This window comes from Streptomyces sp. MNU89 (genome assembly GCF_020982505.1).
GTDB classification, from domain to species: Bacteria; Actinomycetota; Actinomycetes; order Streptomycetales; family Streptomycetaceae; genus Streptomyces; species Streptomyces xinghaiensis.
Genome location: NZ_JAJKLL010000001.1, coordinates 1,830,776 through 1,946,118, shown reverse-complemented (window position 1 = coordinate 1,946,118; position 115,343 = coordinate 1,830,776). Strand labels below are relative to the sequence as shown.

The window sequence follows — 115,343 nt, the reverse complement described above, 5'->3', positions numbered from 1 at the left end:
CGCCCTCGTAGAGGTACTGCGCGACATAGCCGAAGAGGAGGGAACGGGCGAAGGGGGAGGGCTCGGGGGTGGTGACCTCGACGAGACGGACCCGGCGGGCCTCGATGTCGCCCATGAGTTCGGTGAGGCCCGGGACGTCGAAGACGTCCTGAAGGCACTCGCGGACGGCCTCCAGCACGATCGGGAAGGAACCGAACTCGGATGCCACCTGCAGCAGTTGGGAGGCTCGCTGGCGCTGCTGCCAGAGCGGGGTGCGCTTGCCCGGGTCGCGGCGGGGCAGCAGCAGGGCGCGGGCGGCGCACTCGCGGAAGCGGGCGGCGAACAGCGCCGAGCCGCCGACCTGGTCGGTGACGATCCGGTTGACGTCCTCCCGGTCGAAGACGACATCGGCCGCCCCGGCCGGCGGCTGCTCCGGATCGGACCACTCCGGGAAGGCCGGTGCGCCGCCCGGGCCGTCGCTCCCGGGGCCGGGCTCCATGTCGAGCAGGCCGAGCCCCATCATCTCGGCGTCGGGCAGCCGGAGCACGATGCCGTCGTCGGCGTGCATCACCTGGGCGTCCATGCCGAAGCGCTCCGTCAGCCGGGCGCCGAGCGCCAGCGCCCACGGGGCATGCACCTGGGCGCCGAAAGGGGAGTGCACGACGACGCGCCAGTCGCCCAGCTCGTCGCGGAAGCGCTCCACGACGATCGTGCGGTCGTCGGGGACGTGGCCGCAGGCCTTCCGCTGTTCCTCCAGATAGGCCAGCAGGTTCTCCGCCGCCAGCGCGTCCAGTCCGGCGGAGGTGAGCCGCGACCGGGCCTCCCCGGGGGCCATGGCGCCGATCTCGCGGAGGAACGCGCCGAGTGCCCGGCCGAGTTCGAGCGGACGGCCGAGCTGGTCGCCCTTCCAGAACGGCAGCCGCCCGGGCACTCCCGGCGCGGGGGAGACGAGGACCCGGTCGCGGGTGATGTCCTCGATGCGCCAGGTGGTGGTGCCGAGGGTGAAGACATCACCCACCCGCGACTCGTACACCATCTCCTCGTCGAGTTCGCCCACCCGTCGCCCGGTCTTCGGGTCGGCGCCGGCGAGGAAGACGCCGAAGAGGCCGCGGTCCGGGATGGTGCCGCCGGAGGTCACGGCGAGCCGCTGCGCGCCCGGCCGCCCGCTGACCGTCCCGGCGACGCGGTCCCACACCAGCCGGGGCCGCAACTCGGCGAAGGCGTCGGACGGATAGCGGCCCGCGAGCATGTCCAGGACGGAGGTGTAGGCCGACTCGGGGAGCGCGGCGAAGGGCGCGGCGCGCCGGACCACGGCCAGCAGCTCCTCGACATCCCAGGCGTCCATGGACGTCATGGCCACGATCTGCTGGGCCAGCACGTCCAGCGGGTTCGCCGGGACGCGCAGCGCCTCGATGGCGCCCGAGCGCATCCGTTCCGTCACCACGGCCGACTGGACCAGGTCGCCACGGTACTTGGGGAAGACCACACCGGTGGAGACCGCGCCCACCTGGTGCCCGGCCCGGCCGACGCGCTGGAGCCCGGAGGCGACCGAGGGCGGGGACTCGACCTGGACGACCAGGTCCACCGCGCCCATGTCGATGCCCAGTTCGAGACTGGAGGTGGCGACGACGGCGGGCAGCCGGCCCGCCTTGAGATCCTCCTCCACCTGCGCCCGCTGCTCCTTGGAGACCGAGCCGTGGTGCGCGCGGGCCAGCACCGGAGGCGCGCCCCGGGCGGCACCGGAGCCGCCCATCAGTTCGGCGGGGGAGTGGTCCTCGGGCACCGGCTCGCCCGTGGCCCGTTCGTAGGCGATCTCGTTGAGCCGGTTGCAGAGCCGCTCCGCGAGCCGCCGGGAGTTGACGAAGACGATCGTGGACCGGTGGGCCTGGACCAGATCGGCGATCCGCTCCTCGACATGCGGCCAGATCGACGGCCGCTCCGCCGCTCCGCCCTCCGCGGCGTCCCGGGCCGGGGCACCGCCCAGCTCACCGAGATCCTCCACGGGAACGACCACCGAGAGGTCGAACTCCTTGTCGGCGGCCGGCTGGACGATCTCCACCCGGCGCCGCGGCGAGAGATAGCGCGCCACCTCCTCCACCGGGCGGACGGTGGCGGACAGGCCGATCCGGCGCGCGGGGCGGGGCAGCAGCTCGTCCAGCCGCTCCAGGGAGAGCGCGAGATGGGCGCCGCGCTTGGTGCCGGCGACGGCGTGCACCTCGTCGAGGATCACCGTCTCCACGCCGGACAGGGCTTCCCGCGCGGCGGAGGTCAGCATCAGGAAGAGCGACTCGGGGGTGGTGATGAGGATGTCCGGCGGGCGGTTGGCCAGCGAGCGGCGCTCGGCGGCCGGGGTGTCCCCGGAGCGGATGCCGACCCGCACCTCCGGTTCCGGCAGCCCCAGCCGGACGGCCTCGTGCCGGATGCCGGTGAGCGGGCTGCGGAGATTGCGCTCCACGTCCACCGCGAGGGCCTTCAGGGGTGAGATGTACAGCACCCGGCAGCGCTTCTTCGCCTCGGCGGGCGGGGGCGTGCTCGCCAGCCGGTCCAGGGCGGCCAGAAAGGCGGCGAGCGTCTTGCCCGAGCCGGTCGGGGCGACCACCAGGACGTCCGAGCCCGCGCCGATCGCCCGCCAGGCGCCCGCCTGCGCGGCGGTGGGCGCGGTGAAGGCCCCCGAGAACCAGGCGCGGGTGGCGGGAGAGAAGGCGTCGAGGGCCGGGGCGGCCGGGTCGTGCGGCATGTCCCCATCGTGCACCCCGGTACCGACAAACGCGGCGTCTCCGCTGGTGGGAGGCTCCCGCCCGGGGAACGGACACCCGGCCGGCGGAGGCACAATGGCCGGTATGCGGGAGAACGGGCACGCCCGGCACCGGCGGCATCCACGGCTGCCCGGTGCCGGTCCGCTGCGCCCGCGTCCCCGGTACCGCAAGAACGTCCAAGACGGGACCGGACGCCGCTCCGTAACGTGCGGGGCGTGGAAGAAACGAGACCAACGGTGGACATGACGGAGACCGCGGGAGCCGCGGACAGGCGCGGTACGCAACCGGCGGACGGAGACCGGGCGGCGTCCGTGCCGCGCCCCGACAGGGCAGTCGTGCGGGACGCGCTCGGCGTGGGCATCGCCGTGGGGCTGTCCGGCTTCGCCTTCGGGGTGACCTCCGCGGGAGCGGGGCTCACCCTGCTCCAGACCTGCGCCCTCAGCCTGCTCGTCTTCACCGGCGCGTCGCAGTTCGCCCTCGTCGGCGCCCTCGCGGCGGGCGGGAATCCGTACACGGCCGCGGCCGGGGCGTTCTTCCTCGGGGTGCGCAACGCCTTCTACGGGCTGCGGCTGTCGGAGCTGCTGCGCGTCCCCCGCGCCCTGCGGCCCTTCGCCGCCCACTGGGTCATCGACGAGACCGCCGCGGTCGCCCTCGCCCAGTCCGGGCGGCGCGCGGTGCGGATCGGCTTCGCCGTCACCGGGGCCACCCTCTACGTGCTGTGGAACCTGACCACCCTGCTCGGCGCGCTCGGCGCCGCGGCACTGGGCGATCCCCGGGCGTGGGGCCTCGACGCCGCGGGACCGGCGGTCTTCCTGGCCCTGCTCGCGCCGATGCTGAGGACGGCGACCGAACGCGCGGTGGCCGGCATGGCGGTGGTGCTGGTCCTCGTCGGTGTGCCCCTGCTGCCGGCCGGGGTGCCGGTGCTCGTCGCGGCGCTGGCCGCGCCGGTCGTCCTGGCGCTGCGCGGCCGGGTCACGGCCCGCAAGGGGAAGGGGCACGGCCGGTGAACGTCTGGATCGCCATCGGCCTGACCACGGCCGGCTGCTATCTCGTCAAACTGCTCGGGCTGTCGGTGCCCGCCGGCGCGCTGGAACGGCCGGCCGTCAAGCGGCTGGCCGCCCTGCTGCCCATCGCGCTGCTGGCCGCGCTCACCGCGCAGCAGACCTTCGGCGAGGGCTCCGCCCTGGTCCTCGACGCCAGGGCGGCGGGGGTCGCCGCCGCGGCGCTGGCACTGCTGCTGCGGGCCCCGTTCCTGGTGGTCGTGGGGGCCGCCGTTCTGGTGACCGCGGCGGTGCGCGCGCTGACCGGCTGACGGGCCGGCCGGGGCCGCGGCGCGGAGGCGGGATACTGGACCCATGCGGTTGACGGTCTTCTGGCAGCGGATGGCGGATCACTTCGGTGAGGCGTACGCCGACTCCTTCGCGCGCGATCATGTGATGTCCGAGCTCGGCGGGAGGACGGTGTACGAGGCGCTGGAGGCGGGCTGGAACGCCAAGGACGTGTGGCGGGCCGTCTGCGCCGCCATGGACGTCCCCGCCGAGCGGCGCTGACCCCCGGCCCCGGACCGGCTCCGGGCGGCACGGGCCGTCCCCCGGATGGGTCAGACTGGCTCCGTGGCAGCGAACGACGAAGAACCCGGTGGCGCCCCGGTACCCGGACCGCGCCCTGTCCCCGCCGAGAGGCCCCCCATACGTGGTGGCGAGCGGATGCCTGCCTGGCTGCCGCGCGCCATCGCCCTGGTGTTCGCCGCCTATGCCGTCTTCCTGCTGGCGAGCTGGGCGTTCCAGCAGCTCACCGGGCTGCTGGTGAACATCCTGATCGCGTTCTTCCTGGGACTGGCGATCGAACCGGCCGTGGACCGCATGGCGGACCGCGGGATGCGCCGGGGCCTGGCGACCGCCCTGGTGTTCCTCGGGATCGTCGTGTCCGTGGCCGGGTTCGTCACCCTGCTCGGCTCGATGCTCGCCGGCCAGATCGTCACCATGGTCGAGAACATCCCGGCCTATCTCGACTCGGTGATCCGCTGGAGCAACAAGACCTTCGGCACCAGCGTCTCGCGGCTGGAGGTGCAGGACAGCCTGCTCAAGTCCGACTGGCTGCAGAAGTACGTGCAGAACAGCGCGGGCGGGGTGCTGGACGTGTCGGCGCAGGTGCTGGGCGGCCTGTTCATGACGCTCACCGTGGCGCTGTTCTCCTTCTATTTCGCCGCCGACGGCCCGCGGCTGCGCCGGGCCGTGTGCTCCATGCTGCCGCCGGCCAAGCAGGCCGAGGTGCTGCGGGCCTGGGACATCGCGGTCGCCAAGACCGGCGGCTACCTCTACTCGCGCGGCCTGATGGCCCTGGTCTCCGGCGGCGCGCACTTCGTGCTGCTGGAGATCCTCGGGGTGCCGTACGCCCCGGCCCTGGCCATCTGGGTGGGGCTGGTCTCGCAGTTCATCCCGGCGATCGGCACCTATCTGGCGGGTGCGCTGCCGATCCTGCTGGCGTTCACCGTCAACCCCTGGTATGCGCTGTGGGTGCTCGTCTTCGTCGTGATCTACCAGCAGCTGGAGAACTACATCCTGCAGCCGCGGATCACGGCCCGGACCGTGGACATCCACCCGGCCGTCGCCTTCGGGTCGGTCATCGGGGGCGCCGCGCTGCTGGGAGCCGTCGGCGCGCTGATCGCCATCCCGGCGACCGCCACCCTGCAGGCGTTCCTGTCGGCGTATGTGAAGCGGTACGACGTCACCGACCATCCGCGGGTGCGCGGCCGTCGGCCGGTGCGGGAGCGGGGTGCCTCGGCGCTCTCCCGGATACGCCGGTCGCTGCGCGGCGGGCGGCCGGCGGAGGACCGGGACGGCTGAGGGGGAGAGGCGGCGCGGGGCCCGCCGGGGTGCGCGCCGCGCGGACGGGCGGTCGGCTTGACACTAAAATCGAACATCCATTCAGATGGATGGCCCGGCCGGGTTTTCCACAGCCCGGACGGCGACGGGGCGCGTTGTCAGTGCCAGGCGTTAGCGTCATGGACGTGAAGCGATCGACTCAAGCAAACCGGGTGGAACCCATGGCAGCAGGATCCGACCGCGAGAAGGCGCTGGACGCCGCACTCGCACAGATTGAACGGCAATTCGGCAAAGGCGCCGTCATGCGCCTCGGCGACCGGCCGAACGACCCCATCGAGGTCATCCCCACCGGGTCGACCGCTCTCGACGTGGCGCTGGGAGTCGGCGGTCTGCCGCGCGGCCGGGTCGTCGAGGTGTACGGCCCGGAGTCCTCCGGCAAGACGACCCTCACGCTGCACGCGGTGGCCAACGCCCAGAAGGCGGGCGGCACCGTCGCCTTCGTCGACGCGGAGCACGCGCTCGACCCGGAGTACGCCAAGGCCCTGGGCGTCGACACGGACAACCTCATCCTCTCCCAGCCGGACACCGGCGAGCAGGCGCTGGAGATCGTGGACATGCTGGTCCGCTCCGGCGCCCTCGACCTGATCGTCATCGACTCCGTGGCGGCCCTGGTGCCGCGCGCGGAGATCGAGGGCGAGATGGGGGACTCGCACGTCGGCCTCCAGGCCCGGCTGATGAGCCAGGCGCTCCGCAAGATCACCAGCGCGCTGAACCAGTCCAAGACCACCGCGATCTTCATCAACCAGCTCCGCGAGAAGATCGGTGTGATGTTCGGCTCACCGGAGACCACCACCGGTGGCCGGGCGCTGAAGTTCTACGCCTCGGTGCGGATCGACATCCGCCGGATCGAGACCCTGAAGGACGGCACCGACGCGGTCGGCAACCGCACCCGGTGCAAGGTCGTGAAGAACAAGGTCGCGCCGCCCTTCAAGCAGGCCGAGTTCGACATCCTCTACGGCGAGGGCATCAGCCGCGAGGGCGGGCTGATCGACATGGGCGTCGAGCACGGCTTCGTCCGCAAGTCCGGTGCCTGGTACACCTACGAGGGCGACCAGCTGGGGCAGGGCAAGGAGAACGCCCGGAAGTTCCTCAAGGACAACCCGGACCTGGGCAACGAGATCGAGAAGAAGATCAAGGAGAAGCTGGGGGTCGGGGTGCGTCCGGAGGCCCCGTCCGCGGAGCCCGGCGCGGACGCGGCGGGAGCCCCGGCCGAGCCGGTGAAGGCGGTGCCCGCACCGGCTGCCAAGGCGACCAGGGCCTCCAAGGCCGCTGCCGCCAAGAGCTAGTCCATGACGCGGCGAACCGGCCGGCCGCGGGAGCGGCGGAAGGACAGCGGCGAGGACGACTGGGACGGCGGTGGCCCCTCTCCGTCGAGGGCCGGACAGGGGACACCGCGTCCGGGCGCGGGTACGGCCGCGTCCCGGACCGACGACCCCGGTGAGCGGGCACGGGCCATCTGCCTGCGCCTGCTCACCGGGACGCCGCGCACCCGCAAGCAGCTCGCCGACGCGTTGCGCAAACGGGACATCCCCGAGGCGGTGGCGGATGAGGTGCTCTCCCGCTTCGAGGAGGTCGGGCTGATCGACGACGCCTCCTTCGCCGGTGCCTGGGTCGAGTCCCGCCACCACGGCCGGGGCCTGGCCCGCCGCGCTCTCGCCCGGGAGCTGCGCACCCGCGGAGTGGAACCGGCGGTCATCGACGAGGCCGTGGGCCGGCTCGACTCCGAGCAGGAGGAGGAGACGGCCCGGGCGCTGGTGGAGCGCAGACTGCGGTCGACCCGGGGGCTGGACCGGGAGAAGCGGATCCGGCGCCTCGCCGGGATGCTGGCCCGCAAGGGGTACCCCGAAGGGCTCGCCCTGCGCGTGGTCCGGCGTGCGCTGGAGGAGGAGGGCGAGGATCCGGAGGCCCTGGAGTGGTACCTCTCCGAGAGCTGACCACGGCACGCCGGCCCGGTGCCCGCCGCCCGGACCCGCTGCCCGTGAACCCTTGCCCCGTGAACGCGGACCGGTGATCGGGCGGATGGCCCGGCGGGCGGCTGTCCGCAGCGGACCGCCCCGCCGCGCGCCCGCACCCCGCGCCCCACGGAATCGATCAGCCGACCCGGCGGCCTCAGCGAAGTCAGGGCCTCAGCGAAGTCAGGGCCTCAGCGGAGTCAGGGCCCAGTGGAGCCGGGCCTCAGCGTGGTGTGCCGCGCGCCGGGTAAACGCCGTCCGCGGCCGTCGGCGCCGCCGTCTCCGGGGCACCGGGCCCGGCGGATCCGCCTCCCCCGGTGCCGTCCCGGGCCGCTGCCGCTCCGCCGTCCTCCTCGGCTCCGCCGTTCTCCTCCGTTCCGGTCTCTCCCGGCACCGCACCGTCGCCCGCCCGGGCCGCTCCGTCTCCGCTTCCGCCGCCGCCTCGCACGGTGTCCGCGCAGGCGTGGAGCTCCGCCGGGTCGACGCCCGGCATCGCGGCTACCAGATGGCCGTCCGGCCGGACCATCAGCACGGTGTGCGCCGCCGCCCCCGGATAGTCCTCCGTCACCAGCAACTCGGCCGGCACCGGCAGTGCCGCCACCGCCGCGGCCAGCCGGGGCATGAGCCCCGCGCCCAGCCAGTGCCTGCGGTCCCAGACCCCGGTCCCCGGAGCCACGAGCACCACCAGCAGATCACCGCCCAGCCGCTCCCGGAGCTGTGCCGCGGTGCCGTCCGGCGCGGTCACCGGCACATCCTCCACCGGCTCGCCCGGCAGGGTGCCGACAGCGGCCGACGCCTCCCCGGCGGGCGGGGTGAGGGGAGTGCGCATACCCGGGGCGCCCCCAGCGGGCCCCGCCCCAGATGGCCGTCCGTCAGCAGACTCTCCTGCCCGCGCCCGGCCCCCGGCAGCAGTGACCGGCGCACGGTGGGCCAGGGGCCCGCGGCCCGGACCAGCGGAAGCGCCTGGTCCGCCGCGCGCAGCCGGGCACCGACGGCCAGGCGCCGCTCCGCCTGGTAGCTGTCGAGCAGGGCCTCGGGGGCGCCGTGATGCCGGGTCAGGGCCAGCTTCCAGGAGAGGTTCGACGCGTCACGCAGCCCCTCGTCGAGTTCATGGGCGCCGAGGGTGCCGAGCAGATGCGCCGCGTCCCCGGCCAGGAAGACCCGGCCCGAGCGCCAGCGGCGCGCCAGCCGGTGGTGGACGGTGTGCACGCCGGTGTCCAGCAGCTCGTACGGGGGGATCTCGCCGCACCAGGTGGCGAGGGTGTCGCGGATCCGGGAGACGAGAGCCTCCGGCGTCACCAGGTCCCCCCGGGGCGGCAGCAGCCAGTCGATCCGCCAGATCCCGTCCGGCAGCGGGCGTGCCAGCGCCTCCCCGCCGCGCGGGCCCCGGTACAGCACGGCCTCGCCGGGCCAGGGGAGTTCGGTGCGGAGTGCGGCCACCGCGTGCCGTTCGACGGCGGTCCGGCCGGGGAAGCGCACATCCAGCAGCTTGCGCACGGTGGACCGCGCCCCGTCGCAGCCCACCAGATGGCTGCCGCGCCACGAGGTGCCCGCGCCGGGCCGAGGGGCCGCCGGCTCCCGGGTGTACGCGGTGACGCCGTCCGCGTCCTGCTCCAGGGCGTGGAGACGGCAGCCGGTCTCGATCCGGGCGAGGCCGCTCGCCGCAAGGGCGGCCCGCAGCCCGTGGACGAGTTCGTGCTGCGGCAGATGGAGCGGGGCCTCGTCCCCGGTCTCCTCGCGGCGCGGCGTCTGCCGCCGCCGTATCGTCCGCCAGGCCGTCCAGCGGATGCCGGCGGCCGGGAACGAGGGGCCGAGGAGGCGGCGGGCGAAGGCGGCGCTGTCCGGGCTCAGCACGGTGGTCCGGGCGGGCCGCGGCTCGTACGCGCCGGAGCCCTCGTCCAGGACGAGGACCGGAACGTCGTGCCGGGTGAGCGCCAGGGCGAGCGCGAGACCGACGGGGCCCGCGCCGACGACGATCACCGGGTCCACGGGGCGGCTCCTTCGACCTGATGGGTCGGGAAAGAGGTGGTACAGGGAGCCCGGTGCGTGATCACAGAAGGAATGCAACCCACTGGGATTGCCCACGTCAAGCGAGAGGGACAGCGGCTGACCACCGCTGTCCCTCTCGTCGCTTCCGTCCCGCCGGAGCGGCTCAGGGTGTTTTTCCCACCCCGCCGTCGCCGGGTCCGTCCCACGGGGCGTCCGCGGGGCCGTTCCCGGGCGCGGAGACCTTGGTGACGTCACCGCCGATGTCCTCGGTCACCACGGCGCCGCTGCCCCTGCGGGAGCGCCGGGCCCGGCCCTCCAGCCAGCTCGCGAAGGTGGTGAGCAGGAAGTTCAGCAGGATGAAGAGGAGCGCGACCACGGTGAAGGCGGCGATGGTGTTCGCGCCGTAGTTGGCGGTGATGCTCCGGACGCGGCTCAGCAGTTCGGCGAAGCCGAGCAGCGCGCCGCCCAGCGCCGTGTCCTTCACGATCACGACCAACTGGCTGACCAGGGCCGGCAGCATCGCGGTCACGGCCTGCGGCAGCAGCACATAGGACATGGTCTGCCCCTTGCGCATGCCGATGGCCTTGGCCGCGTCCGTCTGCCCGTGCGGCAGGGAGAGGATGCCGGCGCGGACCACCTCGGCGATGACGGAGGCGTTGTAGAGGACCAGTCCGGTCACCACCGCGTAGAGCGGGCGGATCTCCGACTCCACATCGGTGAGCTGGGCGTACGCCTCGTTGGCGAACAGCATCAGCAGCAGCACCGGGATGGCGCGGAAGAACTCGACCACCGCGCCGACCGGCATGCTGATCCACCGGTGGTCGGACAGCCGTCCGATGCCGAGCAGGGCGCCGAACGGCAGGGCGATGACGATGGCCAGGGCCGCCGCCTTCAGCGTGTTCAGCAGGCCGGGCAGCAGGAAGGTGGTCCAGATCCGGGAGTCCTCGACGAACGGGAGCCACTTCTCGCCGGCGAGCTGGTTCTTGTCCGCCATGGTGTCCAGCACCCACCAGGACACCAGCCCCAGGACGACGAGGAACAGCACGGTGTAGAGCCAGTTGCGCCGCTTGGCACGGGGCCCCGGCACGTCGTACAGAACGGAGAGGTCACTCATCGCTTCACCGCCACACGCTTGCTCACCCAGCCGAGCAGCAGCCCCGTCGGAAGGGTCAGGACAATGAACCCGAAGGCGAACACGGAGAAGACGAGGAAGATGACGTCGCTCTCGTTCTCGATCATCTCCTTCATCAGCAGCGCCGCTTCGGAGACGCCGATCGTGGCCGCCACCGTGGTGTTCTTGGTGAGGGCGATCAGGACGTTCGCCAGCGGGGCCACCACCGACCGGAAGGCCTGGGGCAGGACGATGAGCGTCAGCACCTGCGTGAAGCTGAGGCCGAGCGCCCGCGCCGCCTCGGCCTGGCCGACGGGCACCGTGTTGATGCCCGAGCGCACCGCCTCGCAGACGAAGGTGGCGGTGTAGGCGACCAGGCCGAGCACGGCCAGCCGGAAGCCGATCTGGTCGGAGTCCTCGCCGCCGAGGGTGACGCTCAGGGTCTGGTAGAGCCCGAGCGAGGCGGCGACGAGCACCACGGTGAGCGGAGTGTTCCGCATGATGTTGACGTACGCGGTACCGAAGCCGCGCATCAGCGGAACGGGGCTCACGCGCATCCCGGCGAGGACGGTTCCCCAGATGAGGGAACCCACGGCCGAGTAGACGGCGAGCTGGACCGTCACCCAGAACGCCCCGAGCAGGTCGTACCGCTCTAGATCAAGAAAGTCGAACACGTGGATCCGCGCTCTCCCCTGGTGGTCGGATGGTGCGGCGCGCCGTCCCCGCGGACGGCGCGCCGGCGTGTCCTCAGCTGGTCTCGGTGATCTCCGGGGCGGGCTCGTTCTTGTAGCCGGCCGGGCCGAAGTTGTCCTTGACCGCCTTGTCCCAGGAGCCGTCCTCGACCATCTTCTTCAGGGCGTCGTTGATGTTCTTCTGGAGCTCGGTGTCGCCCTTCTTGAGGCCGATGCCGTAGTTCTCGTCGCTGAGGCTGAGCCCGGCGAGCTTGAACTTGCCCTTGTGCTCGTCCTGCGCGGCGTAGCCGGCGAGGATCGCGTCGTCCGTGGTCAGGGCGTCAACGACCTTGTTCTCCAGGCCGGTCAGGCACTGGGAGTAGCCGCCCTGCTCATCGAGGTCGGCCTTGGGCGCGAGCTCGTTCTTGACGTTCTGCGCCGAGGTGGAGCCGGTGACGGAGCAGAGCTTCTTGGAGTTGAGGTCCTCGGCCTTCGTGATCGACGTCTCGTCGGCCCGGATCAGCAGGTCCTGGTGGGCGAGGAAGTAGGGGCCGGCGAAGCTGACCTTCTCCTTGCGCTCATCGGTGATCGAGTAGCTGGCGACGATGAAGTCGACGTCCCCGCGCGAGATCAGGTTCTCCCGCTCGGCGCTGGGGGCTTCCTTCCACTCGATGTTCTTCTCGTCGTAGCCGAGTTCCTTGGCGACGTACTTCGCGACATCGACGTCGAAGCCGGTGAACTCGCCGTCCGGGGTCTTCAGGCCGAGGCCCGGCTGGTCGAACTTGATACCGACGGTGACCTTCTCGTCCCCGCTGCCACTGTCACCACCACAGGCGGTGGCGGTCAGGGAGAGGACGACTGCGGCGGCGGCAGCGGCGCTGGCCTTGCGGAGTTTCATGAGCGAACTTCCTCACGGTGATCGGTAACGGGATGTTCTGCCGGGCCGGGCCCAGGGGTGGCGGGCCGGCTCAGTGGTGGAGGATCTTCGACAGGAAGTCCTTGGCGCGGTCGCTGCGCGGGTTGCTGAAGAACTGGTCCGGCTGCGCCTCTTCGACGATGCGGCCGTCCGCCATGAAGACGACGCGGTTGGCGGCGGAGCGGGCGAACCCCATCTCGTGGGTGACGACGACCATGGTCATGCCGTCCCGGGCGAGCTGCTGCATGACCTCCAGCACCTCGTTGATCATTTCCGGGTCGAGCGCGGAGGTCGGCTCGTCGAAGAGCATGACCTTCGGGTCCATCGCCAGGGCCCGCGCGATGGCCACGCGCTGCTGCTGGCCGCCGGACAGCTGGGCGGGGTACTTGTCCGCCTGGTTGGCCACGCCCACCCGGTCGAGCAGCGCGCGGGCCTTGTCCAGGGCGGCCTTCTTGTCCGCCTTCCGGACCTTGATCTGGCCCAGCATGACGTTCTCCAGCACGGTCTTGTGCGAGAAGAGATTGAAGGACTGGAACACCATGCCGACGTCGGCCCGCAGCCGGGCCAGCTCCCGCCCTTCGGCGGGCAGGGGCTTGCCGTCGATCGTGATCGAGCCGGAGTCGATGGTCTCCAGCCGGTTGATCGTGCGGCACAGCGTCGACTTGCCGGACCCGGAGGGCCCGATCACGACGACCACCTCGCCGCGCGCGATGGTCAGGTCGATGTCCTGGAGCACGTGCAGCGCGCCGAAATGCTTGTTGACGTTGTCCAGCACGACCAGTTTGTCCGTAGTGGAAACGGCGTCCTTGGTCACCGGTACTTCGGTCATCGGCTTCTTGCTCCATCCTCCTCGGCTGCAGAGGACCCTAGTGAGCCGGGCCGACCAGCGTCATTACATCTGAGGGGAAATTGAGCATAACGAAACGGCTACGCACGACAGCAGAGAGTAGTCACCCGGCGACTCCCGCCGCACCATGTCCGCGGGCCGCTACCGGCTCCGTAACGATGTCCGCGAGAGAACCCGCCCCCTCCCGGTCATCGGGTACGAATCGGTCTGTATGCGCGAGGGCCGCGCACGCCGCCGAGCACCCGGACCGGAAGGGGGGGACCCATGAGACTGCTCCTCGTCGAGGACGACGACCACGTCGCGGCCGCCCTGTCCGCGGTGCTCGCCCGGCACGGGTTCAGCGTGACGCACGCCCGCAGCGGCGCGGAGGCGCTCCAGGCGCTGCTCCCCGACGCCGGCGCCCCCTTCGGGGTGGTCCTGCTCGACCTCGGCCTGCCCGACCAGGACGGCTTCGAGGTCTGCGGCAGGATCCGCAAGCTCACCACCACCCCCGTGATCATGGTGACGGCGCGTGCCGATGTGCGCTCCCGGATACACGGGCTGAACCTCGGCGCCGACGACTACGTCGTCAAGCCGTACGACACCGGTGAGCTGCTGGCCCGCATCCACGCGGTGTTCCGGCGCACCGTCCCGGGCGAGAAGGCGGAGGCGGCCCCCGCGGCCGGCCCGGCGGCGGACGCGCTGCGGCTCGGGCCGGTACTCATCGAGCTGCCGACCCGGCGGGTCACGGTGGACGGCGTGACCGTCTCCCTGACCCGCAAGGAGTTCGACCTGCTGGCCCTGCTGGCGCAGCGCCCCGGCGTCGTCTTCCGCCGGGAGCAGATCATCAGTGAGGTCTGGCGCACCAGCTGGGAGGGGACCGGCCGCACGCTGGAGGTGCACATCGCCTCGCTCCGCTCCAAGCTGCGGATGCCCGCTCTGATCGAGACGGTGCGCGGCGTCGGCTACCGGCTCGTCGAGCCGGCGGCCTGAGGGCTCACAGGGCCGGGCCCGGGTGCGTACACGACTCCTTCCGCTCCTCATCGTCCTCATGGCGGGCGTGCTGCTGGCGCTCGGCTTCCCGCTCGCGGCGAGCCAGGCCGCCGCCGAGCAGCAGCGGGTGGTGGTGGACCGGATCGACGACACGGCGCGCTTCGCCGCGCTCGCCCAGTTCGTGGCGGCCCGCCCGGAGGCGGAGGACTCGGGGAGGCCGGGGAGAGGGGCGCAGGCCGACGCGGGCGGCCGGCGGGCCGCGCTGGCCTCCCGGCTCGCGCGGTACCACGAGCTGTACGGGATCCGCGCCGGGGTCTTCTTCCGGAACCGCGAGGCCATGGCGGTGGCCCCGGCCGGCTGGACGGCCGCCGCGGACGGCGAGGGCGGGCAGGCGTTCAGCGAGGCCCTCGCGGGGCGCCGCAGCCACAATCCGCCCCAGGTCTGGCCCTGGCAGCGGGACCGGCTCACCATCGCCTCCCCGGTGGTCCACGAGGGCGACGTGATCGCCGTCGTCGTCACCGATTCTCCGACCGGGCAGATGCGCTCCCGCATCCTCCGCGGCTGGCTGCTCATCGGCGCCGGGGAGTCCGCGGCGATGCTCCTCGCGATCGGCGCCGCCATCCGGCTCACCGGCTGGGTGCTGAGGCCCGTCCGCGTGCTCGACGCCGTCACCCACGACATCGCCACCGGCCGGATGCACTCCCGGGTCGCCGTCTCGGGCGGCCCGCCCGAACTGCGCCGGCTCGCACGGTCGTTCAACGAGATGGCCGACACCATGGAGGACGTGCTCGAACAGCAGCGCGCCTTCGTCGCCGACGCCTCGCACCAGCTGCGCAACCCGCTGGCCGCGCTGCTCCTGCGGATCGAGCTGCTGGCGCTCGAACTCCCGGACGGCAACGAGGAGATCGCGTCGGTCCGCGCGGAGGGCAAGCGGCTGGCCCGGGTCCTCGACGACCTGCTCGGCCTCGCCCTCGCCGAGCACGCCGACCCGGACCTGCAGCTCACGGACATCGCGGACCTGGTGGCGGAACGCGTGGGCTCCTGGCGCCCGGTGGCCGACCGCGGGGAGGTCGGCCTCCGCTACGAGGGCCCCGCCGGAGCCACCGGCTGGGCCGACCCGGTGGCGCTCTCCAGCGCACTGGACGCCGTGGTGGACAACGCCCTGAAGTTCACCCCCGGCGGCGGGGACGTCACGGTCGGCGTGGAGGCCGTCGGGGACACCGTCCGCATCACCGTCGCCGACGGCGGCCCCGGACTCACCGAGGAGGAACTGGACCGGATCGGCGACCGCTTCTGGCGCAGCAACCGGCACCAGAACGTCTCCGGATCGGGGCTCGGCCTGTCGATCTCCCGGGCGCTGCTGGCCGCCGGAGGCGCCACCATCGGCTTCGCGCCCAACGAGCCGCGGGGCCTGCTGGTGACGATCACCCTGCCGCGGACCGCACCCCCGGAGCGCCCGCAGCCGTCGGAGCACCGGGCGTAGAAGGCGCGGCGCGCCGGTGCGCCCGGGGGGCGCGCGGCGGTGCCGCCCTCAGGACTTCACCGAGCGGTAGTAGCGGCTGGCGCCCTCGTGGAGGTCCAGCGGGTCGGTGAAGACCGCCGTGCGGAGGTCCACCAGCTGCGCCGCGTGCACGTCCCGTCCGATCTCGTCCCGGCTGTCGATGACGGTGCGCGTGATGGCCTCGGTGAGGCCCGGGTCCGTACGGTCGGTGGTGACCAGCAGGTTCGCCACCGCGACGGTCTTCACCGGCTGTCCGCGCTGCACCCGGGGGTAGGCGTCGGCCGGCATCAGCGCGGACCGGTACTGCCAGGTGTCCCGCCCCTGCCGGTGCAGTTCGTCCACGAGATCGCCGAGCTGCACCAGCCGGATGGGGAAGTCGTCCGCCAGATCCGCCACGGCCGTCGTCGGCAGGCCCCCGGACCAGAAGAAGGCGTCGATCCTCCCCTCGCGGAGCATGGCGGGCATCTTGTCGATCCCGACCCGCACGGCGGTGATGTCCTCGTCGGCGTCGAGCCCCGCCGCCCGCAGCAGGCGGTGGGTGATCAGGCTGACACCGGAGCCGGGCTGGCCGATCGCCACCCGCTTGCCGCGCAGCTCCCGCGCGCTGCCGATGTCCGAACCCCTGTCCACCACGAGCTGCATGTAGTCGTCGTAGAGCCGCGCGCAGGCCCGCAGCGACGCGGCGTCCCCGGGGTTCACGTCCTCGTACGCGGCCACGGCGTCGGCCGCGGCGATGGTGAAGTCGGCCTGGCCGGACACCAGCCGCTGGAGGTTCTGCACGGAGCCCTCGCTCGCGCGCAGCCGGACGTCCACCTCCGGGAGGTCCTCCGCCATCCGCTCCTTCAGCAGCTTCCCGTAGAGCGAGTAGACGCCCGTGGGGACACCGGTGCTGAACGTCATCGTGCCCCGCGGCGGCGGCCCGTCGCGCAGCGGCAGCAGCCACCACGCCAGCAGCGCCAGCGCCGCGCAGCCCGCGAGCGCGATCCGGGCGGCGCGGCGCCTGCCGATACGGGACAGCGCGGGAGCCATACGGGCAATCCTGCCAGCCCGCCCCGCCGGCGACCAGGGCCGTCCCGGAACGGGCCCGCGGGCTCCCGGAAGCCGGGGGCGGGGCGGGAGGCCGACCCCGTACCCTGGTGGGCGAGATGAGCGCGAAGACCTACGAGGTGCGCACCTACGGGTGCCAGATGAATGTCCACGACTCCGAGCGGCTCTCCGGACTCCTGGAGGACGCCGGATACGTCCGCGCGCCCGAGGGCCGTGCCGAGGGCGAGGCCGACATCGTCGTCTTCAACACCTGCGCGGTGCGGGAGAACGCCGACAACCGGCTCTACGGGAACCTCGGCCGGCTGGCCCCGCTGAAGGCGAAACGGCCGGGCATGCAGATCGCCGTCGGCGGCTGTCTCGCCCAGAAGGACCGGGACACCATCGTCAGGAAGGCCCCCTGGGTCGACGTGGTCTTCGGCACCCACAACATCGGCCGTCTGCCGGTGCTGCTGGAGCGCGCCCGCGTCCGGGAGGAGGCGCAGGTCGAGATCGCGGAGTCGCTGGAGGCGTTCCCCTCGACCCTGCCCACCCGCCGCGAGTCCGCCTACGCGGCCTGGGTGTCCATCTCCGTCGGCTGCAACAACACCTGCACCTTCTGTATCGTCCCCGCGCTCCGCGGCAAGGAGAAGGACCGCCGGCCCGGCGACATCCTCGCCGAGGTGGAGGCGCTGGTGGCCGAGGGCGTCACCGAGATCACCCTGCTCGGCCAGAACGTCAACGCCTACGGCTCCGACATCGGCGACCGCGAGGCCTTCTCCAAGCTGCTGCGCGCCTGCGGGTCCGTCGAGGGCCTGGAGCGGGTCCGCTTCACCTCGCCGCACCCCCGCGACTTCACGGACGACGTCATCGCCGCCATGGCCGAGACGCCCAACGTCATGCCGCAGCTCCACATGCCGCTGCAGTCCGGCTCCGACCGGGTGCTCAGGGCCATGCGCCGCTCGTACCGCCAGGAGCGCTTCCTCGGCATCATCGGGAAGGTCCGGGCGGCCATGCCCGACGCCGCCGTCTCTACGGACATCATCGTCGGCTTCCCCGGCGAGACGGAGGAGGACTTCGAGCAGACCCTGCACGTGGTCCGCGAGTCCCGCTTCGCACAGGCGTTCACGTTCCAGTACTCCAAGCGCCCCGGCACCCCGGCCGCCGAGATGCCGGACCAGATCCCCAAGGCCGTGGTCCAGGAGCGCTACGAGCGGCTGGTCGCCCTCCAGGAGGAGATCAGCTGGGAGGAGAACAAGAAGCAGACCGGCCGCGTGCTGGAAGTGCTGGTCGCGGAGGGCGAGGGCCGCAAGGACGGCGCCACCCGGCGCCTCTCCGGACGCGCCCCGGACAACCGTCTGGTGCACTTCACGCGCCCGGAGGAACCGGTCCGCCCCGGTGACATGGTCACCGTCGAGGTCAGCTACGCGGCCCCGCACCACCTGCTGGCCGAGGGGCCGCCGAAGGCGGTCCGGCGCACCCGCGCGGGCGACGCCTGGGAGCGGCGGAACGCCGCACCCGCCGCCCCGTCCGAGGTGATGCTCGGCCTCCCCACGGTCGGCGCCCCGCCGCCCGAGCCCGCTCCGGTCGCCGGCTGCGCACGCGACTGACGGCCGGGCCGGCGGCCGCTCCAGTCGCTTCCGCCCGGCCGCTCCGGCGCCCGGTCACGGCCCCGTGCGGGCGCCCGTCCGCTTGCTAGGGTTCCGGCCATGCTCGTCGCCGCCGCCGTGTGCCCGTGCCCGCCGCTGCTCGTTCCCGAGGTCGCGGCCGGGGCCGCCGCCGAACTCGACGGACTGCGGGCCGCCTGCTACGACGCCGTCGCCGTGCTGGCGGCCGCCCGCCCGGACCGCCTGGTGGTGATCGGCCCCGCCGAGCAGGCGGGCCGCGGGCCCCATCCGCAGGGCGCCCCGGGCTCCTTCCGCGAGGTCGGGGCCGACCGCGCGGTGCGGCTCGGCCCGGCGGACGGCCCGCCCGCCCCCGAGCGCGTCCTCCCGCTCTCGCTGGCGGTCGCCGGCTGGCTCCTGGAACGCACCCGCTGGGCCGCCGCACCGGTGGAGGGGCTCGGTGTCGGCGAGCCCCTGTCCGCCGACCGGTGCGCCCAGGTCGGCCGGGAGATCGCCACCGGCGCCGAGCGCGTCGCACTGCTGGTGATGGGGGACGGCAGCGCCTGCCGGTCCGTACGGGCCCCCGGCTATCTCGACGAGCGCGCCGCCGGATTCGACGCCGGGGTCGCCCGCGCGCTCGCCGAGGTGGACACGGAGGCGCTGATGGCGGTGGACGAGGAGCTCGCCCACGAACTCAAGGCGGCGGGCCGGGCCCCCTTGCAGGTGCTCGCCGGCGCGGCGGAGGGCGCCGACCTGGACGGGGAACTGCTGTACGACGACGCTCCGTACGGGGTCGGCTACCACGTCGCCACCTGGTCGTAGCGCTCCCTCCCGCCGCCGCCCCCCCGGAGCCCACCGCCCCGGCCCGCCGGGCGCCGGACGCGCCCCGGCCTTTGGGAGACTGGGAGGGTGAAGAGCACAGAAGGCGCCCCCCGAGTGATCGCTGTCGTCGGCCCCACCGCGGCCGGGAAATCGGATCTGGGCGTCGGTCTCGCCCTCCGGCTCGGCGGTGAGGTCGTGAACGCCGACTCGATGCAGCTGTACCGGGGCATGGACATCGGCACCGCCAAGCTCACCCCCGCCGAGCGCCGTGGCGTCCCCCATCACCTCCTCGACGTCTGGGACGTGACCGAGGCCGCGAGCGTTGCCGAGTACCAGCGGCTGGCCCGCGCCGAGATCGACCGGCTTCTCGCCGCGGGCCGCGCCCCCGTCCTGGTGGGCGGTTCCGGCCTGTATGTGCGCGGCGCGCTCGACGCCCTGGAGTTCCCGGGGACCGACCCCGCCGTACGGGCCCGTCTGGAGGGCGAGTTGGCGGAATCGGGCCCCGGCGCCCTGCACGCCCGGCTCGCCGCCGCCGACCCCGGGGCCGCCCGGGCGATCCTGCCGGGCAACGGACGGCGCATCGTCCGCGCCCTGGAAGTCATCGAGATCACCGGCCGCCCCTTCACGGCCAGCCTCCCCGGGCCCGAACCGGTCTACGACACCGTCCAGATCGGCGTGGATGTCGGACGGCCCGAGCTCGACGCCCGGATCGCCGCCCGCGTCGACCGCATGTGGGAGGACGGCCTCGTCGCGGAGGTACGGGAGCTGGAGGCCGCCGGCCTGCGCGAGGGCCGAACCGCCTCCCGGGCGCTCGGCTACCAGCAGGTGCTCGCCCATCTGGCGGGGGAGTGCACGGAGGAGCAGGCGCGCGACGACACGGTGCGCGCCACCAAGCGCTTCGCGCGCCGCCAGGACTCCTGGTTCCGCCGGGACCCCCGGGTGCACTGGCTGAGCGGGGCGGCGGACCACCGCGGGGAACTCCTGGGGCAGGCGTTGACGTTGGTCGAACGAGCGGTCACAGCCTGATCACGTGATGGCATCGGGACGCTCCGCGCGTCCTCGGCGGCCCGGCGGGCGTGCCATCATCGAGCTCTGATCGCATGGTGACGTCGAGTGGGGAGGGCGCGTGGCGATGGAGGCCGGCCCTCGTGACAGATCGCATTCCGTCGACGGGCCCCCGGGGCTCGACGGCCTTCCGGCGTCGCTGGCCCCCGACGGGCCGGAGGACGACGCGGCCGTTCCGGAGGGCGGCGAGTCCTTCCGGGAGATCCGCCCGCAGCGGCGGCTGCGCATCTGGCAGCTCGCGCCGATCGTGGTGCTGGCGGCCATCGGCTCCCTGATGTTCGCCTTCCCGCTGGCCTTCGCCTTCGGCGACGGCGGCGCGGTCGTCGCCATGCTCGGTCTGCTCATCAGCTGCTGCGCCGCGGGCTGGGGTGTGATGGCGGCCCGCCGGGCGGGACTCACCTGGCCCGGTCTGCCGGCCCCCGGTTCCGGCGGCCGGCCGGACTGGCGGATCGCCGGCCTCTACGCCCTCCTCGTCGTCACGGTGGCCCTGCTCTGCCTGTGGCGGGTGGCCCGGCTCCGCTGACCGGCTCCCCGCCCGGCCCTCCCGTGCCGCGGGGGCCGCGGGGAGGACCACCGGCGCGGGCGGCCACCGGGGCCCGTAGGATCGGAGAGGTGAGCACCGCACCCCTCGCCTTTCTCAAGGGCCACGGCACCGAGAACGACTTCGTGATCCTGCCCGACCCGGAGAACCGTCTCGACCTCCCCCCGGCGGCCGTCGCCCGGCTGTGCGACCGGCGGGCCGGCATCGGCGGCGACGGACTGCTGCACGTCGTACGCTCCGCCGCCCATCCCGAGGCCGCCGGTATGGCCGGTGAGGCCGAGTGGTTCATGGACTACCGCAACAGCGACGGCAGCGTCGCGGAGATGTGCGGCAACGGCGTCCGGGTGTTCGCCCGCTATCTGCAGCGCGCCGGGCTCGCGGCCGAGGGCGATCTCGCGCTGGCCACCCGCGCCGGCGTGCGCCGGGTGCACATCGCCAAGACCGCGGACGACGGCACCCCGGGCGACATCACGGTCGGCATGGGCCGCGCGCTGCTGCCCGCGGGCGAGGTGTCGGTGACGGTGGGCGGGCGCCGCCGGCCCGCCCGCAACGTCAACATGGGCAATCCGCACGCCGTGGCGTTCGTCGAGGACCTGGCCCACGCCGGGCCGCTGCTCGACCCGCCGCAGGTGACGCCCGCCGCCGCCTACCCCGAGGGCGCGAACGTGGAGTTCGTCGCCGACCGGGGCCCGCGCCATGTGGCGATGCGCGTCCACGAGCGCGGGTCCGGCGAGACCCGGTCCTGCGGCACCGGCGCCTGCGCCGTGATGGTCGCGGCGGCCCGCCGGGACGGCGCCGACCCGGCGGTCACCGGACATCCCGCGACGTACACCGTGGACGTCCCCGGCGGACGGCTGGTGATCACCGAACACCCCGACGGCGCCGTCGAGATGACCGGCCCCGCCGAGATCGTGGCCGAGGGGATCCTCGACGCCCGCTGGCTCGCGGCCGTTCTCCCCTGATCTTCGCTCGATCGGGTGGCGTGAGCCACGGAGAGCGACAGCCGCCCGGCTCTCCGTGATGGGGTCGTGGCATCAGCCGCCGGCCCGGGCGCCCGCCGGCCTCCGGGGCACGCGGGACCGCCCCGGCCGGCCGAGTCGCCGGAGGTGCCCATGTGCGCAGAGCCCATGAGACCCGTCCCTCCCGTCCGCAGGCGCGGGCGCCCCCGCATCGACCTGCGCAGGCTCGGGCACGCGGCGCTCCGCGGCCCGGCCCCCCGGCATCCGCTGCCGGACGCCATCGAGCACGTGGCCAAGGTCCACCGCGCCCACCACCCCGGCGCCGACCTCGACCCGCTGCGCCGGGCGTACCTCCTGGCCGAGTCCTCGCACCGCGGGCAGACCCGCAAGAGCGGCGAGCCGTACATCACGCACCCGCTCGCCGTCACCCTGATCCTCGCCGAACTCGGCGCCGAGACCACGACGCTGACCGCCTCCCTGCTGCACGACACCGTCGAGGACACCGACGTCACCCTGGAGCAGGTGGGCGAGGAGTTCGGCGAGGAGGTGCGCTACCTCGTCGACGGCGTCACCAAGCTGGAGAAGGTCGACTACGGTACCGCCGCCGAACCCGAGACCTTCCGCAAGATGCTGGTCGCCACCGGCAACGACGTCCGGGTGATGTCGGTGAAACTCGCCGACCGGCTGCACAACATGCGCACCCTCGGCGTCATGCGCCCCGAGAAGCAGGCCCGGATCGCCCGGGTCACCCGGGACGTCCTCATCCCGCTCGCCGAGCGCCTCGGCGTGCACGCCCTCAAGACCGAGCTGGAGGACCTGGTCTTCGCGGTCCTGCACCCCGAGGCGTACGAGCGCACCCGCCGCCTGGTCCGGGAGCGCACGGCCCGCCCCGGCCCGCTGGAGGCCACCGCCGAGCGGGTGCGCGCGGTGCTGCGGGAGGCGGGCATCGCCGCCGAGGTCCACGTCCGCCCGCGGCACCTGGTCTCCGTCCACCGGGTGCGGCTGGGGCGCGGTGAGCTGACCGGGGCGGACTTCGGCCGGCTGCTCGTCCTGGTCGCCGAGGACGCCGACTGCTACGCCGTCCTCGGCGAACTGCACACCTGCTTCACCCCGGTGGTCTCCGAGTTCAAGGACTTCATCGCGGCGCCCAAGTTCAACCTCTACCAGTCGCTGCACACCGCCGTCGCCGCCCGGCGGGACGGCGAGGTCACCGAGGTCCTGGTGCGCACCCACCGGATGCACCGGGTGGCCGAGGCGGGCGTGGTGGCGCTGGGCAATCCGTACACCGCGGACGGCGGCCAGGAGGGCGCGGAGGCCCCGGACGGCGAGCGCGCCGACCCGACCCGGCCGGGCTGGCTCTCCCGGCTGCTCGCATGGCAGCGGGACACCCCGGACCCCGACACCTTCTGGGCCTCGCTCCGCGAGGAGCTCGCCGAGGACCGCGAGATCACGGTCTGCGAAGCGGGCGGGGCCACGGTGGTCCTCCCCGCCGGCGCCAGCTGTGTGGACGCCGCCTACGCGCTGCACGGCGGCGGCGCCCACTCCTGCATCGGCGCCCGGGTCAACGGCCGGCTCGTGTCGCTGGCCAGCGTGCTGCGCGACGGCGACACCCTCCAGCTCCTCATGGCGTCGCAGGACGGAGCCGCGGGCCCGTCCCCCGAGTGGCTGGAGTGCGCCCGGACCCCCGCCGCGCGCATCGCCATCAGCGGCTGGCTGGCGGCGCATCCGGCGGCCGCCGTCCGGGAGACGGCCCGGAGCCGTCCCGCCGGGTCCGCGGCCCCGGACGCGGCCGGCCCACCGCACGGGACGCGGGGCGGCGGACCGGCCGGCGGCTGCCGGGTCACCCTGCTCGCCGAGGCGTTCGGCCGGCCCCGGCTCCTCGCCGAGCTCACCGAGGCCATCGCCCAGCAGGGCGCCGCCGTCGTCTCGGCCCGCGTCGAACCCCCGCACGAGCAACGGGTCCGGCACACCTACACCCTGCGGCTCGCCGGCCCGGCCGCGCTGCCCGCGCTGGTGCGGGCGATGCGGAAGGTGCCCGGGGTCTACGACGTCAGCCGGCTCGGCGGGCCGGCCGAGGGGGCGCCGCGCGCCGCGGGGGCGCTGTCCCGCGGTGCCGTCCCCGGGGCCGCCGACGGTCCCGCCCGGCCGCCGCAGGAGCCCGCGGGCGGCCGGGGCGCGGACCGGGAGAGCCCGGCACCGGCCCGTAAACCGGGGTGACGGGCCGCCCGGCCCGTGGGACGATCGTGGCACCGGCACGGCAGCGGTCCCCGGGAATCCTCCGGGAGTCCCGGGCGTTGTTCCCGGCAGGAATCCCCATCGACGTAAGGATCCAATGACCCCCTCTTCCTCTCCTTCCCAGGACACCGAGCGCTTCGCGCGTACCTCCTCGGCCAGTCTCCGTGCCGACGCCCTGATGGAAGAGGACGTCGCCTGGGGTGACGAGTTCGACGAGCTGCGTGACGGCGAGCAGTACGACCGCAGCGACCGCGCGGCCCTGCGCCGGATCGCGGGCCTGTCCACCGAGCTGGAGGACGTCACCGAGGTCGAGTACCGGCAGCTGCGCCTGGAGCGCGTGGTGCTGGTCGGCGTCTGGACGTCCGGTACGGCGCAGGACGCCGAGAACAGCCTGGCCGAGCTGGCGGCCCTCGCCGAGACGGCGGGCGCGCTGGTGCTGGACGGTGTGATCCAGCGCCGTGACAAGCCCGACCCGGCCACGTACATCGGCTCCGGCAAGGCCGTGGAGCTCCGCGACATCGTGCTGGAGACCGGGGCGGACACCGTCGTCTGCGACGGTGAGCTCACGCCCGGCCAGCTCATCCATCTCGAAGACGTCGTCAAGGTCAAGGTGGTCGACCGGACCGCGCTGATCCTGGACATCTTCGCCCAGCACGCCAAGTCCCGTGAGGGCAAGGCGCAGGTCTCCCTGGCGCAGATGCAGTACATGCTGCCCAGGCTGCGCGGCTGGGGCCAGTCGCTCTCCCGGCAGATGGGCGGTGGCGGCTCCGGTTCCTCCGGCGGCGGCATGGCCACCCGTGGTCCCGGTGAGACCAAGATCGAGACCGACCGGCGGCGGATCCGCGAGAAGATGGCGAAGATGCGCCGGGAGATCGCGGAGATGAAGACCGGCCGCGACGTCAAGCGGCAGGAGCGCAAGCGCAACAAGGTGCCCTCGGTCGCCATCGCCGGGTACACCAACGCCGGCAAGTCCTCGCTCCTCAACCGCCTCACCGGGGCGGGAGTCCTGGTGGAGAACGCCCTGTTCGCCACCCTGGACCCGACCGTGCGCCGGGCGGAGACGCCCAGCGGACGGGCCTACACCCTGGCCGACACCGTCGGATTCGTCCGGCATCTGCCGCACCACCTGGTCGAGGCGTTCCGTTCCACCATGGAGGAGGTCGGCGAGGCCGATCTCATCCTGCACGTGGTGGACGGCTCGCACCCGGTCCCGGAGGAGCAGCTGGCCGCCGTCCGCGAGGTGATCCGCGAGGTGGGCGCGCAGGACGTGCCCGAGATCGTGGTCGTCAACAAGGCGGACGCGGCCGACCCCCTCGTCCTCCAGCGGCTGCTGCGCACGGAGAAGGGCGCGATCGCCGTCTCGGCCCGCACCGGCCGGGGCATCGACGAACTGCTCGCGCTGCTCGACGAGAAGCTGCCCCGGCCCCGGGTCGGCATCGAGGCCCTGGTGCCGTACACGCAGGGCGGTCTGATCTCCCGGGCGCACGCCGACGGCGAGGTCATCTCCGAGGAGCACACCGGGGAGGGCACGCTGCTCAAGGCGCGGGTCCACGAGGAGCTGGCCGCCGAGCTGGCCCCGTACGCCCTCGCCGGACAGCGCTGACCCCCTGAATCCGGCCGCCCGGCGGACGGACGGACAGCGGTATGGCGGAAGGCCCGCCCCCCAGCCGGGGGCGGGCCTTCCGCTGCGTACCGTTCCCGCGCCGCCCGCTACGAGGCGAACTTCCGGCTGACCGAGTCGAAGACCGCCTTGGCACCCGCACCCAGCTGCGGACCGGCGAGCCAGCCGCCCGTCACCGGGCCGATGGAGGTGTTCGACACCAGCGCCGTCTCGTTGTTCACCGAGGCGAACCAGCCGCCGCCCGAGGAGCCGCCCGTCATGGTGCAGCCGATCCGGTACATGGTGGGCTGGTCCTGGAAGAGCGAGAGGCGGCCCGGCGCGTCCACGCAGGAGAACATCCGTACGCCGTCGAACGGCGGTGCGGCAGGGTAGCCCCAGGCGCCCATCGAGCGGATGTCCTGCACCGACGGGGTCTCGAACGCGACCGGCAGCGCCGCGCCGACGGTCTCCTCCAGCGACCTGCCGCTGCCCTCCTCGGGCTTCACATGCAGCACCGCGTAGTCGTACGGGGCGCCGGCGCCGCCCTCCTGGGCGCCCCGGGAGATCCACTCCTGGGAGGTCGAGGCCCAGTCCGACCACCAGATGCCGTACGGGGCGACCTGCTCGCGGGGGGTGTTGGCGATCTGCTCCGCGGGCACCTCGTTGTCGTTGTACGAGGGCACGAACACGATGTTGCGGTACCAGCCGCCCTTCTGCCCGGCGTGCACGCAGTGCCCGGCCGTCCACACCATGTTCGACCTGCCGGGGTTCGCCGGGTCCTTCACCACGGTGCCCGAGCAGACCATCGAGCCCTCGGGGCCGTCGAAGAACACCTTGCCGACCGGGGCCGCGTTCCGGTGGTACGGGGTGTCCACCCGCTGGGCCTGCACGGGATCGGGTGTCGGGTCGGTGACGCCCTGCTCCTCGGCCACGTCGGTGGGAACGGTCTTCTCCGGGACGTCGGCGTCCTTCATCCGGTCCGGCTTCCACAGGTCGTCGATGACCGGGTTGATGAACTCGTTGGCCTCGCGCAGCCAGTCGTCCTTCTTCCAGTTCTTCCAGTCGCCGTTCCGCCACTTGTCGAGGTCGAGACCGAGCTCCTTGAGCCGGGAGTTCAGGTCGTCGGGCAGGGCGAGGTCGTTCTCGCCGCCGCCCTGCCCGGCGGTGGCGGCGGCCGGGTCGCTCGCGTTGTCGTCCGTGGGTCCGCACGCTGTCGCGGTGACCGCGAGCACGGCGGCCAGCGCGGCCGCGGCGAGCGCCGGCCTGCGTATCGATGCCATGGGTGGAACTCCCCGTTGAAATCCGGAAGATGGAAGGATCATGGACGCCGACAAGGCTGTCGGACTCCCACTATGCCGTGCCGCTGAGGACGCACCCGGCCAGGGCTCCGGTTCCTGCACGGGCACCGCCAAGGATCTTCGCAGCGACCGTGATCTCCACCCTTCGCCCTCGTTGTATACGGGGGGACGCCGGACGGCGTTCACGGGGCACCGATCACCGTGCGCCGCCGCAGCGGCCCCACGGCCGGTGCAGGCCACCGCGCGGAGGGCCTCTCCCGTCCGCCGCCGGCCCCCGCCCGTCACCCGGTGGCCGCCCGGCCGGGGAAGGCCGGCCACCGCGACCCTGCGACTGCGACGACGAAGGAGACAGGCGCCACCGCCCCGGACCGCGCACCGCCCGGGCCGGCCGCGCCGGACCGGACATGAACGTACGCACCAGCGGGCCCGAGGCGCCCGCCGCAAGCCCCGCCCCCGCGCCCGCCACTCCCGCTCCCGGCCCTCCGGACGTCGGCGCCCCGGACACCGCCGCCCGGGCCCCGGCGACCCCGGCGTCCGACACCCCGGACGCCGGCGCCCGTCTCCGTTCCCGCCCGGACGTCGCGCCCGCCGTCCTCCCGGCCCAGGGCGCCGCCGCCCCGGCCCTCCACCCACCGGCCCTCCCGCCACCGCCGCGATCCGCTGGACCACCCGATCCCGGCACCGCCGCCGACACGGCCGCCGCCGAGAACCTGCTGCGCTGCTGGGTCCGGGAGACGGGCACCCCGGCCCCGGCCGGGAACACCCTCCGCATCCCGCTCACGGCCTGCGGCACCGCCCTCCGGGTGCCGGTCCACCACTGGTCCGCCTGCGGCTGGCACCGGTTCGGCACCCCCGTCCTGGTCGGCGCGCCGGAGGACTCCCCGCCCGTGGACGCGGTGGCGCTCGCCGCGCTGCTGGTCCGTGAGGCGCGGTACGGCGCCCGGGGCCGGTCCGTCCCGGGTGACGGGGCCGACCTCGTGGGGCGCGTCGCCGATTCCGTACGCCGTACCGCCGCGTTCCTCACCGCCCGGCGGGCGGACCCGGAGACCCCGCCCGGCACCGCGCGCTTTCTCGACGGGGAGCAGGCCCTGCTGCTCGGCCACCCGCTCCATCCCACACCCAAGAGCCGTGAAGGGCTCTCCGACGCCGAGGCGGGCGTCTGCTCGCCCGAACTGCGCGGCGCCTTCCCGCTGCACTGGCTGGCCGCCGCCCCGTCCGTGCTGTCCGCCGACTCGGCCTGGACCGAACGCGGCCGGACCGTCCCGGCCGAACGGCTCGCCGAACGCCTGGCCGGCCCCGGCGCCGTGCTCCCGGAGGGCACCGTGCCGCTGCCGCTGCACCCCTGGCAGGCGCACGCCGTCCGGCATCTCCCGGCCGTCGCCGAACTGCTCGACCGCGGCCTGCTGCACGACCTCGGCGCGCACGGCCCGGTCTGGCACCCGACCTCCTCCCTGCGGACCGTGTACCGGCCGGACGCCCCCGCGATGCTCAAGCTCTCCCTCGGCCTGCGGATCACCAACTCCCGCCGGGAGAACCTTCCCAAGGAGCTGCGGCGCGGCGTCGAGGTGCACCGGCTGCTCCGCACCGGTCTGGGGGAGCGGTGGCAGAGCGCGCATCCGTCGTTCGACATCGTCCGCGACCCCGCCTGGCTGGCCGTGCGCGGTCCGGGCGGTGAGCCGGTACCGGGCCTCGACGCGGTGATCCGGCACAACCCGTTCCGCCCCGGGGACGACGCCGTCTGCGTCGCCGGGCTCGTCTCCCCGCGCCCCTGGCCGGGCCGCGGCGACCGGGGCGTCCCGGCCGTGCGCTCCCGCCTCGCCCAGGTGCTCGGCGACCTTGCCGCCCGTACGGGCCGCCCGCCGGCGGCCGTCGCCACCGAGTGGTTCCTGCGCTACCTGGAGGCCGTCGTCCGCCCCGTCCTGTGGCTGGACGCCACGGCGGGGATCGCGCTGGAGGCCCACCAGCAGAACACCCTCGTCCTGCTGGACGCGGAGGGCTGGCCGGCGGGCGGCCGGTACCGTGACAACCAGGGCTACTACTTCCGGGAGTCGCGCCGCGCGGAGCTCGAACGGCGTCTGCCCGGCATCGGCACCGCGAGCGACACCTTCGTCCCCGACGAGGTCGCCGACGAGCGCTTCGCCTACTACCTGGGCATCAACAACGTCCTCGGCCTCATCGGGGCGTTCGGCTCCCAGCGGCTCGCCGACGAGCGGATCCTGCTGGCGGCCTTCCGCCGTTTCCTCACCGACGCGGCGCGCGGCGGCACCGGCCACGGCGGCGCGGTCTCCCCGCTGCCCCGCCTGCTGCTGGAGTCCGCGACCCTGCGCTGCAAGGCCAACCTCCTCACCCGGCTGCACGGTCTGGACGAGCTGGCCGGCCCCGTCGACACCCAGTCCGTGTACGTCACCGTCCCCAACCCCCTTGCCGCGTCCGGGGCATGACGGTTGAGCACGGCCGGACCGCCGACGGGCCCGCCGGCACGGCGGACCCGCCCGTCTCCAGCACGGCCGACACCGTGGACCTGCGCCTGCCGGGCGGGGCCCCGGACGGCGGCGGGGAGGGACCGGCCCGGGACGCGGACCCCCCGGCGGCCGGCCGGGAACGGGCGGCGGGCGCGCACGGCCTCCCCGTCGGGAGCACCGGCGGGGCGCCGGACGCGGAGAGCGCGCCCGGCCCGGCACCCGGCCGGGAGCTGCTCGGGGACATCGCGGCCTGGGGACCGGCCGCCGTACGGGCCGGCTCCTTCCGCCTGCTCCCGGTCCGTGCCGAGCGCGACCTGCCGCTGCTCGCCCGCTGGCTCGGCGACCCCGCGGCCGCCGGCCTCCGTGACGTCCGGGACCGGGCCGGCACCCCACCCCCCGCGGACCCGGTGGAGGCGGCTGCCCGCCGTCTCAGCGCCCGTCGAGGCGGTGACGGCCGCGACGTCCCCTGCCTGGGCCTCCTCGACGGCGTACCGATGAGCTACTGGGAGATCTACCGTGCCGATCTGGCCCCGCTCGCCCGCCACTACCCGACCCGCCCGCACGACACCGGGATCCGGCTCCTCCTCGGGACCGCCGACCGCGGACGCGGGCTGGGCAGCGCCCTGCTGCGCGCGGTTTCCGGCCTCGTCCTCGACAATCGGCCATCCTGCACCCGAGTCGTCGGTGAACCCGACCTCCGCGACACACCGTCCGTGGCAGCCTTTCTCCGTGCGGATTTCCGTTTCTCGGCCGAGGTGGACCTCCCCGGCAGACGCGCCGCCGTGCTGATCCGCGACCGTTCCCCGCACGGCCCCCGGTGATGCGCGCCTGTGCCCGCCCCGTTCCGCACACCCGTCCCGCACCCCACCTCGTCCCGTCCCGCAGCCCCATCCCTCCGCACCGCAACTCCGCCAGCCACTCGGCCCGTCCCCGTTCCGCCGTCCGAGGAGCAAGATTGCGTTCCACACCCCAGCAGCGCCAGGCCGCCTGGCAGCGCGCCGCCCGCCGCATGTTCGCCAAGATGCTCGGCGAACTCGCCTACGAAGAGGTCCTCACCCCCGAGCCCGACGGCGACGACCCGCACAGCCACCGGCTCACCGTCGCCCCCGGCCTCACCTACCGCTTCCGGGCCCGCCGCGGCGCGTACGGGCACTGGCGGGTGGACCCCGAGACCATCGAACCCTCCGCCGACCCGATGCTCTTCGTGGCCCGCGCCCACCGCACCGTCCTCGGTCTCTCCGGTGACACCACCGGCCACCTCATCCGGGAACTCACCGCCACGCTCGCCGCCGACACCCGCCTCGACGAAGGGGCGCTCAGCGCCGCCGAACTCGCCGACCTCGGCTACGCAGAACTGGAGGGCCACCAGACCGGCCACCCCTGGCTCGTGGCCAACAAGGGCCGGGTCGGCTTCTCCGCACGCGACACCGAGCGCTGGGCCCCCGAGGCCCGCCGGCCGCAGCGGCTCCCCTGGATAGCCGTCCACCGCGAACTCGCCGCCTACCGGGGCGTCCCCCGCCTCGACCGCCCCGACCACCTCTACGCCGAGGAACTCGCCCCGGAGACCCGCGCGGACTTCGCCCGCGCCGTCGCCGCGCAGGGCCGCGACCCGGAGGACTATCTCTGGCTGCCCGTCCACCCCTGGCAGTGGGACGAGAGCATCGCACCGCTGTTCGCCCAGTACATCGCGGACGCCCGGATCATCCCGCTCGCCGAGGACGGCGACCTCCGGCTGCCCCAGCAGTCCATCCGCACCTTCCTCAACATCAGCCGCCCGGAGGCCCGGACCGTCAAACTGCCCCTGTCGGTGCTCAACACCCTGGTCTGGCGCGGCCTGCCGACCGAACGCACCCTGGCGGCCCCCGCCGTCACCGCGTGGGTGCACGCCCTGCGTGACAACGACCCCTTCCTGCGCGACGAGACCCGGGTCATCCTGCTCGGGGAGACCGCCTCCGTCACCGTCGAACACCCGGTCTACGACCGGCTGCCGGACGTGCCGTACCAGTACCGGGAACTGCTGGGCTGCATCTGGCGCGAGTCCCTCCTGCCGCAGCTCGACCCGGGGGAGCGGGCCCGCACCCTGGCGTCCCTGATCCACACCGATCCGCGGGGACGCTCCTTCACGGCCGAACTCGTGTCCCGCTCCGGCCTCGCCCCCGAAGCCTGGCTGCGCCGCCTCTTCGCCGCGCTGCTGCCGCCCCTGCTGCACTTCCTGTACCGCTACGGCACCGTCTTCTCACCGCACGGGGAGAACGCCATCGTCGTCTTCGACGAGCGCGACATACCGGTGCGGCTGGCGGTGAAGGACTTCGTCGACGACGTCAACATCAGCGCGGAGCCGCTGCCCGAGCACGAGGGCATGCCGGAGACGGCCCGGGAGGTCCTGCTCACGGAGGAGCCCTCCTTCCTCACCCAGTTCATCCACTCCGGGCTGTTCGTCGGCGTCTTCCGCTACCTGGCCCCGCTCTGCGAGGAGCAGCTCGGCGTGGAGGAGGACGAGTTCTGGTCCCTGGTGCGCCAGGAGATCCTGCGGCACCAGGCCCGCTTCCCGGAGGACAAGGAGCGGTTCGAGACCTTCGATCTGCTCAGCCCGCGCATCGACCGGCTCTGCCTCAACCGCAACCGGCTCCATCTGGACGGCTACCGCGACCGGGCCGACCGGCCCCACGCCGCCGTCCACGGGACCGTCCCCAATCCGCTGGCCCGGATGTGAGGCGGGCGTTGTCGGTCCCTCCCCTTAGGGTGGTCACGCTATGACGAAGCCCTCTCTCCCCGAGCTGCTGCACGCGGCCGTCGCCGCCGTCGGCGGCACCGAGCGTCCCGGCCAGGTCACCATGGCCGAATCGGTCGCCGAGGCCATCGACGACGGCTCCCATCTGCTCGTGCAGGCGGGCACCGGAACCGGCAAGTCCCTCGGCTATCTGGTGCCGGCCCTCGCTCACGGAGAGAGGGTGGTCGTGGCGACGGCGACCCTCGCCCTCCAGCGCCAGCTGGTGCAGCGCGACCTGCCCCGCACGGTCGAGTCCCTTCGCCCCCTGCTGCGCCGCCGCCCCGAGTTCGCCATGCTCAAGGGCCGCTCCAACTACCTCTGCCTGCACCGGCTGCACGAGGGCGTGCCGCAGGAAGAGGAGGACGGCCTCTTCGAATCGGCCACCCCCAGCAGCAAGCTCGGCAAGGACCTGCTGCGCATGCGGGACTGGGCCGACGAGACCGAGACCGGTGACCGGGACGCCCTCTCGCCCGGCGTCTCCGACCGGGCCTGGGCCCAGGTCTCCGTCTCCTCCCGCGAGTGCCTCGGCGCCTCCCGCTGCGCCTACGGAGCCGAGTGCTTCGCCGAGGCGGCCCGCGAGCGCGCCAAGCTGGCCGATGTCGTCATCACCAACCACGCCCTGCTCGCGATCGACGCCCTGGAGGGCGCGCCCGTGCTGCCGAGCCACGAGGTGCTGATCGTCGACGAGGCCCACGAACTGGTCTCCCGGGTCACGGGCGCGGCCACGGGCGAGCTGACCCCCGGATCGGTCAACCGCGCGGTGCGCCGTGCCGCCAAGCTCGTCAACGAGAAGGCGGCCGACGCGCTGCAGACCGCCGCCGAGGGCTTCGAACGGCTGATGGAGCTGGCCCTCCCGGGCCGTCTGGAGGAGATCCCGGAGGACCTCGGGTACGCCCTGATGGCGCTCCGCGACGCCTCACGCACGGTCATCACGGCCCTCGGCAACACCCGCGACAAGTCCGTCCAGGACGAGGACGCCGTCCGCAAGCAGGCGCTGGCCTCGATCGAGAACGTCCATGCCGTGGCGGAGCGCATCGTGGAGGACTCCGAGTACGACGTCATCTGGTATGAGCGGCACGACCGGTTCGGCGCGTCCCTGCGGGTGGCGCCGCTGTCGGTCTCGGGGCTGCTCCGCGAGAAGCTCTTCACCGACCGCTCCGTGATCCTCACCTCCGCGACCCTGCGGCTCGGCGGCGACTTCAACGGCGTCGCGGCCTCGCTGGGCCTGCCCCGGGAGGGCACGGTGGCGGCCGCCGGGGAGGACGGGGAAGGGGACGCCGAGCCGGTGCCGCAGTGGAAGGGCGTCGATGTCGGCTCGCCCTTCGACTATCCGCGGCAGGGCATCCTCTATGTCGCCCAGCACCTGTCGCAGCCCGGACGGGACGGCGGCCGCGGAGACATGCTCGACGAACTCGCGGAGCTGGTGGAGGCGGCCGGCGGGCGGACCCTCGGTCTCTTCTCCTCCATGCGCGGGGCGCGGGCGGCGGCGGAGAATCTGCGGGGCCGGCTGGACCTGCCGGTCCTGCTGCAGGGCGAGGAGACTCTGGGCGAGCTCATCCGGGCCTTCGCAGAGGATGACCGCACTTGCCTCTTCGGCACCCTCTCGCTCTGGCAGGGCGTCGATGTCCCCGGCCAGAGCTGCCAGTTGGTGGTGATGGACCGCATCCCCTTCCCGCGCCCGGACGACCCGCTGATGAGCGCACGGCAGAAGGCGGTGGAGGAGAACGGCGGCAACGGCTTCATGGCCGTCGCCGCCACCCACGCGGCCCTGCTGATGGCGCAGGGCGCCGGCCGGCTGGTCCGCGCCACGGGTGACCGGGGTGTGGTCGCCGTGCTGGATCCCCGGCTGGCGCGGGCCCGGTACGGCAGCTTCCTGCGCGCCTCGATGCCGGACTTCTGGTACACCACCGACCGCAACCAGGTGCGCCGCTCCCTGGCGGCCATCGACGCGGCAGCCCGCGCCGAGGAGCGCTGACGGACGGCCGACCTGTTCCGGTCGGCGCGTGGGCGGCTGGGGCGCTCCCGGACGGGGGCCGGGGGCGGTCGCAAGGGTGAGCCCCGGAACCGGCGCAGTGGTTCCGGGGCCCGGCCGTGTGGGCGCGTGGCTCAGACCCGGCGCAGTACCGCGACGACCTTGCCCAGGATGGTGGCCTCGTCGCCGGGGATCGGCTGGTAGGAGGAGTTGTGCGGCAGCAGCCACACATGGCCGTCCTCCCGCTTGAAGCGCTTGACCGTGGCCTCGCCATCGAGCATGGCGGCCACGATGTCGCCGTTCTCCGCGACGGGCTGGCGGCGGACGGTGACCCAGTCGCCGTCGCAGATGGCCGCCTCGATCATCGAGTCACCGACGACCTTGAGCACGAACAGCTCGCCGTCACCCACCAGCTGACGGGGGAGGGGGAAGACGTCCTCGACGGACTCCTCGGCCAGGATCGGGCCGCCGGCCGCGATCCGGCCGACCAGCGGGACGTAGGAGGCGGCGGGCTTGCCCGTGGTGTCGGCGGGGACGGTGCTCGGGGTGTCCGAGCCGCGCACCTCGTAGGCGCGGGGGCGGTGCGGGTCGCGGCGGAGGAAGCCCTTCCGCTCCAGGGCCATGAGCTGGTGCGCCACCGAGGAGGTGCTGGACAGCCCCACCGCCTGTCCGATCTCCCGCATCGACGGTGGGTATCCCCGCCGCTGGACGGAGTCCCGGATGACTTCGATGACCCGGCGCTGCCGGTCCGTGAGCCCGGAGCTGTCCGCGCGGATTCCCGGGGGCCGTCCGGGCAGCGAGCGCGTGGGCTTCTGGTCCTCCGGGCTCGGTGCCGGTGTCCCGTCGGCCGGGCGGTTCTGCTCCAGTCCGTGCGGGATCCGGTCCTGGGCGGTGATGGTCGCGCTGTCTGCGGTGGTGGTCACGTCGGCCCCTCTCTCAAGTGTCTCCCTCTAGCTGGACAACGGTAGTTGCTTTCGAAAGGTTGCGCCAAACACACGTTCGAGTGAAAATTCGCGGTTCAACCGGCTTGATCATGGGATCAGGTGTATGCGCCGAAGGCTCCGCCGAGTGAAGGGCGGCGCGCGGGGTACGCGTGCCACGGTGTTCCGGCGCGGGGGTGGGCGCCGTCCGTCCGTGCGGCCCGACCCAGTGTGGCACCCCGGCCCCGGAGGCGCGGCGCGGACCGGCTCCCGTAGTCTTCGAGGGCCCGCCGGACCCGCGACACCCGGTCACCGTCTCTGACGGTCAGCCACCAGATCTAGTGGTCCCATAATCGGCGCGGTCCCAGAAGTTGTGGTTTCCGGTGCGACGCGGGCTCGGTCATCGCCTATGCTGGTGCCTGCTCCGAACGGCTCATACGGGCCGCGGCGGGGCTGCGCAGCCGTGCTGTGCCGTACGCGAAACCGAGGGTCCGAGGAGGGTGAGGAACGATGCACTGCCCCTTCTGCAGGCACCCCGACAGCCGCGTGGTCGACAGCCGGACGACCGACGACGGGACGTCCATCCGCAGGCGCCGCCAGTGCCCGCACTGCTCCCGCCGGTTCACCACGGTGGAGACCGCCTCGCTCATGGTGATCAAGCGGAGCGGGGTCACCGAGCCCTTCAGCCGCGACAAGGTCATCTCCGGGGTGCGCAAGGCGTGCCAGGGGCGGCCGGTCACCGAGGACGCCCTGGCGAAGCTGGGCCAGCGGGTGGAGGAGGCCGTGCGCGCCACCGGCAGCGCCGAACTCTCCACCCATGACGTGGGCCTGGCGATACTGGGGCCGCTCAAGGAGCTGGACCTCGTCGCGTACCTGCGCTTCGCGTCCGTCTACCGGGCGTTCGACTCTCTTGAGGACTTCGAGGCCGCCATCGCCGAGTTGCGCGAGGAGCGGCCCCCCGCGGAGGCGGGCGACCCCCCGGCCGGGGCTCCGGCCGGATCAGCGGTCCCCGCGCCGGCCGTCACCGGATCCGGGCGTGGGGGTCCCCACGCCGGCTGAGTGACGGCCGGAGCACCCGGGGCGCCGCGTGGCGCGCCCGGGTATCAGAACAGACACCGTGCCGGGGGAAGAAACCGGGCACATCAGGGCGTTTAAGCCCGTACAGGGAGGCGGCATGACAGAGACGGCGAGCGGTCCCGCACGAGGTTCCCGTTCCAAGGGGAGCAAGGCGAGCAAGGGCCTGCGGATCGAGCGGATCCACACCACTCCCGGTGTCCATCCGTACGACGAGGTGGTCTGGGAGCGCCGTGACGTCGTCATGACCAACTGGCGCGACGGCTCGGTCAACTTCGAGCAGCACGGCGTCGAGTTCCCCGACTTCTGGTCGGTGAACGCGGTCAACATCGTGACCAGCAAGTACTTCCGCGGAGCGGTCGGCTCACCCGACCGGGAGTACAGCCTGAAGCAGCTCATCGACCGCGTGGTCAAGACGTACCGCGAGGCCGGTGAGGAGCACGGCTACTTCGCCTCCCCCGCCGATGCCGAGATCTTCGAACACGAGCTGGCCCACGCCCTGCTCCACCAGATCTTCAGCTTCAACTCGCCGGTGTGGTTCAACGTCGGCACCCAGCAGCCCCAGCAGGTCTCCGCCTGCTTCATCCTCTCCGTCGACGACTCCATGGAGTCGATCCTCGACTGGTACAAGGAAGAGGGGATGATCTTCAAGGGCGGTTCCGGCGCGGGCCTGAACCTCTCCCGCATCCGCTCCTCCAAGGAGCTGCTCTCCTCCGGTGGCAACGCCTCCGGCCCGGTCTCCTTCATGCGCGGCGCCGACGCCTCCGCCGGCACCATCAAGTCCGGCGGTGCCACCCGCCGCGCGGCCAAGATGGTCGTCCTCGACGTGGACCACCCGGACGTCGAGGCCTTCATCGAGACCAAGGTGAAGGAGGAGGAGAAGGTCCGCGCGCTGCGGGACGCGGGCTTCGACATGGACCTGGGCGGCGACGACATCACCTCCGTCCAGTACCAGAACGCCAACAACTCGGTCCGGGTGAACGACGAGTTCATGAAGGCCGTGGAGGCGGGCGGGAAGTTCGGCCTGCGCGCCCGGATGACCGGCGAGGTCATCGAAGAGGTGGACGCCAAGGGGCTGTTCCGCAAGATGGCCGAGGCCGCCTGGGCCTGCGCCGACCCCGGCATCCAGTACGACGACACCATCAACCACTGGCACACCTCGCCGGAGTCGGGCCGGATCAGCGCCTCCAACCCCTGCAGCGAGTACATGCACCTGGACAACTCCTCGTGCAACCTGGCCTCGCTGAACCTGATGAAGTTCCTGCGCGACGACGACCGGGGCAACCAGTCGTTCGACGCCGAGCGCTTCGGCAAGGTCGTCGAACTCGTCATCACCGCGATGGACATCTCCATCTGCTTCGCGGACTTCCCGACCCGGAAGATCGGGGAGACCACCCGCGCCTTCCGCCAGCTGGGCATCGGCTACGCCAACCTCGGCGCCCTGCTGATGGCCACCGGCCACGCCTACGACTCGGACGGCGGCCGCGCCCTCGCTGGCGCCATCACCTCCCTGATGACCGGCACCTCGTACAAGCGCTCCGCCGAACTCGCCGCGGTCGTCGGTCCGTACGAGGGCTACGCCCGCAACACCGACGCCCACAACCGCGTCATGAAGCAGCACGCCGACGCCAACGCCACCGCCAAGCGCATGGACGACCTCGACACCCCGGTCTGGGCCGCGGCGACCGAGGCCTGGCAGGACGTCGTCCGCGTCGGGGCCAAGAACGGTTTCCGCAACGCGCAGGCCTCCGTGCTCGCGCCGACCGGCACCATCGGCCTGATGATGGACTGCGACACCACCGGCGTCGAGCCGGACCTGGCGCTGGTGAAGTACAAGAAGCTCGTCGGCGGCGGCTCCATGCAGATCGTGAACAACACGGTCCCCAAGGCGCTCAAGCGCCTCGGCTACCAGCAGGAGCAGATCGAGGCGATCGTCGCCCACATCGCCGAGCACGGCAATGTGATCGACGCGCCGGGCCTGCGGCCGCAGCACTACGAGGTCTTCGACTGCGCCATGGGCGAGCGCTCCATCTCGCCGATGGGCCACGTCCGGATGATGGCGGCCGCCCAGCCGTTCCTCTCCGGCGCCATCTCCAAGACCGTGAACATGCCGGAGTCCGCCTCGGTCGAGGAGATCGAGGAGATCTACTTCCAGGGCTGGAAACTCGGCCTCAAGGCGCTCGCCATCTACCGCGACAACTGCAAGGTGGGCCAGCCGCTCTCCACGAAGAAGTGGGAGGAGAAGGGCAAGGACGCGGCCGAGGAGGAGCCGGCGGCCGCGAAGGTCGTCGAGTACCGCCCCGTCCGCAAGCGCCTGCCCAAGGGCCGCCCCGGCATCACGACCTCCTTCACGGTCGGCGGCGCCGAGGGCTACATGACGGCCAACTCCTATCCGGACGACGGTCTCGGCGAGGTCTTCCTCAAGATGTCCAAGCAGGGCTCGACCCTCGCGGGCATGATGGACGCCTTCTCGATCGCCGTCTCGGTCGGCCTGCAGTACGGCGTGCCGCTGGAGACCTACGTCGCCAAGTTCACCAACATGCGGTTCGAGCCGGCGGGCATGACGGACGACCCGGACGTGCGGATGGCGCAGTCGATCGTCGACTACATCTTCCGCCGGCTGGCGCTCGACTTCCTGCCGTTCGAGACCCGTTCGGCGCTCGGTATCCACTCGGCCGAGGAGCGCCAGCGCCACCTCGAGACCGGCTCCTACGAGCCGTCCGACGAGGAGATGGACATCGAGAGCCTGGCGCAGTCCGCCCCGCGCCGGACCGAGGGCTCCCGTGCCCCGGCGGCCCAGCCGTCGCAGGCCGCCGAGGCGCCGGCACCGAAGGAGGCGCACAGCTCCACCGAGCTGGTGGAGATGCAGCTCGGCCTGAACGCCGACGCGCCGCTCTGCTTCTCCTGCGGTACGAAGATGCGCCGGGCCGGCAGCTGCTATCTCTGTGAGGGCTGCGGCTCGACCAGCGGCTGCAGCTGACGGGCGACCGGGGAGACCCGGGGGACCCGCGAAGATCAAGGCAACAGGAGGGGACCGGCCCGGGGCCGGTCCCCTCCGCCGCGTTCCGGGCGCGGACGGCGCGCGCGTCACGGACGGGGCGCACTCCGCGATCACCGGGGCCCACCGGGGGCCCGGGGCCGTACGATGGCGCGGTGCTGGTCAAGTGGATTCGCTGCACCGTGGTCGACCGCCGCGGTTTCGAGCGCGGGCAGCGGAAATGGGCGGGACTGCTCGGCGAGCCGGGCTTCCGCGGGCAGAGCGGCGGCTGGAGCCGTCTCCGTCCCGGAGTGGCCCATCTCTTCGCGTTCTGGGAGAGCCGCGCCTTCTACGACTCCTTCATGGCCCGCTCGCACCACCGGCTGGCCGCCGCGCAGTCCGGCACCTTCACCGACGCCCGGGTCCGGCTCTTCGAGCACCGGTTCGATGTCAAGGTGGGTTTTACGCCGACCTTCGCCGACGCGGACGTGGCGCGGGTCGCGCACTGCCGGATCCACGAGCCCCGCGTGGAGCACTTCACGCTGATGCAGGAGAAGGTCTGGAACCCGGCGATGGCCGGCTCCCCGGGCATGCTGCGCGGCGTCTTCGGCGAGGCACCGGGGAACGAGTTCCTGGTGCTCTCCCTGTGGGCGTCGGCCGCGGAGCACGGGAAGTACCGGGAGGAGCGCGTGGAGCGGCTCGCCCTCCGCGCCCAGCTGGAGGCCGACGTCGCGGCGATCACCGGTGACGTCGTCGACCTCGAACCCGCCTGGACCGTCTGACCGGCCGCGCACCGAGGGGGCGCGGGGCCCCGGAACCCCCCGCTTAGGGTGGACGGCATGGCACGGCCACGGCGCATCGTCCTCATCCGGCACGGTGAATCGGAGGGGAACCACGACGACACGGTGTACGAACGGGAGCCCGACCACGCCCTGCACCTCACGGAGCGGGGACGGCGGCAGGTCGAGGAGACGGGGGCGCGGCTCCGCGAGATCTTCGGCGGGGAGCGGATCAGCGCCTATGTGTCGCCGTACCGGCGCACCCACCAGACCTTCCTGGCGCTGGGCCTGGACCCCTCCCGGGTCCGGGTGCGGGAGGAGCCCCGGCTGCGCGAACAGGACTGGGGCAACTGGCAGGACTCCGAGGACGTGCGGCTGCAGAAGGTGTACCGCGACGCCTACGGGCACTTCTTCTACCGCTTCGCCCAGGGCGAGTCCGGCGCCGACGTGTACGACCGCGTGGGAGCCTTCCTGGAGAGCCTGCACCGCAGCTTCGAGGAGCCGGACCACCCGCCCAACGTGCTGATCGTCACCCACGGACTGACCATGCGGCTGTTCTGCATGCGCTGGTTCCACTGGACGGTGGCCGAGTTCGAGTGCCTCTCCAACCCCGGCAACGCCGAGTTCCGGATGCTCGTGCTCGGCGAGGACGGGAAGTACACACTCGACCGGCCCTTCGAGCGCTGGTGTACCCCCGAGTCGTACGGGGCCACCGGTTAGAGTGCCTGGACGATGACCGCTGATCCCGCCCTCGCGCGCCGCTGCGCCCGCGCCCTCGCCGCCCTCCGCGGTCTGGCGGTGGGCGACGCGCTCGGCTCCCGGTTCACCGACCCCGTGCACCACGCCGCCCTGAGGCGGCGCGAGCTGCCCGCGGGCATCGCGCGGTGGACCGACGACACCGAGATGGCCTGCTCCGTGGTCGGGGTCCTGGCCGCCCACGGCTCCATCGACCAGGACGCCCTGGCGCGCTCCTTCGCACGGCATCACGACCCGGCCCGCGCCTACGGCTCCACCGTCAACCGGATCCTGCGGTCGATGGGGGAGGGCGGCGACTGGCGCGCACTCGCCTCCGCCCTCTTCAACGGCCAGGGGTCGTGGGGCAACGGCGCCGCGATGCGGATCGCGCCGCTCGGCGCCTGGTACGGGGGCGAACCGGAGCGGGCGGTGCGCGAGGCGGAGCTCTCCGCCTACGTCACCCACCAGCACCGGGAGGCCGTCGCCGGAACCATGGCCGTGGCGGCCGCGGCCTCCCTGGCCGCGGCCCCGCGGAGCGGCGGTGGTCCGGAGGACCTGCTGGACGCCGTGACCGAACTGGTGCCCCGCAGCGCCGTACGGGCCGGTCTGCGGCGCGCCCGCGACCTGCTCGACTACGCCGACCCCGGCACCGTCGCCGCGGTGCTCGGCTGCGGGCGCCGCAACAGCGCGCACGACACCGTCCCCTTCACCCTCTGGGCCGCGTCCCGCCACCTCGGCGACTTCCCGGCGGCCTTCTGGACCACGGCGCAGGCCGGGGGAGACGTGGACACCACCTGCGCGATCGTCGGCGGAGTGATCGCCGCCGGCGACGGGGCGCCGCCCGCGGAGTGGCTGGAGCGCACGGAACCGCTGCCGGAGTGGACGCCGGACTGCGAGGGCTGACAGCCTCCCCCGGCGGCTCTCCGGGAGTTCCCGGGGCGTTCCGCCGAACCCCGGCGCACCCGGACCGGTGCCCGCCCGCAGCCCGCCGCGCCCGGCCGCGTAACCTGACTGGCGCCATGCCGTACGAACCACCGACCCACAGTGTCGAGCGCTCGATCCGCGCCACCATCGGCGCGCGCGTCGTCGCCGGTGTCGACGAGGTCGGCCGCGGTGCCTGGGCCGGCCCGGTCACGGTGTGCGCCGCCGTCACAGGCCTGCGCCGGCCGCCGGAGGGGCTCACCGATTCCAAGCTGCTCACCCCCAAGCGCCGCACGGAGCTGGCGGCGCGGCTGGAGGGCTGGGTCACGGCGCACGCCCTGGGGCACGCCACACCCCAGGAGATCGACGAGCTCGGTATGACCGCGGCCCTGCGCCTGGCGGCGGTACGGGCCCTGGAGGCGCTCCCGGTCCGCCCCGACGCCGTCATCCTCGACGGCAAGCACGACTACCTCGGGGCGCCATGGCGGGTCCGTACGGTCATCAAAGGGGACCAGGCCTGTGTGGCCGTGGCGGCCGCCTCCGTGCTCGCCAAGGTGCGGCGGGACGCGCTGATGATGGAACTCGGCCGGGATCACGAGGAGTTCGCCTTCGGTACCAACGCCGGCTACCCCTCGCCGGCGCACCGGGCCGCGCTCGCGGAACGGGGCCCGACCGTCCACCACCGGGTGTCCTGGGCCTATATGGACGCGCTTCCCCGCTGGCGGCACCTCAAGAAGGTGCGGGCCCACGGGCCGGAGGAGGCCGCGGAGTGCGGGGGGCAACTCGGCTTCGATTTCTGAACGGTTGCCGTTCTCTCCCCGCCCCGCCGGTGCGGATCGCACCGGTGTTTGATAGACATCAGCTCATGCCTCTCAGCCCCGAGGAGCCTCAGATTCACGCGAGTGTCCCGGGTCCCCGCGCAACTCCGGCCGCCGGCCGTACCGCGCAGACCCCCCGTCCCGTTCCAGGTCCCCGTCCCGTCCCAGGTCCCCGTCCCGCACCGCCGCGCCCGTCCCGGCCCGGCACCGCCCACGGCACGGCCGTGCCGGCCCAGCGCGGTCCCCGCGCACAGGCCGCGCCCTCGGCGCCCGCCGCGGCCGGACCGCAGATCCAGCTGATCCCCGCCCCGGCGGACGGAGCGCTGGACGCGGCGGAGGAAGCCGTCGACCTGCTCCTCGACTCCGGCCGCGCGCCCGGTGACGTCCTCGTCCTGACCACGGGCGAACAGCACCCGTGGGCGGCGCACGAGCTGTCCTTCGGCGAGAAGACCTACTGGGCGCAGCACGACGCGCGCGAGGACGTCTTCTACGCGGCCGCCTCGGCGGCCGGGCGCACGACGGGACGCCCCGTCGTGGTCGTCGCGGTCAACGGCGGTGCGGACGACGATGCCGGCCGGGCCCTGCCGGACGCCATGGCGAAGGCCGGTTCGCTGCTCATCGTGTGCGGTGACCCCGAGCGGATCAACTCCCTCATCGGAAGCGGAGCCTGACCGCCGCACCGCCCCTCAGCGGGCGGCCGTACGGCGCCGGGCCCCCGGCGCCCCGCCGGCCGTCCGCCGGGGTGTGACGGCGGGGCGGGCCCGTTCCGCCGCCCGCGGGGCGCCGCCGGGTGCCCCGGAGCGCGGGTGGCGGCCGCCGCGGCCCTCGCCGAGCACCCGCCAGCCGCTGGGGGTCAGCACGAGGTACGCCCCGCAGCGCAGCCCGTGCAGGGTGCAGGCGTCGCGCAGTCCCCACATCCAGGCTCCGTCGAGCGGTGTCCACTCGGCGTCCCCGGCACGGCAGTGGAGGAGCACGGCCGTGCGGACGGGGTTCCGGCGCCGCAGGTCGTGCGGGATGATCCGGCGCAGCCGGTCGAGCAGGGCGTTGCGGAACACCCAGCCGTCGGCGGCCGCCTCGCCGCACCCGAACGACGCGCTGGCGATGACCCGCTGTTCCGTGTCCAGAACGGCGATGACGACGGTCGCCGGAGCCGGGCGGTGGCGGGTGTGCAGCCCCGTGACGATCTCCCGCGGGTCCCGGAGCAGGGGGATACCGGCGGCCGCCCACTCCGCGGGTTCCAGGGTCCGCCCGAGCCGGGTGGCGGAGACGGCGGCCGGCGGCCGGACCGCCGCCGGAGAGATCATGGAACCGGAGGTCACGGTCCTCCCTTCGGGGTGTGCGGCAGCCGCCGGCGGGCGCGGGGGCACAGCGGACCGGCCTCCGGCCCGTCTGCGCAACAGAGCTGTGGTGAACCGATTCTCCCTGGCGGGAGGGGTCTCCGGCAATGAGCAACCGGGGGACGGGCGGCCGGGAACCGGATCCGCGGATCCCACCCCCGCTCCGGGGCGGTGCGGCGGCCGCCGCCCCCTCCGGTGTCGGTGGGACCGTCCGCGAGGTGGTTGCATGGGGGACATGGACGATCCGGAGCTCCGCACCGAAGCCGACACCATCCTCGCCGAGCTCGTCGGCGACCCGGGGGGTACGGCGCGGCTGCGGGAGGACCAGTGGCAGGCGGTGGCGGCTCTGGTCGAGGAGCGCCGGCGCGCCCTGGTAGTGCAGCGCACCGGCTGGGGCAAGTCGGCGGTGTACTTCGTCGCCACGGCCCTCCTGCGCCGGCGCGGCTCGGGGCCCACGGTGATCGTCTCGCCGCTGCTGGCCCTGATGCGCAACCAGGTCGAGTCGGCGGCGCGGGCCGGCATCCGCGCACGCACCATCAACTCGGCCAATCCGGAGGAATGGGACGTCATCCACGAGGAGATCGAGCGGGGCGAGACAGACGTCCTCCTCGTCAGCCCGGAACGTCTCAACTCGGTGGACTTCCGCGATCAGGTGCTTCCCCGGCTCGCGGCCACGACCGGTCTGCTGGTCGTCGACGAGGCGCACTGCATCTCCGACTGGGGCCACGACTTCCGCCCCGACTACCGCCGGCTGCGGGCGATGCTCACCGAGCTCGCCCCCGGTGTGCCCGTGCTGGCCACCACCGCGACCGCCAACGCGCGGGTCACCGCGGACGTGGCCGAGCAACTGGGCACCGGTGCCGGCGAGGCCCTCGTGCTGCGCGGTCCGCTGGACCGGGAGAGCCTGCGGCTCGGGGTGGTCCGGCTGCCGGACGCCGCACACCGGCTGGCCTGGCTGGCCGAGCACCTGGACGAGCTGCAGGGCTCCGGGATCATCTATGCCCTGACCGTCGCCGCGGCCGAGGAGGCCACCGCCTTCCTGCGGCAGCGCGGGTTCCGGGTGGCGTCCTATACGGGGCGCACGGAGAACGCCGACCGGCTGCAGGGCGAGATCGATCTGCAGGAGAACCGGGTCAAGGCGCTGGTCGCCACCTCGGCACTGGGTATGGGCTTCGACAAGCCCGATCTGGGCTTCGTGGTCCACCTCGGCTCGCCGTCCTCGCCGATCGCCTACTACCAGCAGGTGGGGCGGGCGGGCCGCGGTGTGGCCCACGCGGACGTGCTCCTGCTGCCGGGCCGGGAGGACGAGGCCATCTGGCGCTACTTCGCCGACACCGCCTTCCCGCCCGAGGCACAGGTCCGGCAGACCCTCGCGGCCCTCGCCGAGGCGGGACGGCCGCTGTCCGTGCCGGCCCTGGAGGCCCTGGTCGATCTCCGGCGCACCCGTCTGGAGACCATGCTGAAGGTGCTCGACGTGGACGGCGCGGTCAAACGGGTGAAGGGTGGCTGGATCTCGACCGGCGAGCCGTGGGTGTACGACGCCGAGCGCTACGCCTGGGTCGCCCGGCAGCGGGCGGCCGAGCAGCAGGCCATGCGCGATTACGTGAGCACCTCCGGCTGCCGGATGGAATTCCTGCGACGGCAGCTGGACGACGAGGGGGCGGCCCCGTGCGGCCGCTGCGACAACTGCGCCGGGGCCTGGGCCGACACCTCCGTCTCCGCGGAGACGCTGACGGGGGCGGCGAAGGAACTGGACCGCCCGGGGGTGGAGATCGAGCCGCGCCGGATGTGGCCGACGGGGCTGCCCGCCCTGGGCATCGACCTCAAGGGGCGCATCCCCGCCCAGGAGCAGTGCTCCACCGGGCGCGCCCTGGGGCGGCTCTCGGACATCGGCTGGGGCAACCGGCTGCGCCCGCTGCTGGCCGAGCAGGCGCCCGACGGTCCGGTGCCCGATGACGTCCTCCGGGCCGCGGTGGCGGTCCTCGCCGACTGGGCGCGCTCTCCGGGGGGCTGGGCGCCGGATGTCCCGGACGCCTCCCCCCGGCCGGCGGGCGTCGTCGCCGTGCCCTCCCTGTCCCGCCCGCAGTTGGTCGGCTCCCTGGCCCGGGGCATCGCCGACATCGGCCGGCTCCCGTTCCTGGGCGCACTGACGTACACCGGGCCGAGCGGGGAGCACACCGTGCGCCGCAGCAACTCGGCCCAGCGCGTCAAGGCGCTGTCCGGCGCCTTCACCGTCTCGGAGGAACTGGCCGGTGCCCTGGCGGGTGTGTCCGGCCCCGTCCTGCTCGTGGACGACTACACCGACTCCGGCTGGACCCTCGCGGTCGCCGCCCGCCTGCTCCGCCGGGCCGGCGGTGAAGGGGTACTGCCGCTGGTCCTCGCCGCGGCCGCCTGAGCCTGCCGCGCCCCTGCGTTCGGTGCGCGGTCCCGCCGGGGCCGTGACCGTGCCGGCCCGCTCAACGCCCTTGTACGGCCGGGGAAGCCGCCGGAAGGCGGCTCCTCCCGCAGGTCCGAGTCCACAGAGTTCCATCCTTCGTCCCTCCTCGCCCTCCGGTCCCGGAGCCGTGACACCGGCCCGTCTCTGCCATGGCCCCATGCAACAGGACGCCACGGACAACCGCGGCCGGGCCGTCCACAGGGCGGAGCGTAAGTAGGACAAGATCGGTTCTTTATCCACAGGGCTGGCGAATCGGAACGGTGGGGCGCCAGGCTCGCAGCATGACGAAGAACAGCGAACCGCGCCCGTCCTCCGCGGGCGAGCAGGTCATCCTCCGGGGCCCCGCCGAGCTGGCGGACGCCCTCCCCTACCTCATGGGCGGTCTCCATCCGGACGACAGCGTCGTGATGGTGGCCGTGCACGGCGAACGCGGGTGCTTCGGCGGCCGGTTGCGCCTCGGGATCCCGGGCGACCCCGCCGAATGGGCCGAGGTCTCCGGCCGGTTGGCCCGCTGCCTGGTCTCCGGGAGTGCCGAGCGGGGCGTCCGGCCCGACGGCATCATCGTGTTCCTCTGCCAGGATCCCGCCGAGGGGGAGACGGCCCGAGAGGTCGTGGAGCGGCTGCGGCCGCTGTCCCAGGCGCTGCGGCTGGCCTGCGGAGCGCTCGACGTCCCGGTGCTGGAGGCCCTGTGCCTCTCCGGTGGCCGGTTCTGGTCCTACTGCTGCCCCGACCCGCGCTGCTGCCCGGAGGACGGCACCCCGCTCGCCCTCCCCGGTACTTCCGTGATGGCCGCGGCCGCGGCCTACGCGGGGATCCGGGCGCGCGGCTCCCTGCGGGAGCTGGAAGCCGCGTTCACCCCGCCGGCGGGCCCGGCCGCCGCGGAGCAGGAGGCCGCGCTCGACGCGGCCGCGGCGGAGCTGGTGCCACGCATCCTGGAGGAGGCCGGCCGGGAGACCGTCCGGGAGGAGACCATCGCCCTCGCGGGTGTCCTCATCGGCCGCCTCGCCGGGAGCCCGCCGTCCCCGGACCGGGCCGGGGACGATGCCCGCGACGACGCGCTGCTGGCCCACGACGAGGCGGCGGCCGTGATCCTCGGCCTTCAGGACCGGACGGCCAGGGACCGGGCCGCGGAGTGGATGGAAGGGCCCGAGGCGGGGCCCGCGCTGCGCCTCTGGCGGGCTCTGGCCCGCCGTTGCGTCGGCGCCTACGCGGAGCACGCCGCCGCCCCGCTCACCCTCGCGGGCTGGGTCGCCTGGTCCACCGGGGACGAACCGGAGGCCCGCGCCGCGCTGGGGCTCGCCCTGCGGGCCGACCCCGAGTACGTGTTCGCCAGACTCCTGCACCAGGGGGCGAACGAGGGGGTCGATCCCGAGGTGCTGCGCGGCTGCCTGCGCCGGGAGCGCGCTGCCCGTGTCGCCGCCGCGGCGGCGGAAGCACGGTCCGGCCCCCGAGTGGCCACCGGACCCCGGCCGGGAGGCAGGCCCGCGGCGCGTCCGCGTGCCGGCACCCGGCCGTCCGGCCCGGCGGGCGCCGGAGCGGCGGCAGGCGGGCGGGACGGACCGGCACGGCGGGGCGCGAGTGAGCCTCCCGCCGGGGTGTTGGGGGCAGGCCCCGGGGCCGGGCGGAGTGCCGGCGCACGTCCGTGCCGGTGCGGTGACCGCGTCCGGCGACCGGTCCGCGCGGCCGCGCGGGGACCGCTGCGGCGGAGAGCCGGCGAACTCCTGTTTATCGTCAGGCAGACGCCTATGATCACGGCATGTCCCCCTACGACCCGTCGGCCTTCCCGCCCTTCGCCGTCACCGTGGACCTGGTCGTGCTCACCGTCAAGCGCGATGCGCTCTGCGCCCTGGCCGTCCGGCGCGGTGAGCCTCCCTTCCAGGGCCGGTGGGCGCTGCCAGGCGGTTTCGTGCGGGCGGACGAGGACCTCGCGGCGGCCGCCGCCAGGGAACTCGCGGAGGAAACCGGGCTGTTGGCGCTCGACCCGTCCGGCCCGGGCCCCGTCGACGGTGGTGCCCACCTCGAACAGTTGGCGACCTACGGGGACCCGCGCCGCGATCCCCGGATGCGGGTCGTCAGCGTCGCCCATCTCGTGCTGGCCCCCGACCTTCCCGCGCCGCGGGCGGGGGGCGACGCCCACAGCGCACGCTGGGCGCCGGTGGACGCACTGCTGGGGAAGGGCGGTTTCGGCCGTGAGGGAGAGCAGCCAGCACCGCTCGCCTTCGACCACGACCGGATCCTCTCCGACGGCGTGGAGCGGGCCCGCTCGAAGATCGAGTACTCCTCCCTGGCCACGGCGTTCTGCCCGCCGGAGTTCACCGTGGGGGAGCTGCGCCGGGTCTACGAGTCGGTCTGGGGGGTGGCGCTCGACCCCCGCAACTTCCACCGGAAGGTCACCGGCACCCCCGGGTTCCTCGTCCCCACCGGTGGCACGACCACACGTCAGGGCGGGCGCCCCGCACAGTTGTTCCGGGCCGGCGGCGCCACGCTCCTCAACCCGCCGATGCTGCGCCCGGAGGTCTGAGGCGCTCCCGGGCGGGTCAGCGGCGGAGCCGACGCGCTGCCGCAACCGGCCCGGGAGACCTGTTCCTTGGGCTCACCGGCACGGCTTCCGTCCCTGGCCGCACGCGTGTTGCGACCGGGAGCGGCGGAGCGCCCGTACCCCTCAGGGCCGTTCGGCCGGAGGCGGCAGGAGGACACACGGCACGTCGTCCGGCTGCTTCCGGAAAGGCGTCAATTGTGAGGTAATGGGCGATCACCCTTTCGTGTGCTTTTCACCAAAGACCTCAAGGGTGTCCGGGGGCTGGCCGACAAAGGATGCGTGAGTACCCTTGCGCACACCACGATGACCGCGGCTCGCCCCGTCGACTCCGGCCTCTCCGGCCCGGGCGAGCTTGACCGTTACCCCTACGCGGAGGGCCCGGTGGGCGAGCGTGCCGTTGGCCCCTCCTGGGAGGGAGGCGGCTCGGAGGCGGGCCGGGTCGGCCGCCGCACGGCAGGAAACCGGGGCCGCGGACTGCACGGCCAGCTCGTCCAGCAGCTCGGGCAGATGATCGTCTCCGGTGACCTCGGCGCGGACCGCCCCCTCGTCCCCGAGGAGATCGGGCAGCGCTTCGAGGTTTCCCGCACCGTGGTGCGGGAGTCGCTGCGGGTCCTTGAGGCCAAGGGTCTCGTGAGTGCCCGGCCGAACGTGGGCACGCGCGTCCGCCCCGTCAGCGACTGGAACCTCCTGGACCCGGACATCATCGAGTGGCGCGCCTTTGGGCCGCAGCGCGACGACCAGCGCCGGGAACTGTTCGAGCTGCGCTGGACCATCGAACCGCTCGCCGCTCGGCTGGCGGCCGGGCACGACCGCGAGGAGGCGCAGCAGCGCCTCACCGACATGACCGACATCATGAGCCGCGCGCTGGCCCAGGGCGACGCCCTCACCTTCGGCCGTGCCGACGCCGAGTTCCACTCCCTGCTGCTCCAGCTCGGGGCCAACCGCATGCTCGAGCACCTGGCGGGCATCGTGTCCTCCGCGCTCCAGGTCTCCGGCGGGCCCGCCACCGGCTGCGACCGGCCGACCGAGAGTTCCGTCGGCCATCACGTCCGCATCGTCGAGGCCGTTGGCGCGGGTGACGCGGCCGGCGCCGAGTCCGCCATGCGCCAGCTGCTCACCATCCACCCCGATGTCGAGCATGTGGTGCCCGCCCCGCGCGAGCACTGAGTCGCCGCGCGGAGCGGTGGTGCCGCGGAGCCCCGCCGCCGGATCCCGGCGGCGGGGCTCCAGGTCTTCTCTGGTGATGTGTCCGGCTTTCGGAGGTTTGGAATCCCTGACGAGTGTGACCCGGGCCACGCGGATCGGGCGTAACGCTCTTTGCGGATGCGCGATGACCTAAGAGGTGATGGCCGGTGGAGGAATACGGATGTCGTTCGCGACGCTGATTGCTCCGCGGTCCCCTCGCGCCGCCGGTCCACCCCGCCGGCGGTCGTCGGTTCCCGTCGCAGGACGGGGCCGGAAGCCGTTCCCATCGTTCCGAGAGGTTGTTCGTGTCGGCCAGCACATCCCGTACGCTCCCGCCGGAGATCGCCGAATCCGAGTCTGTCATGGCGCTCATCGAGCGGGGAAAGGCTGATGGGCAGATCGCCGGCGACGACGTGCGTCGGGCCTTCGAGGCTGACCAGATTCCGCCAACCCAGTGGAAGAACGTTCTGCGCAGCCTCAACCAGGTCCTCGACGAGGAGGGTGTGACGCTGATGGTCAGTGCCGCAGAGGCGCCCAAGCGCACCCGCAAGAGCGTCGCAGCGAAGAGCCCGGCGAAGCGCACCGCCACCAAGACCGTCGCGGCCAAGACGGCCGCGACCAGGAAGGCCGCCGCCCCCGCCGAGGCCGCCCCGGGCGCGGACGAGGCGGTGGACGGCACGGCCGCCGAGGCCCCGGCGACCCCGGCGGCCCCGGCCAAGAAGGCGGCCGTGAAGAAGACCGCGGCCAAGAAGACCACCGCCAAGAAGACGGCGGCCAAGAAGACCACCGCCAAGAAGGCCACCACCAAGAAGGACGCCGACGAGCTGCTCGAGGGCGCGGACGGCGCGGTGGAGGAGGCCGGTCCGGCGGCCGGAAAGCCGGGCGAGGCCACCGAGGGTGGTGACCAGCCGGAGAACCAGGGTTTCGTCCTCTCCGACGACGACGAGGACGACGCGCCCGCGCAGCAGGTCGCGGCCGCCGGTGCCACCGCCGACCCGGTGAAGGACTACCTCAAGCAGATCGGCAAGGTGCCGCTGCTCAACGCCGAGCAGGAGGTCGAGCTCGCCAAGCGCATCGAGGCGGGGTTGTTCGCCGAGGACAAACTGGCGAACTCCGACAAGCTCGCCCCGAAGCTCAAGCGCGAGCTGGAGATCATCGCCGAGGACGGCCGGCGGGCCAAGAATCACCTGCTGGAGGCGAACCTCCGGCTGGTGGTCTCGCTGGCCAAGCGCTACACCGGCCGCGGCATGCTCTTCCTGGACCTGATCCAGGAGGGCAACCTCGGTCTGATCCGCGCCGTCGAGAAGTTCGACTACACCAAGGGCTACAAGTTCTCCACCTATGCCACCTGGTGGATCCGGCAGGCGATCACCCGCGCCATGGCCGACCAGGCCCGCACCATCCGTATCCCGGTGCACATGGTCGAGGTCATCAACAAGCTCGCGCGCGTGCAGCGCCAGATGCTCCAGGACCTGGGCCGTGAGCCCACCCCGGAGGAGCTGGCCAAGGAGCTCGACATGACCCCGGAGAAGGTCATCGAGGTCCAGAAGTACGGCCGTGAGCCGATCTCCCTGCACACCCCGCTGGGCGAGGACGGCGACAGCGAGTTCGGTGACCTCATCGAGGACTCCGAGGCCGTCGTCCCGGCCGACGCGGTCAGCTTCACACTGCTCCAGGAGCAGCTGCACTCGGTGCTCGACACGCTCAGCGAGCGCGAGGCGGGGGTGGTGTCGATGCGCTTCGGGCTCACCGACGGCCAGCCCAAGACGCTCGACGAGATCGGCAAGGTCTACGGCGTGACCCGTGAGCGCATCCGGCAGATCGAGTCGAAGACGATGTCCAAGCTCCGGCATCCGTCGCGCTCCCAGGTGCTCCGCGACTACCTCGACTGATCACCCGGTCGGGCCAAGCGGGCTCAGGACCCGGCCGGCCCGGAATCCCTTGGGGATTCCGGGCCAGCGGTCTTTTGGGCGCCCTCCGTCCGGGTGGCGGGGGGCGCCGTGCTGTTTGACGCTGGGGCGGCACGTGTCGTCGCGGAGTGAGGAGACAGCATGCGTCCCATCTCGCGCGCCCTGGCCGGGGCCCTGTCGCTGATACCGGCGGCCGCGGCGGTGTCCCTGGTGACGGCTCCGCCCGCGGCCGCGGACAGTGTGGTGGTGGGCGGCCGGCAGGTCAGCACGGAGGAGAGGCCCTGGGCGGTCGCCCTGGCGAGCCGTGACCGCTTCGGCGACACCCGGTCCGGGCAGTTCTGCGGCGGGGTCGTGGTGGCGCCGCGGACCGTCCTCACGGCGGCACACTGCGTGAGCCGCGCGGTGCTGGGCGTGGACGTCTCGGCGGTCGGCGATCTCACGGTCATCGCGGGGCGGGACGATCTGCGCTCCACCGGGGGCGAGGAGCTGCCGGTGCGGGAGGTCCGGGTGAACCCGGACTACGACAGCACCACCAACGCGGGGGACCTGGCGGTGCTCACGGTGGAACGGGGCTGGACGGGGAGGGCCTGCCGCTGGCGAGGAGCGGGGACGAGGCGTACCGGCCGGGCACCCCGGCCGAGGTGTACGGCTGGGGCGACACGACGGGGCGGGGCGGGTACGCGTCGGTGCTGCACGCGGCCCGGGTGCGGATCCTGGAGGACGGGATCTGCGAGCGGGCCTACCCGGGCAGTGCCGACGGGACGTACACGCCCGCCTTCATGGTCTGCGCGGGGACAACGGTGGCGGCGGGGACGCCTGCCAGGGGACAGCGGAGGGCCGCTGGTGGCCCGGGGCCGCCTGGTGGGGCTGGTCTCCTGGGGCAGTGGCTGTGGCGCGGCGGACAGCCCCGGTGTCTACACCAGGATGTCCGCGATGGAACGCGTGGTCTCCCAGCAGGGAGTTTCCCAGCCGGAAGTCTCCCGGCAGGGATGACGGCAGGGGTAACCGCGACGAGAGCGGGCGTGCGGTCCTGTGGTGCAGGGCCGCACGCCCGCTGTATGTCCGGCCGGAGGGCCGGCTGTCGCTCGTCGTCGCTGCGGTGCTGGGCGTCGTCAGTCGTCCGACGCCGAGGAGGGAGTGGCGGTGAGCCGCTCCGTCTCGTCCTGTATCTCTGCGGCGATCTTCTTGAGTTCCGGCTCGAACTTGCGCCCGTGGTGGGCGCAGAAGAGCAGTTCACCACCGCTCATCAGGACGACGCGCAGGTATGCCTGGGCGCCGCAGCGGTCGCAGCGGTCGGCGGCCGTCAGCGGGCTCGCGGGGGTCAGAACAGTAGTCACGTCGCCTCTTCTCTAGCTCGACGAGCTGTCGTACCAGGGTCAACATCCAACCAGGCCGAAAACGTTCCCGCTCCTGCCTTTTTCTCGAAAACCTTCCTTCCGAGTCGACCGGATGCTGCCGGGTGGCGGCGAATGAGCCGTATCGCGTTGGCTTACGTATTCATCGCGCTTGTCGGGGGTCCGTCCTCCGGCGGGATTGCCGTTGTTCATGAGGACGTGCCCGGAGCCTAAATGGTTCATGCCTCGAAGGGAACGTGATGTCCATGTCACCCTACCCAGGGATCGAACAGATGAACGATGCTCGACTAGCATGGCTCCTCCCGACGGGTGGCGTCACAAAGGCTCTACCAGGCCTCGGTACCCTCTCCTCGGTGACCCAAGCCGCCCTGAGCCCAGAGTTGGGCCAGCAACGAAAATTAAGCGAGGAGCGAACCGCGTGACCGCCGAGACGTCCGTACCGTCCACAGCGCTGCTGACCGGAGCAGACCGGGACGGCGGTTCCAACTACACCGCGCGGCACCTGCTCGTCCTCGAAGGGCTGGAAGCGGTCCGCAAGCGGCCGGGCATGTACATCGGCTCGACCGACAGCCGCGGCCTGATGCACTGCCTCTGGGAGATCATCGACAACTCGGTCGACGAGGCGCTGGGCGGGCACTGCGACCACATCGAGGTGCTGCTGCACGACGACGGCTCCGTGGAGGTCCGCGACAACGGCCGCGGCATCCCGGTCGACGTCGAGCCCAAGACCGGGCTGTCGGGTGTCGAGGTCGTGATGACCAAGCTGCACGCCGGCGGCAAGTTCGGCGGCGGCTCCTACGCGGCCTCCGGCGGGCTGCACGGCGTGGGCGCCTCCGTCGTCAACGCGCTTTCCAGCCGGCTCGACGTCGAGGTCGACCGCAACGGCAGCACCCACGCCGTCAGCTTCCGGCGCGGTGTGCCCGGCATCTTCACCGAATCCGGCCCCGACGCCCCCTTCGACCCCACCAGCGGGCTGATCAAGAAGAAGCGGGTGCCCAAGAGCCGCACCGGCACCCGCGTCCGCTTCTGGCCCGACCGGCAGATCTTCCTCAAGGACGCCCGGCTCTCCCTGGAGAACCTGCACGCACGGGCGCGCCAGACCGCCTTCCTGGTGCCCGGCCTCACCCTCGTCGTCCGGGACGAGCGGCGCCCCGCCGGCCCCGACGGCGAGCGGCAGGAGCCCTCCCAGGAGGTCTTCCGCTACGACGGCGGGATCAGCGAGTTCTGCGAATACCTCGCCCAGGACCGGGCCGTCTGCGACGTGCTGCGCCTGACGGGCCAGGGCTCCTTCAAGGAGACCGTGCCCGTCCTCGACGACCGCGGCCACATGACCCCCACCGAGGTCACCCGCGAACTCGGGGTCGACATCGCGCTGCGCTGGGGCACCGGCTACGACACCACCGTCCGGTCCTTCGTGAACATCATCGCGACACCCAAGGGCGGCACCCACGTCTCCGGTTTCGAGCGGTCCCTCACCCGGACGGTCAACGAGGCGCTGCGCTCCGCCAAACTGCTCCGGGTCGCCGAGGACGACGTCAACAAGGACGACGCCATGGAAGGGCTCACGGCGGTCGTCACCGTCCGGCTGGCCGAACCCCAGTTCGAGGGGCAGACCAAGGAGGTGCTGGGCACCTCCGCCGCCTCGCGGGTCGTCGCCACGGTCGTCGCCAAGGAGCTCAAGGCGTTCCTGACCTCCGCCAAGCGCGACACCAAGCAGCAGGCACGCGCGGTGCTGGACAAGATCGTGGCGGCCGCCCGCACCCGCATCGCGGCCCGGCAGCACAAGGAGGCCCAGCGGCGGAAGACGGCCCTGGAGTCCTCCTCGCTGCCGGCGAAGCTGGCGGACTGCCGCAGCGACGACGTGGACCGCAGCGAGCTGTTCATCGTCGAGGGCGACTCGGCGCTGGGCACCGCGAAGCTGGCCCGCGACTCCGAGTTCCAGGCGCTGCTGCCGATCCGGGGCAAGATCCTCAACGTCCAGAAGTCCTCGATCTCGGACATGCTCAAGAACGCCGAGTGCGGGGCGATCATCCAGGTCATAGGAGCCGGGTCCGGACGGACCTTCGACATCGACCAGGCCCGCTACGGCAAGATCGTGCTGCTGGTGGACGCCGACGTGGACGGCGCCCACATCCGCTGTCTGCTGCTGACGCTGTTCCAGCGCTACATGCGGCCGATGGTCGAGGCCGGACGGGTGTTCGCCGCGGTGCCCCCGCTGCACCGGGTGGAGCTGAGCCACCCCAGGAAGGGCCAGGACAAGTACGTCTACACGTACTCCGACAACGAGCTGCGCACCACGCTGCTGGAGTTCCAGCGCAAGGGGATCCAGTACAAGGACTCGATCCAGCGCTACAAGGGCCTCGGCGAGATGGACGCGGACCAGCTCTCGGAGACCACGATGGACCCCCGGTTCCGGACGCTGCGCCGGATCAACATCGGCGACCTGGAGGGGGCCGAGCGGATCTTCGATCTGCTGATGGGCAACGAGGTCGCGCCGCGCAAGGAGTTCATCACCAGCTCCGCGGCCACGCTGGACCGCTCCCGTATCGACGCCTGAGGGCCGGCCGGGCCCTCCTGGGCCGGCCCCGCGGGTCCCCGGGCCCGCGGGGTGCCCGGGGCGGCGTGGCGCCCGCCTCAGGCCGTACGGACGGTGACCTCCCGCAGCGCGGTCACGTCCATCCTGGCCGGGCTCCCCGGTACCGCGCCGCAGCTCTCGGGGCGGGGCGGCAGCGAGGCGCCCCGCCCGACCTCCACCCGCCAGAGGCGGCCGTCGGTGTGCTCCACGGTCACGCTCCAGCCGCCCGGCTCCGCGGCGCCGGCCGGGCGGGGCTCGGTGCGGGTGATCCGCAGCGCGTCGGCGCGGTCCTCTCCGGTGTGTTCCCGGACCGCCAGGTCGGCGGCCTGTGCGGGCCGCTCCCAGGCGGAGCGGCCGCGGGCGTTCGCCGTCACCACCTGGCCGTCGCGGACGGCGTGCAATATCTCCTTGACGGCCCGGGCGGTGACGCGGCCGTAGGCGTAGCCGTACGGGAGGACGAACAGGGTCGGCGCGAAGCGGTGGCCGCCGATGTGGGTGACCTCCCAGACGGCCTCACCCGTGGCGGCGAGTTCGTCGACCAGCGGCCGGCCGAGCAGGGCGCAGCAGCGGTCGCGCTTGCCGTTGGTGCAGACGAGGACGAGCGGATCGCCCTCGTACGGCTCCCAGAGACCGCCGTGCTCACCGGCGCCGAGGGCGGGGAAGTCCAGCGCCAGGAGGTCCTCCGGATCGGCGAGGAGGGCCGTACGGGTCCAGGAGCGGCCCGGCAGGGTGTGGGCGACGTGGACCCGGCGCTCGCGGCCCCCGGGGTGGTCGGCGTGCCGGCCGGGCCTGCGGATGAGGGCGACGCGGACCCCGGTGCCGGCGGCGGCGGTTTCCAGGGCGCGGCCGAGGACGGGGTCGAGGTGGCTGGATGTGAGCGCTTTGGCACCCCAGGGGCCCGGCTGTTCGATCAGCAGCCAGGTCCGGGCGGTGGCGGCCGTCCCGGCCAGGGGTTCGGACAGTTCCCGGGATGCCGCCGCGCACGTGCTCACACAGGTGAGCCTAACCTGCGATGACGGGAGGCCGCCGGGCGAGCGGGTCCGTCGCGGGGCCGGGAGGGGCGGCCGCGCCGCACCCGGTGGACCGAGCGCGGGCGTTCGATCGCATACGGTCACGGGGGAGCCGTCCGGATGCCGTCCGGGTCCCTCTCCGGCCGGGGAGGGCCGGGGAGGGGGGGGAGGGCCGGGGTGGCGGAGGCGGGCCGCCGGCGTCACCCGGCGCCTCCGGTCGCTCGGCGCGCCGCCGCCCGGGCGGGCGAATCCCGTCCGGAAAGGCCCGGTTCACGGGTTCACGTATTCGGATATGCATGCGTTCACGGGTTCACAGCGGCAGAGCGCTCGGCGGGTTCTCCTCCCGTTCGGCCGTGTCCGCGGGCTCCCGTGGAGCCTCCCGTACGGGCTCGGGCGGGCCCTCCGGCCGGGGATTCCTCGGGGCGGGCAGGACTCCGGTGCCGTGGAGGAGTTCGCGGGCGGCGGCGATGGCCTCGGGCGTGCCGGCGAACACCCGTCCGGTGGCGTCGAGCCGCCCGATGACGCCGAGCGCCTCCAGCGGGCGGTGGTGGCCGTCGCGGATGCCGGAGACCAGCACGGTGATCCCGCGGCGTTCCAGTTTCTCGATGGCGTCCTTCAGCACCAGGGAGCCGCTGGCGTCGATGGTGGTCACCCGTGACATGCGCAGGATCACCACGGAGACGTCCGCGACCTCGGAGAGCTCCAGCAGGAAGCGGTGGGCGGCGGCGAAGAAGAGCGGTCCGTCGAGGCGGTAGGCGACGATGTGCTCGGCCAGCAACGCGTGTTCATCGGCGTCGTGGCTGCCGGGGGTGTCCTCGTGGTGGAGCGGCACCTCGTCCAGCCGGGCGTTGCGGGCGACCGCCCGCAGGGCCAGCGCGCCCGCGACGACCAGGCCGATGACGACCGCCTGCACCAGGTCGAGGGCCAGGGTGGCGCACGCGGTGAGCACCAGCACGAGGGCGTCGGCGCGGGTGGCGCGGGCCATCGCGCGCACCGAACCGACCTCGATCATGCGGACGGCGGTGGCGAGCAGGACGCCCGCCAGGGCGGCGAGCGGGATACGGGAGACCAGCGGTGCGGCGGTGAAGACGATGACGGCGAGGACCACCGCGTGGGCCAGCGCCGCCAGGCGGGAGGTCGCCCCGGTGCGGACGTTGACGGCGGTCCGGGCGATCGCGCCGGTCGCGGGCACGCCGCCGAAGAGCGGCGAGGCGAGGTTGGCGAGGCCCTGGCCGAAGAGCTCGCGGTCGGGGTCGTGCTTCTGCCCCACGGTCATGCCGTCGGCGACCGCCGCGGAGAGCAGCGATTCCAGGGCGGCCAGCGCGGCGACCGCCACGGCGGGGGCGATCAGCGAGGACAGGGCGGAGAGGTCGACGAAACCGAGCGAGGGTGCCGGGAGTCCGGCCGGCAGCGCCCCGATGCGGTCCACGTCCAGCCCGGTCGTCTCGGCGGCGAGCGTCGCGGCCACCACGGCCAGCAGTGAGAACGGCACGGCCGGGCGCCACCGTGCGCCGGCGAGCATCAGCCCCGCGACCGCCAGCGCGACGGTGACCGCGGGCCAGTCCGGGGCGCCGAGGTAGTCCCGTACGGCCTCGAAGGCCGCCACCGTGACCTTCTCCTCGTCCGGGACCGGCACGCCGAGGATCGCGGGTATCTGCTGGAGCCCGATCACCAAGGCGATGCCCACGGTGAAGCCCTCGACCACCGGCGCGGGCACGAAGGCCATGTACTTCCCGGCCCGGGCGGCGGCCAGCAGCAGGAGCAGCACGCCCGCCATAAGCCCCACCATGAGCACGCCGGAGGCGCCGTGGGCGTGGACGATCGGCACCAGGACGACGGTCATGGCCCCGGTCGGCCCGGAGACCTGGAGGCTGGAGCCGCCGAAGACGGCCGCCAGCGCCCCCGCGACCACGGCGGTGGCCAGCCCGGCCTCGGCCCCCAGGCCCGAGGAGATGCCGAAGCCGAGGGCGAGGGGCAGCGCGACGACGGCCACGGTGAGGCCCGCCAGAAGGTCACGGCGCGGACGACCGCGCATCGCGGCGAGATCGGAGCGCGTGGGCAGGAGTGAGAGGAGCCCGGAGAGGGCCCGTGCGCGGAACCGGTTCACCGTCGCGGGTCCCCGGGCTCCCGCAGTTCGGCCAGCAGTTCGTTGCGGCCGGCCAGCATCTCGGTGAGGATCCGCCGGGCCGCCTTCATCAGGTCCGCCACATCGCCGCCGGCCAGTGCGTAGACCACGGTGGAGCCCTCGCGGGTCGAGGTCACGATGCCGGAGCGGCGTAGCACGGCGAGCTGCTGGGAGAGGCTGGACGGCTCGGTGCCGATGGCCGCGAGCAGGTCCCGTACGGGCATGGGGCCGTCCTGGAGGAGTTCCAGCACCCGGATGCGGACGGGATGCCCGAGCATGCGGAAGAACTCCGCCTTGGCCTGGTAAAGGGGGACCTGCAAGATCAGCACCTGTCGTCGGAGGGGGAAGCCTCACCCCATGATGTAGTCAATTGAAGAATTCTTCAAATCGTTGACGCGCTGCCGCCTTCTATCCTGGTCCGCGGCCGCTCCCGCGGCACACCACCGACACCGATGACGGAGGCGCCCCCTTGGCCAGGAGACAGATACCGGTCGTCGTGCTGGCGGGGTTCCTGGGATCGGGCAAGACCACCCTGCTCAACCATCTGCTGAGCAGCAGCGACGGTACTCGTGTCGGCGCGATCGTCAATGACTTCGGCAGGATCGAGATCGACGCGATGGCCCTGGCCGGCCAGGTGGACTCCATGGTCTCGCTCGGGAACGGCTGCCTCTGCTGCGCCGTCGACACCAGTGAACTCGACGGCTTCCTGGAGCGGCTCGCCCGGCCCGGGGCCGGTATCGACGTCATCGTCATCGAGGCGAGCGGGCTGGCCGAGCCGCAGGAGCTCATCCGGATGATCCTGGCCAGCGACAACGAGCACATCGTCTACGGCGGTCTGGTCGAGGTCGTCGACGCCGCCGAGTTCGCCCGGACCCGCACCGCGCACCCGGAGCTCGACCGCCATGTGGGCATCGCCGACCTGGTGGTCCTCAACAAGGCGGACCGGGTGGACGAGACAGGACTGCGGGACACCCTGGAGACGCTGGAACGGCTCGCTCCGCGCGCCCCCGTCATCCCCGCCGCGCACGGGCGGATCGACGCCGGGCTGCTCTTCGACGAACGGCCGCGCGGGGAGGACACCGAGCCGGTACGGCAGTTGTCGTTCGAGGACCTCTACCGGGAGGTCAACCGGGAACGGGCGGCCCGCGGGCCCGCCGGCCGCGACGGCGGGTGCGGTGACGGCTGTGACGGCGGCGGCCACCTCCACAGCGCCTACGACAGCGTGGAGTTCACCTCCGGCACCCCGCTGGACCCGCGCCGGCTGATGGCCTTCCTCGACGGCAGGCCGGACGGGCTCTACCGGATCAAGGGCTGGGTCCACTTCGGCGCGGACGGCCACCGCGAGAAGTTCACCCTGCACGCCGTCGGCGACTTCCTGCGCTTCTACCCCTCGCCCTGGGCCCGGGGCGAGACACGGGGCACACAGCTCGTGCTGATCGGAGCCGGCATCGACACCGGGGCCGTGCGCAAGGAGCTGGAGGCCTGCCGGGAGGCGGAGCCGGGGGAGGGCGCCGCCGACGAGACGGGCATGTGGGGCGTGCTGCGGTACGTACAGCGGGAACAGCCGGGACCACCGGGGAGCCGGGGCGGCCGGGGGCACGGTGAACCAGGGGCGTACGGGGAGGCCGGGGCCCGGGAGAGCCGGAGGACGCCGAGTACGCCTGAGCCCGGGCCCCGGGGGCCCGGGCCCTCCGGCGCCCGGGCTCCCGGAGCGCGTGCCTCCGGCGCACACGACCGCCGGCCCGCGTCGGCCGGCCGGCCCGTTCCGCCCGGCCGGCCCGCTACACCGGTCCGGCGACCACCGCGACCGGCTTCGTCAGCGGCATGCCCGAACCGTCCCGGCGCGGGTCCGGCTCCGGCAGCTCCACCGGGGCCCCCGAGGAGCCGGCCGCCCGGGGCGGCGTGGCCCCGGCCCAGGCGAAGACCAGCCGGTCCTCGCCCTTGAGGAAGCGCTGGCAGCGCACTCCGCCGGTGGCCCGCCCCTTGCGCGGGTACTGGTCGAACGGGGTCAGCTTCGCCGACTGCTGCGCCGACGCGTCGAGCGTGCCCTGGGCGGCACCGGCGACGGTGAAGACCGCGGCGTCACCGGCCGGGTCCACCGCGCCGAAGAAGATCACCTCGGCCCCCTCGGGCAGCTTCACCCCGGCCATGCCGCCCGCCGCGCGGCCCTGCGGCCGTACCTGGGAGGCCGGGTAGCGCAGCAGCTGCGCCTCGCTGGTGACGAAGACCAGGTCCTCCTCCCCCGTGCGCAGTTCGACCGCGCCGACGACCCGGTCGCCGTCCCGGAGGCCGATGACCTCCAACTCGTCCTTGTTCGCCGGGTAGTCCGGCACCACGCGCTTCACCACGCCCTGCCGGGTGCCGATGGCCAGACCGGGGGAGCTCTCGTCGAGCGTGGTCAGGCAGATGAGGTCCTCGCCCTCGTCGAGGGTGAGGAACTCGGCGATCGGCGCGCCCCCGGACAGATTCGGGGCGGAGGCCGTGTCGGGAAGCTGCGGGAGGTCGATCACGGACAGGCGCAGCATCCGCCCGGTGGAGGTCACCGCGCCGACATGGCCGCGGGCCGTGGCCGGGACGGCGGAGACGATCACGTCGTGCTTGACGCGCTTCGTGGAACCGCCTTCCAGCGGCTCGCCGTTGGCGGTACGGGCCAGCAGGCCGGTGGAGGAGAGCAGCACCCGGCACGGGTCGTCGGCGACCTGCAGCGGCACCGCCTGCACCGGGGCGTCCGCCGACTCCAGCAGCACCGTGCGCCGGTCGGTGCCGAACTTCTTCGCCACCACGGCGAGTTCCGAGGAGACCAGCTTCCGCAGCTCCGCGTCGGAGTCCAGGATGCGGGTCAGCTCCGCGATCTCGGTGTTGAGGCGGTCCCGCTCCGACTCCAGCTCGATCCGGTCGAACCGGGTCAGCCGGCGCAGCGGGGTGTCCAGGATGTACTGGGTCTGGATCTCGCTCAGGGAGAAGCGGGCGATCAGCGACTGCTTGGCCTCGGCGGAGTTGTCGCTGGAACGGATGATCCGGATGACCTCGTCGATGTCGATCAGCGCGGTCAGCAGGCCCTCGACCAGGTGCAGCCGGTCGCGGCGCTTGCCGCGCCGGAACTCGCTGCGCCGCCGGACCACCTCGAAGCGGTGGTCCAGATAGACCTCCAGCAGTTCCTTGAGCCCCAGCGTCAGCGGCTGGCCGTCCACCAGCGCGACGTTGTTGATGCCGAAGGACTCCTCCATGGGCGTCAGCTTGTAGAGCTGCGCCAGCACGGCCTCCGGGTTGAAGCCGTTCTTGATCTCGATGACGAGCCGCAGGCCGTGCGACCGGTCGGTGAGGTCCTTGACGTCCGCGATGCCCTGGAGCTTCTTGGCGCCCACCAGGTCCTTGATCTTGGCGATGACCTTCTCGGGTCCCACGGTGAACGGCAGTTCGGTGACGACGAGGCCCTTGCGGCGGGCGGTGACGTTCTCCACCGCCACCGTGGCGCGGATCTTGAAGGTGCCGCGGCCGGTCTCGTAGGCGTCGCGGATGCCGGCCAGCCCGGCGATCCGGCCGCCGGTCGGCAGGTCCGGGCCGGGCACGAAGCGCATCAGCGTGGCCAGATCGGCGCCCGGGTGCTTGATCAGATGCCGGGCGGCGGCGATCACCTCGCTCAGGTTGTGCGGCGGCATATTGGTCGCCATACCCACCGCGATGCCCGAGGCGCCGTTCACCAGCAGGTTCGGATACGCGGCCGGCAGGGCGGCCGGCTCCCGCTCCTGGCCGTCGTAGTTGGGGGCGAAGTCGACCGTGTCCTCGTCGATCGACTCCGTCATCAGGGAGGTCGCGGCGGCCATCCGGCACTCGGTGTACCGCATGGCGGCGGGCGGGTCGTCGTTGCCCAGGGAGCCGAAGTTGCCGTGGCCGTCCACCAGCGGGAGCCGCATCGAGAACGGCTGCGCCATGCGCACGAGGGCGTCGTAGATCGAGGCGTCGCCGTGCGGGTGGAGCTTGCCCATCACCTCGCCGACGACGCGTGCGCACTTCACGTACGAGCGGTCCGGCCGCAGGCCCATCTCGTTCATCTGGTAGACGATGCGCCGGTGGACGGGCTTGAGGCCGTCGCGGGCGTCGGGGAGGGCGCGCGAGTAGATGACCGAGTAGGCGTACTCCAGGAAGGAGCCCTGCATCTCGTCCACGACGTCGATGTCGAGGATGCGCTCCTCGAATTCCTCGGGAGGCGGGGTCTTCGTACTGCGGCGGGCCATCGCGGCTGCTGCTCCTTAGGACTTCGAAACTTCGCTGGGCGGGGGTTGGTGACGCGGACCATTGTGGACCCCGCCGCGGACAGCGCGGCCCACGACCCGTCCGAACGGCACGCTACGGGAACTTCGCCAGGTCTCCGGCCGCTTGCATACAGTGGCAGCACTCATCATCTCCGCACCCCTCACCCGCGATCGAAGGGACGTACATGCCCATGGGTCACACGGCCACCGAGAAGGCCGGGTCCGGCGGCCTGACAGCGACGGAGCACCGGCTGGCCAACGGTCTGCGCGTGATCCTCTCCGAGGACCACCTGACCCCGGTCGCCGCGGTCTGTCTCTGGTACGACGTCGGCTCCCGACACGAGGTCCAGGGCCGCACCGGCCTGGCACACCTCTTCGAGCACCTGATGTTCCAGGGCTCCGCGAACGTGAAGGGCAACGGCCACTTCGAGCTGGTGCAGGGCGCCGGCGGCTCGCTCAACGGCACCACGAGCTTCGAGCGGACCAACTACTACGAGACCATGCCCGCCCACCAGCTCGAACTCGCGCTCTGGCTGGAGGCCGACCGCATGGGCAGCCTCCTCGTCGCTCTCGACGACGAGAGCATGGAGAACCAGCGGGACGTCGTGAAGAACGAGCGCCGCCAGCGCTACGACAACGTCCCCTACGGCACCTCGTTCGAGAAGCTGACCGCCATGGCCTACCCCGAGGGCCACCCGTACCACCACACCCCCATCGGCTCGATGGCCGACCTCGACGCCGCCTCCCTGGAGGACGCCCGGAACTTCTTCCGGACGTACTACGCGCCGAACAACGCCGTCCTCGCGGTCGTCGGCGACATCGACCCCGAGCGGACCCTCGCCTGGATCGAGCGCTACTTCGGCTCCATCCCCGGCCACGACGGCAAGCAGCCGCCGCGCGACGGCGCCCTGCCCGACGTCATCGGCGAGGAGCTGCGCGAGGAGCTGCGCGAGGAGGTCCCGGCCCGCGCGCTGATGTCCGCCTACCGGCTTCCGGAGGACGGCACCCGCGCCGCCGACGCCGCCGATCTGGCCCTGACGGTCCTCGGCGGCGGCGAGTCCTCCCGGCTGTACAACCGGCTGGTCCGCCGGGACCGCCTCGCCGTCGGCGCGGGCTTCGGCCTGCTGCGGCTGGCGGGCGCCCCCTCGATGGGCTGGCTGGACGTCAAGGCGTCCTCCGGTGTGGAGATCCCCGCCATCGAACGGGCGGTCGACGAGGAGCTGGCCCGGTTCGCCGAAGAGGGCCCGACACCGGAGGAGATGGAGCGCGCCCAGGCGCAGTTGGAGCGCGAGTGGCTGGACCAGCTCGCCACGGTCGGCGGCCGCGCCGACCAGCTCTGCCGGTACGCCGTCCTCTTCGGCGACCCGCAGCTCGCGCTGACGGCGGTGCAGCGGCTGCTGGAGGTCGGCCCCGAGGAGGTGCGCGAGGTGGCGGCGGCGCGGCTGCGTCCCGACAACCGCGCCTCGCTCGTCTACGAGCCGACCGGGCCCGAGCCCGGCGACGGCCCGGACGGCACCGAGGGCACGGACGGCACCGACGAGAAGGAGGCGGCCCAGTGAGCGACGCCGGCACCACCATGACGTACCACCCGATGCCGCGCGCCGGGGAGCCCACGCCCTGGGCCTTCCCGACCCCCGAGCGGGACACCCTGCCCAACGGGCTGACGGTGCTCCACTGCCACCGCCCCGGCCAGAAGGTGGTGGCCGTCGAGATCAATCTGCAGGCACCCCTGGAGGCCGAGCCGGAGGGCACCGACGGCGTCGCCACGATCATGGCGCGCGCCCTCTCGGAGGGCACCGACCAGCACACCGCCGAGGAGTTCGCCGCCGAACTGGAGCGCTGCGGCGCCACCCTGGACGCACACGCGGACCACCCCGGGGTCCGGGTCTCCCTGGAGGTCCCGGCCTCCCGGCTGGCCAAGGCGCTCGGGCTGCTCGCCGACGCCCTGCGGGCCCCGGCCTTCCCCGAGGACGAGGTCGAGCGGCTGGTCCGCAACCGTCTCGACGAGATCCCGCACGAGCTGGCCAACCCCGCCCGCCGGGCCGCGGTGGAGCTCTCCAAGGAGCTGTTCCCGGCCGAGTCCCGGATGTCCCGGCCCCGGCAGGGCACCGAGGAGACCGTCGCGCGGGTGGACGCCGCAGGCGTCCGCGCGTTCTACGCGGCGCACGTCCGCCCCGCCACCGCGACCGCCGTGATCGTGGGCGACTTCACCGGCATCCCGCTGGCCGAGGTCCTCGCCGGCACCCTGGGCACCTGGACCGGCGGCACGGCCGAGGCCCGCCCCGTACCGGCCATCACGGCGGACGACACCGGCCGGGTCGTGATCGTGGACCGGCCGGGCGCGGTGCAGACCCAGGTCCTCGTCGGCCGGGTCGGCCCCGACCGGCACGACCGGGTCTGGGCGGCCCAGGTGCTCGGCGTCTACTGCCTCGGCGGCACGCTCACCTCCCGCCTGGACCGGGTGCTGCGCGAGGAGAAGGGCTACACCTACGGCGTGCGCGCCTTCGGCCAGGTGCTGCGCTCGACGCCCGAGGGCACGGGTGCCTCGCTGCTGGCCATCAGCGGCTCGGTCGCCACGGATGTCACCGGCCCGGCCCTGGAGGACACCTGGCAGGTGCTGCGCACCCTCGCGGCCGGCGGGCTGACCGACGAGGAGCGCGATGTGGCCGTGCAGAACCTGGTCGGGGTCGCGCCGCTGAAGTACGAGACCGCCGCGGCCGTCGCCGGGACCCTGGCCGACCAGGTCGAGCAGTACCTTCCGGATGATTTCCAGGCGCAGTTGTACGCCCGGCTCGCCGAGACCGGCACGGTGGAGGCCACCGCCGCCGCGGTCAGCGCGTTCCCGGTGGACAACCTGGTGACGGTGCTGGTCGGGGACGCCGCCGCGATCGAGGAGCCGGTCCGGGCGCTGGGCATCGGAGAGGTCAAGGTCGTCAGCGGCTGAACGGCCGCTCCGGTCACCGGCGTTCGGGACGCGACCTGTCGAGCAGGACGCGACCTGTCGGCACGCGGCCGTGACGCACCGTCGGAACCGGCGGTCCGTCACGGCCGTTTTCCGGTCACGCCGGTACGGCGCGCGAGGGGCCGGCGGCGGGCCCGGCGGAGGCGCCGATTCCGCCGTGCCGTCCGGCGGGGAGCGCCGCCGTTTGGCCCGTTTTGCCGCGGTGCGGGTGTTCTCTCCTGTGGCCTCCGCAACAAAAAGCCGGTTTTGTTTGGCGCGGCGGAGCCGTCCGTCTTAGCGTCGATCCGGCTGTCCGGCCGGGCACTTCGCCGCAAACCGCGGCACCGGGCAGTCATCGCCGAGTCCCCATGGCGCGAGCCAGGGGAGCCGGGGACCCTCCTTCCCGCACCTCACCGGTGCGGGACGGGCCGCCCCACACCGCCGACGGCGGTACGGGAACGGTCCGGTCCCTTGGGGTGAATCGGGCGCCTCCCCGCGAGGGGCCCGTAGGAGACCTTCCTGCTCCGAACCCGTCAGCTAACCCGGTAGGCGAGAAGGAAGGAAAGGACAGCCGCACCCTATGCCGCCCACCCGTACCACCGGGAAGCACCGCCGTCCGAGCCGTCGCAGCATCCGCCCCGCGCGCGTCGCCGGCATGGCCACCCTCGCCACCAGTGGCGTGGCCGCCACCCTCGCCTCCCCGGCGTTCGCCGCCGACGACAGTGCCCGCGGGGCCGCGGACACCGGGCTCCGCCAGGCGGTCGTCCTCGACGACACCCTCGGCGAGCGGATCGGCGACCAGGCCGAGGCCCAGCAGTCCGCCGCCGACGTGGCCGCCACCATGGAGCGGGCCGAGGCCGCGGCCAGGCGTGAGGCCGCCGAGGCCAAGCGGATCGCCGACGCCCGGGCCAAGGAGGAGCGCGCCGCCAAGGAGCGGGCCGCCCGCGAGGCCGAGCGCAAGCGCCTCAACACCTTCGTGTTGCCGGTCGACGGCAGCTTCGTCTCCACCCAGTACCACGCCTCCGGTGCCGCCTGGTCCTCCGGCAGCCACACCGGGATCGACTTCAAGGCCGCCGAGGGCACCCCGGTCAAGTCCGTGGGTTCGGGCACCGTCGTCGAGGCCGGCTGGGACGGCTCCTACGGCAACAGCGTCGTCATCAGGATGAACGACGGCACCTACACCCAGTACGGGCACCTGTCCGCCCTCAACGTCACCGCGGGCCAGGCGGTCACGCCCGGCCAGCAGATCGGTCTCGCCGGGAACACCGGCAACTCCTTCGGTGCGCACCTCCACTTCGAGGCCCGCACCACCGCCGAGTACGGCTCCGACATCGACCCCGTGGCGTACCTGCGTTCGCACGGCGTCTCGGTCTGACGCTCGGCGCGACGCGAGACCCCGGCCCTCCCGGCCGGGGTCTTCCGCGTATCCGGCTCCGGACGGCCCGGGCCGTCCGGGCCGCTTCCCGCCGTGGCCGGTTTCCTGGCCGGATCGCAATGCACCGGCGCGCACCCTCGTCACCATATTCCGCGTCCTGCAATACAGTTCGGGAATGTCGAGCCCTGTGTTCCACGGGAATTCCAGTGGAGGTCCGGAAATGCGGAGTCGGAGATGAACGGTGATTCGCCGCCCGCCGGCCGCCGTATTCCGGCGCACGCGGTGCGCCATGCGATCCGCGACGACATCGTCGCCGGGGCGTATCCCTTCGGCAGCCGCCTCACCGAGGAGCTGCTCGCGCGCCGCTACGGTGTCTCTCGGGTCCCGGTGCGGGAGGCCCTGCGGGCCCTGGAGTCCGAGGGGTTCGTCACCACGCGGCGGCACGCGGGCGCCTGTGTGGCCGAGCCGACGGAGCGGGAGGCCGCCGACCTGCTGGAGATCCGCTCCCTGCTGGAGCCGCTGGCCGCGGGGCGGGCGGCGCAGCGCCGCACCGAGGCGCATCTCAAGGTGCTGCGCGGGCTGGTGGTGCTCGGGCGGGAGCGGGCGCGCCACGGGCAGGCGGCGGATCTGCGCTCGCTGGACGCCTGGTTCCACGAGACGCTGGCCCAGGCCTCGGGCAGTCCCAGTCTGATCGCCCTGCTCACCCAGGTCCGCCGCAAGATCGCGTGGGTGTACGCGGTCCCGCGGTCGGCGCCCACGGCCGACACCTGGACGGAGCGCGGCGCCATCGTGGACGCCGTCGCGCGGGGGGACGCGGCGCGTGCCCGGGCCCTCATGGCGGCGCACACCGAACTCGCGCCACCGGAGGGCAGCCGGCTGCGCCGTCCGGCCGCGGTGAGGAATCCGAAACAATCCGTCAACACGGAACGCGTCCAGAATTAACAATGCGGGCGTAATGCGGGCGTGGGAAAAGGGGGCGAAGAAGCGGGGAAGGCGCGGACGGGACGCGTATAGGGGCGGGAACGCGGATATCGGGTGGGCGAGAAGAAGCGGTTGCCGTGAGGACGCCGGATTGTTTTCCCGGCACGCCCTCGAGCGGGGCGGGCACGGGCCGCGCACGGAAGCCGCGGCCGCCCCCGAGGGGCAACCGCGGCTCCGGCGTGCGCTGTTCGCCGCGCCCGGCGGCCCGGAAGGCTTCCCGCCGGAGGGGCCGCCCGGACCGCCGGGGCCGGCCCCGGTCTCAGACCGTTTCCGGCAGCTCCTCCAGACCTTCCGAGACCAGCTTGGCCAGCCGGTCGAGCGCGGCGTCCGCGCCCTCGGCCTCGGAGGCGAGGACGATCTCCTCGCCGCCCTGGGCGCCCAGGCTGAGCACCGCGAGCATCGAGGCGGCGTTGACCGGGGAGCTGTCGCCCTTGGCGATCGTCACGGGAACGCCGGAGGCGGTCGCCGCGCGGACGAAGATCGAGGCGGGACGGGCGTGCAGCCCCTCGGCCCAGCCGACGGTGACGCGGCGCTCTGCCATGGTGGTGCCCTTCGGTCGCAGGAAACGGGTAATCCGTGAGCGTAAGTTGTCTAGACCATTCTGGCACGGCGCCGCAAGTGCCCGGGCCGGCCTGCGGTCACCGTACCGGGGCCCCGCGCCCGCTCCCGGGCGGGGCCGGAACGGCCGTCCGCCGGCCCGGGCCGGCGCCACCGGCGCGCGGCACCCCGCGCGCCGGGCCGCACACCCGTACGCTTGGCCCCATGGAAACGCCGTCGGAGCACGTCTATCCGGCCCACTGGGAAGCCGACGTCGTCCTGCGCGACGGCGGCACCGCCCACATCCGCCCCATCACCGAGGACGACGCGAAGCGCCTGGTCGACTTCTACGAGCAGGTCTCGGACGAGTCCAAGTACTACCGCTTCTTCGCGCCGTACCCCCGGCTGTCCGACCGCGATGTCCACCGCTTCACCCACCACGACTACGTCGACCGGGTCGGCCTGGCGGCCGTCGTGGGCGGGGAGTTCATCGCCACCGTGCGGTACGACCGCATCGACGCCACCGGACGGCCCGCCTCCGGCCCGGCCGACGAGGCCGAGGTCGCCTTCCTCGTCCAGGACGCCCACCAGGGCCGCGGCCTCGCCTCCGCCCTCCTCGAACACATCGCCGCCGTCGCCCGCGAACGCGGCATCCGCCGCTTCGCCGCCGAAGTGCTGCCCGCCAACACCAAGATGATCAAGGTGTTCACGGACGCCGGCTACACCCAGAAGCGCCACTTCGAGGACGGCGTCGTCCGGCTGGAGTTCGACCTCGAACCCACCGACCGCTCCGTGGCCGTGCAGCGCAGCCGCGAGCAGCGCGCCGAGGCCCGGTCCGTCCAGCGGCTGCTGGCCCCCGGCTCGGTCGCCGTGATCGGCACCGGACGCCGGCCCGGCGGCATGGGCCGCGCCGTTCTCCGCGCCCTGCTGCACGGCGGCTTCACCGGCCGCGTGCACGCCGTCAACCGGGCCTTCCCCGAGGGCCCGGGCACCCTGGAGCCGGAGGGCGTGCCCGCCCACCGCACCGTCGGGGAGATCGGCGAGGCCGTGGACCTCGCCGTCGTCGCCGTCCCCGCGGAGTCCGTGCCCGCCGTGGTCGCCGACTGCGGCGAACACGGCGTGCAGGGCCTGGTCGTCATCTCCTCCGGCTACGGCGAGAGCGGACCCGAGGGGCGCGAGCGGCAGCGCGAACTGGTCCGCCAGGCCCGCTCGTACGGCATGCGCATCATCGGCCCGAACGCCTTCGGCATCCTCAACACCGCGCCCGGCGTACGCCTCAACGCCTCCCTCGCCCCCGAACTGCCGCCGCCCGGGCACATCGGCCTCTTCACCCAGTCCGGCGCCATCGGCATCGCCCTGCTCTCCGCGCTGCACCGGCGCGGCGCCGGCCACATCGGCACCTCGACATTCGTCTCGGCGGGCAACCGCGCCGACGTCTCCGGCAACGACGTCCTCCAGTTCTGGCACGACGACCCGGCCACCGACGTCGTCCTGATGTACCTGGAATCCATCGGCAACCCGCGGAAGTTCACCCGCCTCGCCCGCCGCACGGCCGCCGCGAAGCCGGTCGTCGTGGTCAAGGGCGCCCGGCACAGCGGCGCCGCCCCCACCGGGCACGCCGTGCCCAGCGCCCGCATCCCCGACGCCACCGTCTCGGCGCTCTTCCGGCAGGCGGGAGTGATCCGCGTCGACACCGTCACCGAACTCGTCGACACCGGCCTGCTGCTGGCCGGCCAGCCCCTGCCGGACGGACCACGGGTGGCCATCCTCGGCAACTCCGAATCCCTCGGCCTGCTCGCCTACGACGCCTGCCTCACCGAACGGCTCCGCCCGCTCACCCCGCTCGACCTCACCACCCAGGCCACCCCCGACGACTTCCGCGCGGCGCTCGCCGCGGCGCTCGCCGACGACGCCTGCGACGCGGTCGTCGTCACCGCCATCCCCTGGGTCGGCGAGAGCGACGGCCCCTCGCCCGACGAGGGCCCGGAGCTGGCCGCCGCCCTGCGCGACGCCGTCCGGGCGGGCGGCGCCGGCAAGCCGGTCGTGGTGGCCCACCTGGAGATGGACGGGCTCGCGGCCGCCCTCGGCGCCTCCGGGGAGGACCCCGCGGCGGCCACCGGGGCGTCCGCCGCCGCGGACGCGGACACGGAGGCCGACGGCACCCCCCGCGGTTCGGGCGTCCCCGCCTACCCCGCGGCCGAACGGGCCGTACGGGCGCTCGCCGAGGCCGTTCGCTACGCCGCCTGGCGCCGGACGGCCGCCGAACCGGGCCGGGTCCCCGAGTACGAGGACATCGACGAGGCCGGGGCGGGCACCGAGATCGACGACCTGCTCGCCGCCGCCGGCGACCGGGACGCCCGCAGCTTCCCGCTCCCCGCCGACCGCGCCGCCTCCCTGCTCGCCCGGTACGGCATCGCCGTCCGGCCCGCGCTGCCCGCGCCCGACGCGGACACCGCCGCCCGGGCCGCGGCCACCCTCGGCTACCCGGTCGCGCTGAAGACCACCGCCCCGCATCTGCGCCACCGCGCCGACCTCGGCGGCGTCCGGCTCGACCTCACCACCGAGGAGGCCCTGCGCCGCGCCTACCGGGAGTTCACGGACTTCCTGGGGAAGCCGGAGGAACTGCGCCCCGTGGTGCAGGCCATGGTGCCCCGCGGCGTCGACACCGTCGTCCGGGCGGCGATCGACCCCGCGGCCGGCGCCGTGCTCTCCTTCGGCCTCTCCGGCGCGCCCTCCGAACTGCTCGGCGACATCGCGCACCGGCTGCTGCCCGCCACCGACCGGGACGCCGCCGAGCTGATCCGGTCCATCCGGGCCGCGCCGCTCCTCTTCGGCTGGCGCGGAGCGGACCCGGTGGACACCGCGGCCCTGGAGGAACTGCTGCTCCGGCTCTCCCGGCTGGTCGACGACCACCCCGAGGTGGTCGCGGTGGAGCTGGAACCGGTCGTCGTCGCCGCCCACGGGCTGAGCGTGCTCGGCGCCTCCGTACGGCTCGCGGCCCCGCCCACCGGCTCCGACATGGGGCCGCGCCGGCTGCCCGTCTACTGAGCCGTCCGCGGGCGGCCGGGGGCCGGCCGCCGGGCGGTGCCGCCGTTCTTCGGGCGGTGCCGCCGTTCCTCGGGCGGTGCCGCCGCCCCGTAGGATGGGGCCATGGCGAAGACCGGCACGACGACCCAAGGGCTGCGCTCGGCGATCGAGCGCAGCGGTTACTACCCGGCCCTGGTGGCCGAGGCGGTGGAGGCCGCCGTGGGCGGCGAACCGGTCACCTCGTACCTGGTCCACCAGGAGACGACCTTCGACTCCAACGAGGTCCGCCGCCATGTCACCGTACTCGTGCTGACCCGCACCCGGTTCATCGTCAGCCACACCGACGAGCAGGCCGCCGACGGCACCTCTCCCTCCCCGTACGCGACCACCTCCACGGAGTCGGTGCGGCTGGAGCGGATCTCCTCCGTGGTGCTCAGCCGGGTCGTGGCCAACCCCGAGTCGTACACCCCGGGCACGCTGCCCCGCGAGGTCGTCCTGACCATCGGCTGGGGCGCGGTCAACCGCATCGACCTGGAGCCCGCCGCCTGCGGCGACCCGGGCTGCGAGGCCGACCACGGCTACACCGGGAACTCCACCGCCGACGACCTCAGCCTGCGGGTCAGCGAGGCCGGCGACGGACCCGACTCCGTCCGCCAGACGCTCGCCTTCGCGCAGTCGCTCTCCGAGGCCACCGTGGCCTCCACCGCCGCCCGCTGATGGCCCAGCCCGCCACCGCCGGCTCCGCCTGGCAGGACCCCGCCCCGCTCGATCCGCGCTCGGCCCCCGCACCGGCCTACGGGGCCGGCTCGCTCGCCGAGCTGCTGCCGACCCTCGCCGCCGGCCAGGGGGTTCCGGGCCTGAGCGCCGGGCTCGGACTGGAGCCGGCCGACCGGAACTGCGTCTTCCTCGTGGACGGCCTCGGCTGGGAGCTGCTGAGGGCCCACCCCGGCGAGGCCCCGTTCCTGACCTCCCTGCTGGCCGGCTCCAACGGCGGCACCGGCGGGCCCCTCACCGCGTGCTTTCCCTCCACCACGGCCACCTCCCTCGCCTCCGTCGGCACCGGCCTGCCGCCCGGCGCGCACGGCCTGGCCGGCTACACCGTCCTGGACCCGGCGAGCGGCGTGCTGATGAACCAGCTCCGCTGGCGGCCCTGGACCGACCCGCACGTCTGGCAGCCGTACCCGACGGTCTTCCAGCGCGCGGACGCTGCCGGGATCCACACCTGCCAGGTCTCCGCGCCCGGATTCGAGACCACCCCGCTGACCCGGGTGGCGCTCAGCGGCGGCACCTTCCACGGCCGGCTGACCGGCGAGGAGCGGATGGACCTCGCCGCGGAGGAACTCGGCGCCGCGGGCCGCTCGCTCGTCTACACGTACTACAGCGAGGTGGACGGCAAGGGGCACCGCCACGGCACCGGCTCCGACGAATGGCTCGCCGAACTCGCCTACACGGACCGGCTCGCGCAGCGCCTCGCCGAGCAACTGCCGCCCCGCTCGGCGCTCTACATCACCGCCGACCACGGGATGGTCGACATCCCGTTCGACGAGGAGTCCCGGATCGACTTCGACGAGGACTGGGAGCTGCGTGCCGGCGTCGCGATCCTCGGCGGCGAGGCCCGCGCCCGGCACGTCTACGCCGTCCCCGGCGCCGCCGGTGACGTCGTCGCCGTCTGGCGCGAGGTGCTCGGCGACCGGATGTGGGTCGCGAGCCGCGACGAAGCCGTCGAGGCGGGCTGGTTCGGCCCCGTGGAGGAGCGCGTGTACGGCCGCATCGGCGATGTCGTCGCCGCGGCCTGTGCCGACGTGGCGATCACCGCGTCCCGCACCGAGCCCAACGAGTCCTCGATGGTGGGGCTGCACGGTTCGATGACGGCCGCCGAACAGCTCGTCCCGCTGCTCGAAGTACGCTCCTGACCGCGCGGCGACCGGTTGTGCTCGATCCGCGGGCCCCGGTGCGACCGGCGGCGACCCCGAACCGAAAGGCCCTCCACCCCCGATGCCCGAACTGGTCTTCTTCAGCGGCACGATGGACTGCGGGAAGTCGACTCTCGCCCTGCAGATCGAGCACAACCGGTCGGCGCGCGGCCTCCAGGGCCTGATCTTCACCCGGGACGACCGGGCCGGCGAGGGCAAGCTCTCCTCCCGGCTGGGCCTCGTCACCGAGGCCATCGAGGCGGCCGCGGACCTCGACCTCTACGCCCATCTCGTCGGCCACCTCTCCGCGGGCGGCCGCGCCGACTACGTGATCGCTGACGAGGCGCAGTTCCTCTCGCCCGCGCAGATCGACCAACTCGCCCGGGTCGTCGACGATCTGGGCGTCGACGTCTTCGCCTTCGGCATCACGACCGACTTCCGCTCCAAGCTCTTCCCCGGCTCGCAGCGGCTGGTCGAACTCGCCGACCGCATCGAGACCCTGCAGGTCGAGGCGCTCTGCTGGTGCGGCGCGCGGGCCACCCACAACGCCCGCACGTCCGGCGGCCGGATGGTCGTGGAGGGCGAGCAGGTGGTCGTCGGGGACGTCGGCCTGTCCGGGGCCGAGACCGGCTACGAGGTGCTGTGCCGCCGCCACCACCAACGCCGGATGACGTCGGCCGCGGCCCGCGCCGCCGCGCTCTCCCCGGACGTCCTCCCGGTCGACCGCGGAGAAGGGCCCGTCGTCAGCGGGCCGTCCGCAGCAGATTGAAGACCGCGCCCTCGGGGTCGGCGACCGTGGCCACCCGCCCGAGCGGCTGGTCGTGCGGCGGCGCCAGCAGGCGGCCGCCCAGACCGGCCACCCGGCGCGCGTCGGCATCCGGATCGGCCGACTCGAAGTACGTCATCCAGCGCGGCCCGTGCCCCCGGACCGGCTCCTCGCCCAGCTCCCGAACGGCGGCCACGGGCCGGCCGGCCAGGGAGAGCGTGATCTCCTCGGGGCCGTTCGCCGCGCTGTCGTAGCCGAAGACCGCCTCGTAGAACTTCGCGGCCGCCAAGTCCTGCTGCTGGAGATCGTTCCAGGTCTGGGTGCCCGGCTCACCGGAAGCCTGGGCTCCGGCCAGGGCCAGCCCCTGCCAGATCCCGAAGACCGCGCCGAACGGGTCCGAGGCGATCGCCAGCCGCCCCGCGTCTCCCGCGTCCAGCGGGCCGACGGCGACCGTACCGCCGCAGGCACGGATCAGCTCGGCCGTCGCGTCCGCGTCGTCGGTGGCCAGATAGGTGGTCCAGGCGACCGGCAGCTCGCGCCCGCCCGACAGCTCCCCCACCCCGGCGACCTCGCGTCCGCCCAGCTGGGCGCGGACATACGGCCCGAGCTGCCGCGGCGCGGGCACGAAGCTCCAGCCGAACAGGGCGCCGTAGAAGTCCTGGGTCGCCGCCAGGTTGTGCGCCATCAGGCTCACCCAGCAGGGTGTTCCCGGTGTACGCGGCGTGGCTGCCTCGGTCATCGTCACTACTCTCCTCGGGGCGTTCGGATCCGGGCGGGACCGGGCGCACGTCGTCGCGGTGGGAGGGCGCCCGGCCTCATGCTTGCACCAGCTGCCGCGCCGAGGGAGACGGCCGCGCCGCGTTCCATGGCTTTGGGGTCAAGGATGCCCACTTTGCCGTTGCGTATCCGTGCCGGCGGTCCGGCTGTCCGACAACTGCCCGACGTACGGCTGGTTTCCGGAGTCGGTCCGGTACGCAGCCGGCCTACGCGAAGATGGGGACATGGACACCCTCATCACCGCATCCGATCTGGCCCGGGAGGCGGCGGGCGGCTCCCCGGCGGTCCTCCTCGACGTGCGCTGGCAGCTGGGCGGCCCACCGGGCAGAGCGGCGTACGAGGAGGGCCACATCCCCGGCGCCGTCTACGTGGACCTGGAGGCCGAGCTCGCCGGACCGCCCGGGAGCGGCGGCCGGCACCCGCTGCCGGACCCGGCCGTCCTCGGGGCCGCGATGCGGCGGGCCGGTGTCTCCTCCGGCCGTCCGGTCGTGGTGTACGACGACGCGCAGGGCTGGGGCGCGGCCCGCGCGTGGTGGCTGCTCCGCTGGGCCGGGCACCCCTCGGTCCGTGTGCTCGACGGCGGTCTCCGCGCCTGGCGGGAGATCGGCGGCCCGCTGGAGACGTCCGAACCCGCCCCGGCGGAGGGCACGTTCGAGCCCGACCCGGGCGGTCTGCCGGTGCTCGGCGCGGACGAGGCGGCCGAACTGGCGCGCAAGGGCGTGCTGCTGGACGCCCGCGCGGCCGAGCGCTACCGCGGCGAGGTCGAACCGGTCGACCCGGTGGCGGGCCACATCCCGGGTGCGCTGTCCGCGCCGACGGCCGGCAACATCACCGCCGGGGGCCGGTTGCGTCCGGCGGGCGAGCTCGCCGGACGCTTCGCCGCTCTCGGGATCCGCGGTGACGTGCCCGTGGGCGTGTACTGCGGCTCCGGGGTCTCGGCGGCACAGGAGGTGCTCGCGCTGGAACTGGCGGGCATTACGGCGGCCCTGTACCCCGGCTCCTGGAGTGAGTGGTGCGCCGATCCTGACCGCCCGGTCGCCACGGGCGCCGACCCGGGCTGACGCCGCCCGGCGGCCCCGGCCCGGGGCGGCCCCCGGCCCGTACGAACGCCCGGTGGCCGGGGCCCGCGGCGACGCGCGGGTCCCGGCCACCGGGCTCGTCGCCGGAGGGCTCCGGCTACTCCTGCTTCTTGCGGCGGGTGCCGAAGACGATCTCGTCCCAGCTCGGTACGGCCGCGCGGCGGCCGGGACGGACGCCGTCCGCCTCCGCCTGCCGGTCCGTCGTGCCGGTGAGCCGGTCCCGGTGACCCGCCACGGCGCGGGGCATCAGCACGTCGGCGTACGCCGAGCCGGCGCTCGCCGCGGCGGCGGGCGGTGCCGCGGGCTCCTCGGCGGCGGCCGGCTCGTCGTCCGGAGGGCTGTCGGCGGGCTCGGCCCGGGACGGCGACGTCTGCTCCGGTACCACCATGTCGCCCCGGAAGCTCGGCACCGCCTCCAGCAGGCTGGTCAGCGAGTCGCGGTCGCGGCTCTCCCGCTCGGCGGTCTCGTCGGCCTCCGAGCGGGCGGACAGCGCGCGGTCCGGCCGCTCCGAGCGGTCGATCGGGACGGTACGGTCCATCGGCCGGTCCCGGGGGAGCCGGGCGATCCGGGGAACGAACGGGATGCTCGGCTCGGGGGTGTCGTCCGTGTCCCCGATCAGCGAGCGGGCCTCGTCGTCCACCGCCTGCACCAGCCGGCGCGGGGGGTCGTAGGTCCAGCTCGCGGAGTGCGGTTCACCGGCGACCCGGTAGGCGAGCAGCACCTCCCAGGTGCCGTCGTCGCGCCGCCAGGAGTCCCACTGGACGGTGTCCTTCTCCGCGCCGCGCAGCATCAGGCGCTCCGCGACGGCCTCGCCGAGCTGGGGCCCGGTGTTCTCGCCCGGGCGGCGGACCGGGGTCTTGCGGGCCCGCTCGGCCATGAACGCGCGCTCGGCGAGCACCGGGCCCTCGAAGCGGCGCACCCGCTCGACGGGGATGCCGGCGAGCTGCGCGACCTCCTCGGCGGAGGCACCCGCCCTTATCCGCGCCTGGATGTCCCGGGGGCGGAGGTGGCTCTCGACCTCGATCTCGATCTGGCCCAGCCGGGCACGGTCGTTCCGCACGGCGGCGCGCAGCCGCTCATCGATCGGAAGGGTGTATTCCGTGCTGTCCGCAGCCTTCAGCACCAGCCGTGTGCCGTCGTTGCTGACGGCCACGACACGCAGTTCGGGCATGGGGACCTCCCGGGTGGTGCCTGCCGACGTCACGTGCGTCGCTGCTTCCGCTAGACGAGTGTGGCCTGCCCGGGTGCAGCCTGCCACAGCATTGCCGAGTTGCCCGGCGTGTCGGGCCGGGGCCCTTCCTCGCCGTTGTGACGCGGTAACCCATATGTCACGATGCGTGACCGCGCCGTCCGTCCCATGCACCCTACCCAGGTCCTGCCACGACTACGTCGGTCCGAACCCTGCTCCGGGCCGCTTTCGCGGATCCGGGCAGCCTGGCGGGGAGCCGGAGCCAGGATTCGCCACAGTACTCCATTCAGCCCACCCGGGTGGACTGGCACGCCGCCCACTTCTGCGGCCCGGACCGGATCGGCGGGAGCACGGGTCATCGTGCGCGGACGGAGTTTCACGGAACCTCCTGATCCGGAGTCATCTCTTCCGTTTGTCCTGCTCCGGAGGTGCGCAGCCGTACGGCGGGAGCGTGGACGCAGAGTGACGGAGTGCCGGGCGCCGGCGCGCGGACCACCGGCCCGGGCCCCGGACCCGTCCCCCGGTCGCACATCCGGCCGAAGGGGCAGCAGCCGGTACGCGCCGACGCGCGGCGGTCCGTCAGTCGCCCAGGACCCGCCGCAGATACGCGTTGCCGAACACCCGCTCCGGGTCGAGCCGGTCGCGCAGCGCCGTGAACTCGCCGAAGCGCGGGTACACCGAGGCGAGTTGGCCCGCGTCCCGGCTGTGCAGCTTCCCCCAGTGCGGGCGCCCCTCATGGGCCGTCATGATCCGCTCGACCTCCGAGAAGTACGGCCGGTGCGGGGTGCCGCGGTACAGGTGCACGGCGATGTACACGCTGTCCCGGCCGGACGCGGTGGAGAGCGTGATGTCGTCGGCCGGCGCGGTGCGCACCTCGACGGGGAAACCGACGCGCAGACCGGAGCGCTCGATGAGGGCCTTCACCTCGCGCAGCGCGGCGATGCCCGCCGCGCGCGGGACGGCGTACTCCATCTCCACGAACCGGACCCGGCGCGGGCAGGTGAAGACCTTGTACGGAATGTCGGTGTAGGTGCGCGCCGACAGCGCGCGGCCGGTGATCCGGGCCATCCGCGGGATCGCGGCGGGCACGGCGCGGCCCGCCGAACACACCAGCTGGAAGGCGGCGTTGGAGAGCAGTTCGTCCTCGACCCAGCCGCCGATCCGGCCGAGCGGGGCGGGGGGACCGGCGCTGCGGTTGTTCCGCTTGGTGTTGCAGTGCTCCGTGTGCGGGAACCAGTAGAACTCGAAGTGCTCGTTCTCCCACGTCAGTTGATCGAAGTCGGCGAGCACCCGGTCCAGCGGCATCGGCTCCTCGCGGGCGGTGAGCAGGAAGAGCGGCTCGACGGCGAAGGTGAGGGCGGTGACGATCCCCAGCGCGCCGAGGCCGATCCGGGCCGCGGCGAAGACCTCGGGGTTCTCCTCGCGCGAGCACTGCAGCACCGAGCCGTCGGCGGTGACCAGTTCCAGGGCGGTGAGCTGCGCGGATATGGAGCCGGAGTCCCGCCCCGTGCCGTGCGTCCCGGTGCTCGTGGCCCCGGCGGCCGTCTGCGCCATGATGTCGCCCATGTTCGTCAGCGACAGGCCCGCACCGGCCAGGGTCTGGTTGAGCTGCCACAGCGGGGTGCCCGCGGCCACGGTGACCGTCCCGGCGTCGCGGTCGATCCGCCGGACCCCGGTCAGCCGGTCGGGGCGGATCAGCACGCCGTCGGTGGCCGCGGCGGCGGTGAAGGAGTGGCCGGTGCCGACGGCCTTCACCGGAACCCCCTCCTCGGCCGCCGACTTGACGATCCGGGCCACCTCGTCGGTGGTCGCGGGGGCCGGGGAGCGCAGCGGCCGCGCCGCCACCGTCCCCGCCCAGTTACGCCACGCGTCGCCGGTCTTCTGCGTCATGTGCTCCCACTCTCTCCCGCCGCGGAGCCGGCCGGAGCCGGCGGTATCCCAGGGATGCCACCACTGCCGCGAGAAGTCCAGCCCCGACGGGCACCGAGTATCCGGCCCCGGCCCCCGCCGCGTCGACCACCCAGCCGCCGGCGGCCGCCCCGCCGGCGATGCCGAGCTGCACGCCGGTGCTCGTCCAGCTCATGCCCTCGGTCAGCCGGGCGGCGGGGACGTGCTGCGCGACCAGGGCCATGGTGGTGACCGCCGTGGGGGCGATCGTCATGCCGGCGAAGAAGAGGGCCGCGGCCAGCGCGAGCAGGTTCCCGGCCGACAGCAGGGGCAGCGTGCAGAGCGCCATCGCCCACACCCCGAGCAGCCACCGGCGGGACGGCGCGCCCTTGAGGTCCAGCAGCCCGAACACCCCGGCGGCCAGCCCCGACCCCAGGGCGTACACCGCCAGCACGGGTCCGGCCAGCGCCGGATGGCCGGCCTCCTCGGCGAAGGCCACCGTCACCACGTCGACCGAACTGAAGATCGCTCCGCTGATGCCGAAGGTCATCACGAGCACCCGCAGGCCGGGAGAGCGGAGTGCCGAGCCCGCGGTGTGCTGCTCGCGGGGATGCGGCACGGGCTCGGTGGCGCGCTGGGAGGTCAGCCACAGGACGCCCGCGATGAGGAACACCAGGGCGGCCAGTGGCCCGGCCTCCGGGAACCACTGGGTGGACAGCCCGATGGAGACCAGCGGCCCGAGGACGAAGCAGACCTCGTCGACCAGGGACTCCCAGGAGTAGGCGGTGTGCAGCATCCGCGGTGAGTCGCGGTGGAGCGCGGCCCAGCGGGAGCGGATCATCGAGCCGATGTGCGGCACACAGCCGGCTCCGGCGGCGAAGACGAAGAGCGTCCAGGCGGGCAGCCCCTGGCGGGCGGAGACCAGCAGTCCCGTGACGGCCGCCACCGAGCCGAGCAGGGCGGGGCGCAGCACCCGGCGCTGGCCGTGCCGGTCGACCAGCCGGGAGATCCGCGGGGACAGGCAGGCGGAGGAGAGGGCCAGCGTCGCGGCGACCGCCCCCGCCAGCCCGTAACGGCCCGTCAGCCGGGAGATCATCGTGACGACGCCGATGGCCAGCATGGCCGCCGGCATCCGCCCGAGGAGACCGGCCGCGGAGAACGCCCCGGTGCCGGGGTGCGCGAAGATCTCGCGGTAGGGACTGGGCACGTAACGGCTCCGGCGGCGACCTGGCTGGGGGCTGGGGGCGCCTCAGCCTACGGCCGTCCGGGGCCCGGACGCCCGGGTATTTTCCCGGCCGTCGGTGGCGGGTGGCAGGATCGGCGGCATGTCCGATCAGTCAGTCCCCGATCCCTACGACGCCCTGCTGCTCCTCTCCTTCGGCGGCCCCGAGGGGCCGGACGACGTGGTGCCCTTCCTGGAGAACGTCACCCGCGGCCGGGGCATCCCCCGCGAGCGGCTGGAGGAAGTGGGGCAGCACTACTTCCTCTTCGGGGGCGTGAGCCCCATCAACGACCAGAACCGCGAGCTGCTGGCCGCGCTCCGGAAGGACTTCGCCGAGCACGGCCTGGACCTCCCCGTGTACTGGGGCAACCGCAACTGGGCGCCCTATCTCACGGACACCCTGCGGGAGATGGCCACCGCCGGTCACCGCCGCGTCCTCACGCTGGCCACCAGCGCCTACGCCTCCTACTCCGGCTGCCGGCAGTACCGCGAGAACCTCGCAGCGTCGCTCGCGGCCCTGGAGGCCGAGGGCCTGCCCCTGCCGCGGGTCGACAAGCTCCGGCACTACTTCAACCACCCGGGCTTCGTCGAGCCCGTGGCCGAGGCGGCGCTCACGGCGCTCGCCGGGCTGCCGGAGGAGGTGCGGGAGGGCGCCCATCTGGCGTTCACCACCCACTCCATTCCCACGGCCTCGGCCGACACCTCCGGCCCGCCGGAGGGCCACGGCGACGGCGGCGCGTACGTCGCGCAGCACCTGGACGTCGCCCGGCTGATCGCGGAGGCGGTGCGTGGATCGGACGGCGTGGAGCGGCCGTGGCGGCTCGTCTACCAGTCGCGCAGCGGCGCCCCGCACGTCCCCTGGCTGGAGCCGGACATCTGCGACCACCTGGAGGAGTTGCACGGCGCGGGCGCGCCCGCCGTCGTCATGGTCCCCATCGGCTTCGTCTCCGACCACATGGAGGTCATCTACGACCTCGACACGGAGGCCATGGCGAAGGCCACCGCGCTGGACCTGCCGGTGGCGCGGGCCGGCACGGTCGGCGCCGACGCGCGCTTCGTGGCCGGCATCCGGGAGCTGGTCCTGGAGCGCGCGGCCGCCGAGCGCGGCGAGGAGGTGCGCCGCTGCGCGCTGGGCGACCTCGGCCCGAGCCACGACGTCTGCCCGGTGGGCTGCTGCCCGGGCCGGACGCCGAAGCCGGCCGCGGCCGGCGCCGACGACCCGTACGCGGGAGCCGCGCGGTGAGCGCCCGGGACACGGACCTCGAAGCCCTGGGCCGGGAGCTGCTGCCGATCGCCCTGGAGGCCGCCGAGCGCGCCGGGGCGCTGCTGCGCGACAGCCGCCCGGAGGACCTCGGGGTGGCCGCGACCAAGACCAGCGCCATCGACGTCGTCACCGAGATGGACATCGCCTCGGAGAAGCTGATCAAGGACTTCCTCGCGGAGCGGCGGCCGGACGACGGCCTCCTCGGCGAGGAGGGCGCGGACACCGCGGGCCGCAGCGGCGTCCGCTGGATAGTCGATCCCATCGACGGCACGGTCAACTACCTCTACGGGCGGCCCGACTGGGCGGTGAGCATCGCCGCCGAGGCCGGCGGCGAGACGGTGGCCGGCGTGGTGGCCGCGCCGGTGCGGGGCGAGACGTCCCGGGCCGTGCTGGGCGGGGGAGCGTACCGGGGCGAGCGGCGGCTGCGCTGCAATCCCGCGCCGCCGCTGGACCGGGCCCTCATCGGCACCGGCTTCGGCTATGTCCGCGAGCGCAAGATCGGGCAGGCCGCGGTGCTCCGCGCGCTGGTGCCGGACCTGCGGGACGTCCGGCGCTCCGGGTCCGCCGCGATCGACCTCTGCGATGTGGCGGCGGGCCGGCTCGACGGCTACTACGAGCGCGGGCTGAACCCGTGGGACTACGCCGCGGGCGAGCTGATCGCCCGGGAGGCCGGCGCGGTCACCGGCGGCCGGCCCGGGGAGCCGCTCTCCGGTGAGCTGGCCGTGGCCGCACCGCCGGGGCTCTTCGAGGCGCTGCGCGGCCGGCTGGAGGAGCTCGGCGCCTGGCACGACGACCACCCCGCGGGCTGAGCGGGCCGCACCCCGGAAACGCCACACCCCGGAAACGGACGGAGGGCGCCCCGGTACCGGGTGAACGGTACCGGGGCGCCCTCCGTACGTGACCGGGGCCGGCTCAGGCGGTCAGGGCGCCGATCTCCACGCCGTGCTCGGCTGCGAGGCGGCGAAGATCGTCCAGCTCCGCCAGCTCCACCTCCACGAGGAAGTCGTCGCCCGTCTCCCGAGCGCGCGTCAGGTCGGACTCGGTGCTCTCTATACGCTGCAGAAGTCCTGCGGTGAACGCGTCCATGGTTGCGCCCCCTCGTCGTGGGTCGATGGCACGGGGGTGTGCCGACGGCGGGTTGATCACGCACCGCTTCTCTGCGGGGGACAGCAGGCCGTGGCATGCCACGTACAGGGCGTGATCTCGGATGTGCATTCGTCCTCCCCAACCCGGACCTCAGAGAAACCTCAAACGCGATAAGAATCCTGATTCTCCCGATCCGGTGATCCTCTTACCGCCGGTTTACGGGCGGTGGGGGCAGGATGGGGAGGATGTCCGAACAGCGTCCGGCCTGATCACGGGCCGCGGACCAGGGAAAGGGAGCGTGCCGTGCGCGTACTCGTCGTCGAGGACGAGCAGCTGCTCGCCGATGCGGTGGCCACCGGGCTGCGCCGGGAGGCCATGGCCGTCGACGTCGTGTACGACGGGGCCGCCGCCCAGGAGCGGGTCGACGTCAACGACTACGACGTGGTCGTCCTCGACCGCGATCTGCCGCTGGTGCACGGGGACGACGTCTGCCGGCACATCGTGGAGCTCGGGCTGCCGACCCGGGTGCTGATGCTCACCGCCGCCGGCGACGTCAGCGACCGCGTCGAGGGCCTGGAGATCGGTGCCGACGACTACCTCCCCAAGCCGTTCGCCTTCAGCGAACTCACCGCCCGGGTGCGGGCCCTCGGGCGCCGTACGACCGCACCGCTGCCCCCCGTCCTGGCGCGCGCCGGCATCCGGCTCGACCCGAACCGCCGGGAGGTCTTCCGGGACGGCCGGCAGGTGCAGCTGGCGCCGAAGGAGTTCGCGGTGCTGGAGGTGCTGATGCGGGCCGAGGGGTCCGTGGTCTCGGCCGAGCAGCTGCTGGAGAAGGCCTGGGACGAGAACACCGACCCCTTCACCAACGTGGTCCGGGTCACGGTGATGACCCTCCGCCGCAAGCTCGGCGAGCCGCCCGTGATCATCACGGTCCCCGGCTCCGGCTACCGGGTCTGAGCGGCCGTGGCCGGCACACCCGCGCCCCCAGCGGCGCCCCCAAGCCCACCTGGGACCCCCGGACGGCGCCCGGCGGCCCGCGGCCCTGGCTCCGTCCGACGATCCGGATCCGGCTCACGCTGCTCTACGGCGGCATGTTCCTGATCGCCGGCATCGTGCTGCTCTCGATCATCTATCTGCTGGCCGCCGAGGCGCTGGACAAGGGCAACGCCCTGCCGTTCAAGCTGCTGGAGGGCAGCTTCCGGCCGACGAGCAGCACCTGCCCGAACCTCACCGACCGCTTCTTCGAGAACCACGAGGAGTTCAACGCCGCGCTGGAGGTCTGCATGGACTACCAGCGGCAGCTCGCGCTGGACAACCTGCTGCGGCGCTCGCTGCTGGCCCTGCTCGGCCTCAGCGTGGCCGCGTTCGCCTTCGGCTACGCCATGGCGGGCCGGGTGCTCTCGCCGCTGGGCCGGATCACCCGCACCGCCCGCAGGGTGGTCGGCTCCGACCTGTCGCGCCGGATCGAACTGGACGGCCCGGACGACGAGTTGAAGGAGCTGGCGGACACCTTCGACGAGATGCTGAACCGGCTGGACCGGGCGTTCGACGCCCAGCGCCGCTTCGTCGCCAACGCCTCCCACGAGCTGCGCACCCCGCTGGCGATCAACCGCACCCTGCTGGAGGTCCAGCTCTCCGACCCGGAGGCGGGGCCGGAGCTCACCCAGCTCGGCAAGACGCTGCTGGCCACCAACGAGCGCAGCGAGCAGCTCGTCGAGGGACTGCTGCTGCTGGCGCGGAGCGAGAACGAGATCGTCGACCGCAAGCCGGTGGACCTGGCGGAGGTCGCTTCGCAGGCGGTGGAGCAGGTCCGCGAGGAGGCCCGGGGCAAGGGCGTGGAGCTGCGGGGCGAGCGGCGGCTCGCGGTCGTCCTGGGCAACGGGGTGCTGCTGGAGCGCGTCGCCCTCAACCTGCTGCAGAACGCGGTGCGGTACAACGTGCCGGACGGCTGGGTGGAGATCTCCACCGGGCAGTGGGAGGGCGGGGCGTCCCTGGTGGTCTCGAACACCGGTCCGGTGGTCCCGGCGTACGAGCTGGAGAACATCTTCGAGCCCTTCCGCAGGCTGCGCTCCGAGCGCACCGGCAGCGACAAGGGCGTCGGGCTCGGGCTGTCGATCGTGCGCTCGGTGGTCCGCGCGCACGGCGGCCACGTCAGCGCGGAGCCGCGGGAGGGCGGTGGTCTCGTGATGCGGGTCACCCTCCCCGTCTGAGATGCTGGCCGTGGTTCGCTTTGGGCGGAAATTCCCGGGACGGTCCCGGGTCTCCCGCTGTGGAATCGCTCACAATCGCGATTTTCGGCCCCTTGACGCTCCGTGACCGCACAGGTCCCCGGAAAGCCGGGAAAATGCGGGTTTTCGAGACCCTTGATCACGGGAAGTACACGGGATGGCCCCGCGCAGTGCGGGAACACGACCGTGTACGGTCCCCTTCGCCATCCAACGCGCTCGCCCCTTCAGGGGGGCGGTTGGGTGTCGATTGAGTAACAGACCTTGATGTGAGGCAAAATCTCCGCCTCAGGTCGGGCACAAGACCGGCCCCTCACGCGTTACGAGCGCTGAGACACCAGCAGACACCCAGAGGGGGAGAGCGACATGGCGACGGACTACGACACCCCACGCAAGACCGATGACGAGCTCAACGAGGACAGCCTCGAAGAGCTCAAGGCCCGGCGCAACGACAAGTCCACGTCCAGCGTGGACGTCGACGAGTTCGAGCAGGCCGAGGGCCTGGAGCTGCCCGGTGCGGACCTCTCCAACGAGGAGCTGTCCGTCCGCGTCCTGCCCCGGCAGGCCGACGAGTTCACCTGCATGAGCTGCTTCCTCGTGCACCACCGCAGCCAGCTGGCCGCCGAGAAGAACGGCCAGCCGGTCTGCCGCGACTGCGCGGCCTGAGGCCGGGACGGCCGTGACAGGCTCCACGCCGTCCCGCAGACGTCGCATCCGGCGGCAGGGCTCTCCGGGTTCCCGGGAGGAACACGCGGGCCGTGAGGCCCCCGTGGGCGGCGCTCAGGCGCCCGCGGAACCCGCGGAACAGGACGCCCTGCCGGCGGACCCCGCCGGACGCCCCGACCAGGCGCCCGGCACCGCCCTGTCCCCGCGCCCGGAGCGGGGCCGCACGGCCGCGCTGGTGGCGGCGGCCGGACGGGGCGCGGCACGCGGCGGGCGCGGCCTCCGCAGCGGCCTCGCGCTCGTCTCCGACCGCATCATCGACACCGCACCGCGCGTCCCGGTCCGCGATCTGGCGGCGCTCCGCAGGCAGTTCCCCGGGCTCGACGCCGAGGAACTGGCCGACAAGCTGGTGGCCGGAGCGGTCCGGGCCTCCTCCGCGGTCGGCGCGAGCGTGGGCGCGGCGGCCATGCTCCCGGCCCCGCCCGCGATGCCGGCCGAGCTGGCCGCCGAGATCGTCGGCGTCGCCTCCGTCGAGTACAAGCTCATCGCCGAGCTCCACGAGGTCTACGGCATCCGCGCCCCCGGCAACGCCACGCAGCGCGCCTACGCCTACCTCTCCGCGTGGACCGAGCAGCGCGGGATCGACGTCTCCGCGACGGCCGACGTCAGCTCCCTGCTCGGCGCCCAGATGCGCCGGCGGCTGCGGAACCAGGTCCTCAAACGCACCGTGCGCAACTTCCCCACCCTGGTCCCGTTCATGATCGGCGCCGCCGCCGGAGCCGTGATGAACCGGCGCGAGACGGCCGCGCTCGCCGCGAAGATCCGCCGGGACCTGCGCCGGCGCGAGGTCCCCTGGGACCAGCTGCCTCCCGGCCCGGACCCGGAGCCCGGCAGCCCGAAGTCCCTCCAGGGGCCGGACGGCCGGAGCCCGGAGGACGGCACCACCCCCGGGGACGGTCCCCCGGACTCCGCCGGCTGAGACCCGGCCCGCCCGGCGCCCCGCCGGCCGGACCGCGCCGCACCCGGGGCGTCAGGACCGGACGGCCGCGAGCGCCGCGGCCAGCCCCTCCGGGTTCCGGGTCGACAGATAGACGTACGGCGTGGGGTCGGCCGGGTCCGTGATCTCCACCCGCAGCGCCGTCGGGATATAGCTGCGCAGCAGCATGAACGCGCGCGGATCGGCCTTGTGCGTGCGCCAGGCCGCCGCCTCCGCCCGGTCCAGCACCTCGGCCTCGCCCAGGGCCTCCACCGGGATCCGCGCGTCACCGGCGACCAGCGAGCCCGCGACCACCCGGATCCGCGCCGAGCCGTACGCGCTCACCGCCGCCGCCCCGAGCGCCCCGCCGGCGATCAGCGCGCCGAGCACCGCCAGGATGCCGAAGGGCGCCGCGGTCAGCGCGCAGAAGAGCCCGGCGGCGCCGGCGGCGGCCCACCAGGAGGCGGGCGCGGTGAGGCGTTCCTCGTACGACTGCATGCTCCCAGCTTGGCACGCCCGCGCCGGGCCGTGACCGGCGCGGGTAGGGTCTGCACTCGTGAGTGGACCAACGACATCGCTGACGCCCCCGGCCGGCGCCCGCCGGCCGGTGCGGCACCCCGACGCCCCCGCGCCCGGAGAGCTGCTCGGCTCCCATTACGACCGGTGCTTCGGCTGCGGCGGCGAACAGCCGCACGGGCTGCACCTGGAGACGCGCGCCGGCGAGGGCGTGGGCGTCACCGCCGTCTTCACCGTCAAGGAGGCCCACCAGGGCGCCCCGGGCCTGGCCCACGGCGGTGTGCTGGCCACGGCGCTGGACGAGACGCTCGGCGGGCTGAGCTGGCTGCTGCGCACCATCGCGGTGACCGGCCGGCTGGAGACCGACTACGTCCGCCCGGTGCCGGTGGGCACCGACCTGCATCTGGCGGCGGAGGTGACCGCGGTGCACGGCCGCAAGATCTACGGCACCGCCACCGGCCGCATCGGCGGCCCGGACGGGCCCGTCGCGGTCCGCGCGGCCGCGCTGTTCGTGGAGGTCAAGGTGGACCACTTCATCGAGAACGGCCGGGACGAGGAGATCCGGTCGGCGATGTCCGACCCGGACCAGATCAAGGTCGCCCGCGCCTTCGAGGTGAACCCGTGAACCGCCCGCCGGTGGACGTGCTGCTGCGGCGGCTCGACCCCGAGGTGCCGGTCCCCTCGTACGGGCACCCCGGCGACGCGGGGCTGGACCTCGTCACCACGGAGGCCGCCGAACTCGCCCCCGGGGAGCGGACGGTGCTGCCCACCGGGGTGGCGATCGCCCTCCCCGACGGCTACGCGGCCTTCGTGCACCCGCGCTCCGGGCTCGCCGCCCGCTGCGGCGTCGCCCTCGTGAATGCGCCCGGCACCGTCGATGCCGGGTACCGTGGGGAGATCAAGGTGACCGTGGTCAATCTGGACCCGCGCGAGACCGTGCGGTTCGAGAGGTTCGACCGGGTCGCCCAGTTGGTCGTCCAGCGGGTCGAGAAGGTGAGCTTCCACGAGGTCGCGGAGCTGCCCGGCTCGGCGCGGGGCGCGGACGGCTTCGGGTCGACCGGTGGCCACGCCGCGATGGACGGCCCCGCCGGGGGACATGATTACGCTTCGGTCGTGAACGACCGGGAAGGACAGTGACGTGTTCGGACGTCGTCGCAAGGGACGCGCAGACGCTGAGAACACCGCGGGCAGGGACGGTGCGGACACGGCCGCATCCGGGCCGGGCGGCGAGGAGCCGGAGGCCGAGGAGGAGACCGGGCAGCGCAGAGTGAACCTGCCGCCGGCCCCCCGCCCCGACGGGCCCTGGGACATCTCCGAGGTGAGCAGGCCCGCCGAGGGCCGTGTCGACCTCGGCGGGATCTTCGTACCCGGGGTCGAGGGCATGGAGCTGCGGGTCGAGGTCGCCGGTGACTCGATCGTCGCCGCCACCGTCGTCCTGCGGGACAGCGCCATCCAGCTCCAGGCCTTCGCCGCCCCCAAGCGCGAGGGCATCTGGGGCGAGGTGCGCGAGGAGATCGCCGGCGGCATCACCCAGCAGGGCGGTGTCGTCGACGAGGTCGAGGGCCCGCTGGGCTGGGAGCTCCGCGCCCAGGTGCCCGTCCAGCTTCCGGACGGCAAGAACGGCGTGCAGCTGGTGCGCTTCGTCGGCGTCGACGGCCCGCGCTGGTTCCTGCGCGGCGTGATCTCCGGCCAGGGCGCGGTCCAGCCGCAGGCCGCCGGGCTGCTGGAGCAGATCTTCCGGGACACCGTGGTCGTCCGCGGCGAGCAGCCGATGGCGCCGCGCGACCCGATCGTCCTCAAGCTGCCGGACGACGCCCAGATGGTGCCGGACGGCGTCCAGCAGGACGAGGCGGACTCTCCGCAGGGCTCCCGTTTCGCGGGCGGCGCCGACCGCCTGGCCCGCGGCCCGGAGATCACCGAGATCCGCTGACGGACCCGGGACGGCGGGGAGCCGCGCCGGCGCCGTCAGGGCGTGCCTCCCGCCTCCGCTCCGCCCGTACCGCCCCGGCCGGGGGCTTCCCCGGCCGGGGCGGGTGCGTTCCGCCGGGCCCCGAGCCGCGGTTGTTCCCGCCGCGGGTGCCGGAGCGGCCCGCGGAGCCGACAGAATGGGGCCATGGGACGGGGCAAGCTCAGGATCTACCTCGGGGCCGCACCGGGGGTCGGCAAGACCTACGCGATGCTCTCCGAGGCGCACCGGCGCGCCGAGCGGGGCACCGACGTCGTCGTGGCGCTCGCGGAACCGCACGGCCGGCGGCGCACCGCCGCGCTGCTGGACGGGCTGGAGCGGATACCCCGCCGGGAGCCGGAGGGCGGCGCCGGAGCGGGCGCGGGCGAGATGGACGTGGAGGCCGTGCTGGAACGGCGGCCCGCCGTCGCCGTCGTGGACGAACTCGCCCACACCAACGCGCCCGGCTCGCGGAACCCCAAGCGGTGGAAGGACGTCGAGGAACTGCTGCGGGCCGGGATCGATGTGATCTCCACCGTGAACATCCAGCACCTGGAGTCGCTGGGCGACGTGGTGGAGTCCATCACCGGCGTCCGGCAGCACGAGACGGTGCCGGACGAGGTGGTGCGCCGTGCCGACCAGATCGAGCTGGTCGACATGTCGCCCGAGGCGTTGCGCCGGCGGATGGCCCACGGCAACATCTACGCCCCCGACAAGGTCGACGCGGCCCTCTCCAACTACTTCCGCCCCGGCAACCTCACCGCCCTGCGCGAACTGGCGCTGCTGTGGACCGCCGACCGGGTCGACGAGTACCTGCAGCAGTACCGGAGCGAACACCGCATCCGCTCCACCTGGCAGGCCCGCGAGCGGATCGTCGTCGGGCTCACCGGCGGCCCCGAGGGCCGTACGCTGCTGCGCCGCGCGGCCCGGGTGGCGGCGCGCGGCTCCGGCGGGGAGATCCTCGCCGTGCACATCTCGCCGAGCACCGGGCTGGCCTACCCCTCGCCGAAGGAACTGGCCGTCCAGCGCACGCTGGTGGAGGACCTCGGCGGCACCTTCCACCACGTGATCGGCGACGCGGTGCCGGCCGCCCTGCTGGATTTCGCCCGCGGGGTCAACGCCACCCAGATCCTGCTGGGTTCGAGCCGACGCAAGCCCTGGCAGTACGTCTTCGGGCCGGGCGTCGGCGCGACGGTCGCCCGGGAGTCGGGACCCGACCTCGACGTGCACATCGTCACCCACGAGGAGGCCGCCAAGGGGCGCGGGCTGCCGGTGCCGCGCGGGGTGCCGCTCGGCCGCTCCCGGAGCCTGGCGGGCTGGCTGACGGGGATCGCCGGGCCGGTGCTGCTCACCGTGGTCCTCACGGCCCAGCACCCGCGGCCGGAGTTCGCCAACGACGTCCTGCTGTACCTGTTCCTCACGGTGCTGGCGGCGCTGCTGGGCGGGCTGCTGCCGGCGCTGGCCGCGGCCACCATCGGCACCGTGCTGCTCAACTACTTCTTCACCCCGCCCGTCCGCACGCTGACCGTCGCCGATCCCGGCAATCTCGTCTCCATGGTGGTCTTCTTCGCGGTCGCCGTCTCCGTCGCCTCGGTCGTCGACCTCGCCGCCCGGCGCACCCAGCAGGCGGCGCGGCTGCGCGCGGAGTCGCAGATCCTGTCCTTCCTGGCGGGCGGGGTGCTGCGCGGCGAGGCCGGCCTGGAGCCGCTGCTGGAGAGGGTCCGTGAGACCTTCGGCATGGACTCGGTGGCCCTGCTGGAGCGGGAGAGCGACGTCGAGCCGTGGCGCCGGGCAGGCGGCGTGGGGCCGGCCCCCGCGGCCTGCCCGGAGGACGCCGACGTCGACATGCCGGTCGGGGACCACATGATGCTGGCGCTGTGCGGCCGGGTGCTGCCCGCCGCGGACCGCCGGGTGCTCTCCGCCTTCGCGGCGCAGGCCGTGGCGGTACGGGACCGGGAGCGGCTGGTCGGTGAGGCGGAGCAGGCGCGGGAGCTGGCGGAGGGCAACCGGATCCGCACCGCCCTGCTCGCCGCCGTCTCGCACGATCTGCGCACCCCCCTGGCCGGGATCAAGGCGGCCGTCACCTCGCTCCGCTCCGAGGACGTGTGCTGGTCGGAGGAGGACGAGCGGGAGCTGCTGGCGGGCATCGAGGACGGCGCGGACCGGCTCGACCACCTGGTGGGCAATCTGCTGGACATGTCCCGGCTGCAGACCGGCACCGTCACCCCGCTGATCCGCGACGCCGACCTCGACGAGGTGGTGCCGGTGGCCCTCGGCGGGGTCCCCGACGGCAGCGTGGTCCTGGACATCCCCGAGGTGCTGCCCATGGCCGCCGTGGATCCGGGGCTGCTGGAGCGGGCGGTGGCGAACATCGTGGAGAACGCGGTCAAGTACAGCCCCGAGGGGGTGCCGGTGCTGGTCGCGGCGAGCGCGCTGGGGGAGCGGGTGGAGATCCGGGTGGTGGACCGGGGGCCGGGGTGCCGGACACCGGGAAGGAACGGATATTTGAACCCTTCCAGCGGTACGGCGACGCCCCGCGGGGCGCCGGGGTGGGCCTCGGCCTCGCCGTCGCCCGCGGTTTCGCCGAGGCGATGGGCGGCACGCTCGCCGCGGAGGACACCCCCGGCGGCGGTATGACGATGGTGCTCACGGTGCGGGCCGCGGGCGGCCGCCCGCCGTGCCGTCCGGACCTGCCCGCGACGGTGACCTCGTGAACCCGGCGGCGGACGGCGGGGCGTATGGTCCTCCCGGTCCGGAGCGGCGGAACGCCACCGGGCGCCGGAGACGAGAGAAAGGCCGCACAGCCATGCCGCAGCCACCCGCACGGACCGGTCCGGCCGCCCGGCGGAGAGTCCTGGTGGTCGACGACGAGCCGCGGATCGTCCGGGCCCTCGTCATCAACCTCCGGGCGCGCGACTACGAGGTCGACACCGCCGCCGACGGCGCCACAGCCCTCCGCACGGCGGCCGCCCACCGCCCCGACGTGGTGATACTCGACCTGGGCCTGCCCGACATGGACGGCGTGGACGTCCTCCGCGAGCTGCGCCGCACCAGCCGGGTCCCGGTCCTGGTGCTCTCCGCCCGCCACACCTCCGGCGAGAAGGTCAAGGCCCTCGACGCCGGCGCGGACGACTACGTCACCAAGCCGTTCGGCATGGACGAGCTGCTGGCCCGGCTGCGCGCCGCGGTCCGGCGCTCCGAGCCCGTGGCCGCCGCCGAGGAGACGGTGCTGGTGGAGACCGAGGAGTTCACCGTCGACCTGGCCGCGAAGCGCGTCAACCGCCGCGGCCGGGACATCCGGCTGACCCCGACCGAGTGGCATCTGCTGGAGGTGCTGGTCCGCAGCCCGGGGCGGCTGGTGGGCCAGAAGCAGCTGCTGCAGGAGGTCTGGGGGCCCTCCTACGGCACCGAGACCAACTATCTCCGGGTCTACATGGCGCAGCTCCGCCGTAAACTGGAAGCGGACCCTTCACATCCCCGGCATTTCATCACCGAGCCCGGCATGGGTTACCGCTTCGAGCCGTGATCCGTCCGGCCCCACCCCCCGGTAGGCTGCCCGTATGAGTGGTGCTCCCCGCCCCGTGAAACAGACCGGCCGCTTCCGCCGGATGCTCGACCGGCTCTCCTCCACCCCGGAGGAGCTGGACGCCGACGAGCTCCGGGAGGACGCCCGGGGAACGGCGGGCTGCGTTCCCATCCGGGAATGTCCCGACCGCGAGGTCGTCAAGGTGACCGGTACGCTGCGCACGGTCACCCAGCGGCCCAGGGCGGGGGTGCCCGCCCTGGAGGCCGAGCTCTACGACGGCTCCGCGCCGCTGGACGTGGTCTGGCTGGGCCGGCGCTCGATCGCCGGCATAGAACCGGGGCGCAGGCTCATCGCGACCGGCCGGGTCTCGACCAGCCAGGGCCGCCGCGTGCTGTTCAACCCCCGATACGAACTCCGACCTCCCGGACAGGAGTAGCCGGTGGCGTCCTCCGACAAGCCGACTCCCACGACCGCAGCAGAGCCGACCGGCGAGGGTCCCGACCAGGACCCCGCGGGGAGCCGGTCCGCCGCCGACACCGCGCTGCTGGAGGCGTTCGGCGGGGTGCGCGGCATGGTGGACACCACCGTGCCCGGTCTCGTCTTCATCCTCCTCTACACGATCAAACGCGACATCCATCTGTCGGCCATCGCCGCGCTCGGGCTGACCGCGGTGCTCGCAGCCGTCCGGCTGATCCGGCGGGACACGCTCAAGCACGCCTTCAGCGGGCTCTTCGGCGTGGCCTTCGGCGCCGTCTTCGCGATGATGAGCGGCGACGCGAAGAACTTCTATCTGCCGGGGATGCTCTACACCCTGGGCCTCTCGGTGGTGTACATCCTCTCGGCGGTGTTCCGCTTCCCGCTGATCGGCCTGCTGCTCGGCCCGATCCTGCGGGAGAACCTCTCCTGGCGGACCCGCAACCCGGGCCGTTTCCGTGCCTACACCCGGGCCACCTGGGCCTGGGGCCTCATCCTGCTGGCAAAGTCGGCGATCCTCTTCCCGCTCTACTGGTGGGGGGACGCCACGCAGCTCGGCTGGGTGAAGGTGGCGCTCGGCATCCCGCCGTTCCTGCTCTGCGTCTACCTCACCTGGATCTTCCTGGCCAAGGCACCGCCGCCGATCGACGTGATCGCCGAGATGGAGGCGGAGGAGCGGGAACGCGAGGAGCGCGAGCGGGCCCACCACCGGGGGGAGGACGCCTTCGAACGGCTGGCGCACGAGGTGGTGGACGACGCGATCGAGCGGCTGTCCGGACCGGCGCACCCGGGCGGCACGGACCGTACGGGCGGCGAGGACGGCGGGGACGGCGCGGAGCCGCCCGCCCGGCGCCGGCACGCGCGGGACTGAGCCGGCGGGACGCTCCGCGCCGGAGCCCGTGACACGGCCGAGGGGCCCGGAAACCGATGGGTGACCATGGGTTTCCGGGCCCCTCGGCCCTGCGCCGTGCCGCGCGCGGCGGGCGGCTCAGCCGTTCTGGCGGCGTACGGACAGCAGTTCCTCCAGTCGCTGCTCCCGGGCCGGCGCCGCGACGAACAGCAGTTCGTCACCGGCCTCCAGGGCGTCGTCCTGGCTGGGCACCAGCACGCGCGTACCGCGGATGATCGTGACCAGCGAGGTGTCCTCCGGCCAGTCCACGTCGCCGACGCGGGTACCCGCCAGTGCGGACTCGGGCGGCAGCGTCAGCTCGACGAGGTTGGCGTCGCCGTGGCTGAAGCGCAGCAGCCGGACCAGGTCGCCGACGCTCACCGCCTCCTCCACCAGGGCCGACATCAGCCGCGGGGTGGAGACCGCCACGTCCACGCCCCAGGACTCGTTGAACAGCCATTCGTTCTTGGGGTGGTTGACCCGGGCCACCACGCGCGGCACCCCGTACTCCGTCTTGGCGAGCAGGGAGACGACCAGGTTGACCTTGTCGTCACCGGTCGCCGCGATCACCACGTTGCAGCGCTGGAGCGCCGCCTCGTCCAGCGAGGTGATCTCGCAGGCGTCCGCCAGCAGCCACTCGGCCTGCGGCACCCGCTCCACCGAGATCGCCGTCGGGGCCTTGTCGATCAGCAGCACCTCGTGCCCGTTCTCCAGGAGCTCCCCCGCGATGGAGCGGCCCACCGCGCCGGCACCCGCGATCGCCACCCTCATCGCCGTTCCTCCCCGGGGCCCTCGGAGAAGACCGCCTCGACCTTGTCCATGTCGTCGACGCGCATCATCACATGCACCAGGTCGCCTTCCTGCAGCACCGTCTGGGAGGTGGGCAGTACGGCCTCGCCGAGCCGGGTCAGGAAGGCCACCCGGACGCCGGTCTCCTCCTGGAGCCGCCCGACCTTGTGGCCGACCCAGTCGGTGGAGACGTGCACCTCGGCCAGTTGCACCGCGCCGCTCGGGTCGCGCCAGAGCGCCTCGGCCCCGGACGGCAGCAGCCGGCGCAGTATCTGGTCCGCGGTCCAGCGGACGGTGGCCACGGTGGGGATGCCCAGGCGCTGGTAGACCTCGGCGCGCCGCGGGTCGTAGATGCGGGCGGCCACGTTCTCCACCGCGAACATCTCCCGGGCCACCCGGGCCGCGATGATGTTGGAGTTGTCGCCGCTGCTCACGGCGGCGAACGCGCCCGCCTCCTCGATGCCCGCCTCGCGGAGGGTGTCCTGGTCGAAGCCCATGCCGGTGACCCGGCGGCCGCCGAATCCCGAGCCGAGGCGGCGGAAGGCGGTGGGGTCCTGGTCGATCACGGCGACCGTGTGGCCCTGTTCTTCAAGCGTCTGCGCCAGGGCCGAACCGACCCGGCCGCAGCCCATGATCACGATGTGCATGAGGTCCTACCCCGCGCCTTCCCCTGCCGTTGTGACCTGGACACACATCGCCCATCATCCTTCCGTCCCCGCCGGGGTGCCACCGATCCGTACTGTCCCCGGCAACGCTACCCCTCCGTGTTCGAGCGGGACCCATCGCGTACCCGGCCTCACCGCCGGTGTTCCCCTGGTGTTCGAATCGCGTCAAGGAGTTCCGCCATCCGGACCGCCCGCGCGGTTCCCGCCGAACGCGGGCTTACGATCCTCAGCGTGTCCAAACTGACCGACGTGCCCAAACGGATCCTGATCGGCCGGGCGCTGCGCAGCGACAGGCTCGGGGAGACGCTCCTCCCCAAGCGGATCGCGCTCCCCGTCTTCGCGTCCGACCCGCTCTCGTCCGTGGCCTACGCACCGGGAGAGGTGCTGATCGTCCTCTCCGTCGCGGGGGTGTCGGCCTACCACTTCAGCCCGTGGATCACGGTCGCCGTGGTGCTGCTGATGTTCATCGTCGTCACCTCGTACCGGCAGAACGTGCACGCGTACCCCAGCGGGGGCGGCGACTACGAGGTGGCCACCACCAACCTGGGGCCGCGGGCCGGGCTCGCCGTCGCGGGAGCGCTGCTCGTCGACTATGTCCTCACCGTCGCCGTGTCGATCGCGGCCGGGGTGGAGAACCTGGGCTCGGCGGTGCCGTTCGTGGCCGAGCACCAGACGGCGTTCGCCATCGGCATCATCGTCGTGCTGACCCTGATGAACCTGCGGGGCGTGCGGGAGTCCGGCAAGCTCTTCGCGGTCCCGACGTACGTCTTCGTGGCGGGCGTCTTCCTGATGATCTTCTGGGGGGCCTTCCGCGGGCTGGTCCTCGACGACGAGATGCGCGCCCCGACCGCGGACCTGGAGATCGCCGCGGAGGAGCAGGGGCTCGCCGGCTTCGCCCTGGTGTTCCTGCTGCTGCGGGCATTCTCCTCCGGCTGCGCCGCGCTCACGGGCGTCGAGGCGATCAGCAACGGCGTCCCCGCCTTCCGCCGCCCCAAGAGCCGCAACGCCGCCACCACCCTGGCCCTGATGGGCTCCCTGGCCGTCACCATGTTCGTCGGCATCATCGCGCTGGCCATGGTCACGGACGTCAAGATGGCCGAGCGGCCGGCCCACGAACTGCTGCGGGACGGTGTCCCGGTCGGCGCCGAATACCACCAGGACCCCGTCATCTCGCAGGTCGCCGCGGCGGTCTTCGGCGGGGGCTCGCTGCTGTTCCTGCTGCTGGCCGGGGCCACGGCGCTGGTGCTGTTCCTGGCGGCCAACACCGCGTACAACGGATTCCCGCTGCTCGGCTCGATCCTCGCCCAGGACCGGTATCTGCCGCGTCAGCTGCACACCCGCGGCGACCGGCTGGCGTTCTCCAACGGCATCGTGATGCTGGCGGGCGCCGCCGGCGTGCTCGTGTACGTCTACGACGCCGACTCGACCCGGCTGATCCAGCTCTACATCGTCGGCGTCTTCGTGTCCTTCACGCTCAGCCAGGCCGGCATGGTCCGGCACTGGAACCGCCATCTGGCGCAGGAGACCGCCCCGGCCGCCCGGCGCCGCATGCTCCGCTCCCGGGTGATCAACTTCACCGGGGCCTGCATCACCGGGCTGGTGCTCGTCGTCGTGCTGGTCACCAAGTTCACCCACGGGGCCTGGGTCGCCCTGCTGGGCATGGTGATCTTCTACGGGGTGATGACCGCGATCCGCCGCCACTACGACCGGGTCTCCGAGGAACTGGCCGCCCCGGACGAACCGGGCGACGAGGCCACACGCCCCTCGCGGGTGCACTCCATCGTCCTGGTCTCCAAGGTCCACAAGCCCACCCTGCGCGCGCTGGCCTACGCGAAGCTGCTGCGCTCCGGGCCGCTGGAGGCGCTGAGCGTCAACGTGGACCCGGAGGAGACACGGGAGCTGCGGGCGGAGTGGGAGCGGCGCGGCATCACCGTGCCGCTGAAGATCCTGGACTCGCCGTACCGGGAGGTCACCCGGCCCACGATCGAGTACGTCAAGGGGTTGCGCCGGGACAGCCCGCGGGACGCGGTCACCGTCTACATCCCGGAGTACGTGGTCGGCCACTGGTACGAGCACCTGCTGCACAACCAGAGCGCGCTGCGGCTCAAGGGACGGCTGCTGTTCACGCCCGGGGTGATGGTGACCTCCGTGCCGTACCAGCTGGAGTCCTCCGAGCGGGCCAAGGCGCGGGCGAAGCGGCGGGCCGACTGGAGCGCCCCGGGAGCGGTGCGGCGCGGGCCGGCGGGGCCGGCTGGACCGGCGGGGTCCGCCGGGGCGCCGGGATCCGCCGAGGCGGAGTTCCGTACCGATTCCGGTGTGGACGGCGGCTCCCTCCCGGGGACGTAGACTGGAGGGCTGCGGTCCGGGCCGGTGCGCTCTCCGCGTCGTACGCGGGCCGCGGACCGGCCGCGGCTCGTACCGTACGGACGCCACCGGGCGGACGGACCGGGCCCGGACCGGGACCGGGAGCGGTCCGGACCACGGACGGATCCGGGCGGTTCGTCCGCCGGCCGGGGACGTGTCCGCGCCGGCCGGCCCGTACCCGTACCGTCCCGTCCCGTCATCCACCTCACCACCAGCTCAGGAGCATCCCCGCTGTGACGACACCATCCACCCCCTCCGCCTCCGAAGCCCCCTCGCTCGTCGGCGAGGAGTACGAGGTCGAGGTCGGGCCCGTCGCGCACGGGGGGCACTGCATCGCCCGCACACCCGGCGGCCGGGTGCTGTTCGTCCGGCACACGCTGCCCGGTGAGCGGGTGACCGCCCGGGTCACCGAGGGCGACGAGAGCTCCCGCTTCCTGCGGGCCGACGCGGTGGAGGTCCTGGAGGCCTCGCCGGACCGGATCCCCGCGCCCTGCCCGTTCTCCGGTCCCGGCAAGTGCGGCGGCTGCGACTGGCAGCACGTGGCGCCCGGCGCGCAGCGGCGGCTCAAGGGCGCCGTGGTCGCCGAGCAGCTCTCCCGGCTGGCCGGGCTGACGCCGCAGGAGGCGGGCTGGGACGGGACCGTCGAGCCCGCGCCCGGCGACAAGGTGGCCAAGGGCGAGGTGCCGGCCTGGCGCACGCGGGTGCAGTACGCGGTGGACGAGGACGGGCAGGCGGGGCTGCGCAAGCACCGCTCGCACGAGGTGCAGCCGGTCGACCACTGCCTGATCGCGGCGCCGGGCGTCAGCGAACTCGGCGTGGAGAAGCGGGAATGGCCGCAGATCGCGGGGGTCGAGGCGATCGCGGCCACCGGCTCGAACGACCGGCAGGTCATCCTCACCCCCCGCCCCGGCGGCCGGCTGCCGATCGTCGAACTCGACCGCCCCGTCTCTGTGATGCGGGTGGAGGAGAGGGACGGCGGCGTGCACCGGGTGCACGGCCGTCCCTTCGTCCGCGAGCGGGCGGCCGGGCGCACCTGGCGGGTCGGCTCGGGCGGCTTCTGGCAGGTCCACCCCAAGGCGGCGGACCTGCTGGTGGAGGCCGTGATGCAGGGCCTGATGCCGCGCAAGGGCGAGATGGCCCTCGATCTGTACTGCGGCGTCGGCCTGTTCGCGGGCGCCATCGCTGAGCGGGTGGGCGAGGCCGGCGCGGTGCTCGGCATCGAGTCCGGCAAACGCGCGGTGGAGGACGCCCGGCACAACCTCGCCGACCTGGATCGTGTCCGCATCGAACAGGGCAAGGTCGAGCAGGTGCTGCCGAAAACGGGCATCACCGAGGCCGACCTGATCGTCCTCGACCCGCCGCGCGCGGGCGCGGGCAGGCAGACGGTCGCCCGGATCGCCGCCCTGGGCGCCCGCCGCGTCGTCTACGTCGCCTGCGATCCGGCGGCGCTCGCCCGCGACCTGGCCTACTTCCGCGAGGGCGGCTACAAGCCGCGCAAACTGCGGACGTTCGACCTCTTCCCGATGACGCACCACGTGGAGTGCGTGGCGGTTTTGGAACCTGCGGCGAAGGGCGTCTGACCTGCCATTCTCTGACTCAGGCGTCGGCTCGACCTGTTTTCCTTCATGCAGCGGGTCGAGTGGACGGTTCGCGCATCATGCATGCTCTGATCTGTGGTCTTGTAGCCGGGTGCGGTCTGAGTCGCCCGAGCGCCGTGGCATCGCTCAGAACTCTTGACGCTCAGATGACGCCCATTCAAGGCGCATCACGGCATCATCTGCCCATGGGCGAGGCAACACCAGCGCTGGGCATCGGTGAGGGCTTGCCAGGACTGTCGGTCGCCACCCTCACGCTCTCATGCAGCAGTTCGCGGAGGGGCCCACCCGGCATGGGCGGGAGCGGACCGTATCGGCCGCCGACCACTGCCTGAAGGGAGAAGGGCAACGCCGTCGGACAGGTGACGGTCAGGGCGCGCCGACCGGCTACGTGGGACGATCGTCCCGGTGGATGGTGGCTTCGGCACGGGAGGAGACCGCGGTGTGCGGTCTGGTCATCGGTGATCGATGGATCTCTGCCGGGTTCGTCGACGCCCTGGCAGAGGTGTGCGGCCCGTTTCCGACCGGGGCGCGGCGTTGACCGAGCGGCAGTCAAAGGGCTCCGGCGCGACCACGACGCCGCGTTCGGCGCGGCTCGTCGCCGGACTCGCGGCGACCCGGCCGGTGCGCCGCGGCGGACGCTGCCTGCGGTCTGGGGCGGGTGTGAGCTGTGACGCATGAACTGGTGCTCGGTGTCGACGCGGGCCATACCGTGACCAAGGCCGTGCTGTTCGACGCCACCGGCCGAGCGGTGGCGCGGGCCGGCGGCACAGTGCCTCTGAAGTCCCCGCAACCCCATTGGGTCGAGCGGGACATGGACGAGGTGTGGCAGACGGCGTTCCAGGCCGTCGCCGCCTGTCTCGCCGAGGTGGGATCGGACGCGGGGCGAGCCGTCGCCGCGGTGGGACTGGCCGGGCACGGCGACGGCCTGTATTCCGTCGACGGACAGGGCCGGCCGGTACGGGCCGGCATCGTGGCGATGGACACGCGTGCCGAATCGGTGCTGCAGGAGTGGCGGGGCACTCCGGTCTGGTCGCGCGCCATGGAGTTGTCGGGCACGGTGCCGTTCGCTGGTTCCCCGGCCGCCCTGCTGGCCTGGCTCGCCCGCCACGAGCCGGGAGCGCTTGTGCAGGCCCGTTGGCTGTTGTCCTGCAAGGACTGGCTGCGCCTGAAACTGACGGGTGCGGTGGCCACCGATCCGACGGACGCCAGTGCCTCGTTCACCGACATGCGGCGGGGAGGCTACTCGCCGGAGCTGCTCGACCTGTACGGCCTCGGCGCGCTCGCCCGCCTGCTGCCGCCCGTGCTGGCCTGCGACGCGGTGAGCGGAACCGTCACCCAGGAGGCCGCGGCGCTCACCGGGCTCATCGCCGGCACGCCCGTTGTCACGGGCGCCCATGACGTCGATGCCGCCGCGCTCGGGATCGGCGGCACTACGCCGGGAGAGCTGTGCCTGATCGCCGGGTCGTTCAGCATCAACCAGGTGGTCAGCGAGCGTCCGGTCGTCGATCCGCGCTGGCAGGTCCGTCACTTCGTCCGCCCGGGCCAGTGGATGACCATGTCCACCTCACCCGCGTCGGTGGCGAACCTGGAGTGGTTCCTGCGGGTCACGGGCGCACCGGCCGACCAGCGGTACGGCGTCCACGAGGCGATCGGCCGAGAGGTCGAGGCATGCCTGGAGGGTCCGTCGGAGGTGTTGTTCCACCCGTTCGTCTACGGCTCCCCGCACCCGCATCCCGCGTCCGGGACGTTCCTCGGCCTTCGCGGCTGGCACGGCCGCGGCCACCTGCTGCGGGCCCTGATGGAAGGCGTGGTCCTCAACCACCGCTGGCATGTCGACGCGCTCTGCTCGAAGCTGCCGGTCACCGGGGCGGCGACCCGGCTGACCGGCGGCGCCGCACACAGCGCGGTATGGAGCCAGATGTTCGCCGACGCGCTGCGACGACCGGTGGTGGTGACCGACGTGCAGGAAAGCGCCACCCGGGGAGCGGCCCTGCTCGCCGCCACCGCCGTCGGACTGCTCGACGACGTGACGGACCCACGCGCCACCCCGCCGTACTCAGGCGCCACGACCCCGCCCCAACCGGGTCGCCGTACTCGACGAGGCGTACCAGGCGTACCGGGAGACGTTGGAGGCTCTCGGGCCGGTCTGGGCTCGCCTGGACGCGCCCGAGGCTCCGGAGTGAGTGCCGGACGAGCCGGCGACATGAGGGATCGACAGGCATTTGGGCACGACCACTGCCGCTACCCGGGGGTCGGCACACCGTTATAGCGGTACGGCGGCTGCGCGCCCGCGCGGGTGCAGGTGTCGGCAGCGATCTCCACGGCGTAGGACAGCAGCCGGGCGAGGTCGCCGACCCCGAGAGCGTCGACGCCTTCGCGGCTGAGTCGGCCGGTGTGGTGCAGGTGGGCGAGCACTCCGGCGGTGAAGGCGTCGCCCGCTCCGACCGTGTCGACGACCTCGACAACCGGGGCGGGCACATGCACGTTGGCGTCGCGACCGGCGGCCCAGGCGCCCCGGGAACCGAACGTGATCAGGACGAGTCCCGCCCCGGACGCGAGCCAGCGTTCGGCCACCGCCTCGTACGGTTCATGCGGGTGGAGCCAGGCCAGGTCATCGTCGCTCGCCTTCACCACGTCGGCGAGCGCCACCCACTCGGCGAACCGCCGTAGATAGGCGGCGCGGTCGGTGACCAGGCCCGGCCGCACGTTCGGATCGAGGGAGACCAGCCGCCGGCCCGCCTCCCGGTGAATCAGTCCGTCGAGCGTGGAGGCCAGGGGTTCGAGCAGCAGACCCAGGGACCCGAGGTGCAGAGCCGTCCCCGCGGGCAGCGCGCCGCCGTCCGGGAGAGCGGCGAGGTGTTCAGGGCGCAGGCCGCGGTCGGCGGTGCCGTTTGCGTGGAAGGAGTAGGCGGCCGACCCGTCCTCGCGCAGATGCACGGCGGCGAGAGTGGTGGGGTCGGACGCGGGCAGCGCGTGGGTGAGCCGGGTGCCGGATGCCGCGAGGTGCGCGCGCAGGAGATCGCCGAAGTGGTCGTCGGAAATGCGCGCGAGCAGTGCCGTGGGGACTCGGAGTCGGCCGAGACCGGCGGCGACGTTGAGGCAGGAGCCGCCCGGGCGCGGCTGGAAGGCCGCGGCACCATCGGCCGTGCCGACGGGGGTGAGGTCCACCAGCGCGTCTCCGGCGACGACGACGGCAGGCTGGTCTGCGGGTTCCGGTCTGGTGCTCATGTGGGTTCCTCGGGGATGGCGGCGGCACGGTCGAGGGATCGGGCTGGGCTGTCCGGTGGAGTCCCGTAGCCCTTCAGAGACCGCTTGACGATAAGTCCGCAGAGATTTTCTCGCAAGATGTGTTAACAACGGCGCGGCCTCCTGCTAATAATTCGGCCATCGAAACGCGCCCGACTCCCCAAGGACGCATCCGCACCCCTGCTCGACCCGCCGCGCCTCAGTCGAGGTCCCGGCGCACCAGCACGAGAGGTCCCCCGTCACATGGCATCGACCAGATACGCCCTCATAGCCGGCGCCGCCGCCACCGCCCTGCTCGCCACCGCCTGTTCCGGAGCCGGAGCCGGCGGGTCCTCGGGCGGAGGGAAGAGCATCAACGTCCTGATGGTCGGCAACCCGCAGATGGAGGACATCGCGAAGCTGACCAAGGACAACTTCACCAAGGACACCGGGATCAAGGTCAACTTCACGATCCTTCCCGAGAACGAGCTGCGCGACAAAGTCACGCAGGACATCGCCACCCAGGGCGGCCAGTACGACGTGGCCACCATCGGCGCCTACGAGGTGCCGATCTGGGAGAAGAACGGCTGGCTGCACGATCTCGGTCCGTACGCCGACAAGGACGAGAGCTTCGACAAGGCCGACCTGCTCAAGCCGATGGTGCAGTCGCTGTCCGGCTCCGACGGCAAGCTGTACGCCCTGCCGTTCTACGGCGAGTCCTCGATGCTCATGTACAACAAGGACGTCATGAAGGCGAAGGGCATCACGGTGCCCGAGCGGCCGACGTGGCAGCAGATCGCCGACATCGCGGCCGAGGTCGACGGCGCTGAGCCCGGCATGAAGGGCATCTGCCTGCGTGGTCTGGCCGGTTGGGGTGAGCTGGGTGCGCCGCTGACGTCCATGGTCAACACCTTCGGCGGCACCTGGTTCACCAAGGACTGGAAGGCGCAGGTCAACAGCGGTGGCTTCAAGAAGGCCACGAAGTTCTACGTCGACCTGGTCCGCGAGCACGGTGAGGCCGGCGCCCCGCAGGCCGGGTTCACCGAGTGCCTGAACGCGCTGAGCCAGAAGAAGGTCGCGATGTGGTACGACGCGACCAGCGCGGCCGGGTCGCTGGAGGACTCCGCCTCGAGCAAGATCGCCGGCAAGGTCGGTTACGCCTACGCGCCGACCGTCAAGACGGACAGCAGCGGCTGGCTGTGGGCCTGGTCGTGGGCCATGCCCAAGACCACGAAGAACGCCGATGCGGCCGCGGAGTTCATGCTGTGGGCCTCCAGCAAGAAGTACGAGAAGCTGGTCGGCGAGGAGCTCGGCTGGTCGCGCGTTCCGGCCGGCAAGCGGGCCAGCACGTACGAGATCCCTCAGTACAAGAAGGCCGCCGCATCGTTCGGTGACATCACCCTGAAGTCCATCGAGGAGGCCGACCCGGCCAACCCGGGCGTCCAGCCCCGGCCCACGGTCGGGATCCAGTACGTGGCCATCCCCGAGTTCCAGGACCTGGGCACCAAGGTGACGCAGGAGATCTCCGCCGCCATCGCCGGCAGGACCAGCGTGGACAAGGCGCTCGACGACGGTCAGAAGCTGGCCGAGGAAGTCGCCAAGAACTACCAGAAGTGACCTTCAGCGCCCGGCCGGCCCGTGAGCCGGCCGGGCGCCGCTTCCCCGGCCCCGGCCTTCACCGGCAGAGGAACCATTCATGACCACGCTCACCGCACCCCCCAAGACACCACCACCACCCGTCCGTACCCGGAAGTCCTCGGGCGCGGCCGCGAAGTGGAAGCGCCGCATCCCGCTGTTGCCCGCGCTGATCTTCACCATCGTCGTCACGCAACTGCCCTTCGTGGCCACGTTGATCATCTCCACCTTCCAGTGGAACATTCTCAGGCCGGGCGAGAGGCACTTCGTCGGTCTGTCCAACTTCTCGTTCGTCTTCACCGACGAGCGGCTGCGCACGGCCGTGCTCAACACCGTCGTGCTCACCGCGTCGGTGGTGATCATCAGTGTGATCCTCGGACTCGGTCTGGCGATGCTCCTCGACCGCCGGTTCGCCGGCCGCGGACTGGCGCGCACCCTGCTCATCGCCCCGTTCCTGGTCATGCCGGTCGCGGCGGCGCTGCTGTGGAAGCACGCCATCTACAACCCCGACTACGGACTGCTCAACGGCACCCTCAACGCCGTTTACCGGTTGTTCGGCGCGGACAACGGCCCCACGGTCGACTGGATCTCCTCCTACCCGATGCCCGCCGTCGTGGTGTCACTGGTCTGGCAGTGGACCCCGTTCATGATGCTGATCCTGCTGGCCGGCCTGCAGGCGCAGCCCGGTGACGTCCTGGAGGCGGCCCGCATGGACGGCGCCTCCGCGCTGCAGACCTTCCGCCATATCACGCTGCCGCACCTGCGCCGGTACATCGAGCTGGGCGTCCTGCTCGGCACGATCTACGTCGTGCAGACCTTCGACGCGGTCTTCACCATCACCCAGGGCGGCCCCGGCTCCCAGACCACCAACCTGCCCTACGAGATCTACCTGACCATGTTCCGCAAGTACGAGTACGGCGAGGCGGCCGCCGCCGGTGTCGTCGTCGTCCTCGGCGCGTTCGTCATCGCGACCTTCGCGCTGCGCACCATCGCGTCGCTGTTCCGCGAGGAGACATCCCGATGACCCATGCAGCAGTCGCCACGCCCGGGGCGAGGTTCAAGAAGCTCCTGCGCAGTAAGGACGACCATGGCGGTGCGCCCAGGCTGTCGCTGCTGTGGACGTTCGTCGCCTGGCTCGCCACGCTGGCGTTCTTCGCGCCGGTGGCCTGGATGGTGCTCACCTCCTTCCACCAGGAGGCGGACGCGGCGACCAACCCGCCAACCCCGTTCGCGCCGCTCACCTTCGACCAGTACGAGCTGCTGTTCAGCCGGGACATCGCCCCGTTCCTGCTCAACTCGGCCCTGGCCGGCGTCATCTCGACGCTGCTGGTGCTCGCTCTCGCGGTACCGGCTGCCTACGCGCTGTCCATCAAGCCGGTCGAGAAGTGGAAGGACGTGATGTTCTTCTTCCTGTCCACCAAGTTCCTCCCGGCCATCGCGGCCCTGCTGCCGGTGTACCTGATCGTCAAGGACGCGGGGATGCTGGACAACGTGTGGACGCTGGTCGTCCTCTACACCGCCATGAACCTGCCGATCGCGGTGTGGATGATGCGCTCCTTCCTCGCCGAAGTGCCCAAGGAGATCCTCGAAGCCGCCGAGATGGACGGCGCAGGCCTGCTCACCGTGCTGTGGCGGGTCGTCGCGCCGGTCGCCATGCCCGGGCTCGCCGCCACCTCGCTGATCTGCTTCATCTTCAGCTGGAACGAGTTCATGTTCGCCGTGAACCTCACTGCGACGCAGGCGTCCACCGCACCGGTGTTCCTGGTCGGCTTCATCACCAATGAGGGCCTGTTCCTGGCAAGGCTGTGCGCGGCGGCCACCCTGGTGTCGCTGCCGGTCCTCATCGCCGGTTTCGCCGCTCAGGACAAGCTGGTCCGCGGCCTGTCCCTGGGAGCGGTGAAGTGAGGGCGGCCGTCATCACCGAGCCCGGCACCGTCGAACTCGCCACCGTCGAGGACCCCGCTCCCGGCCCGCGCGAGGTCGTCGTCGAGGTCGCGGCCACCGGGCTGTGCGGCACAGATCTGCACATCCTCCAGGGGGACTTCGCCCCGAAGCTGCCCATCACCCCCGGCCACGAGTTCGCCGGGGAGGTCGTGGCCCTTGGTAGCGAGGTCACCGAACTCGCGCTCGGCGACCAGGTCGCCGTGGACCCGTCGCTGTACTGCTTCGAGTGCCACTACTGCCGCCTCGGCCACAACAACCTCTGCGAACGCTGGGCTGCCATCGGCGTCACCCACCCGGGCGCCGCCGCCGAGTACGCCGTGGCGCCCGCCGCCAACTGCGTACGACTGCCCGACCACATAGACGCCCAGGACGCGGCCCTGATCGAGCCGCTGTCCTGCGCGGTGCGCGGCTACGACGTGCTGCGCAGCCGCCTCGCCTCCCGCGTGCTCGTCTACGGCGCCGGAACCATGGGCCTGATGATGCTCCAGCTCGCCAAGGCCACCGGCGCCGCGAGCGTCGACGTCGTCGACATCAACGCCGAACGCCTGGCCACGGCATGGCAGTTGGGCTGCTCCGCCGGTGCCGCGTCCGCCGACGAGCTCGACCGGCCGTCCTACGGATGGGATCTGGTCGTCGACGCCACCGGCAACGCGAAAGCCATCCAGGACGCCCTCGGCCGGGTGGGTAAAGGCGGCACGTACCTGCAGTTCGGGGTCGCCGACTACGCCGCCCGGGCCACCATCGAGCCGTACCGGATCTACAACCAGGAGATCACGATCACCGGCTCCATGGCCGTCCTGCACAGCTTCGAACGTGCCGCGGACCTCTTCGCCACCGGTGTCATCGACCCGCGCGTCTTCATCAGTGACCGTCTTCCCCTGGCGGCCTTCCCGGACGCAGTCGCCCGCTTCCAGGCAGGCATCGGCCGCAAGATCCAGATCCAGCCCGGCCTCGCCACCGCGTGAACGCCCGAACCGAACGGAACCCCCACATGACCGAGCAGATCCGCCGCGTTCTCGTCCGCTCCCTGGACGACATCACTCTCGAGGAGGTGCCGGCCCCCGTCCCCGGGGACGACGAACTCCTCATACGCACCACGGTCGTCGGCGTCTGCGGCTCCGACACCCATGCGGCGGCCGGCCACCATCCCTTCATCGACCTGCCCTACCGCCCCGGTCACGAGGCGGTCGGCGTCGTCGCCGGGGCAGGGAAGGGAGCCGAGGACTTCACGTCCGGCGACCGGGTGATCATCGAACCCAACCTGTACTGCGGCCGGTGCCCCCAGTGCCGCTCCGGCCGCTACAACATCTGCCAGGAGCTGAAGGTCTTCGGCTGCCAGACGCCCGGCGCCATGACGGACCTGTTCACCATCCCGGCCGACCGCGTCCACCGCGTTCCCGACGGCATGACCGACATCGAGGCCGCCCTCGTCGAACCCCTGGCCACACCGGTGCACGCCGTGGCGAAGGCGGGGGACCTCACCGGACGCACGGTCGTCGTGCTCGGCGCCGGGCCCATCGGGCTGCTCCTCCTCGCCGCCGCCCGGCACGCGGGTGCCGCGAAGATCGCCGTCACCGACCTGTTGCCGGGCAAGCGGGACCGTGCCCTGCGTCTCGGAGCCGACACGGCCCTGCCCGCCGACGCCACCGACCTCGCCGACCAGGCCCACGCGGCGCTCGGCGGACCGGCCGACGTGGTCTTCGACTGCGTGGCGCGCGAACAGTCCATCGCCCAGGCCACCGACCTCGTCACCAAGGGCGGCACGATCATCGTCGTCGGCGTCGGCGCCGCCGGCACCACCCCGGTCCGCCTCGACCTGATCCAGGACCGCGAACTCCGCATCGAGGGCACCCTGATGTACACCGGAGACGACTACCGCACCGCGATGTCCCTGATCTCTTCCGGCGCCATCGACACCGCCGAGATCGTCACCGCCACCTACCCGCTCCAGGACGCCGCCAGGGCGTTCGCCGCGTCCGTCGACCCCGAGCAGGTCAAGGTACTGGTCACGGTGGACGGACCATAGCCCACGGCCACGCAGACAGGGACGCAGACATGGACGCAGATACGCGCGTCGTACGCAGCAGCCGCCACCACACGGGAGGCCTGAGGTCCACGAGCAGGCCGGTCCGCGACCCGGACCGGCCCGTGTGGGAAACTGCGAGACCGGAGCGACCGGGAAGGAGGGGCGCCGTGACCGCCCGTACGCGACTGTCACAGGCGGCCGTCGAGGAACGGCGCCAGGCCGTGCTGCGGTACGTCGCCGACCACGGCGAGACCCGCATCGACGACCTCGCCCGGCACTTCGACGTCAGCCTGATGACGATGCACCGGGACCTCGACGACCTCACCGGGCGGCACCTGCTGCGCAAGGAGCGCGGGCGAGCCGTCGCGTTCCCCGCACTCACCATGGAGACGGCCACCCGCTTCCGCGAGAACAGCGCCCTCGCGGCCAAGAACGCGCTGTGCGCGGCCGTCGCCGACCGGATCAGACCGGGCAGCACGGTGCTCATGGAGGACTCGACCACCCTGTTCCCCCTGGTCCCAACCCTGGCCGAGGTGGATCAGCTGCACGTCGTCACCAACTCGGTCGGCCTCGCGCAGCGCCTCGGGTCCGCCGCCCCCGCGGTGAACGTCACCCTGCTGGGCGGCCACTACCGCGGCGACTTCAACTCCTGCACCGGCCCCACCGTCACCCGCGCCCTGTCGCACATCCGGGCCGATCTCGCCCTGATGTCCGCCACCGCCGTCCTGGAAGGGCGCCTCTTCCACCCCCTGAACGACTACGTCGAGGTCAAGCTCGCCTTGCTCGCCTCCGCCGAGCAGGCGCTGCTCCTGGTGGACCACTCGAAGTTCGGCAAGACCGCCACGTACGAGTACGGCACCGTGGCCGACTACCACACCGTCATCACCGACACCGCCACCCCCGACGCGGAACTCGCGGCGATACGCGACCTCGGAGTCCCCGTCGAGACGGTTGAACCCGAAGAGCCTTCCCTGTGACCCGTACCCTGTTCGAAACACCGAGCGCCTACCGCCCCAGCGACGCTGAGATGGCGGCGCCGGCGCCCCAGGTCCAGGCCGTCCTGTTCGATTTCAGCAACACGCTCTTCCAGATGATCGACCTGGAGACGTGGCTGCGCCGGGTCGGCTCCGCCGCCGGCCGCCTGGCCGTGCTGGACGAGCCCGGCGCAGTGGCCAAGATCTCCGATCAGTTGCGCGCCGCCTTCCGGCTGCCCTCCGTCGTCGCCCTCCAGGAAGGCCGTGATCTCTCTTCCGAGCAGCACCGCCGCGCCATGTGGGGGTGGTGGGAGCAGGTGGACTTTTTGCGCGGCGCGGAGGAGGCGGCCTACCGGGAACTCACGGCCCCGGACGCCTGGGTTCCCTATCCCGACACCGAACCGGTCCTGCGTGCCCTGCACCAGCGCGGACTGCACATCGCCGTCGTCAGCGACTTCGCCTGGGACCTGCGCACCCACCTCGCCCACCACGGGCTGGACGCCCTGATCGACACCTGCGTCATCTCCTACGAGCAAGGCCGGGAAAAGCCCGATCCGCAACTGTTTCTCAAAGCCTGCGCCGACCTCGGCGCGGATCCCCGCGCCACCCTCATGGTCGGCGACAACCCGGTCCGCGACGGCGGCGCGGCCGCCTGCGGTTTGCGCACGTACATCCTGCCGGCGGAACACCGCACCGGAGAGCGCGGCCTGATCGACGTGCAGCGGCTCGTGGTCTGACAAGGGTGGTCCACGGGCGTATGGGAAACCGCCCCGACGGATCGGTTGACGCCGTCGATGATCTCTTGCAGCCGCCTTCATGGCGGCGGCCCGTCGCGGTCAGCCGGCGGGGGAGGAGGCCGGCAGGTCCTGGTCGGCGGCCCAGGTGGCCAGGATGCGCAGCCGTTCGTGGGTGGGGGAGCCGGGCGCGGCGGTCCAGACGGTCAGATTCTGGTCGGGGTCGGTGTTGGCGGTGAGGGTGTCCCAGTCCAGGACGAGTTCGCGGACGACCGGATGGTTGAGGGTCTTCGTGCCCACGGTGCGGGCGGCGACGTGGTGCTCGCCCCACCAGCGGGCGAACTGCTTGTCGCGCATGGACAGTTCACCGACCAGCTCGATCAGGCGCGGGTCTTCGGGATACTTCGCGGCCTCCATGCGCAGTTGGGCGACGGCGATGTGCGCGGAGCTCTCCCAGTCGGCGTACAGGGTGCGCATGGCGGGGTCGGTGAAGATGATCCGCGGGTAGTTGCGGTGCTTTTCCGCAAGACGGGAGAAGTCGGTGACCAGGGCGGCGGCCAGCGCGTTCCAGGCAAGAATGTCCCCGCGTCTGCCCTGCACGATGGCCGGAGTGGCGGTGAGGTCGTCCAGGACCCGCTGCAACTGTGGCTGGACCTTCTGCCGACCGCGGCGCCGGGTGCGGGTGGTGGTCTTTCCGGCGAGCTGGAAGAGGTAGCCCCGCTCGTCGTCGTCCAGATCGACCGGTCGCCGTGGCACACGTCGTGGACGGCCCGGAGCGCCTCCTCGGCTCCACGCTGAGCGTGCTCGGCGGCGGCCATGTCGCCTATGGGCGCGTAGACGGCGGCCCGGCGGACCGGGCAGTGGCCGACGGGGCCAGAGCCCTGCTGCGGGCGGGCCGCACCGTCCGCATCGACACCGGCGGGCAGACAGACGAATGCCCCGAACGGCTGTCCGTCCTCGTTCATGTTCATGCGTCCCCGCCGCGCCTGCTGGTCTTCGGTGCGGTCGACTTCGCTGCGGCCCTCAGCCAGGCCGGCCGCTTCCTGGGTTACCACGTCACCGTCTGCGACGCCCGCCCCGTCTTCGCCACTCCCGCCCGCTTCCCGCACGCGGGCGAAGTGGTGGTCGACTGGCCCCACCGCTACCTGGAACGCACCGAGGTGGACGAGCGTACGGCGGTATGTGTCCTCACGCACGACGCCGAGTTCGACATCCCGCTGCTTCGCCTGGCGCTCGACCTGCCCGTCGCCTACGTCGGGGCCATGGGCTCCCGGCGCACCCACGACGAGCGCGTGCGCCGCCTGCGCGAGCAGGGCGTGACGGAGAACCAGTTGGCCCGGTTGCGTTCCCCCATCGGCCTCGATCTTGGAGCCTCCACACCCGAGGAGACAGCCGTCTCCATCACCGCGGAGATCATCGCCCAGGCCAACCACGGCACGGGCAGACCCCTGTCCCAGATCACCGGCCCGATCCACCGGCCGTCGGAGTTGGCGGGCTACCGGTAGGCCGGCCTCACGAACCGACAAGGGCTCATCGTCCCTCTGAAGGAAGCCTGTACGTCATGACGCTCATTTGACGCTCTGGGCTCCCGCAGGCGGGACAGCGAGCCGAGAAATGGCCTTTGACCTGGCCTTTTTCGAGGCTTGCTCAAGCCGACACCTTTCCGATGACGCACCACGTGGAGTGCGTGGCGGTTCTGGAGTCTGCCGCAAAGGGCCTCTGACCCGCTGGTTCTCTGAATGCCCGGGTTTCGGGCGGGTCGCGTCGACATAATTTTCCGGGCGCACGACGTGGAGTGCGCCGCTTGTCGGGCGGACACCGCCTGACAAGCGGTTTCGGCCCGTGGCATGGAGAACGTCGAGGGGTGGTCCTCATCTTCCTGGAGTGGCGTACAGCAGTCCTGACGCTCACCCGAGGCACATTCTGATGGCGCGTCAACTTCTGGGGTCGGGGTCGTCGGCCGGTTCGGGCGGAGCCCTGTGTCCGTGGTGAGGCGAGCCGTCGCCGCTGGGTATGCCGCCCCCGGCATCGCCCCGCACGCCCGTCCATGCCGCACCCTCGCCTTCCGGTTTCGGGCAGGGTGCCGACTCCCGGCTCTCGGCAGATTCCCTGTTCGCCGCCCACCCTTGTAATCAACTGCGTTCGTTTCATTGACATTTCACTCAGAAGTCGTACCTTGGGAGCGCTCCCATGGCGTTCGTTTCGCAACTCGAAGGAGTTCCCCCACATGCGCAAACAGAGCCCATCAACCGGGCGTTCCCGGTCTGCCCTCCGTCGGCCTCTCCAGGCGCTCATCATGCTGTTCGCCGTGGCTGTCGGCGCCCTGGCCTGGTCGGCCCCCGCCCAGGCGCACGGCACCATCGTCAACCCCGCCTCCCGCGCATACCAGTGCTGGCAGACGTGGGGCAGCAACCACACGAGCCCGGCCATGCAGGCCGAAGACCCCATGTGTTACCAGGCATTCCAGGCCAACCCCGACACCATGTGGAACTGGATGAGCGCGCTCCGCGACGGCCTCGGTGGCCAGTTCGAGGCGCGGACCCCCAGCGGGGCGCTCTGCAGCAACAACCTCTCGAGGAACGCCAGCCTGGACAGGCCCGGGGACTGGAAGACGACCAACGTCAGCAGCAACTTCACGGTCCAGCTGCGCGACCAGGCGTCCCACGGTGCCGACTACTTCAAGGTCTACGTGAGCAAGCAGGGCTTCAACCCCAAGACCCAGACCCTCGGCTGGGGCAACCTCGACTTCATCACGCAGACCGGCCGCTTCGCCCCGGCGCAGGACATCAGCTTCAACGTCAACACCTCCGGCTACAGCGGACACCACATCGTGTTCGTGATCTGGCAGGCCTCGCACCTCGACCAGGCCTACATGTGGTGCAGTGACGTGAACTTCGGCTGAGCCGGAGGGCGCCGCGCACGGCACCGGCCGCTGCCGGGCGCCGGTAACCCGCCGCCCGGCCGACCGAGCCCCGTCGGGGCAGGGGACCCATGTGGTCACCCTGCCCCGACGGGGCTCCCTGCGTTCCTGGTGAGAACACACCGGATCGCGCGCGGCAGGCGCACGGCAGCCGGCCGTCCACCGTCTCGTCGTACGACTCCGGCACTCAACGGCCAGGGAGAATTCCCGGCACCGTCAGCCCACCGGGGCGTATCGCGCCGCCCGGCGGCGTACCCGCGCCGCCCCGGCCTTTCCCGGCCGCCCGACAATTCCCGGAGACCTCATGCCCAGGGATGAAACCCCCTCCCGGAACACGCCTCACTTACCCCGATTGGACCGCAGGAGCTTCCTGACCCGCGCAGGTGGTCCGACCCTCGCCGCCGCCGGCTCGCTGCTGCCATCCGGCACCGCCCAGGCCGCCGAGACCATCACCACGCCGCAGAACGGCATGCAGGCGGCTGTTACTGCCATTTCTGGACGGATGGTGTCGGAACGGTCTCCATGGCGCTCGGCGACGCCGGCCATTACACCGTCGTCTGGAACGACTGCGGGAACTTCGTGGCCGGCAACGGCTGGGCCACCGGGGGTCGCAGAACCGTGAAGTGGCACCCCGCTTGCGGGGCCCGTCTGTGATCACGAGACGGAGTGGTCCGCCTCGACTCCAGTGGCCAGGGACGGTGCTCCGGGGAGGAAGGTCACCTGAGGGGCACCCGTGCGCGGATGGATGGTGACCTCGCTCGCCACGCCGTAGACGCCGGCCAGCAGGTGGGGCGTGAGGACGTCGGCGGGTGGGCCCGAGGCGGTGACCCTACCGTCGCGCATGACGTAGAGGCGGTCGCAGTAGTACGCAGCCAGGTTGAGGTCGTGCAGGGCCACCAGGGCCGTCGCGGACAGCCGCCGCAAGGTGCCCAGGACCTCCAACTGGTGACGGACGTCGAGGTGGTTGGTGGGCTCGTCCAGGACAAGCAGGGACGGCTGCTGGGCCAGCGCGCGGGCGATGAGCACACGCTGGCGCTCGCCGCCGGAAAGCCGGTCGAAGGAGCGGTGGGCCAGGTCGGTGGCGTCCACTGCGGCGAGCGCCGACCGGATCAGCTCGGCGTCCTCGGCGGTGTCCCCGTCGAGCAGCCGCTTGTGCGGGGTGCGGCCCATCGCCACGACCTCACGCACCGAGAGGTCGAACTCGGCGCCCGACTCCTGCACCACCGCGGCCACCGTCCGGGCCAGTTGCCGCACGGGCAGCGACCAGGCGTCGGTGCCGTCGACACCCACGTGGCCGGTCGCGGGGCGCAGAACGCGGTAGACGGCGCGCAGCAGGCTGGACTTGCCGCTGCCGTTCGGTCCGACCAGGCCGATGACCTCTCCGGGCCGGGCGGTCAGGGAGACGTCCTCGACCAGGCGGTGCGCGCCGGCGGTGAGGGTGACCGTGTCGATGACGAGTTCGGTGCCGGTCATGCCCCTCCTCGGTCGGTGTTCCGGCGGGCGTCGCGGCGCATCAGCCACAGGAAGAACGGGCCGCCGCACAGGGCGGTGAGCACGCCGACGGGGATCTCCATGGGCGCGGCGACGACGCGGGCGGCGATGTCGGCCCAGATGAGGAAGACCGCGCCGCCGAGGGCCGCTGTCGGCAGGACGCGTCGGTGGTCGCCGCCGACGGCGAGGCGGACGATGTGCGGCAGCATCAGGCCGACGAAGCCGATCGGTCCGCACGCCGCGACGAGGATGCCGGTGACGAGGGAGAGCAGGACGAACATGCGGGCGCGGAAGCGTGCCACGTCCAGCCCCATCGTGGTCGCGGCCTCCTCGCCGGCGAGCAGGAGGTTCAGGTTGCGGGCCTGGACCATGAGGACGGCGATGCCCAGGGCCAAGGCGGCGCCGGGCAGCCACAGGGTGTCCCAGTTGACGCCGCCGAGGCCGCCGAGGGTCCAGGCGAGGACCGCGCGGGCCTCGTTGCCCCGGTCGGTGGTGAGCAGCAGTAGGTCCAGTACGGCGGTGAGCACAGCGGCGACGGCCACACCGGACAGGACCAGCCGGGTTGAGGTGATCCGGCCGCCGGTGCGGGCGGTGGTGTACACGAGCAGCAGCGCGCCGAGCGCGCCCGCGAAGGCGGCAGCCGACAGCGACAACGGCCCGAGCCACGTCACCCCGAACACGATCACCACCACGGCGCCCAGGGACGCCCCGGAGGAGACGCCGAGGAGGTAGGGCTCGGCGAGCGGGTTGCGGATCAGGGCCTGTAGAGCGGTTCCCACGACCGCCAGTCCGGCGCCGGCCACGGCCCCCAGAAGCACGCGCGGGGCGCGTACGTCCAGC

General features: G+C 73.0%; 91 protein-coding genes, 6 pseudogenes and 1 riboswitch (2 of these 98 running past the window's edge). Of the genes and pseudogenes, 69 read left to right on the top strand and 28 right to left on the bottom strand.

Translation table 11 applies throughout. The features are described 5' to 3' along the window. Positions 1-2,716, bottom strand: partial view of a DEAD/DEAH box helicase gene (locus E4N63_RS08300; RefSeq protein ID WP_230240340.1) — the 5' portion only. It extends 2,021 nt beyond the left edge of the window; 2,716 of the gene's 4,737 nt are visible here — the first part of the coding sequence; it begins with the start codon at positions 2,714-2,716; its stop codon lies off the left edge, out of view. A 261-nt stretch (positions 2,717-2,977) separates the two neighbouring features. Between E4N63_RS08300 and E4N63_RS08295 the strand changes: the two genes are divergently transcribed. The 6 genes from E4N63_RS08295 to recX all read left to right on the top strand — a co-directional run bounded on the left by E4N63_RS08295 (position 2,978) and on the right by recX (position 7,554). After that, positions 2,978-3,742, top strand: coding sequence for an AzlC family ABC transporter permease (locus E4N63_RS08295; protein WP_230242404.1), 765 nt, complete (start codon positions 2,978-2,980; stop codon positions 3,740-3,742). Further along, positions 3,739-4,047: an AzlD domain-containing protein gene (locus tag E4N63_RS08290; RefSeq protein ID WP_043460841.1), complete on the top strand. Its 309-nt coding sequence runs from the start codon at positions 3,739-3,741 to the stop codon at positions 4,045-4,047. The genes E4N63_RS08295 and E4N63_RS08290 overlap by 4 nt, the downstream gene beginning before the upstream one ends. Positions 4,048-4,090: 43 nt before the next feature. Beyond that, positions 4,091-4,285, top strand: a complete 195-nt coding sequence (locus E4N63_RS08285) for a DUF3046 domain-containing protein (RefSeq protein ID WP_019709740.1) — start codon at positions 4,091-4,093, stop codon at positions 4,283-4,285. A 45-nt stretch (positions 4,286-4,330) separates the two neighbouring features. Further along, entirely contained in the window at positions 4,331-5,581 is a 1,251-nt protein-coding gene (locus tag E4N63_RS08280) for an AI-2E family transporter (protein WP_230240339.1), read from the top strand. 191 nt (positions 5,582-5,772) lie between these two features. Beyond that, positions 5,773-6,906 carry a recombinase RecA gene (gene recA, locus E4N63_RS08275; RefSeq protein ID WP_039822008.1) on the top strand — a complete coding sequence of 378 codons (1,134 nt, stop codon included), beginning with the start codon at positions 5,773-5,775 and terminating at the stop codon, positions 6,904-6,906. 3 nt (positions 6,907-6,909) lie between these two features. Beyond that, on the top strand, positions 6,910-7,554 hold the full coding sequence (recX, locus tag E4N63_RS08270; RefSeq protein WP_230240338.1) for a recombination regulator RecX: 645 nt from the start codon (positions 6,910-6,912) through the stop codon (positions 7,552-7,554). Positions 7,555-7,795: 241 nt separating this feature from the next. On the opposite strand, the pseudogene E4N63_RS08265 reads toward recX, so the two are convergent. The 5 genes and pseudogenes from E4N63_RS08265 to E4N63_RS08245 all read right to left on the bottom strand — a co-directional run bounded on the left by E4N63_RS08265 (position 7,796) and on the right by E4N63_RS08245 (position 13,088). Next, positions 7,796-9,561, bottom strand: a pseudogene (locus E4N63_RS08265) (FAD-dependent monooxygenase). 163 nt (positions 9,562-9,724) lie between these two features. Further along, positions 9,725-10,675, bottom strand: a complete 951-nt coding sequence (locus E4N63_RS08260) for an amino acid ABC transporter permease (protein ID WP_230240337.1) — start codon at positions 10,673-10,675, stop codon at positions 9,725-9,727. Continuing rightward, complete coding sequence (locus tag E4N63_RS08255; RefSeq protein ID WP_125623530.1) at positions 10,672-11,346, bottom strand: amino acid ABC transporter permease; 675 nt, start codon at positions 11,344-11,346, stop codon at positions 10,672-10,674. Before E4N63_RS08255 ends, E4N63_RS08260 begins: the two co-directional genes overlap by 4 nt. Before the next feature lie 73 nt (positions 11,347-11,419). Next, positions 11,420-12,241, bottom strand: coding sequence for a glutamate ABC transporter substrate-binding protein (locus E4N63_RS08250; protein WP_125623529.1), 822 nt, complete (start codon positions 12,239-12,241; stop codon positions 11,420-11,422). 70 nt (positions 12,242-12,311) lie between these two features. Then, positions 12,312-13,088, bottom strand: a complete 777-nt coding sequence (locus tag E4N63_RS08245; protein WP_019709732.1) for an amino acid ABC transporter ATP-binding protein — start codon at positions 13,086-13,088, stop codon at positions 12,312-12,314. A 282-nt stretch (positions 13,089-13,370) separates the two neighbouring features. Between E4N63_RS08245 and E4N63_RS08240 the strand changes: the two genes are divergently transcribed. Then, a complete protein-coding gene (locus E4N63_RS08240; RefSeq protein WP_125623528.1) occupies positions 13,371-14,078 on the top strand; it encodes a response regulator transcription factor in 708 nt (235 codons plus the stop codon). 22 nt (positions 14,079-14,100) lie between these two features. Continuing rightward, on the top strand, positions 14,101-15,561 hold the full coding sequence (locus E4N63_RS08235; protein WP_230240336.1) for a HAMP domain-containing sensor histidine kinase: 1,461 nt from the start codon (positions 14,101-14,103) through the stop codon (positions 15,559-15,561). Positions 15,562-15,609: 48 nt separating this feature from the next. Here the strand turns inward: E4N63_RS08235 and E4N63_RS08230 are convergent, their stop codons facing one another. Then, a complete protein-coding gene (locus E4N63_RS08230; protein ID WP_125623526.1) occupies positions 15,610-16,608 on the bottom strand; it encodes a TAXI family TRAP transporter solute-binding subunit in 999 nt (332 codons plus the stop codon). Between the two features lie 116 nt (positions 16,609-16,724). Between E4N63_RS08230 and miaB the strand changes: the two genes are divergently transcribed. The 7 genes from miaB to hflX all read left to right on the top strand — a co-directional run bounded on the left by miaB (position 16,725) and on the right by hflX (position 25,431). Further along, complete coding sequence (gene miaB / locus E4N63_RS08225; protein WP_230240335.1) at positions 16,725-18,212, top strand: tRNA (N6-isopentenyl adenosine(37)-C2)-methylthiotransferase MiaB; 1,488 nt, start codon at positions 16,725-16,727, stop codon at positions 18,210-18,212. 99 nt (positions 18,213-18,311) lie between these two features. After that, positions 18,312-19,028 (top strand): class III extradiol dioxygenase subunit B-like domain-containing protein, encoded by a 717-nt coding sequence (locus E4N63_RS08220; RefSeq protein ID WP_230240334.1) that lies wholly within the window; start codon positions 18,312-18,314, stop codon positions 19,026-19,028. An 87-nt stretch (positions 19,029-19,115) separates the two neighbouring features. Beyond that, entirely contained in the window at positions 19,116-20,054 is a 939-nt protein-coding gene (gene miaA, locus E4N63_RS08215) for a tRNA (adenosine(37)-N6)-dimethylallyltransferase MiaA (RefSeq protein WP_125626403.1), read from the top strand. Between the two features lie 106 nt (positions 20,055-20,160). Further along, entirely contained in the window at positions 20,161-20,616 is a 456-nt protein-coding gene (locus E4N63_RS08210) for a hypothetical protein (protein WP_125626408.1), read from the top strand. A gap of 89 nt (positions 20,617-20,705) precedes the next feature. Further along, positions 20,706-21,596, top strand: coding sequence for a diaminopimelate epimerase (gene dapF, locus E4N63_RS08205; RefSeq protein WP_125626404.1), 891 nt, complete (start codon positions 20,706-20,708; stop codon positions 21,594-21,596). Between the two features lie 150 nt (positions 21,597-21,746). Then, complete coding sequence (locus tag E4N63_RS08200; RefSeq protein WP_230240333.1) at positions 21,747-23,810, top strand: bifunctional (p)ppGpp synthetase/guanosine-3',5'-bis(diphosphate) 3'-pyrophosphohydrolase; 2,064 nt, start codon at positions 21,747-21,749, stop codon at positions 23,808-23,810. A 115-nt stretch (positions 23,811-23,925) separates the two neighbouring features. Continuing rightward, positions 23,926-25,431: a GTPase HflX gene (gene hflX, locus E4N63_RS08195; RefSeq protein ID WP_125626406.1), complete on the top strand. Its 1,506-nt coding sequence runs from the start codon at positions 23,926-23,928 to the stop codon at positions 25,429-25,431. Positions 25,432-25,538: 107 nt separating this feature from the next. Here the strand turns inward: hflX and E4N63_RS08190 are convergent, their stop codons facing one another. Continuing rightward, a complete protein-coding gene (locus E4N63_RS08190; RefSeq protein ID WP_125626407.1) occupies positions 25,539-26,708 on the bottom strand; it encodes a serine protease in 1,170 nt (389 codons plus the stop codon). Between the two features lie 422 nt (positions 26,709-27,130). On the opposite strand from E4N63_RS08190, the gene E4N63_RS08185 reads away from it, so the two are divergent. From E4N63_RS08185 to E4N63_RS08170, 4 genes are all read left to right on the top strand, one after another. Continuing rightward, positions 27,131-29,167, top strand: a complete 2,037-nt coding sequence (locus E4N63_RS08185) for an IucA/IucC family siderophore biosynthesis protein (RefSeq protein ID WP_230240332.1) — start codon at positions 27,131-27,133, stop codon at positions 29,165-29,167. Beyond that, on the top strand, positions 29,164-30,009 hold the full coding sequence (locus tag E4N63_RS08180; protein ID WP_230240331.1) for a GNAT family N-acetyltransferase: 846 nt from the start codon (positions 29,164-29,166) through the stop codon (positions 30,007-30,009). The genes E4N63_RS08185 and E4N63_RS08180 overlap by 4 nt, the downstream gene beginning before the upstream one ends. A 188-nt stretch (positions 30,010-30,197) precedes the next feature. Continuing rightward, complete coding sequence (locus tag E4N63_RS08175) at positions 30,198-31,901, top strand: IucA/IucC family siderophore biosynthesis protein (protein WP_230242403.1); 1,704 nt, start codon at positions 30,198-30,200, stop codon at positions 31,899-31,901. A 40-nt stretch (positions 31,902-31,941) separates the two neighbouring features. Beyond that, a complete protein-coding gene (locus tag E4N63_RS08170) occupies positions 31,942-33,933 on the top strand; it encodes an ATP-dependent DNA helicase (RefSeq protein WP_230240330.1) in 1,992 nt (663 codons plus the stop codon). Positions 33,934-34,064: 131 nt separating this feature from the next. On the opposite strand, the gene lexA is transcribed toward E4N63_RS08170, so the two are convergent. After that, the gene (gene lexA / locus E4N63_RS08165; RefSeq protein ID WP_267134363.1) at positions 34,065-34,796 is read right to left on the bottom strand and encodes a transcriptional repressor LexA; all 732 of its coding nucleotides are present in this window, start codon (positions 34,794-34,796) and stop codon (positions 34,065-34,067) included. A gap of 564 nt (positions 34,797-35,360) precedes the next feature. On the opposite strand from lexA, the gene nrdR reads away from it, so the two are divergent. From nrdR to E4N63_RS08130, 7 genes are all read left to right on the top strand, one after another. Beyond that, entirely contained in the window at positions 35,361-35,909 is a 549-nt protein-coding gene (gene nrdR, locus E4N63_RS08160) for a transcriptional regulator NrdR (RefSeq protein ID WP_125624599.1), read from the top strand. Between the two features lie 115 nt (positions 35,910-36,024). Continuing rightward, entirely contained in the window at positions 36,025-38,904 is a 2,880-nt protein-coding gene (locus tag E4N63_RS08155; RefSeq protein WP_125624600.1) for a vitamin B12-dependent ribonucleotide reductase, read from the top strand. A 173-nt stretch (positions 38,905-39,077) separates the two neighbouring features. Beyond that, entirely contained in the window at positions 39,078-39,683 is a 606-nt protein-coding gene (locus tag E4N63_RS08150) for a YdbC family protein (protein ID WP_125624601.1), read from the top strand. A 57-nt stretch (positions 39,684-39,740) separates the two neighbouring features. Further along, positions 39,741-40,400, top strand: coding sequence for a histidine phosphatase family protein (locus tag E4N63_RS08145; RefSeq protein ID WP_125624602.1), 660 nt, complete (start codon positions 39,741-39,743; stop codon positions 40,398-40,400). Between the two features lie 12 nt (positions 40,401-40,412). Beyond that, a complete protein-coding gene (locus E4N63_RS08140; RefSeq protein ID WP_230240329.1) occupies positions 40,413-41,318 on the top strand; it encodes an ADP-ribosylglycohydrolase family protein in 906 nt (301 codons plus the stop codon). 116 nt (positions 41,319-41,434) lie between these two features. Then, positions 41,435-42,136 carry a ribonuclease HII gene (locus E4N63_RS08135; protein WP_230240328.1) on the top strand — a complete coding sequence of 234 codons (702 nt, stop codon included), beginning with the start codon at positions 41,435-41,437 and terminating at the stop codon, positions 42,134-42,136. Positions 42,137-42,201: 65 nt separating this feature from the next. After that, entirely contained in the window at positions 42,202-42,825 is a 624-nt protein-coding gene (locus tag E4N63_RS08130; RefSeq protein ID WP_125624605.1) for a hypothetical protein, read from the top strand. Between the two features lie 15 nt (positions 42,826-42,840). Here the strand turns inward: E4N63_RS08130 and E4N63_RS08125 are convergent, their stop codons facing one another. Further along, positions 42,841-43,458, bottom strand: a complete 618-nt coding sequence (locus E4N63_RS08125) for a hypothetical protein (protein WP_125624612.1) — start codon at positions 43,456-43,458, stop codon at positions 42,841-42,843. Positions 43,459-43,726: 268 nt separating this feature from the next. Here E4N63_RS08125 and E4N63_RS08120 point away from each other — a divergent pair, with 268 nt between their 5' ends. The 6 genes and pseudogenes from E4N63_RS08120 to E4N63_RS08095 all read left to right on the top strand — a co-directional run bounded on the left by E4N63_RS08120 (position 43,727) and on the right by E4N63_RS08095 (position 52,555). Further along, positions 43,727-45,886 carry a RecQ family ATP-dependent DNA helicase gene (locus E4N63_RS08120; protein ID WP_230242400.1) on the top strand — a complete coding sequence of 720 codons (2,160 nt, stop codon included), beginning with the start codon at positions 43,727-43,729 and terminating at the stop codon, positions 45,884-45,886. A 323-nt stretch (positions 45,887-46,209) separates the two neighbouring features. Then, positions 46,210-47,586, top strand: a pseudogene (locus E4N63_RS08115) (DUF4192 domain-containing protein); the annotation flags it as partial. Positions 47,587-47,684: 98 nt separating this feature from the next. After that, positions 47,685-48,449, top strand: coding sequence for an NUDIX domain-containing protein (locus E4N63_RS08110; RefSeq protein ID WP_019709707.1), 765 nt, complete (start codon positions 47,685-47,687; stop codon positions 48,447-48,449). A 243-nt stretch (positions 48,450-48,692) separates the two neighbouring features. After that, the gene (locus tag E4N63_RS08105) at positions 48,693-49,634 is read left to right on the top strand and encodes a FadR/GntR family transcriptional regulator (protein WP_125624608.1); all 942 of its coding nucleotides are present in this window, start codon (positions 48,693-48,695) and stop codon (positions 49,632-49,634) included. A gap of 317 nt (positions 49,635-49,951) precedes the next feature. Further along, entirely contained in the window at positions 49,952-51,544 is a 1,593-nt protein-coding gene (locus E4N63_RS08100) for an RNA polymerase sigma factor (RefSeq protein WP_125624609.1), read from the top strand. Positions 51,545-51,703: 159 nt separating this feature from the next. Beyond that, positions 51,704-52,555, top strand: a complete 852-nt coding sequence (locus E4N63_RS08095) for a serine protease (RefSeq protein ID WP_308188665.1) — start codon at positions 51,704-51,706, stop codon at positions 52,553-52,555. Between the two features lie 119 nt (positions 52,556-52,674). Here E4N63_RS08095 and E4N63_RS08090 read toward each other — a convergent pair whose 3' ends face one another. After that, positions 52,675-52,899: a hypothetical protein gene (locus E4N63_RS08090; protein WP_019709703.1), complete on the bottom strand. Its 225-nt coding sequence runs from the start codon at positions 52,897-52,899 to the stop codon at positions 52,675-52,677. A 436-nt stretch (positions 52,900-53,335) separates the two neighbouring features. Here E4N63_RS08090 and E4N63_RS08085 point away from each other — a divergent pair, with 436 nt between their 5' ends. After that, a complete protein-coding gene (locus E4N63_RS08085) occupies positions 53,336-55,474 on the top strand; it encodes a type IIA DNA topoisomerase subunit B (protein ID WP_230240327.1) in 2,139 nt (712 codons plus the stop codon). Positions 55,475-55,551: 77 nt separating this feature from the next. On the opposite strand, the gene E4N63_RS08080 is transcribed toward E4N63_RS08085, so the two are convergent. From E4N63_RS08080 to E4N63_RS08070, 3 genes are all read right to left on the bottom strand, one after another. Then, positions 55,552-56,484, bottom strand: a complete 933-nt coding sequence (locus E4N63_RS08080) for a sucrase ferredoxin (protein ID WP_230240326.1) — start codon at positions 56,482-56,484, stop codon at positions 55,552-55,554. 328 nt (positions 56,485-56,812) lie between these two features. Beyond that, positions 56,813-58,609 (bottom strand): SulP family inorganic anion transporter, encoded by a 1,797-nt coding sequence (locus E4N63_RS08075; protein WP_374112713.1) that lies wholly within the window; start codon positions 58,607-58,609, stop codon positions 56,813-56,815. Then, the gene (locus tag E4N63_RS08070; RefSeq protein ID WP_125621579.1) at positions 58,606-58,947 is read right to left on the bottom strand and encodes a helix-turn-helix transcriptional regulator; all 342 of its coding nucleotides are present in this window, start codon (positions 58,945-58,947) and stop codon (positions 58,606-58,608) included. Before E4N63_RS08070 ends, E4N63_RS08075 begins: the two co-directional genes overlap by 4 nt. A gap of 149 nt (positions 58,948-59,096) precedes the next feature. On the opposite strand from E4N63_RS08070, the pseudogene E4N63_RS08065 reads away from it, so the two are divergent. Beyond that, positions 59,097-60,200, top strand: a pseudogene (locus tag E4N63_RS08065) (GTP-binding protein); the annotation flags it as partial. A gap of 208 nt (positions 60,201-60,408) precedes the next feature. On the opposite strand, the gene E4N63_RS08060 reads toward E4N63_RS08065, so the two are convergent. After that, the gene (locus tag E4N63_RS08060) at positions 60,409-62,862 is read right to left on the bottom strand and encodes a DNA topoisomerase (ATP-hydrolyzing) subunit A (protein ID WP_230240325.1); all 2,454 of its coding nucleotides are present in this window, start codon (positions 62,860-62,862) and stop codon (positions 60,409-60,411) included. A 209-nt stretch (positions 62,863-63,071) separates the two neighbouring features. On the opposite strand from E4N63_RS08060, the gene E4N63_RS08055 reads away from it, so the two are divergent. The 4 genes from E4N63_RS08055 to E4N63_RS08040 all read left to right on the top strand — a co-directional run bounded on the left by E4N63_RS08055 (position 63,072) and on the right by E4N63_RS08040 (position 68,138). Next, positions 63,072-64,439, top strand: a complete 1,368-nt coding sequence (locus tag E4N63_RS08055) for a pitrilysin family protein (protein ID WP_125621753.1) — start codon at positions 63,072-63,074, stop codon at positions 64,437-64,439. Then, complete coding sequence (locus E4N63_RS08050) at positions 64,436-65,824, top strand: pitrilysin family protein (RefSeq protein ID WP_185831055.1); 1,389 nt, start codon at positions 64,436-64,438, stop codon at positions 65,822-65,824. The genes E4N63_RS08055 and E4N63_RS08050 overlap by 4 nt, the downstream gene beginning before the upstream one ends. Positions 65,825-66,167: 343 nt before the next feature. Further along, positions 66,168-66,387: riboswitch (cyclic di-AMP (ydaO/yuaA leader) on the top strand. Positions 66,388-66,401: 14 nt separating this feature from the next. Beyond that, positions 66,402-67,196, top strand: a complete 795-nt coding sequence (locus tag E4N63_RS08045) for a M23 family metallopeptidase (protein WP_125621585.1) — start codon at positions 66,402-66,404, stop codon at positions 67,194-67,196. A 234-nt stretch (positions 67,197-67,430) separates the two neighbouring features. Then, complete coding sequence (locus tag E4N63_RS08040; RefSeq protein WP_230240324.1) at positions 67,431-68,138, top strand: GntR family transcriptional regulator; 708 nt, start codon at positions 67,431-67,433, stop codon at positions 68,136-68,138. Between the two features lie 298 nt (positions 68,139-68,436). On the opposite strand, the gene E4N63_RS08035 is transcribed toward E4N63_RS08040, so the two are convergent. Further along, positions 68,437-68,718, bottom strand: coding sequence for an HPr family phosphocarrier protein (locus E4N63_RS08035; RefSeq protein WP_125621589.1), 282 nt, complete (start codon positions 68,716-68,718; stop codon positions 68,437-68,439). A 221-nt stretch (positions 68,719-68,939) separates the two neighbouring features. Here E4N63_RS08035 and E4N63_RS08030 point away from each other — a divergent pair, with 221 nt between their 5' ends. The 4 genes from E4N63_RS08030 (at position 68,940) to E4N63_RS08015 (ending at position 74,423) form a co-directional block, all read left to right on the top strand. Then, positions 68,940-71,762 carry a bifunctional GNAT family N-acetyltransferase/acetate--CoA ligase family protein gene (locus E4N63_RS08030; RefSeq protein ID WP_230240323.1) on the top strand — a complete coding sequence of 941 codons (2,823 nt, stop codon included), beginning with the start codon at positions 68,940-68,942 and terminating at the stop codon, positions 71,760-71,762. A gap of 102 nt (positions 71,763-71,864) precedes the next feature. Next, positions 71,865-72,458, top strand: a complete 594-nt coding sequence (locus E4N63_RS08025) for a DUF5998 family protein (RefSeq protein WP_019709692.1) — start codon at positions 71,865-71,867, stop codon at positions 72,456-72,458. Then, positions 72,458-73,654, top strand: coding sequence for an alkaline phosphatase family protein (locus tag E4N63_RS08020; protein ID WP_125621593.1), 1,197 nt, complete (start codon positions 72,458-72,460; stop codon positions 73,652-73,654). The genes E4N63_RS08025 and E4N63_RS08020 overlap by 1 nt, the downstream gene beginning before the upstream one ends. Positions 73,655-73,736: 82 nt before the next feature. Beyond that, on the top strand, positions 73,737-74,423 hold the full coding sequence (locus E4N63_RS08015) for a thymidine kinase (protein ID WP_125621595.1): 687 nt from the start codon (positions 73,737-73,739) through the stop codon (positions 74,421-74,423). On the opposite strand, the gene E4N63_RS08010 is transcribed toward E4N63_RS08015, so the two are convergent. Beyond that, positions 74,398-75,159, bottom strand: a complete 762-nt coding sequence (locus tag E4N63_RS08010) for a VOC family protein (RefSeq protein ID WP_125621597.1) — start codon at positions 75,157-75,159, stop codon at positions 74,398-74,400. The genes E4N63_RS08015 and E4N63_RS08010 overlap by 26 nt on opposite strands. 262 nt (positions 75,160-75,421) lie before the next feature. Here E4N63_RS08010 and E4N63_RS08005 point away from each other — a divergent pair, with 262 nt between their 5' ends. Then, complete coding sequence (locus E4N63_RS08005) at positions 75,422-76,258, top strand: sulfurtransferase (protein ID WP_230240322.1); 837 nt, start codon at positions 75,422-75,424, stop codon at positions 76,256-76,258. A 115-nt stretch (positions 76,259-76,373) separates the two neighbouring features. Here the strand turns inward: E4N63_RS08005 and sepH are convergent, their stop codons facing one another. From sepH to E4N63_RS07990, 3 genes are all read right to left on the bottom strand, one after another. Continuing rightward, positions 76,374-77,480, bottom strand: coding sequence for a septation protein SepH (gene sepH / locus E4N63_RS08000; RefSeq protein ID WP_125621601.1), 1,107 nt, complete (start codon positions 77,478-77,480; stop codon positions 76,374-76,376). Between the two features lie 564 nt (positions 77,481-78,044). Continuing rightward, the gene (locus E4N63_RS07995) at positions 78,045-79,355 is read right to left on the bottom strand and encodes a D-arabinono-1,4-lactone oxidase (protein ID WP_230240321.1); all 1,311 of its coding nucleotides are present in this window, start codon (positions 79,353-79,355) and stop codon (positions 78,045-78,047) included. Further along, positions 79,324-80,559 carry an MFS transporter gene (locus E4N63_RS07990; protein WP_230240320.1) on the bottom strand — a complete coding sequence of 412 codons (1,236 nt, stop codon included), beginning with the start codon at positions 80,557-80,559 and terminating at the stop codon, positions 79,324-79,326. Before E4N63_RS07990 ends, E4N63_RS07995 begins: the two co-directional genes overlap by 32 nt. Positions 80,560-80,677: 118 nt before the next feature. Here E4N63_RS07990 and E4N63_RS07985 point away from each other — a divergent pair, with 118 nt between their 5' ends. Together E4N63_RS07985 and E4N63_RS07980 are read left to right on the top strand one after the other, a co-directional pair. Then, positions 80,678-81,817: a ferrochelatase gene (locus E4N63_RS07985; RefSeq protein ID WP_230240319.1), complete on the top strand. Its 1,140-nt coding sequence runs from the start codon at positions 80,678-80,680 to the stop codon at positions 81,815-81,817. Further along, positions 81,814-82,647, top strand: a complete 834-nt coding sequence (locus tag E4N63_RS07980; RefSeq protein ID WP_228430118.1) for an inositol monophosphatase family protein — start codon at positions 81,814-81,816, stop codon at positions 82,645-82,647. The genes E4N63_RS07985 and E4N63_RS07980 overlap by 4 nt, the downstream gene beginning before the upstream one ends. Before the next feature lie 103 nt (positions 82,648-82,750). On the opposite strand, the gene E4N63_RS07975 is transcribed toward E4N63_RS07980, so the two are convergent. Then, positions 82,751-83,053 (bottom strand): hypothetical protein, encoded by a 303-nt coding sequence (locus E4N63_RS07975; RefSeq protein ID WP_125621609.1) that lies wholly within the window; start codon positions 83,051-83,053, stop codon positions 82,751-82,753. 174 nt (positions 83,054-83,227) lie between these two features. Here E4N63_RS07975 and E4N63_RS07970 point away from each other — a divergent pair, with 174 nt between their 5' ends. The 4 genes and pseudogenes from E4N63_RS07970 (at position 83,228) to E4N63_RS07955 (ending at position 86,791) form a co-directional block, all read left to right on the top strand. Beyond that, a complete protein-coding gene (locus E4N63_RS07970; RefSeq protein ID WP_230240318.1) occupies positions 83,228-83,881 on the top strand; it encodes a response regulator transcription factor in 654 nt (217 codons plus the stop codon). Between the two features lie 6 nt (positions 83,882-83,887). Then, positions 83,888-85,134, top strand: a pseudogene (locus tag E4N63_RS07965) (sensor histidine kinase). 381 nt (positions 85,135-85,515) lie between these two features. After that, on the top strand, positions 85,516-85,815 hold the full coding sequence (locus E4N63_RS07960) for a DUF4193 domain-containing protein (RefSeq protein WP_019709681.1): 300 nt from the start codon (positions 85,516-85,518) through the stop codon (positions 85,813-85,815). 13 nt (positions 85,816-85,828) lie between these two features. Further along, a complete protein-coding gene (locus E4N63_RS07955; RefSeq protein ID WP_374112712.1) occupies positions 85,829-86,791 on the top strand; it encodes a hypothetical protein in 963 nt (320 codons plus the stop codon). 51 nt (positions 86,792-86,842) lie between these two features. Here the strand turns inward: E4N63_RS07955 and E4N63_RS07950 are convergent, their stop codons facing one another. After that, a complete protein-coding gene (locus E4N63_RS07950) occupies positions 86,843-87,286 on the bottom strand; it encodes a DUF3093 domain-containing protein (protein ID WP_125621615.1) in 444 nt (147 codons plus the stop codon). Between the two features lie 58 nt (positions 87,287-87,344). Between E4N63_RS07950 and E4N63_RS07945 the strand changes: the two genes are divergently transcribed. The 7 genes and pseudogenes from E4N63_RS07945 (at position 87,345) to E4N63_RS07915 (ending at position 94,120) form a co-directional block, all read left to right on the top strand. Next, positions 87,345-87,929, top strand: a complete 585-nt coding sequence (locus E4N63_RS07945; protein ID WP_230240317.1) for a PaaI family thioesterase — start codon at positions 87,345-87,347, stop codon at positions 87,927-87,929. After that, the gene (gene dut / locus E4N63_RS07940; RefSeq protein WP_019709678.1) at positions 87,926-88,441 is read left to right on the top strand and encodes a dUTP diphosphatase; all 516 of its coding nucleotides are present in this window, start codon (positions 87,926-87,928) and stop codon (positions 88,439-88,441) included. The genes E4N63_RS07945 and dut overlap by 4 nt, the downstream gene beginning before the upstream one ends. A gap of 1 nt (position 88,442) precedes the next feature. Continuing rightward, a complete protein-coding gene (locus tag E4N63_RS07935; protein ID WP_125621617.1) occupies positions 88,443-89,234 on the top strand; it encodes a DUF3710 domain-containing protein in 792 nt (263 codons plus the stop codon). 183 nt (positions 89,235-89,417) lie between these two features. Continuing rightward, a pseudogene (locus E4N63_RS07930) lies at positions 89,418-91,963 on the top strand (DUF4118 domain-containing protein). Positions 91,964-92,055: 92 nt separating this feature from the next. Then, positions 92,056-92,775 carry a response regulator gene (locus E4N63_RS07925; protein WP_125621621.1) on the top strand — a complete coding sequence of 240 codons (720 nt, stop codon included), beginning with the start codon at positions 92,056-92,058 and terminating at the stop codon, positions 92,773-92,775. A gap of 34 nt (positions 92,776-92,809) precedes the next feature. Beyond that, positions 92,810-93,211, top strand: a complete 402-nt coding sequence (locus tag E4N63_RS07920; protein ID WP_125621623.1) for an OB-fold nucleic acid binding domain-containing protein — start codon at positions 92,810-92,812, stop codon at positions 93,209-93,211. Between the two features lie 3 nt (positions 93,212-93,214). Then, on the top strand, positions 93,215-94,120 hold the full coding sequence (locus tag E4N63_RS07915) for a DUF3159 domain-containing protein (protein WP_125621625.1): 906 nt from the start codon (positions 93,215-93,217) through the stop codon (positions 94,118-94,120). A 117-nt stretch (positions 94,121-94,237) separates the two neighbouring features. On the opposite strand, the gene E4N63_RS07910 is transcribed toward E4N63_RS07915, so the two are convergent. Together E4N63_RS07910 and E4N63_RS07905 are read right to left on the bottom strand one after the other, a co-directional pair. Next, positions 94,238-94,909: a TrkA family potassium uptake protein gene (locus tag E4N63_RS07910; protein ID WP_230240316.1), complete on the bottom strand. Its 672-nt coding sequence runs from the start codon at positions 94,907-94,909 to the stop codon at positions 94,238-94,240. Beyond that, positions 94,906-95,574 (bottom strand): TrkA family potassium uptake protein, encoded by a 669-nt coding sequence (locus E4N63_RS07905; RefSeq protein WP_019709671.1) that lies wholly within the window; start codon positions 95,572-95,574, stop codon positions 94,906-94,908. Before E4N63_RS07905 ends, E4N63_RS07910 begins: the two co-directional genes overlap by 4 nt. A gap of 249 nt (positions 95,575-95,823) precedes the next feature. On the opposite strand from E4N63_RS07905, the gene E4N63_RS07900 reads away from it, so the two are divergent. From E4N63_RS07900 to E4N63_RS07890, 3 genes are all read left to right on the top strand, one after another. Further along, positions 95,824-97,938, top strand: a complete 2,115-nt coding sequence (locus E4N63_RS07900; protein ID WP_230240315.1) for an APC family permease — start codon at positions 95,824-95,826, stop codon at positions 97,936-97,938. A 251-nt stretch (positions 97,939-98,189) separates the two neighbouring features. Then, complete coding sequence (locus E4N63_RS07895) at positions 98,190-99,536, top strand: class I SAM-dependent RNA methyltransferase (protein WP_230240314.1); 1,347 nt, start codon at positions 98,190-98,192, stop codon at positions 99,534-99,536. A gap of 685 nt (positions 99,537-100,221) precedes the next feature. After that, positions 100,222-101,823: an FGGY-family carbohydrate kinase gene (locus E4N63_RS07890; RefSeq protein WP_230240313.1), complete on the top strand. Its 1,602-nt coding sequence runs from the start codon at positions 100,222-100,224 to the stop codon at positions 101,821-101,823. On the opposite strand, the gene E4N63_RS07885 is transcribed toward E4N63_RS07890, so the two are convergent. Beyond that, positions 101,796-102,782, bottom strand: coding sequence for a carbohydrate kinase (locus E4N63_RS07885; RefSeq protein WP_230240312.1), 987 nt, complete (start codon positions 102,780-102,782; stop codon positions 101,796-101,798). The two genes, E4N63_RS07890 and E4N63_RS07885, sit on opposite strands and share 28 nt — an antisense overlap. A 261-nt stretch (positions 102,783-103,043) precedes the next feature. Between E4N63_RS07885 and E4N63_RS07880 the strand changes: the two genes are divergently transcribed. The 7 genes from E4N63_RS07880 (at position 103,044) to E4N63_RS07850 (ending at position 110,095) form a co-directional block, all read left to right on the top strand. Continuing rightward, the gene (locus tag E4N63_RS07880) at positions 103,044-104,396 is read left to right on the top strand and encodes a sugar ABC transporter substrate-binding protein (RefSeq protein ID WP_230240311.1); all 1,353 of its coding nucleotides are present in this window, start codon (positions 103,044-103,046) and stop codon (positions 104,394-104,396) included. Positions 104,397-104,475: 79 nt separating this feature from the next. Continuing rightward, on the top strand, positions 104,476-105,438 hold the full coding sequence (locus E4N63_RS07875) for a carbohydrate ABC transporter permease (protein ID WP_125621639.1): 963 nt from the start codon (positions 104,476-104,478) through the stop codon (positions 105,436-105,438). Continuing rightward, the gene (locus E4N63_RS07870; protein WP_230240310.1) at positions 105,435-106,319 is read left to right on the top strand and encodes a carbohydrate ABC transporter permease; all 885 of its coding nucleotides are present in this window, start codon (positions 105,435-105,437) and stop codon (positions 106,317-106,319) included. The genes E4N63_RS07875 and E4N63_RS07870 overlap by 4 nt, the downstream gene beginning before the upstream one ends. Beyond that, positions 106,316-107,323, top strand: a complete 1,008-nt coding sequence (locus E4N63_RS07865; RefSeq protein WP_230240309.1) for a zinc-dependent alcohol dehydrogenase family protein — start codon at positions 106,316-106,318, stop codon at positions 107,321-107,323. The genes E4N63_RS07870 and E4N63_RS07865 overlap by 4 nt, the downstream gene beginning before the upstream one ends. 26 nt (positions 107,324-107,349) lie before the next feature. Continuing rightward, positions 107,350-108,384: a zinc-binding dehydrogenase gene (locus E4N63_RS07860; RefSeq protein ID WP_125621644.1), complete on the top strand. Its 1,035-nt coding sequence runs from the start codon at positions 107,350-107,352 to the stop codon at positions 108,382-108,384. A 167-nt stretch (positions 108,385-108,551) separates the two neighbouring features. Next, positions 108,552-109,361 (top strand): DeoR/GlpR family DNA-binding transcription regulator, encoded by an 810-nt coding sequence (locus tag E4N63_RS07855; RefSeq protein WP_228430121.1) that lies wholly within the window; start codon positions 108,552-108,554, stop codon positions 109,359-109,361. Further along, positions 109,358-110,095, top strand: coding sequence for an HAD family hydrolase (locus E4N63_RS07850; protein WP_125621648.1), 738 nt, complete (start codon positions 109,358-109,360; stop codon positions 110,093-110,095). Before E4N63_RS07855 ends, E4N63_RS07850 begins: the two co-directional genes overlap by 4 nt. A 99-nt stretch (positions 110,096-110,194) precedes the next feature. On the opposite strand, the pseudogene E4N63_RS07845 reads toward E4N63_RS07850, so the two are convergent. After that, positions 110,195-110,839 (bottom strand): annotated as a pseudogene (locus tag E4N63_RS07845) (transcriptional regulator); the annotation flags it as partial. A 2-nt stretch (positions 110,840-110,841) separates the two neighbouring features. Between E4N63_RS07845 and E4N63_RS07840 the strand changes: the two are divergent. From E4N63_RS07840 to E4N63_RS31440, 3 genes are all read left to right on the top strand, one after another. Next, positions 110,842-111,597 carry an XdhC family protein gene (locus E4N63_RS07840; RefSeq protein WP_374112710.1) on the top strand — a complete coding sequence of 252 codons (756 nt, stop codon included), beginning with the start codon at positions 110,842-110,844 and terminating at the stop codon, positions 111,595-111,597. 791 nt (positions 111,598-112,388) lie between these two features. Continuing rightward, positions 112,389-112,994, top strand: coding sequence for a lytic polysaccharide monooxygenase (locus E4N63_RS07835; protein ID WP_125621650.1), 606 nt, complete (start codon positions 112,389-112,391; stop codon positions 112,992-112,994). A gap of 369 nt (positions 112,995-113,363) precedes the next feature. Next, positions 113,364-113,666 carry a glycoside hydrolase family 11 protein gene (locus E4N63_RS31440; protein ID WP_374112861.1) on the top strand — a complete coding sequence of 101 codons (303 nt, stop codon included), beginning with the start codon at positions 113,364-113,366 and terminating at the stop codon, positions 113,664-113,666. Here the strand turns inward: E4N63_RS31440 and E4N63_RS07825 are convergent, their stop codons facing one another. After that, positions 113,667-114,485: an ABC transporter ATP-binding protein gene (locus E4N63_RS07825; RefSeq protein WP_230240307.1), complete on the bottom strand. Its 819-nt coding sequence runs from the start codon at positions 114,483-114,485 to the stop codon at positions 113,667-113,669. After that, positions 114,482-115,343: the 3' portion of a FecCD family ABC transporter permease gene (locus E4N63_RS07820; RefSeq protein ID WP_374112709.1), read on the bottom strand. 254 nt of this gene lie beyond the right edge of the window; 862 of the gene's 1,116 nt are visible here — the last part of the coding sequence; its start codon lies beyond the right edge, outside the window; the stop codon is at positions 114,482-114,484. The genes E4N63_RS07825 and E4N63_RS07820 overlap by 4 nt, the downstream gene beginning before the upstream one ends.

What these genes read in the sequence shown, in the direction of transcription:
- E4N63_RS07985 (WP_230240319.1), top strand. Translation starts at nt 80,678, where the DNA reads ATGTCCGATCAGTCAGTCCCCGATCCCTACGACGCCCTGCTGCTCCTC.
- E4N63_RS08045 (WP_125621585.1), top strand. Translation starts at nt 66,402, where the DNA reads ATGCCGCCCACCCGTACCACCGGGAAGCACCGCCGTCCGAGCCGTCGC.
- E4N63_RS08280 (WP_230240339.1), top strand. Translation starts at nt 4,331, where the DNA reads ATGGGTCAGACTGGCTCCGTGGCAGCGAACGACGAAGAACCCGGTGGC.
- miaB (WP_230240335.1), top strand. Translation starts at nt 16,725, where the DNA reads ATGAGCGCGAAGACCTACGAGGTGCGCACCTACGGGTGCCAGATGAAT.
- hflX (WP_125626406.1), top strand. Translation starts at nt 23,926, where the DNA reads ATGACCCCCTCTTCCTCTCCTTCCCAGGACACCGAGCGCTTCGCGCGT.
- E4N63_RS08135 (WP_230240328.1), top strand. Translation starts at nt 41,435, where the DNA reads ATGCCGTACGAACCACCGACCCACAGTGTCGAGCGCTCGATCCGCGCC.
- E4N63_RS08125 (WP_125624612.1), bottom strand. Translation starts at nt 43,458, where the DNA reads ATGATCTCTCCGGCGGCGGTCCGGCCGCCGGCCGCCGTCTCCGCCACC.
- nrdR (WP_125624599.1), top strand. Translation starts at nt 35,361, where the DNA reads ATGCACTGCCCCTTCTGCAGGCACCCCGACAGCCGCGTGGTCGACAGC.
- E4N63_RS07880 (WP_230240311.1), top strand. Translation starts at nt 103,044, where the DNA reads ATGGCATCGACCAGATACGCCCTCATAGCCGGCGCCGCCGCCACCGCC.
- E4N63_RS08210 (WP_125626408.1), top strand. Translation starts at nt 20,161, where the DNA reads ATGGAGGCCGGCCCTCGTGACAGATCGCATTCCGTCGACGGGCCCCCG.
- E4N63_RS07825 (WP_230240307.1), bottom strand. Translation starts at nt 114,485, where the DNA reads ATGACCGGCACCGAACTCGTCATCGACACGGTCACCCTCACCGCCGGC.
- E4N63_RS08190 (WP_125626407.1), bottom strand. Translation starts at nt 26,708, where the DNA reads ATGGCATCGATACGCAGGCCGGCGCTCGCCGCGGCCGCGCTGGCCGCC.
- E4N63_RS08220 (WP_230240334.1), top strand. Translation starts at nt 18,312, where the DNA reads ATGCTCGTCGCCGCCGCCGTGTGCCCGTGCCCGCCGCTGCTCGTTCCC.
- E4N63_RS08005 (WP_230240322.1), top strand. Translation starts at nt 75,422, where the DNA reads ATGGACACCCTCATCACCGCATCCGATCTGGCCCGGGAGGCGGCGGGC.
- E4N63_RS07870 (WP_230240310.1), top strand. Translation starts at nt 105,435, where the DNA reads ATGACCCATGCAGCAGTCGCCACGCCCGGGGCGAGGTTCAAGAAGCTC.
- E4N63_RS08180 (WP_230240331.1), top strand. Translation starts at nt 29,164, where the DNA reads ATGACGGTTGAGCACGGCCGGACCGCCGACGGGCCCGCCGGCACGGCG.
- E4N63_RS08155 (WP_125624600.1), top strand. Translation starts at nt 36,025, where the DNA reads ATGACAGAGACGGCGAGCGGTCCCGCACGAGGTTCCCGTTCCAAGGGG.
- E4N63_RS08060 (WP_230240325.1), bottom strand. Translation starts at nt 62,862, where the DNA reads ATGGCCCGCCGCAGTACGAAGACCCCGCCTCCCGAGGAATTCGAGGAG.
- E4N63_RS07950 (WP_125621615.1), bottom strand. Translation starts at nt 87,286, where the DNA reads ATGCAGTCGTACGAGGAACGCCTCACCGCGCCCGCCTCCTGGTGGGCC.
- E4N63_RS08010 (WP_125621597.1), bottom strand. Translation starts at nt 75,159, where the DNA reads ATGACCGAGGCAGCCACGCCGCGTACACCGGGAACACCCTGCTGGGTG.
- E4N63_RS07860 (WP_125621644.1), top strand. Translation starts at nt 107,350, where the DNA reads ATGACCGAGCAGATCCGCCGCGTTCTCGTCCGCTCCCTGGACGACATC.
- E4N63_RS08030 (WP_230240323.1), top strand. Translation starts at nt 68,940, where the DNA reads ATGGAAACGCCGTCGGAGCACGTCTATCCGGCCCACTGGGAAGCCGAC.
- E4N63_RS07835 (WP_125621650.1), top strand. Translation starts at nt 112,389, where the DNA reads ATGCTGTTCGCCGTGGCTGTCGGCGCCCTGGCCTGGTCGGCCCCCGCC.
- E4N63_RS07960 (WP_019709681.1), top strand. Translation starts at nt 85,516, where the DNA reads ATGGCGACGGACTACGACACCCCACGCAAGACCGATGACGAGCTCAAC.
- E4N63_RS07875 (WP_125621639.1), top strand. Translation starts at nt 104,476, where the DNA reads ATGACCACGCTCACCGCACCCCCCAAGACACCACCACCACCCGTCCGT.
- E4N63_RS08095 (WP_308188665.1), top strand. Translation starts at nt 51,704, where the DNA reads ATGCGTCCCATCTCGCGCGCCCTGGCCGGGGCCCTGTCGCTGATACCG.
- E4N63_RS08140 (WP_230240329.1), top strand. Translation starts at nt 40,413, where the DNA reads ATGACCGCTGATCCCGCCCTCGCGCGCCGCTGCGCCCGCGCCCTCGCC.
- E4N63_RS08200 (WP_230240333.1), top strand. Translation starts at nt 21,747, where the DNA reads ATGTGCGCAGAGCCCATGAGACCCGTCCCTCCCGTCCGCAGGCGCGGG.
- E4N63_RS08040 (WP_230240324.1), top strand. Translation starts at nt 67,431, where the DNA reads ATGAACGGTGATTCGCCGCCCGCCGGCCGCCGTATTCCGGCGCACGCG.
- E4N63_RS08240 (WP_125623528.1), top strand. Translation starts at nt 13,371, where the DNA reads ATGAGACTGCTCCTCGTCGAGGACGACGACCACGTCGCGGCCGCCCTG.
- E4N63_RS08130 (WP_125624605.1), top strand. Translation starts at nt 42,202, where the DNA reads ATGCCTCTCAGCCCCGAGGAGCCTCAGATTCACGCGAGTGTCCCGGGT.
- E4N63_RS07920 (WP_125621623.1), top strand. Translation starts at nt 92,810, where the DNA reads ATGAGTGGTGCTCCCCGCCCCGTGAAACAGACCGGCCGCTTCCGCCGG.
- E4N63_RS08020 (WP_125621593.1), top strand. Translation starts at nt 72,458, where the DNA reads ATGGCCCAGCCCGCCACCGCCGGCTCCGCCTGGCAGGACCCCGCCCCG.
- E4N63_RS07885 (WP_230240312.1), bottom strand. Translation starts at nt 102,782, where the DNA reads ATGAGCACCAGACCGGAACCCGCAGACCAGCCTGCCGTCGTCGTCGCC.
- E4N63_RS08285 (WP_019709740.1), top strand. Translation starts at nt 4,091, where the DNA reads ATGCGGTTGACGGTCTTCTGGCAGCGGATGGCGGATCACTTCGGTGAG.
- E4N63_RS08110 (WP_019709707.1), top strand. Translation starts at nt 47,685, where the DNA reads ATGTCCCCCTACGACCCGTCGGCCTTCCCGCCCTTCGCCGTCACCGTG.
- E4N63_RS08055 (WP_125621753.1), top strand. Translation starts at nt 63,072, where the DNA reads ATGGGTCACACGGCCACCGAGAAGGCCGGGTCCGGCGGCCTGACAGCG.
- E4N63_RS07910 (WP_230240316.1), bottom strand. Translation starts at nt 94,909, where the DNA reads ATGAGGGTGGCGATCGCGGGTGCCGGCGCGGTGGGCCGCTCCATCGCG.
- E4N63_RS07925 (WP_125621621.1), top strand. Translation starts at nt 92,056, where the DNA reads ATGCCGCAGCCACCCGCACGGACCGGTCCGGCCGCCCGGCGGAGAGTC.
- E4N63_RS08145 (WP_125624602.1), top strand. Translation starts at nt 39,741, where the DNA reads ATGGCACGGCCACGGCGCATCGTCCTCATCCGGCACGGTGAATCGGAG.
- E4N63_RS08175 (WP_230242403.1), top strand. Translation starts at nt 30,198, where the DNA reads ATGTTCGCCAAGATGCTCGGCGAACTCGCCTACGAAGAGGTCCTCACC.
- recX (WP_230240338.1), top strand. Translation starts at nt 6,910, where the DNA reads ATGACGCGGCGAACCGGCCGGCCGCGGGAGCGGCGGAAGGACAGCGGC.
- E4N63_RS08120 (WP_230242400.1), top strand. Translation starts at nt 43,727, where the DNA reads ATGGACGATCCGGAGCTCCGCACCGAAGCCGACACCATCCTCGCCGAG.
- E4N63_RS08185 (WP_230240332.1), top strand. Translation starts at nt 27,131, where the DNA reads ATGAACGTACGCACCAGCGGGCCCGAGGCGCCCGCCGCAAGCCCCGCC.
- E4N63_RS08295 (WP_230242404.1), top strand. Translation starts at nt 2,978, where the DNA reads ATGACGGAGACCGCGGGAGCCGCGGACAGGCGCGGTACGCAACCGGCG.
- E4N63_RS08230 (WP_125623526.1), bottom strand. Translation starts at nt 16,608, where the DNA reads ATGGCTCCCGCGCTGTCCCGTATCGGCAGGCGCCGCGCCGCCCGGATC.
- E4N63_RS08250 (WP_125623529.1), bottom strand. Translation starts at nt 12,241, where the DNA reads ATGAAACTCCGCAAGGCCAGCGCCGCTGCCGCCGCCGCAGTCGTCCTC.
- E4N63_RS08015 (WP_125621595.1), top strand. Translation starts at nt 73,737, where the DNA reads ATGCCCGAACTGGTCTTCTTCAGCGGCACGATGGACTGCGGGAAGTCG.
- E4N63_RS07975 (WP_125621609.1), bottom strand. Translation starts at nt 83,053, where the DNA reads ATGCACATCCGAGATCACGCCCTGTACGTGGCATGCCACGGCCTGCTG.
- E4N63_RS08260 (WP_230240337.1), bottom strand. Translation starts at nt 10,675, where the DNA reads ATGAGTGACCTCTCCGTTCTGTACGACGTGCCGGGGCCCCGTGCCAAG.
- E4N63_RS08245 (WP_019709732.1), bottom strand. Translation starts at nt 13,088, where the DNA reads ATGACCGAAGTACCGGTGACCAAGGACGCCGTTTCCACTACGGACAAA.
- E4N63_RS07995 (WP_230240321.1), bottom strand. Translation starts at nt 79,355, where the DNA reads ATGACGCAGAAGACCGGCGACGCGTGGCGTAACTGGGCGGGGACGGTG.
- E4N63_RS08170 (WP_230240330.1), top strand. Translation starts at nt 31,942, where the DNA reads ATGACGAAGCCCTCTCTCCCCGAGCTGCTGCACGCGGCCGTCGCCGCC.
- E4N63_RS08025 (WP_019709692.1), top strand. Translation starts at nt 71,865, where the DNA reads ATGGCGAAGACCGGCACGACGACCCAAGGGCTGCGCTCGGCGATCGAG.
- E4N63_RS07905 (WP_019709671.1), bottom strand. Translation starts at nt 95,574, where the DNA reads ATGCACATCGTGATCATGGGCTGCGGCCGGGTCGGTTCGGCCCTGGCG.
- E4N63_RS08035 (WP_125621589.1), bottom strand. Translation starts at nt 68,718, where the DNA reads ATGGCAGAGCGCCGCGTCACCGTCGGCTGGGCCGAGGGGCTGCACGCC.